The following is a 115,343-nucleotide window of genomic DNA, read 5'->3' on the forward strand; positions in this document are numbered from 1 at the left end:
GTCCGATCCCTTCTGCATGGAACATCTGGGCTAATTCGATGTCCTCCTCAGTCCTGATATTTGCCATCAATTGAACTCTATGACCATCTAAAGTGACGGCTGGCAATCCCACAATCTTTTTCTCGCGCTTCTTTTGTTCTTCTAACACCTTGACCAAAGCGCGGTAGTTTTCGATTTGTCGCGTTGTGGGATTAATAATCACCTCGCCAGTAGTGCCGTTCATTATTATCTGGCTAGAGACTTCGATGTCGCGCGCTATATTGGGAATACCAGAGACCAGTGGGATGCCCAGCGAACGAGCTAAAATTGCTGCGTGAGAAGTAGGACCGCCTTTTTCAGTAATCAATCCCTTCACCTGGCTGGTGTTCAACCCAGCGGCTTGGGAGGGTGTGATCTCTGGCGCAACAATAATGAGCTCAGATTCCTCTCCAATTAAACATTCCTGAGTATAGCCTATCAGATTATCCAAAATTCTTCGACCGACATCTCGAATGTCCTGGATTCGTTCTTTTAAATAATTGTCGTGCGTTGATGAAAATGTGGTTATGGATTCCTGAATGACCGCATCCACTGCTGCTTCGACATTAATCCGTTGTTCTACCAATTTCTTCTGGATCTGGGCCAAAAAGACTGGATCGTTCAAGAATAGCAAATAAGCATCGAAAATATTCGCATCATTGCTGGAGACGTGGCTGCTGATACGCTCTTTTAATTCTTCCAGTTGCCGCCGCGCCATCTCTATTGCCTGAGAAAGTCGGGACAACTCTCGGGCAACCTGACCGACACGGATCTTCCGCGGGATAATTTTGGGAGGTGTTCCGAAAATGCACGCCCTGCCCCAGGCAATGCCTGGGGATACCCCGATGCCTCGCAATTTAACTTGCTGTTTGATCATTGATGCATTTTCCTCTCTATTCGCTTGCAGTGATCATTTTAACACGCTATAAAAAACGTAGCGAACGCCCTTCATTAAAAAATTGGGCGCAATTTTTAATTGTTGGGGCAGTTTTAAGAATCTTGCCCTATTGAATATCAGTCCAGAAAATAGATCATCATTTCGGTTTGTCAGAGATTTCTTATTGCAAAACGAGTGCTCTTATTTGTCCAAATGGAAACCGAATCTGTTTTCGGATTCGCCTCAATACTCTTGGGCTAACGGATCAAAGCCAATTTTCTTGATATCTCATCTGATGAAGTGAAAAGACGATAAATGTAAACGCCTGAGGCCACTGGCATCCCAGTGCTATCGCATCCATCCCAGCTCAATTCGTATTGGCCGGGCAATTGAAACCTATCCAAAAGTGTTGTGACGTGCTGGCCCTGCAAATTGTAAATGCTGAGCACCACTCGTCCCGGCTCGACGATCTGATACCGGATTCGAGTCATAGGATTAAACGGATTGGGATAATTTTGTTCCAATCTAAATTGCTTGGGGAATTGCTCGGGGCGATACTCCTTAAGCCCAGTACCCCCAGAAAGCCAATTGAGCATCCGAAGCAACAATTTCGCTGCGGTATCCTGATATGGCCCTGAGATCCCCTCGAAACCGAACCCTAAATAGATCAACCGATAGCCAGCACGATCGTCCACATATCGAATGGCAGCACTGAGGTTTTGTGGGATATATTTCAAAAAAGAATGGGCGCCATCCCTTGGGCCAATGGCGCTGGGCGAGCGCTGGTTGTTGGCACATCCTGCCTTGTTCTGAATATAAACGAAACTACCCTGCCCTATCGGATCTCCAGACTCCCCTCTCATCATGGTTGCGGCGATTGAATCTGACAACAATACTGCATGAAGATAATTGGTAAAGAAAAGCGAATCCTGTGTTGAACCCTCTACCATGAGATCATAGCCGATATTTTGGCCAGTGAGGATCAGCCAGCCACCTCGGTCGAGAAATTCGGTGATTGCGTATTGCTCTTCGCTTGTCAGGCTGGTTGTGCGATCGTCCCCTGTGAACCAAATGGCCGTTTTATACCTTTGGAGCAAATCACCGTAACCAGGCACACCCTGGGTTTTCACCTCCCAGGAATCACAATAAATTTTAGCCAATGAAGCGGCTGGCCAGAAATATCGCTCGTAATCGGCGCCGTCATCATCATCGATCAGAATAATTGTCGGTTGACCGATTTTCACATCAAAACTATCAATGGCTGAATAACCATTATCGGCCTCGAGATGGAGCTTAAAATTTGCCAGATGCCCCTCAGCAATAGGTTCAACTGAAAATGAAAATTGGAATGTCAGATCGTTCGAAATCGATTGATAATCGACATCGAAAGCGGCCCATTCTAGCTTGCCAGCGGAGAGCTTAACGGATCCGTCGTCGCAGCTCAACCAAGCAGTGATGTTTCTCGAGATGAGCCCATCGTTGGTAATCGATACCAGAAGTTTGACTGTCTCGCCCGGCTCGGCCAATCCGTTATTGTTGCCAGTGCTATCAATTACTTGATGTCCCACATATCGCAACAGCGCCGAATTGATGCGTTGCGCGCTTTTTAATACCCAATTTTCAGGATCGAACTGAATATCCCGGGTCGAATCTGGGAAGGTAAATGTGAATTTCTCGAGCCGATCCGCCACCATGATCGTCAAAGTGGTTTCTGAAGCAGCAGTTGCAATTTTCAAGTCTATCGGCATGGCAAATAGGGGTGCATCGGTTTGTTCCTGTCGCACCATCAGATGCAATTCATACTTCTGCCCTTGTTTCTCTTGATGAACACCGTAGCAATAGTGCGGATAATTTGGCTCATAAATCCATTGGTGGAAGAACCACTCCAGCGAAGCACCAATCACCTCCTCGAAAGCAGATTGCAAATCCTCTGTCGTTGCTGATCCATATTGATATTTCATCCGAAAATTTTTCAACCCAGCCCAGAAATTTTGCTCGCCCACCACATGTCGCAACATGTGCAGCACCCAGGCACCCTTGTAGTAAACAATGCCAGCATAAACCTGATTGGGATCAGAAATGTCATGACGGTACATAATACCCTTATAGCTCTTAGCATTATTTTCGTTTTCCATATAAGATCGATAACGATCTGGGCCCTGAATGTGACCATAATAGAGCGCTTCTGAAAATGTGGCGAACCCCTCGCTAATCCAACTATGATGGAAATTTTTGGGAGTTATGCAATCGCCCCACCATTGATGGGCTAATTCATGCACCAACACGGCTTCGTATTGATAATTGCCAGTAATGTAAAACGGCTGAATGCAAACAAGCGTCTGATACTCCATTCCACCCCAATATCCCACATATTGTGCGACACCAACTTTTTCTCCATGAAACGGATACAGGCCATAATAAGATTCCAGCACCTGAATCATCTGAGGGATGTTGCTCAAATCGATCAATGCTTTATTATAATGTTCAGGATAAATAAAATGCATGATGGGCAAAGTATCTCCCTCGGAATCAACATATCGATCATGAATCACGTGGTAATTAGAGATTGTAATGGCAACCAAGTATGTCGCTATGGGATGACGCACCTCCCAATGATAGATTCTGGTCCCATCGCCGTTGTCTTTAACCCCGATCAAAATGCCATTAGAAGCGACGATTAAATTGCCTGGTACGCGAATCTTAATATCCATCGAATCTGGCTTATCATCAGGCCGATCTTTACAGGGCCACCAATAGCGTGCATAATAGGGACAGCTTTCGGACGAAATTGTAATGACACTCCGAGTTCGATCGAACGTCATGGGATTAAAACCAGGTTTGATCGATGGCTTACCGTGATAGAAAATTGTGACAGCTATTGGCTCCCCGATGTCATAGGTTCGGTCGAGATCAATCCGTAAAACATCATTGACATGACGGAATTGCTTTGCATTCCCCGAAACCGCAGTCACCGTCATGCGCGATGAAAGATCAAGTTCCAGAACACTAAGTGCTGTGACTAAACTTACAGCTTCCACAGATACTGATCCTTCAATGCGCTCCTGTTGAGGATCTATGGCAACGTCGATTTCGTAATAGAATACATCAAAATCATCCTGGATTCTTGCGACCAATATCGTAGGTATAAAAAAGATGGAAAACATCCACCATAACCGTGTCCAAAGGCTTTTTATTTTTGGAGCAATCCACACTTTCTATCCCTCCTGGTCTTTAGCTCCGGCTAATATAAACAAAAATTATTTTTATGTCAAGCAAAGAAAATTTTTTAGCGCAACAAGTGTGTTATGGAGAAAATAGTATGGCAAAAATTGGGAAAGCATGATTGTTGTAGAGACCATTAAAATGATGTATTGGTTTCGATCTTTAACAATTGCTGATTAGTGAGACTAACTATGTGCAGAGACTTTTTTTTTCGCCTTTCAAAAAAAATTCCATCCGCCAGTACCGGCGGATGGAATTCAAGTTAAGCAGGTTAATCAAGAGTAAAGAGCATTAAGATTGACTAAAAAGAGCTTGAACGAAAGCCAATGAATTTGAATGTAAGAGTTTCATTCCGAATGAGTGAAGAATCTTGTAACCATGAGATTGTCGGACTTAAATGTTTCTCCCTTCGGTCGAAATCACAAGAAGGAGAGTTTTCGTTCAAGCACTAAATAGATTATGATGTACTTTGGTTATCACTCCTTATCTGGATTTTGGAATTTCCTGAACAACTTTTTTGCTGATGCAGCATAGCAATCCTACCGCATTGGTATTGACCTGCTGGTGATTGCATTCAATCAATAAACGATTCATAACAGTTGCTAAAAATGATAACTGAATTTTAAAAATCCGCCCCGCGATGGCAGAGAGAACAGAACTTCTCGTCCAGCATCATAGAGATCATTATCCAATAGATTGACGAGCCGCAGCGTCACATCTAAGCCTTTCACAAAATTGGGATAGAACGCCGCAAAATCGAAAGTCACATAAGCTGGAGCGGTAGTCGTTGGATCGCTGGTCACCTGCCATGGTGCACCGGGCTCATTAAATTTGAGCACAGGTAGGACACGGGTCCCTGTAAAGCGTCCTTGAAGCGTTACATACACCCGATTTGCAGCAAAGTACCGAATCCCGGCTCGTCCCTGTTTATCTGCCGTGTAATATAAGCGCGATGAGGTAATTGCATCCTCGGCCTTGCGATAGGTGACATCGCCATAACAGAGGAATTGCTTACTCAGATTCAGCTTGAATTCACCTTCGACCCCTTGCGATTTCCATTGGCCAACATTGGCCTGTTGATTGTAGTCCTTGGTTCCATCGGGGCGTTGCGATTCTGGAAATGCTTCGGCGCCGATGAGCGGTTGAGTTTTCAAACGCTTTTGATAAGCAATAATATCATCAATATCGATCGAAAAAGCGCTGGCACTAACTTCCAAAATATTGCCGAGCGCATAGCCGATCTGCAATTCCAAGGTCTGATTGGTCTCTGGTTTGATATTGGGATTTCCATAATATGCATTTTTGCGGAAGTAGTATAATTCGTGGATCGAAGGTGCTTTAAAGGCGGTCCCAAAAAGTCCCTTCACATAAAGATTTCTCAGCGGTGTCAACACAACTGCTAACCGCTCGTTGAGGACGTCTTTGAAAACTGAATGGACATCGTAGCGCAGACCAGCAGTAAATTTGAGCCAATCGAAGGGATTGACCTCGCCCTGAAAATATGTTGCTTTAATATCGGTCTTAAATTTCGGAACGGGCAATTTGTCAGCATCCCACACTTCAGGATAGTACCAGCGAATCACGTCATTGCCCTCATAGTCAACTCCCAGCACGAACGAGATGCGTTGCGCTGGTCTAAAGTTGATTTGCCCTTGAATACCCATCACATTATCACGACCATCCATCTGTCGGACAAAATGTCCAGTAGCCGCCGTGGCTGGATCTGTCATTGCCCCTGCAAACGGATTATTTTCGTACTGTGCCCCTTTTCCCCAATTATAATAATCCAGATACCCACTAATCTTGATCATAAGATTAGATTCAAAATTATGCTGCCAATTCACGATGAAATATTTTTTGTCCATTACGAATCGCGTTAAATCCGCTCCCACGCTGAAAGAAGAGATAGATTGAAACGCATCAGCTCGGCTCAGATGACCGATAAATGAAAAATCATTATAAGTAAAATTGAAATAGATATTGCTATTTGTTCGATCATTGGAGTTCAAAATTACATCTGAACCAGCAATATCAGACCATTCTTTGACCTTTCTCGGAAGATTATCCCGATGTAGCGTTGTAAAAAATGCCAATCCTCCATTCTTTTCGAATTTTTTACGAATTTGAAGATTACCTTGATAGCTATCGAAACTGCCGCGCATGAAGCTGGCTTCGTTGCCCTCGTTCTGCAAAGGTGACTTGGTAATAATATTGATCGTGCCCAAAAACGCATTGGCCCCCCACAAAGCCGAAGATGGTCCACGGACTATCTCGATCCGATCGATCGCATCCAGCGAAATCCACGCTGTGGAAATATGGTTGCGATAAAATTGTTTCCATCCCATATCATGCCCATCGAGCAGCATCTGGAAATGCTTGCCCATGGACATGCGATCATTCACCCCTCGCATCCCAACATCTAATTGCCCCTGTCCTGGATCGTTGATATCGATCCCCATAACATCGCGTAATAGCTCCACAAAATCGCTGTAACCCATTTTTTTGATTTCATCGGCAGTGATGACGGTAATGTTTGCAGGCGATTCCTTTAATTTTTGTTCTTGTTTTGCAGCCGAAACAACCACCATCTCTCCAAACGTGAACTCTTCTGCTTCGAATTGGGGTGCTGGTTGGGCCTTAATCGGCCCCATCTCACTAAATGGAGTGGTTGGTAGGGTCGCAGGCGCAGCAGGCGCTTCATTGGCCGCTTGGATGGGAGGGGCGTAATTGAGCTCATTCCCTTCCGTTATTTCAATGCGTCGGCCATCGACGATAATGCTTTCCGCCTGACAATCAGCGATGATGATCTGGCGCAGTGTTGGGCTCGCGCTGCCAGCAATGATCACACGATCGGAATAGCGGATAATCGCATACTCGAGCCGACTCATGGTCTGGCTGGATGCTGCAAACTCAATCCCAACCCAGTCTTGATTCCCTGGGAGATTCGGTGTGGTCGGTCCACCGACTCCGAATTCTTTATCATGGATCGAGGTGAAGATGATCCGCTTTCCCATGACCCCTTCAGCGATCAGACTCCCCTGAACCAAAATTCGATAATAACCATTGAATTTGACAATGACCCCAGGATCGATTTTCAGCGTGGCATTGGCTGGAACAACCACGTCTCCTGTAACAATATAGGGGCTACCATCGATGCGCCACACGCCGCTTTGTGGGCCGCTGACCTCGGCTGCTATCCCCCATCCAGTTAAAAAAAGCATCCTCCCTAATAAACCAACCCATACGATTGCTGAAATCCGTTTTTGTTTCATAAGCGATTCCCCTTTATTAATTATTTATGATTGCATGATATTATACAGGCACTATACCACTTCTGCCGAAATTCGAATCCCCTGCTCAAAACGTCGCAGACGAAGCTTCCGCGATCAGAAACCAAAGACACTTACGAGCCCAATCGTTGGCTTCTTGCTTGCATCGACCAACGCATAGCGTGTCAAACTTCTATTTCTATTTGAATGTTTATTGCTTCGCCAATTCGATGCATACCTCGCATGATTTAATAAAAAATGCTCAGAGATTTTTATGCAAAATCCGTTTCTTAATTGTATATTTAAATGCGTTCTCTTGTCAGTTATCGTGCTCCATCCGATCCGCAGTTCGGATCAAATGCCAATTATCGGCATCCCTGTGGCCAAGCATTTGTTGTTAACGCTTTATTGCGATAGAGGCCGATAGAGAAGCTCGAAAATTCTCCTGACAAGCAGTTGGTAGCTGATATCAAGCTTCCCAATGGATGAATTCGGTTATTCATTGCAACATAAAAACATGACTGCTCTGTTTCCTATCGATTTTTTTCGTTGATTTCCACTGATGCGAAATCAGTATGGTAGAATCATAATTGGAGATTGACAATATCCTCCCCTTAAAACGGTTAATTCGACAAGCAGAAGGGTTAGCACTATGAACAGAGTGACACATAACTGCATCATAGGAATGATCAGCTTTTTGATTGGAATCAGCCATTTTTCCAGTATATGGGCACAGGACGATGCCATTTCGTGGTTTAACCGCGGCGCTGCAGCCAAAGACCCGAAGGAGAAGATTACATGCTATATACAAGCAATTCGATTGGATCCAAAATTTATCGCTGCGTATTATAACCTCGGTTATGTCTATAAGAATTTAGGCGACTTATCCAATGCTGAGCAATCGTTTCGTCAAGCATTGAATTGCGATCCAGCAAGTTTGAAGCCTGAGGACCGTCTTCGGATCAATTATGAATTGGGGATAACCCTGAAGCGGCTCGGTCGGAACGGAGATGCCATCGCAGCCCTTCAGACGGCCAAGTCATTAGCCCAGCAGGTGGATATTCGTGCGGCCGTGCTCTATGAACTTGGGCGCGCAAAGATTGAAATGGGTGACTTCGATGGGGCAATCAACGAGTTCAATGAGGGATTAGCTCTCAATAGCAATCGTCAAGCTGCGTTTGAAGCTGCAATCCAAAGCGTCCGCGCTTTACGCGAATTGGAAGCAAAATATGCCCAAGGAGTAAAATTATTGAACAGTGGTCAATATGATGAGGCAATCAAAATTTTGACGCAGGTCATTAATACCAATCCAGATTTCAAAGACGCACGACAGCGATTAGCCGAAGCACAAAAACAGCGAGATTCAAAACCGAAAACCGACAGCCTCGCTGACCTCTACGCTCGCGGCATTGGTTATATGCAACGAAACGATTGGTCCAACGCATTAATTGCCCTAAAACAGGTTGAAAAAGCCAATCCCAATTACCGAGATGTTAAGGCAAAATTGGCAGAAGCCCAAACCAAACTGGATGAATCGCTTCAATTGGAGGTTTATGACAAACTTTACAATGATGCATTGAACGAATATCGTAAAGGTAACTACGTGAATGCCGTGATGGGGCTTGAGAAAGTTCGGGAATGGAATCCAAATTATAAAAATACCGATCGCATCTATCGCGACGCCCAGAGCAAATTAGCTCGCGAGGGCGAGGATGCAGTGAAAAATCGCTATTATACCCAGGGCAAAACTTATTTGAAAGCTGGCGATTGGCAATCCGCAATCGCTGTTTTTCGGCAGTTGAAAAGCTTGGATCCGAATTACCGCGATATTCAATTTCTGCTGCAACAGGCGCAGGATAGCTTGGCATATCAAACAAAAAGGACAGGACTTTCCAATTTATATGCTGAAGCCATGGATCATTTCAACAATGGCAACTGGTTAGACGCTCTGATTGCATTCGAAAAGATCCAAGAAATTGATTCTAGCTATTTAGATATTGCGCAAAAAATAACTGAGGTACAGAACAAACTTCATCAAACAGGCGCTGGAGCGTCCCAGAGACGGACAGATGGCAAGGATTCGAAACAGAGCAAGCCAATGTGGCTTTGGATCGGTGTCGGGTTGTTCGCATTGGTAGTTCCCATGGCTGTCGTCTTCTCCGCTGTCCCATCCGCACGCGCCAGATGGCTGCTCATGCAAGGCAATTACCTCAAGGCTGCAACGATCTATGAGTCCATTTTGACTCGCAAACCAGATAAGGTCAAGCTCTATCCGCAATTGGCCAATATCTACTTAATGCTCAATCGCGCTGATGAAACTGCCCAAAAGGTTTATGATATGGCCTTGAAAATGGATATCAGCCCCGGATTACGACAAAGGTTGACTCAGGCAACCAATCATCGAACTATCGCCAATAACGCTGCTGAACCTGCCATCAGCCTCGAAGAAAAGTTAATGCAAGAGCTATTGAACTTGAAAAAGGGGCAACTTTAAATTCGAATGGATCTCCGCAATCTCAAAAGCCCAGCATGCGCCCTGCACTACTGGGCTTTTTTTTGCCATCATCAATTGAAAACCATTGACTGCCATATATTTTTTTTGTAAATTTCACCCCGTTTAGCTGAGCAATTTATCTCTGCTAAAGCATTTGCTTGTTCACTGACCTGTTGGTCAATCGAAGAGGATGGAATGGAATCAAGACTCAAATTGGCGCGTCCATTGGTATTTTTTGATATCGAGACGACCCATCTCGATATCGCCCTCGCTCGAATTATTGAAATTGCGATGATCAAACTCTACCCCGACCAGACCACAGAATCTTTTTTGACTCGGGTCAATCCCGGAATTCCAATTCCCAGCGAAGCCACCCGGATCCATGGCATCACCAATTTCGATGTGATGGATAAGCCCAGCTTTCAGGACATCGCTGGAGACATCTATGCACTGATTGAAAACTGTGATTTGGCTGGATATAATTTGATCGCTTATGATCTCCCCGTCCTGGTGAACGAATTCAAGCGGGCTGGGATCGATTTCAAAATCGATAACATTGCAATCATCGATGTTCTGGAGATTTTTAAAAAGAAAGAGCGTCGGAACCTTGCCGCTGCATATCAATTTTATTGTCAAAAACAGCTCAATAACGCCCATAGCGCACTCAAGGACACCCAAGCCACGTTGGAAATTTTTCAGGCACAATTGAATCGCTATGCCGATTTACCCGCTCGGGTGCAAGAGCTACACGAATTCTGTAATCAGCGCAATGATCGTTTTATCGATAGCGACAAAAAATTTATCTGGCAGAACAATGAAGCATGTTTCGCCTTTGGCAAATACAAAGGCACGCCGCTCAAGCAGGTGGTGAAAACTGATATCGAATATATCAAATGGATGTTGAATTCGGACTTCTCCGCCGAGGTCCAAAATATCCTTCGGGAAGCGCTTAATGGCCAATTCCCGATGAAAACAATGCCATTGAATTCCAACAACGATTAGCATCCACTGTATTGGAAGCTCGCAAACTGCTCGTTTTTGAAAAAAATTGTCATCAAAAATTATTTGGCAATCTTCTGAATCAAATGCAGCAATGGCCCCAAAAATGAAATGAGACAATTGCCCTGCGGATTATCTTATTGTTTTGGACTGCAAAACACTTTCATTTCACGAATAGAAACGCCTATCCATCTACTGCGAGGCGCAAATTTTGTTAAAATTCACACTCGCGAGGGTTGCAGTTGACAGATAGGCGTTTGATTAAAAAAGATACCAGGGAGCATTACCTCGCTTTTCTGTTCTTAAACGACTCAATCAAGTTCGCCAATGAGAGAATGATTGATCAGCAGGCAATGATCTCCCCTTTCATGATGGCAGAAGCGCACAACCACGGTTTATAGGAAGGTATAGACTATTCCAAGCGCAAAGGCCTGCTTAATTTGGCGCATCTTGGAAATATCCCGATCATAGAACAATTTGAAGTTGAAATTCACATTGAAATACTTCGAAATTTTGGTGGTCAGGATATTATCCCAGTTCACATCAGTTGTGTTGAGCGCTTTAAGCGTGGAAAACAGTTCGAGTTTTGAAGTGAGCAGCGTATTTTGAGCCAATTTCCAATTTAAATCGGTGACGGATTCCGCACCGACCTCATTTTTGAATTTTTCGATTTTTACCGTTTTGGGGTCATCAGCATAAGGTTGGGGAAAATCGCTGGTCACAGTTTGCTTAAGTGACACACCAAGTCGAGTCTTGATGGTCTCGTTCGGTTTGATGCCGATGCCAGCGCTTTCACGGATATAACCTGGATCCATGAACGCCGATACCTGCGTTTTGGGGGTAGCGCCGTAATTATAGCCAGGGGCAAATTGAGTTTCACCTGTCACAGCGACAAACGGATTGATCAGCACACCCAATTTGTAGGTGAACACGCTCTCCAGTTTGATCTCGTCCACGGATTTGCGCATCTGCTGATCTCCAGTTTTGGTGGAGCCATAAGTCAACTTGCCAGAGTTCGCCCAGTTGGTTTTGGCCTGATCATTGGTGAAGTTGAAGTTCAAATTGACTTGCCAAGCGTAAGAATTTTCGCCGCCTTGTTTCCAATTATCAAAGCTTGTCTGTGTCAAATTAAGACCGCCGACCATTGATTTCTGCCAGCCATATTTCGGTGTTTCGGCTGGCTGATCCTGCCCAAAAGCGAGACCGGCGACAAACATCACCATCACCATAAATAGTAAACTTGATTTCTGATTCATTTCTTCCTCCTGAATTTGACTGTTCAATCCAATATTGCTCCCTCAAATTGAAATTTGATCCAGTGCCGCAATAATCATGCTTCCTGACTATCTTATAGATGCTACAACTTTTCTCTGGAAGCTGATATTAATCGGTTATTTCAACTGGATCCCGCAATGCGCACAACGAACCGCTTTAATTGGAATAATCGAAAGACATTCGGGGCATTCTTTAGTGGTCGGTGCGGCTGGTGGCGGTGGCACTTCTTTTCGTTTCAATTTATTCATGCCCTTCACTACCAGGAATATTGCGAAAGCGACAATAATGAAATCAAGCACGGTATTGATAAAAACGCCGTATTTGATCGCGACACCCTCTTTTAGTGTAATCATCAATTCACTAAAATCGACTCCCCCCAAAAGCATGCCTATGGGAGGCATCAACACATCGTTAACAAAAGAACTAACGATTTTGCCGAAAGCAGCGCCGATGATAATACCGACCGCCATATCGACAACATTCCCGCGCATAGCAAATTCTTTGAACTCCTTGAACATCTCATTCCTCCATTGTTTGGTTGATCGATTGATTGATTCATTTGGAAATTAGCATTGACTCTTTGAACTCATGGAATGATTTTAGCGGCTTTTAAAAGATTCCAATGAGATTTCAGTTCTGACAAACATGTTGTTTATAGGGCTAACTCGAACTCCTCCCTGCGAAAGTCTGGCCACAGATCTTAGTAGAAATAAACAATAAGATCGCGAAAGCATGGATTATCAGCTTTGCTGGATGAAAATGCGCTTCGGGATTGGAGCGGCAATTCCTTCTTTATCGAACGCCATTTTCACTTTTTCTTTGGTATCGAAATAGACGTTCCAGTAGTCATCAGTTTTGCACCAGAGTCGAACTTCGAAATTCACCGCACTTTCACTCAGGTCCGAGACCAGAAACTCTGGGGCTGGTTTTTTCAGAATTCTGTTATCACTGGCTGCAATCTTGCTGAAAACCTCCTTCGCCTTCTGGATATCCGCGCTGTGGCTGACACCAAACGAGAGATCGACGCGACGCTGGGCTTCAGCAGTAAAATTAATAATGCTCCCATTGGAAAGCGGACCATTTGGAATAATGACGGTCTTATTGTCTGGGGTTTTCAAGATCGTGTTAAAAATTTGGATTTCATGTACTGTCCCAGCATGACCTTGGGCGTTGATGAAGTCGCCCACCTTGAACGGTTTGAACAATAAAATCAGCACGCCCCCAGCGAAATTGGCCAGGCTTCCCTGCAATGCTAAACCCACCGCCAAGCCAGCAGCACCCAAGATCGCGACAAACGAAGTGGTGGCAATCCCTACCATCGAAGCGACGCTGATCAACAACAGCGCTTTCAGCAGTACACTCACGAAACTGGTCAAAAATTTCTGCAACGAGCTATCGGTGCCAGATCGGTCCATCAGGTTTTTGAGCGCTCGAACCACAATCTTGATTATCCATAAACCGATAATCAGAACGACAATCGCCAGCAGTAGCTTCGGCACATAGCCCATGATGAGATTAATCGCATTATCCGCATAGGCTTCAAATTTTCCCATAACATTGCCCTCCTAATAACTGGAATTTGTATTGAACGGTTAAAGAATCGCTCCTGTTTTTGGTATGCTTCATCCAACGTTTCGAGATGGCCTTCGCTATCTCAATTTTGAACCGCTATTTTTGGGTGAAAATGAATCATTCATTAGTTTTGATTGACATCGAAAGATCCGCGATCAAAACGGCCTGCGCATCTGCCGAGACTCACGGGGATTGACTTTATTGAATACGGTCTGGATATTTTCCCCGAGGATGTTTCTAATATCTTGATCGCCGTAGCCTTTTCGATGTAAGGCAATAGTCAAATTCAACATCTGGTCCAAATTTTCAATATCCAATGCACATTTTGGGCAAGGATATAGGCCGATCAGAGCCAATTCTGGTTTCGAACTTGGCAAACGATAGGGCATCGATACTGGGCCAGCCAGTGGCGCTTGGATCGGCAGCCCGCTCAACCTGGATTTTAATTTCTCGATCTGATCCACGAGTTCATCAATTTGATTCGGGCAAAACGCTAAAGCGATAAGTCCTCCATTATTTGCCACTCGCTGAATCAAGCTGTCTGATAAAGTCGCAACTTCTCGAACACCAGCGATTACAATCGGCTGTTTCGAAAGCTCCAGAGCCTGAACCAGGACAGATTCTGGAAGGTCTTTCATGAGGATTAATATTTTTTGATCATTCAAGGTTTTGATCGCCTTTTTCCCCTCGCTGGTGAGGCCTTCCGATTCGGTCATCCACCGACCATCGATCCCGTCAAACATAAAGAATTTAGCACCTAGTTTCCCCGCGATGCGCAAATTGACTGGATCACCATTAACGCTTGCCACCCCGTGAAGCCCGATTACAGAATTGGTTTTATCGCGCCTGGTTCTGAACATTCGCTCCATTCCCCCCATCATGCGCGAAATATCTGATTCCTCTTGGCTGGCCGCATCCACCGATCGCAGCGTTTCTGCCAATCGGCACGATGGCGCCTGCAAGGAATCCAATGAGACTGTCACAAATTGCACATCGATCCATTCGTTTTGCAGCGAATCCAAAATCGACAATCCGGGTTGATATGGAATTGGGTGAATATTGTAGATGTTTGCCGATTTATGAATGTAACGCGGCAATCGGTTCTCTACGATGAGATTACCATCCGCATTAGCAACAAGTAATGCTACATCATAGACGAACTGCGCGACCTTTCCCAGGAGCTCGGCACTGAGCTTCTCCACATCGTCACCAGGCTGATGATAATCGGTATGGGCGTTCCATGGAGAAGTCATTAAGGCAAAGGCAGGAATCCCACGGGTGATGAATGGTGTGTGATCACTGCCTCCTGGCCCACCACGGCTCGGCTCCAAAAAATCTAATGTCTCCTGGGGCAAGTTCTCTTTGATCATTGTCCAGATCTCTGGCGCATAGTAGATACCAGGAAACCCCAGCTTGCTCCCTTGTCCCACCATATCCAAATTAAGGTTCAATACCGTTTTTTCGATCGGGATTATTGGGTGGGTTGCATAGTAACTGGAACCAAGCAGGCCGCGCTCTTCTCCTCCCCAGCAGGCAAAGAGAATGCTTCGTTTCGGCCGAACTTTATTGGCCATCATAGCGCGAGCCACCTCCATCACCACCGAAGCTCCGCTGGCGTTATCCTCCGCACCATTATAGACCTGACCATATTGCACCCCAACATGATCCAGATGGCCTCCAATAATGATTCCTTCATCGCCCAGCACTGGATCAATCCCTTTAATCATCCCCAAAACATTCTTGCCAGTACGATTGGGATCGTAATCCACTTTCACCGATAAGGTTGCCTTTTTTCCAGTGGGATAGGAAATGGGTCGGAGCTCTTTATTCAGCTTATCAAATTGTTCGCGCAGTCTGCGAGCAAAACCCTGATTGGTCTCGTCTTTGGCCCTGAGCAATGATTTGACCACCCGTTCATCCACACCGAATGCGAGAAAATTGGGCCGATAATTGCCTGGGCGTAAACTCCAAGCACCCAGTCCCCGTTCTTCTGCACCGAAATCCGCGCATAACAACATCCCAACAGCTCCGCGCTGTTGTGCGATTGCAGCCTTGGCACTATCACTGTGGACCCCCTGCCATTTTTTTTCATCATTTTGAGGGCAGCCATGCATCACCAGCACGATCTTGTCTCTCACGTTCAGCCCAGCATACTCATCCAATCCTCGATCCGGGGCACTGATGCCGAAACCGACGAACACGACTTCGGCACTCACCTTGCCGCCGCCAGAGAAACGCAACACACTGAAATCTCGATCTTCAAAATCGAATTCGCGCTTGCCAACCGTCAGCTTTGGAAGCTCGAATTCTGTCTTTAAATAAGAGAAAGGAAATGCCTGAAAATAGCTGCCATTGTCTCCAGCAGCCGCCAGTCCCCAAGCTCTAAACTTTTCAGCGACCCAATTGGCCGCTTTTTCGAACCCTGGAGTACCAGTATCGCGTCCCTCCAAGGCATCACTGGCGAGATAAGCCACGTAAGATTTGGCATTTTCTCCGCTCGGTCGCTGCTGTGCTACAAGTGAGCCAGAGAAAGAAAAAACGAGTGTCAGAATAATTAAAAACCGATTCAAATAATGTCTTTTTATGTTCATTCTATTCCTCCAAAATCTCGACGAATGAAATTAAAATTGATCAGCAATTTCAAACTAACGATAACTTTTGTGGTCGATTGGTCGGCGTTTAAACTTCTTTTTCTCCCATTTGATGTCAGTTAGCTTCTATGATCATTGCTAGTGGTCGGTTGAAGCAATTTGTCTCTTTAACAGATCAAACATTAGGATTGCCGCTTGTCGGGCGGCTTGATCTCTGATTTCCTGGCGAGAACCCTTAAAATGATATTGCTCGATCAAAATCTGATCGTTCCAAGAAACCCCGATGAACACCGTCCCGATTGGTTTTTCTGGCGTCCCACCCGTGGGTCCAGCAATACCACTTACAGCGATCGCGCAGTCAGCGCCGGTTTGCCTGACAATCCCGTCAAGCAATTCAGCAACCGTATTGTGACTTACTGCGCCATGCTGATCCAGCGTCTGCTGCTTTACCCCCAGCCATTTCATCTTCATTTCATTGCTATAACAAACTACTCCACCAATGAATACCTCTGAAGCGCCAGCGATATCGGTTAATAGCTTCGCAATCAGTCCCCCTGTGCAAGACTCGGCCGTGGCGATCGTTAGGCTTCGTTCTTTCAGTGCGGTGATAAGTTTGATGTATTCATCCATGTTTTGATTCGACCTAATTGACTTTTTGAATTGCCTGAATATATGACATCTTCGTTAAAAAATCAAGCTTATAAATTAAAAAAATGAATAAATCCTCATTTCTAAGTTTGAAAGAAAATTTAGAAGTGTCAGCGAAGCATTTGGCTGAAAATAATATTTCATCCACCAAAATGAGAGCTATGCATTAGGTGCATAACCCACCGTTCCTCGACCGACATGTTCAATTTCAAAGGCAGATTTTGGGATTAATTGTATCCATATAAACGGTGAGCTAATGTGACAGGCTATTCCGCTGCGCAAAAAAGACTTGAATTCATTGCAAAAATTCATTATCTTGGGCTCAAAAAATGACGGAGATTCTGATGAACAGGGAATTCAAATTTTCTTATCTAATTGCTATCATCGGTATCTTGATGGTTGCTATTATGGCGTTATACGTGCTGGTAATTCATCGGGAGCCAAGCTTAACTGAGCGTCTCGCCCGAGCAGAACGGGAGCACTTTGCCGAATTTCCTGGCATTCCCACATTTGTTGTGGGGATAGATACTACCCACGCTGATAGTCTTTTAATTAAGTTCTATCGCGCGCGCGATTTTCAGCCTGCCTGGATCGATGATAGAGGATTGAAGGACATTGCGGATAGTTTATTAGAAGCAATTCGAGGGGCTGCGGATGATGGACTTAATCCTAAAGAATATCATGTTGGGACGATCGATTCATTATTGACGCAATTTCAATTCCGTTTGAAGTCCAGAGCCCCAGTTGAGGTTGAAGGGCTGTTCAATCTGGAGATTTTATTGACGGACGCATTTTTGCTTTATGCGAATCATTTGCTGTCTGGACGGTTGAATCCAGAGACCATCGATCGAGAGTGGTTGACCTCCCGGCCTGAAGCCGATGTGGTGGCGATCCTAAATGACGCGTTGAAAGCGGGACGAATCCGACAGAAGCTGCTGAGTCTGATGCCTCAGATTCCCTGCTATGCTCAAATGCGTAAGGAGATGGTGCGCTATCGATCTCTGGCGCTCCAAGGGGGCTGGCCCATGGTGCCCCCAGGACCCTCCTTAAAAAAAGGGGATCGGGGAATGCGCGTGGCAGCATTGAGCGCACGACTCATCGCTTCAGGGGATTTAAAGCAGCGTCCCATGGCCTCGATCTCGGTCTTCGACGACACTTTGGAACAAGCAGTTAAAGATTTTCAACAGCGCTATGGGTTGGTGCCGCATGGAACTGTTGATCCAAGGACCATCGCAGCGTTGAATGTGCCAGCGCTGGAATACTTCCGCAAGATCGTGGTAAATTTGGAGCGCTGGCGTTGGTTACCAAGGGAACTGGGAAATCGGTACATCATGGTTAACATTGCTGCTTTTGCACTGGAGGTGGTAGAAAATGGCATTACTGTGATCCGCATGCCAGTGGTGGTGGGCAAAGACTATCGTCGAACCCCAGTATTCAGCTCAAAAATGACTTATCTGGTGCTCAATCCTTATTGGAACGTCCCAGAGACAATCGCCACGGAGGATATTTTAAAAGAGGCAAAGCGCGATCCGAGCTATTTGGTCAAGAGGAATATTGTGGTATTGAAGGGCTGGAACGATGAGACCCCGATTGATCCATTTCAGGTGAATTGGGCTGCCATCACCAAACAAAATTTGCCCTATCGGTTCCGACAAGCGCCCGGTCCACTCAATGCCCTGGGGCGAATCAAGTTCATGTTCCCAAATAAATACGACGTGTACATCCATGATACCCCCAGCCGGGCAGATTTTCAGCGTCCTGAGCGCGCGCTCAGCTCCGGTTGCATTCGGGTGCAAGATCCGATTGAATTGGCTGCATATGTGCTTCGCGGCAATCCGAATTGGACAAAAGAGCAGATCATAGCTGGACTGGAAAAGCTCACCAACTACACCATCACCCTGCCAGAACCGATCCCAGTGCATATCTTTTACTGTACTGCATGGATCGATGCCCAGGGACGCGTTCAGTTTCGGGAAGACATTTATGACAGGGATAAATTGGTACTGGAAGCCTTGCGCGCTGAGCAGATCCTAATGGATTGAGAGGCATATCGAGCTTGGGGATTATAAATATGCATATTTGACCACGGCTTTTTCTCCAAAAGGATGCCTTTTTTCAGATCCCTTTTAGAGACAAGCTCGTGCAATTTTCATCAAACCGAACACCGGGATCGTGCAATTTTCAAAATAGTTCTGTTGGCCCAAAAATAGAGCAAAAGAACCAGTTCAGAGCCATTGCATCATCCTGGTTTGATCATTAGCGATTGGGGTCGATCCAGCGCTCCCAATCAGGGTCGCTCAGCTCGCCGCGCGCTGTGGAATGAACCAACTCCAAATTGCCAAATCCCTGCTTATCAACAAACACAAATATGACTCCTCCCTGGATTGAAAAATATTTCCAGATGTGGTGCTCTTTATGCTCCATATTGAGTGGGAAGCGCTCGATCTCGTCTGGAACGCCGTAAAGCAATAACACCCGACCGCGATCGCTTTTATACCCTTTTTTAAATCCTGAGAACTCCTTATTGGCCGTGTTCACCAACTTTAAATAGTCATCGCGGAATTCGTTTTGGGGTGTCTCTGGTGATTTGTCGCGTTTGCGCCAAAACTCAATCAAAAATGCCTGTTTGCCTTGAGCATCTAGGGTCTTGTAAATTTCTTTCTCCTCTCGAGTAGCGATATAGCTTGCCGCGTCAAATTCTTCATCCAATGTTTGCGTGGACATGCCTTTATAGATTCGTTCCATCGCTGCCTGGAATTTCTCTTCAGCTCGATGTTTCGCTACGCTGTCGCTCACTGCCAAGTCGCCCTCTCGATAGATAAAGAACTTTTTTCGTTTGGCGATCGCTGCTCCTGTAGACAGATCTTTGGCTTCGAGCTCAAAGAAATATGTGCCGGACTGAAACGAGATAATATTCATCCCGCTCACTTCAACTGCAGATTCCCCAGGTTTTTTCTTCAGCCGGGCTGGAAATTCGCGCACAACCTGTCCATCGCCATCAATGATCCGATATTGAACGGAATAATTCGACGTATCATTACCGCTCCACTCAGCAAGATTATAAATCTCAGTGTAAAACATGAGCATTGGCAGTCCAGTCCCATAAAATTGATCAGGATTGGGAATGACCTGATAGCCATTTTTATAAAACAAATTTCGCTCAGTGTTGGGTCGAATTTGCGTGGCCAATTCAATATCACTGAGATTCAGCGTGCCGGTATCGAACGATTCGATGGTGAGCGGGAGTTGTTTCTCCCGCTGGAGCTGGGAATTCTCATCCCGCAACCGGACCTTTAGCTGATAGTTTCCGGGTTTGATAGCAAAATACCCCAGACCAAACAGCTTTTGGTTCGATGTGAGTTCGGCCAAACTATCAATACGCGTGATACTCTGCCACGTATCGGACGCCAGCAACGAATCCCGTTGCCAGATCTCAGCCTGAAATGAAAATTCAGCTTTCCATGTCTTCCCATCTGGAACGAACTTGAGATGATCCCGATAAATCGAGTAATAAAGCTCCAATAGCACAAAATTGTCCTGCGCTCGAAATCGGCCGAAATCAAATCCGAAATTGAACCGTTCCAAGCTCAACGTTGAATCTGCCAGCGATTGACAATATGTTAGATTGCCAGCTACCAATGTGGCTATTGCAATGATCAATCCTATGATTGCCAACCTAATATAACTCATTTTTTCCCTCCAAAAATTTCATCAGAAACTTTTGCAACTTAAACGAAAACCAAACAGGTCATCATCATCGCTGCAGATAAAGGATTGGCTGAAATTTCAGTCAATTTCCAATAAGCTTTGTCCATCTACCAAGCCGACAGCTAATTAACCTGGTATCTCTGAAAATATGTTTAGCAGTAATTGTCTTATTCTAGTTTGACTGATACAATCTTAGAAACCCCACTCTCCTCCATCGTGATGCCATAGAGGCAATCTGCCGATTTCATGGTGAGCTTATTATGCGTGACGATAATAAATTGAGTAGTACTGGCAAATTGCCGAATCGCATGGATGAATCGTTTCACATTATTGTCATCCAATGGCGCATCTACCTCATCCAAGATGCAGATTGGACTGGGTTTGACCAGGTAGATCCCGAAGAGTAGCGAGATAGCGGTCAGTGCTTTCTCACCAGTAGAGAGCAAGCTGAGAGATTCCATGCGCTTGCTTTTGGGATTGGCTTTGATTTCGATTTCTGCTTCTAAAGGATCCTCATTTGGAGCGATCACCAGATCGGCATCTCCCTCCGGGAAAAACTGTCTAAACACCTTGATGAAATTGGCGCGAATCTCTTGAAACACTGTATTGAATTTTTGTTGCGCGGTTTCATTGATATGCGATATAGTCTCTTTTAAATTTTGCTCAGCCGCAATCAGATCTTCATGTTGCTTTTGCAAAAAATCAAGCCGAGCTTTCTCTTCTTCATATTCTTTCAACGAAAGGAGGTTCACTGGGCCAAGACTTTTGATTTTCTCACGCAGCGCATTAACTTGCGCCTCATCTACTGTGACGTCATAGCTGGGATCAATCGGTTGTCGTTTCAGCTCGACATCGTATTCCTCTATCATCCGATGATATAGATTGTCAGCATTAATCCGCAGTTCCGATTTTCTTAATTCGATCTGATGCAATTGTTCCGCTACTGACTCCCGTTCCTTGCGAAGCTGGCTGATGGCCCGGCTTTTCTCATCGACATTGTCTCGCAGGGAACGATAGCGCCCTTCCAGCTCAGTCACCCGAGCCTCTTGTGCTTCTTTTTCGACGTAATTCTGGGTCACCAATTCGCTAAGCTCCTCAATCCGACCCTCTAGTTGCGCCCTCTGTTCATCAGCGCTGACCAGCTCTTGTTCAAGACGCCGAATGGTCCTTTCATAATCCTCGATCGATCGCTGCGCTTGGTCAGATTCGCGCCGCAGGTTTCGCTCGTTGCCCAATAGTTCCACTACGGTCAAATTCAATCGATTAACTTTTGTCGACTGCTGATTGCGCAATTCCAAAATCTGATCCAGCTCCTGACGATGATCTTGAAATTGACGATTCATTTCTGTGTAAGCATTCTGGTGCATCACCACTGCTTGAGCTAATTTTTGATGCTGTTGCTCTTTTTGTTCTAACTCAGCATCGATTTGAATTTGCTGGGTTCGACACACCTCACGACGCTCGTTCATCTGACTAATTTGATATTGCACCTGCGAACGTTTTAATTCGGTATCAGAAAGCTGCTGTGCAATCTGTTTGATTTGGTGCACCAATTCGCTCTTGCGCTGCTGCAACCCCATCCGCTGTGCCTCATCCGCTCGCAATTTTCTTTCAAGCGACTCAAGCCTTTGATGCAATTCATCGATCTGCTGCTGAAGCTTTCGGACTTGATCGTGACGACCCACAATACTTTCCGATTCCGATTGTTTCTGTCCCCCCTTGATCCCACCCCAGTTGAAAATCAATTCGCCAGATAATGTGACGAAATGGATATCACGTGAATTTTCCGATTGACTCAGGCGCTGGGCAGCGGAGCGATCTGTGACAACCAAATAGCGACCAATCATCAACTGGATCGCTGGCCGGAACTGAGCCGGACAGCTCACCAGATCCGCAGCCCAACCAAGCACATCAGGATCTGATGGAGCTGGTTTGAAAGTGCTGCTTCCAACCACACGCTTCAGCGGAACAAAAGTCACGATCCCCTGGTGATGCTCACTTAGTTCGTCGATGCCAAGGTATGCCGCTTCCTCATCAGCGACCAACAAGCAGGCAGCGCGATCTCCTAATGCCGATTCAATCGCTTTTCGATAGCTATCTTCCACACCAATCGCCTCAGCCAATGTGGTATAAAATCCATGCGACGGTCCCAACCGATCCATCAAAAATTTGATCCCTGGGGGATAATCCGCGTAACTTTCCAACAGCTCCTGGATAAATGTGAGCCGCTGCTGCTGGCGCTCAATCTCGGTGTTCACTTTCCGCATGGCATCTTTCGTTTGATCAATCTGCTGCTGCAATTGCTCAAATTCTAATTCCAATTGCGCTTGTGTTTCCACCAACTCATCCGAATTGGTCCTGAGTCGCTCCTCTTGCTCGGAGAGCTGTTTTTGTTGTTGTTCCAACGCCCCGATTCGGCTCACCAATTGCTCTTGTTCGGTGACCAAACTGGCCCTTTGTGCTTTTAAGTGGTCCAGTTGCGAGGTCATCCGTTCAAGTGATCGTTGCTGCTCCGCAAGCGATTGCATCTGTTGCAGCAATTCCCGCTCAGACTGCTGGGTTTTTATCCTTCGTTCCGAGATCTGATCATCCAGCAGCTTGAGGGCTTGCTGCGCTTGTTCGAACTCCAGCCGGGCTTGCTCCAACCCTGTTGCCAATTCAGCAAGCTGATGTTCAATATCAATTCGCTGGTTTTGGTGATTGGCAATCCGAGTTTTGAGCGTTTCGATTTCACCAGCGATCCTGGTCTTATTATCGGTGAGGGATTTTATACGCTCACGACTCAGTAAAATTTCTTCTTCTCGTTTGCGGATTGTGTCGAGGATCTGGTTCAAGCTGACTTGAGCCTGCCGAAGCTGCTCCTCCAATTGAAGCAAATCAGACTGAAAGGCCTCGACTTCAGCTTCCTTGAAAGAAATCTGCGATGTCAAACTCTCGCGATGGCGGGTGAGTGATTCATAATTTTGATTCAGTGGGGCAAGTTCTTCAGAGATCCGATTAAAATGAAAGCTGGCCACCCGAATTTCGGTCTCTTTCAATTCTTGAGCCAGTTCCTGATAACGTTGTGCTCGTCGCACCTGCCGATGGAGCGAATTGACTTTGCTCTGAACTTCGGTGATAATATCTGCAAGTCGCACTAGATCTTGTTCAGTTGCATCCAGCTTGCGCAGCGTGAGTTTGCGCCGTTGCTTATACTTGGAGATTCCAACCGCCTCTTCAAAGATGCGTCGGCGATCCTCGGGCTTGCCATTCAAGATGGATTCCACCATACTCAATTCGATTACCGAATACGCATCCGGTGTTAGCCCAGTGTCCATCAACAGGTCGGTAATATCTTTCAAGCGGCAAGGATTGTTATTAATGAGATATTGGCTTTCACCAGAACGGAATAATCGTCGGGTGATCATCACTTCAGAATATTCTACCGGCAGGATTTTCTGGGTATTATGAATCACTATTGAGACCTCGGCCATACCTAACGGCTTGAGATTTTTCGAGCCGTTGAAAATCACATTCTCCATTCGATCGCTTCGCAGCGTACCAGCCCGCTGCTCCCCTAACACCCAGCGAATCGCATCAACCACATTGCTTTTGCCGCAACCATTTGGTCCTACAACCCCAGTGATGCCCGGCATAAATTCAAACACCGCTTTTCTTGCGAACGATTTAAAACCGAAAATATTTAGCCGTTGAATATACACAACAACCTCACCGCGAAAAATCGATTAAAATTCATATCATTTCTTTAGGAGATCTCAATAATCAAACCACCAATTTTAACATAATAATTAATAAAAGTCAAGTTTTTTTTCGCCAGGTCGATCCGATAAACCCTCAGCTCATTTGCCCGCGCCCTGCAAAGCTTAGATCACCATCGTTAATCCTCAGCTAACTAAATCAAATTTGGCTTCTTCAGAATTAGATTCAATCAATGAAATAATGCTTGATTTTGTGCTACGATTTTGTTATTTTCTTGCCGCTTAATTGATATCATAACTTTTAGGACGATCGAAGTGAACCATCGACAGTCAGCTCGATTTTGGACGATTCCCAATCTCCTCTCTATTTTTCGTATCTTGCTTGTCTTCCCCATTGCTTATTTTGTCTGGAAAGATCATTTGCGACCAGTGATCATCTTGGCGTTAGTTTCAATCGCCAGTGATTACTTGGATGGTATTATTGCACGGCGTTACCATCAGATTTCTGAATGGGGCAAATTATTGGATCCTTTAGCAGACAAGCTGGCGATCGCCGTCATTTTGATCGTGCTCTATTTCAAACAAAATGTTCCGCTCTGGCTCGTGGGGATTGTCATTGGTCGTGACGTCGCCATTGCAATATTGGGCCTCTTTTTGGCTAGCAAATTTAAATATGTCGCTGCCTCGAATATGACGGGGAAGGTTACAGCTAACGTGCTCGCACTCATGGTCGTCAGCTATATTTTCAATCTGGAGCTTTTTGAAAAAATTTTGACCATTGCTGCGATCATCATGATTTTCATTTCCAGCTATTCCTATCTCAAATATTTTATCACCATGCTAAAACAAGCGCCAGGGAGTAATTCCGTCAGTTCGTAACAATTTCCCAGAATTGACATCATGCCATATCGGTGAGCAATAATTGAAAAGTAATCGGCTGCATTGAAAAATTGCAGCCGAGCAAGCATTGTATTTTCGATCACGCAATCCATTTTCGGATGACTATTAATGGATTTGGTTGATAATGGAAGGGAGTTTCTTCTAACGGGTCAACTGATTTGGGTGGCCCCAGAAAAGATATATCCTGCGCTTCTTACGCTCTTGATATATATGGGGTGTGATGGGTCAGGTTCAAAATATTTCCTGAGCCGCGCAACAAAATTATCCACGGTGCGGGTCTCGAGATCAGGGCTCAGCCCCCAGACATTTTTCAGGAGTTCATGGCGCGACACAATTTTCCCCTGATGATCGATGAGATATCTGAGCACCATGGCCTCTCGCTTCGTCAGCCGAATTTCGCGATCGCCAGCACGACAAGAAAGATCATTAAAATTGACCTGATTATCCCCAAAGCGAACAACTGGTTGTTCAGATATGATCTGCCGATACCACTTTTTTCTGCGGAGCATCCGTTTCACCCGGAGAAGCAGCTCTTTTAAGTGGAACGGCTTGGTCAAATAATCGTCAGCGCCGAGCTCTAATCCGCGAACGATATCGTCTGCAGAGTTTCTGGCAGTAAGCATTAAAATTGGGATCTGGGGCGATTTGGCACGAATTTGACTGGCTACTTCAAATCCATCGTCATGATAGGCAAGCATAATGTCAAGAATAATTAAATCATATTCATTCTCATTAAACAGCTTTAGCGCCGCTGCCCCATCACGCGCAATCGTAACGTCGTATCCTTCCTCGGTTAAATTGTATTCAAGGCCGACTGCCATCGATTGCTCGTCTTCGACCAGCAAGATCTTGCTTCGAGGTGCAAGCTCTGGCTCACAATTGTCATGTCGCTTGTTCAATCCGTTTCTTCCTCTTAATCGTCTCTTTTAATAAACGATTGATATAGCGTTTATGGCTCTGCTTATAAATCGGCAATTCCAGTTGGATGAGTGTCCCTAACCCATTTTCGGGGCTCAACGCCTTCACTCGCCCTCCATGGTATTTGACGATCTCTCGTGTGATATAAAGTCCTAATCCAGTGCCGCTGATGTTCGGTTGCTGCTTTCTTGTTACGCGATAGAACTTTCCGAAAACTCGTTTCCGCTCGCTGGCAGGGATGCCAGTCCCTTGATCGATGAACTCGATTCGGAAATATTTATCGGTCCGGGAGCTTTTTATTTGCAGCACGAAGTTCCCCGCAGCATATTTTACCGCATTATCAACCAAGTTGTTGAAAACCAATTTGAGTGAATTCTTATCGATCACACAGCGACAACGAGGCGGGGTATTAAATGAAATTCGGCTGGTTATCTCCTCGGGATACCTCGCAATTACTTCATTGATGAGCTTAGGGATCAGCTTCGCCGTGTTGTATACCTTAAATTCGAACGCCAGGCGCTTCTGATCAATGCTAATGGCACCTAAAATCCCATCGATAACCCCCTGCAACCGATAGACATCTCGCATCATCAATTGGGTGAATTCATGAAGCTTTTGCGGAGGGACAGCTCGCGCCTGGATCGTTTCAAGACAGAGTTGAATCGAGGCTAACGGCGATTTTAATTCGTGGGTGATCGTCGTAATAAATTGATCTTGAACTCGATTCATCATGAGTTGTCGATTCAGATAAATGTAGATGAAATAGAACCCAGCTTGCAGCAGCACCAAAAGAATGCACCCGAAAATCAGCACCAAAACATGATAGCTCCCGGGTCGGAGTGCTGGCGATAACTGATCACCAACATTTTTGATAATAATATGGTTCGAAATATAGAAATAAATCCACAACGCCGCCAAACTTAGCCAGACAAACTGAACCGCGATTAACACCACCACTGGACGAATAAGTCGTGGGATTTTCTTTTTCATTATACTCATAACCTATATCTTAATGGCTTGTATCGCAATACCTTCATCATCTAATCCATTTTGAATTTCGAAATATTACTTTTCGAGTGCTGATAATTCGGACTCGATTCTTCACTTTTGTCTGCCAAACGAGAGATCCCTTGCGCCAATCACCCTGTTCATGAAAAAGCAAAACCTCAACACTTGCTTTACTGAATGTTTGAGTTGTTTAGCGAGCTCTTTGCCCAGAAAAATATTTCAATCCATAATTCGTTGAAATTTGAATTTAATCTTTGCTCAATTTATAAAAAAAATCTTTTTGACACAAGAAGAAAATTTGATCTTTTTCTCAATGCTTTCCTGCCGTCTTCCCAAAATTGTCACGCGAAAACTTCTCTGTTTTTTATGCGACATTAAAAATCCAGATCGCTGTAACTTCAGCATCCCGAAATCGACTTCATCAATGGATCAAAACCTAGAAATGGGAAATTCAGAAGTAATAAGGCAAATGGATTGACAAAGGATAAAATTAATCCATCTGTTGCAATGTGGCACAACTTGTTTCTTAGTTGTACACCCGATTTCAAAATGGTAGTTGCATAGACTCAAACTATCCTTGTGTTGCACTTATCAATGTCATTCATTTGGACCTTAGAAAGATGCACTTTATCGTGGCATGTTTTTTGTTGATGCTCAATTAAAATTTATAATCTTTATGCATGGTTGTCTTTTTGGCATCATGCTCGTTTCGCATTTCAACTAACCGTTTCTAGGGAAGATTCTCTTGGACGATTCATGCAGAATTTATCACCACATGAAGAATTTGATCGTTCGCTGCAGTATTCGCTCCGAAGCAACGAAATGATAGCAAATCTACGGTTCCCTAAAGAATTCAAACGAAGCTGGCTCAGCCGATATGATCCCCGATTCGTTGCAATTCTGCTGGGGACTTTCGTATTTCAGGCAAGTTTGCTTTGGTTTCTGGTTTCCTGGGTTGAAAGACATCCTCAAGGATTAGATTCCCGGACAATCCAGCAGCGCTACGCTCATCTGCTATTAGAACAAAGCGGAGAGAGCGATTTCTTTGCCAAATTTTCCAAAAAGCAAGAGACCTATTTTTATGCTTTTTCTGAAAGAAATGATCGTTCGTTTGCCGAAATCGCAACCTCAGCCGAGATAATGAGGTCTGGCGGTAAACAAGCTGGGTTTCGCGAGGGATCGAATCGAGGGATCTCATCTGTACCCGGTGGCAGGACACTGAGAGCCTCAGAAGCATGGGGCAATGGAGCATTCAGCGGATCTGGAAGCAATGAACCATCACCAGGCGTTGCAGCAATGGGCATTTTAGCCTATCTTACAAATGATCCCCAAGGCACTGGCAAAGAAATCAGGGACGTTCTCAGCTATCAAGCTGCTGGAAACGGGAGCGTAGATGGCACATTGTTAGCCTCAGGCTACGGTATTTATGGTCGTGGTGGCGAATTAGCGGCTGGCTCTGGAGCTTCTGCTGGCAAGACCAGCGGCTTCAAAGGGATTAAGACTGTGGTTCCTGAAGAAGATATCGAGGCCTCATTGACACCTTTAGACAGAGCAAGCTTAAAAACGATTGCAAAAAATACTGAATTGGAGGCATCCCAAGAAGCGCTGTTAGCTCAAAAAGCCCATAAAGCCGTTGCCCGAAAACCAGATCAGGTGACTCGTGTGGTAATGGAACATAATCGCGCCATCCAAGATTGTTATAAGCAGGCACTTAAACATCAACCTGATCTCAAGGGCAAGGTCGTCGTTCGGTTTTTTGTCGCTCCCGATGGAAAAGTTACAAATGTTGAGCTCATTAGCAGCACGGTGGATTATGAACCGATGATCCATTGTATCTTGAACCGAATCCGACATTGGAATGATTTTGGCGAATGCGATATATCCTTAGGCACGGTGGGTTACCGACAGACTTATGTATTTGGGTATTAAGCTTTCTATAATGCATCATCCTACCACTATGGGAGAGATTTTTCCCATGATCATAAGAACCCCGCAATGCAACTAGCTTGTCTGCTATGAATCAAAAACCGTCTTAATTCTTCGATCCAATTCAATCGACTGAGGCGTCACCAAAGCCCGATAGGCGATGACTTCAACCCCGTTCAAATATGCCTCATGTAAATGAGCGCTGTAAACTGGGTCAATATGGCTGGCTGGGCCGAAATAATTTCCATCGTATCTTTGGATGAGGAACAAAATGACAGCTCGATGCCCTTGCTGTTTCAACGCCATTAGTTCCATAAGATGTTTGCTGCCCCGCGCTGTTACCGCATCAGGGAATAGGGCCACACCGTTTTCCACCAAAGTCACATTTTTGATTTCGACGAAGCATCGTTGATCGCCATTCTGCAAGAGTAGGTCCAGACGACTGTGGGCTCCAATTTTTGGTTCCCGAATGACCTCGCGATACCCGATAAATTCAGGCATTTTTTTCTGGAGGATGGCTTCTTGCACCAAACGATTCGGGATTTGGGTGTTGATGCCGACCCAAATCGAGCGAACTTTTATCATTTCCCAAGTATATGGATGTTTTCGGTTGGGATTTTCGTGGTAGGATAATCTGACTTCACTCCCAGGTGTATTGCATGACAACATGCTGCCAGAGTTCGGGCAGTGTGCGGTCACGATCGAACCATTGCTTAATTCGATATCCGCTAAAAATCGCTGATATCGGCGCACCAGTCGACCTGGCATCAATGGCTGGTTGAATCTCATAAGTCTTTTTTAGCCCTAAAAGCATTGAACCAAGCGATTTCGTTGAGCTCATGGCGTTTTTGCGGCCGGGTCGGCTGGCGATCAGGGTACCCCATACTGATTAGGGAAACGATCTTGTAGGACCGCGGAATATTAAAAAATTTTCTGATCTTTTTGCCATTGAACCAGCCGATCCAGCACGTCCCCAATCCCAGTTCCTGAGCTTGCAGGACCAAATGCTCTCCTGCAATCCCGATGTCTAACAAATAGAAATTAACGCCTTGAATTTGACTGCCGATCCGATTGGCTAAAATGTCCAATTTCGCCAGAATAATGATGATGACTGGAGCTTTGGCGGCAAAACGGGTTGGAGTATAGATTCCCGAAAATGCCACACTGGAAAATTTGCGAATGATACCTGGATCGTCCAGTACCAAGAAACGCCATGGCTGGACATTCTCAGCCGATGGTGCCAGTCGGGCAGCCTCGAGGCATTGCAAAATCTTCTCTCGCTCGACTGGACGCTGTTGATAACTCCGAATACTGCGGCGTGCTTTGATCAATTGTAGGAGGCAGCTTGAATTCATCATTGAATAAGTGCTTGCTTCGCAATGATAAAAAAGGAGATTTTATGATCATAAAATCTCCTCCAATGATTTTCAAACGAGTCGATAATACTTTCAAAGCTGATCAGCAATCGTATGGTCTTCTAACTATATCTCCATAATCTCCTGCTCTTTGACCTTGAGGATCTCATCGACCTTCTTGATATAATTATCTGTCATTTCCTGGATTTTATCCTGAGCGCGATGGGAATCGTCCTCAGAAATATCCCCGTCTTTCTCTCCCTTTTTGAGGGATTCATTGGCATCTCGCCGGGCATTGCGGATCGAAACCTTAATCTCCTCACCTAATTTTTTCGTTTGCTTCACCAGATTGAGCCTTCGCTCCTCAGTGAGCGGCGGGATAGGCAGCCGAATAATATGACCATCGCTCATAGGCGTGAGTCCAAGGTCAGATTTCTGAATCGCTTTTTCGATTTCATTGATCATGCTCTTATCCCACGGCTGCACGGTGATCAATCGAATTTCCGGCACAGAGATATTCGCTACCTGTTTCAATGGGACCACGGAGCCGTAATAGTTGACCTTAATGCCATCCAGAATTGCAGGAGAAGCTTTACCAGTTCGAATCTTATTCAATTCATATCGAAGATTTTCGATGGCCTTTTTCATTCGCTCTTCGGCTTGATTTTGAATTTCTTTAACCATTTTGCTCCTCGCAAACTATAGTTCCGATGGAATCGCCCAAAATTAATCTTTTCAGATTCTCTTTGACAGTCAAATTAAATACGATTATGGGCAGATGATTTTCCATGCATAATGTCACCGCGGTAGTATCCATGACCTTCAATCGTTTCTTGACCACATCGAGATAGCTGAGTTGATCAAACTTTTTCGCATTGGGATTGATTTTCGGATCGTCATCATAGACGCCATCGACTTTCGTGCCCTTAATGATGGCATCTGCCTCGATTTCGATTGCACGTAACGCAGCGGCAGTGTCCGTGGTGAAATACGGATTGCCGGTTCCGCCGGCAAAAATCACCATCCGTCCCTTTTCCAAATGGCGGATCGCTCGCCGACGGATGAATGGCTCTGCTAATTGTTCCATTTTGATTGCCGTCAATACTCGCGTTTGGACACCATACCGTTCCAGGTAATCCTGAAGTGCCAGAGCATTGATGACTGTGGCAAGCATTCCCATGTAATCGGCAGTAACACGATCCATTCCTCGCGCGCTGGCCGAAAGCCCACGAAAAATATTCCCGCCACCGATGACCACCCCAATTTCTACCCCAAGATCTTTCACCTCTTTTAATTCAATCGCAATTTCATTTACGACTTGCGGGTCAATCCCAAGTCCCTGCTTGCCCATCAGGGCTTCGCCACTTAATTTGAGAAGAACGCGTTTGTATTTTGGCTCTGGCATTGCTTCCTTTCAATTACAGTGCCCCTAGTTGGAATCGAGCAAACCGCTTGATCTTAATATCACTCCCAATTTTACCCATCAGCTCTTTCATTAATGCTTGAACGGTTATGTTGGGATCTTTAATGAAACTTTGTTCCAGCAAACAGACTTCTTGATAAAATTTTTCCATCTTTCCCTGAGCGATCTTTTCCGCAATATGCTCTGGTTTCTTCTGTTCCATGACCTGGGATTTATAAATGTTCATCTCTCGCTGCACAATTTCAGGCGCCAGGTCATTGCGGTGTACAACCAAAGGATTGCTTGCGGCAATTTGCATCGCGACATCATGCACAAAGGTGCGGAATTCACTCTGCCGCATCACATCACTACTATTGCAACTGATTTCAACCAGCACTCCCAACTTGCTGCCAGGGTGGATGTAGCTATCGATCATCCCATCTGTTGTTTCATAACATTCGAACCGCTTAATTGAGATATTTTCTCCGATCTTGCCGATCAGGGTCTTTTGCACTTCCTCGACCGTTTTTCCCGGATCATCTAAAAACTTTTGCTGCAACAAACTGGCAGTGTCCTTCGGTTTTTTGGTCCCAATATGCAGCGCAAGCTGGTTGACAAAATTTTTGAAATCATCAGTTTTTGCTACGAAATCAGTTTCACAATTGACCTCCAACAAAACGCCAAGCCGATGATCTGGTTGGACAAAGCTGGCAATCAACCCATCTTTGGTCTCTCGACTGACCTTTTTTTCCGCCTTAGCGATGCCTTTTTTTCGTAATATTTCAATTGCTTTTTCCACATCGCCATTGCTCTCGGCTAACGCCCGCTTACAATCCATTATTCCAGCACCAGTTGTCTCGCGGAGGCGCTTCACATCATCTGCTGTTATTGACATCCTATGCTCCTATTCAACTATTCAACTTCTTCAAGCTCTACCGTCTTTTTTTCTTCGATCAATTCCTCTTCAACCTGCTCATACACTTGGCCTTGTCGCGCTTCAATAATGGTATCCGCGATGGCACGGGTAATGATATTGATCGATTTGAATGCATCATCGTTCCCCGGAATTGGAAAGTCAATTAGATCTGGGTCTGAATTCGTATCGACTAATCCAATGATCGGGATATTCAGTCGGTGCGCTTCCTGAACCGCAATCGCTTCTTTTTTGACATCGACAATATACACGGCGCCGGGCAATTTGTTCATCTCTTTAATTCCGCCAAGCACCTTCTCCAATTTTTCTTTTTCACGTTCAATCCGCAACACTTCTTTTTTGGTCAACCGCTCATAACTGCCATCTGTGGCCATTTTTTCGAGGTTCTTCAGGCGCTTGATGCTCTTTTTCACGGTTACAAAGTTCGTCAAAGTACCACCTAACCAACGCTCGTTCACATAAAACTGGCCGCAGCGCTCCGCCTCGATCCGAATAATATCCTTGGCTTGCTTTTTCGTTCCGACGAACAGCACGCGCTCGCCCGAGCGAACAATATTCGCGACTTCAGCGCAAGCACGTTCCAACATGGCAAGCGTCTTTTTAATATCGATAATGTAGATATCGTTTTTTTCCATGAAGATAAATTTCTTCATCTTCGGGTTCCAGCGTCTCGTTAAATGGCCAAAATGAGTTCCAGCCATCAAAAGGTCTTGCAAAGTTACATTCATGAATGATCTCCTTGTGATTTGGGTTAAGCCGCCACAATTGCCGATTCACAGCCGCAAATAGAACTATGCTACATCAAAGGCGTTTAGCCTTGACCAATGCAGCGAACAGATTCGGCTGAAAACCAGTCAGAACCATTTCTGGCACCCCTGACGATAGGCAACTGTGTGTGTTGTTATGAAGCAATAAATTATCGTTTTGAAAATTGGAAACGTTTTCTGGCTCCAGCCATACCATATTTTTTTCGCTCGACCTCGCGGGGGTCTCTCGTTAAAAACCCATTGGCGCGAAGGATCGGCCGCAAATCTTCATTGTACCTCAGCAGGGCTCGCGAAATGCCCAACCGGAGGGCACCCGCTTGACCAGAAAGTCCACCACCGTAAACATCGGCAACAATATCGAATTTGCCCAGCGTTTCGGTTTGCACCAGGGGTTGTTCGATGATCATTTTTAACGTTTCCCGTTTAAAATAATCGAGCAGCGACTTGTTATTGACCAATATTGTTCCAGTCCCTGGTTTAATTCGCACGCGGGCGATGGAGCGCTTTCTGCGACCGGTTGCCTGATACTCTAATTCTTTCATACTATTCCTCAAAATGATCTTTTAAAGGTTCCTCATAAAGTTAGCATCCGCTAAAAAACCAACTTTTCAGGTTGTTGGGCGACATGGGGATGGTTTTCCCCAACATAAATGCGCACCTTCGTAAACATTTTTCGGCCTAAGCGATTCTTTGGCAACATCCCTCGGATAGCATGCTCGAGAACGCGTTCTGGCCGAGTCGCCATTAGGCTCTCGAAGGACGTTTCTCGCAGCCCACCTGGATACCCAGTATAGTGCCGATAGCGCTTTAAATGCACTTTCTTACCAGTTAAACGGATCTTGTCCGCGTTGATGATAATCACATGGTCCCCAACATCCATGTGCGGCGCAAACATTGGCTTATGCTTGCCTCTCAAAATTCGGGCAACTTGACTGGCCAGTCGCCCCAGAACTTGATTCTTGGCATCGACCAAAAACCAGCGGCGTTCGATATCCCGCTCACTTGGTGAATACGTTTTCAATTTCGTTTCTCCTAACTTAACTTGTTTGATTGCGTCTGATCAATTGCACACAACAGCTCATTTTAAAAGTCCAAAAGATAAGCAAATTTAACCTAATAAGCAAGAAATTTTTCATGGAAATTTCATTTTAATTCCTCGACAACTTGATCGTATTCCATCATCCGACCATTTTTCGCGATAATCTCTTGTAACGTTCGCTCTGAATCCTCTGGACTTACCCCTTTTATGGCATCGATTAATATATTAACCTTGAAACCATGTTGGAGTGCGTCCAAAGCTGTGGTACGCACGCAGTAATCCGTAGCGATTCCAGCAATATACAATTTTTTGATTTTGCGTTCCTTCAAAAGCTCAATGAAAAAGCGCTGCTGAGCGTCCTGAGCATCAAACACCGAATAACCATCCAGTGATGGATCCGTACCTTTGGATAATATGATTGCTGAACTCGGCACGTGAAAATCAGGATGAAAGGCTGCACCAGGGGTGTTTTGAACGCAATGCACTGGCCATGGGCCCCCGAATTCCTTAAAATGCTTTGTCTCAGCCGGATGCCAATCTCGCGAAACAAATATGGGAAGTTGATGCTGCAAAAAAAGCTTAACATATTCATTGATCTTCGGAACAATTTTATCGCCATCAGCCACGGCCAGAGCACCACCTGGGCAAAAGTCGACTTGGAGATCGACCACAACCAATGCTTTATCTGTCTTCATGGCTAACACCTCAATATTTCAGAGCTGAATCCTTTCGCTAAACAGAAACGATCTTTCGCATCCTTTATGCCCTGAATTTCAACCGACATTCAATACCAAATCGAACCTGTTCAGCCGAAGAATTCCGTTTGACATAATTGCCAATTTGAGCTTTATTACCGCATAAACCATCGTACTCAAACAAATCTCTTTCAACTTTAGAAAAAAAGCTTAGAATAATAGTGAAAATAAATGAAAAAAGCAATTACAATTTTTTCTGGTTTAAAGCCTATTTGATGCAAAAGTTCCGGAGTTAGATGAGGTTGTTCCCTATTGAAAGATTAATCTCGGATTAACGCATCATACGCTGAGCCTTTCAGCAGAGGGAGAAACTTGTGAACTGCCGCATGGAACGGGAAATGGCTTATTTCGCTCAAGCAGACCCAGCGATATTGAGCTGGCCCATTGAGCAAGATATTATCGGATTGTGCCTGACAATCGAATACATCCAGAATGATTTTAAAATGGGTATAGGCATGATGCACTTGAGTGATGAAACGATCGATTGTTACGTCGAGGTTGGTTTTCTCTTTTATCGTTCGAAGGCAGCCTTGCTCAGGCGATTCTCCAGGATTCAGCCGCCCGCCGGGAAATTCCCACAATCCACCCAACAATCCTTCCGATTGGCGCTGGGTGATCAAGATTCGTCCATTATAATGAATCACTCCAACTGCAATCCGATAAGTCGGCGTTGTTCTCATGCCTACCGATCGGGGATAACTATCTTGCTGGTTAGTCTGGGAGGCGAGGCAGAATGATTGGACGGGACATTGGGAACACCGAGGAGACTCTGGCCGACATATCATAGCACCTAATTCCATCATCGCTTGATTAAAATCGCCGGGCTGTTCATTATCCAGAAGCGCATTCATCCGTGCCTGAAATAACCTGGCATGGGCAGATTGATTCACTGGTTGGTCCATTAAAAACAATCGGGCTAACACGCGTTTTACATTTCCATCAACGACGGCATACCGGGCATTGAACGCCTGGCTTAATACGGCTGCTGTGATATAATTTCCAGCACCAGGAAGGCTTTTGAATTCCTTATATTCGCTGGGAATTTTGCCGTCAAATTTTTCTATGACGATTTGGGCAGCACGATGGAGGTTTCTTGCCCGTGCATAATATCCCAAGCCCTCCCAAGCCTTCAATACTTGATGAAACGAGGCATTCGCTAAGGCGAAGATATCGGGAAATTGCACCAAAAAGCGGTCATAATATTGCAACACTTTCTTCACCTGGGTTTGTTGAAGCATCACTTCGGCAACCCAGATTTTATACGGATCTTTTGTCTCTCGCCAGGGAAGCAGCCGACGATACCTGCCAAACCATTCTAAAAGTTTGGACTGAAATTGTACGATTTGATCTGCGGTCATAACTAATTTTTCTTTTGAAATGACTATTGAGATTAAATTAATGGATTGACTTCTGAATACCGAAGTCGCTACCAAATCCTTAGGTTAGTACTCATAAATTTAAAAATGGAAAAATGATGATCGCTATCTAATTTTCTCAAATTGGTCGTCTGAAAAATAATCGGTTGTCACATGGAATAAATATTGAATTGCTGGAACTGAGGAAATGGCTGGAGAGGATGCTAAGGGAACAGCTTCTGCTTTAGTTGTTTTTTTAACATTTCTCTTGCCCGAAAGATACGCGCCTTAACTGTGCCCAGAGGGATATTGAGAATTTGGCTGATTTCTTCGTAGGATTTTTCTTCAGTATGTCGCAAGATAATCGAAACCCGATATTTCTCGGGCAAATTCTGAATAGCCTGTTCGATCAGCCGCGTCTTCTCTTTCGATAGCAGGGTATTTTCTGGCTGATAAGTTACATCTGGAAGCTCGCGCCGAATTTCCCCGTCTTTGGCATCAATGGGCTTATCCAGAGAGAAGGTCTTTAGGCGCTTCTTCCGAAGGTGATCGATACAATTATTGATGGCGATCTTAAACAGCCATGTGGAAAAAGCATACTCGTCGTTAAATGTTGAAAGAGCGCCGAACGCTTTGATAAACGCTTCCTGAACCAGATCCTCGGCTTCCATTTTATTATGGACCATTCTAAACAGCACATTGTACAGTGGCGCGCGATACCGTTTCAAAATTTCGCGATATCCCTGCTGATCCCCTGCCAGAGCCCTTCGAATGAGTTCAATGTCAGGTATTTCATCGATCATGCACCAACAGCATCCTCATTCATCAAAACATTCTTCAAGCTCATAAAAACATTAAAATCGCGTGCCATGTCAGTTTTAGCGTGCCACAAATTACGTGAAAAATTTTAAACTGTCAAGGAGAAAATTGTTGAATCTAAAAAAAAATAATGCTACTTTTATGCGCGTTTGTGATAATACAACATGCGCTCTTTCGAACGAATATGGATCGGAGCAACTTCGAGCTCTCGTCAAAAATTCATTTTTAAATTGGCAAGAACTTGATTCAACTTTTATCACAACTGGTAGCCAATTAAGCTTTCACTTTCAATATTATCCTGATCTTTGATCTTTTGACTTAAATTTTGAACTTGACTTCAGAAATTGAAGGCCCTAATAACCACTGTCTGACGTTGATCAATAAAATCTCTATTTGAAAGCATTGCGCTCTGAAAAAAATCACAACGCGCACCAATAGACATCTGGGCATGACCTGCTTGACGAACTTTTTGATTGCGATAGGAACGATTCGGCCAAAAATTATTAATAGATGATCAGCTCTTATTGAAACTTGAATCAAGGGAGATCATTAGATGAAAATAGTGCTCAATGCCACGGAGATGGCAGCAATCGATCGAACAACCATCGAAGAATACCAAATTCCTGGCGTAGTCCTTATGGAGAACGCCGGGCGCGCTGTTTTTATTGAAATCGAGAAATATTTGGGAACCGTCATTGGCAAGCATATTGTGATCTTCTGCGGCAAAGGCAACAACGGAGGGGATGGATATGTGATCGCCCGACACCTGGCCAACCGAGGGGCACGGTTATCGGTATTTCTGGCGGGGGCAAAGAACCAAGTGAGAGGAGATGCCCTGGTCAATCTCACTATCCTGAACAGGATGGGGATTCATGTTCAAGAAATAACTTCAGTGGAACAGATTCCGCCATTGGGTTCGATCGATTTGGTCGTCGATGCCCTATTAGGAACTGGGGTTACTGGGCCAGTTGTAGGTTTCCTCGGTCAACTGATCGACTACATCAATCATCTGGGTGCGCCAATCATTTCCGTTGATCTCCCCTCTGGGATGGAGACCGATTCGGGCGCAATATCGGGCTCAGCGATTCATGCCACGCTTACGGTTACCATGGGGCATTTGAAGACTGGATTGTTATTCTCACCTGGCAGAGACGCCGCTGGTAAAATCGTGGTTGCTGACATCAGCATACCAACAGCGGTGAGCCGAAGATTCGACAGCGGACGATACCTCGTTGAAGCTGATGATATCCGACAACGACTTCCAGTTCGTGCCTTAGATGCCCATAAGACCAGTTGCGGCAAGGTAGTTGTGATTGCTGGGTCCATTGGAATGACTGGTGCTGCAACGTTAGCCTCTCTGGCTTCACTCAAAGTCGGTGCGGGATTGACCAAACTGGCCATTCCAGCCAGCCTCAATGCCATATTGGAGGAAAAACTCACTGAGGTGATGACCGTTCCCATGCCGGAGACATCGAGCCACTCGATTAGTTTAAAGGCACAAGATCAAATAGCCGAGCTGTTAGATTGGGCCGATGTGCTGGCGATCGGGCCAGGGCTTTCCACCCATCCAGAAACTGTCGCGTTTGTCCATTGGCTCTTGCGCACCCAAAAAAAGCCAATGGTGTTGGATGCTGATGGCTTGAATGCGATCGCCAAACTCCCCAATTTGATTAAGCACTATAGCGGGGATTTGATCATCACCCCGCATCCTGGCGAATTCGCCCGCTTGATTTCGGCCAATATTTCAGAAATCCAGCTCAACCGCTTAAACATTTTACGCCAATATGCCAAGGAGTGGAACAAAGTGATTGTGTTCAAAGGCGGACCTACCGTGGTCGCTGCACCCTCTGGGGATTTATTCATCAATTCCACCGGAAATCCCGGCATGGCCACAGGCGGTTCTGGTGACGTGTTGACCGGGATGATCGCAGGGCTGCTGGCACAAAAATTATCGCCGACAGATGCGGCTCTGGTCGGTGTTTATCTGCATGGCTTGGCTGGCGACCTCGCAGCTGAATCACTTTCTCAAATGGGAATGATCGCCGGGGATATCTGCGATTATATCCCCACAGCGATCAAACGGTTAACCTCTCAGGCGCCCAGGCCAGCGACATCGCCAGCCAATCTGGTATCGGATGGCGGAATTCTCTGATGAGCATGCTTGCTATCTATCAAAATTTCTAACTTGTCCCATTCGCATCGCAAGATAATCGCAGGCGATAGAGTTTATTGGATCATTCGATCGTTTCAGAATCAAATGTTTCTATCAAACATCTTAGGGCAGACATCATGAGCAAATTCAAACTGTTTTTATGGTTTCAGGGACCAGCGATTGCCTGGGCACTGGCAATTTTCATTCAATCATCGATCTCGTATCTCAACGCTCCAGACCTCGGTTTTGATTGGCAGGATAAATTTTATCACGCTCTCGAGTATGCGATATTAGCGCTGCTCGTTCGGCGCGCTCTGATCTATCAACCCAACTTCGCGGTTCAGCACCACGCCAATTGGTGGACTATTGCTATTGCTTCGTTCTATGCAATTTCTGATGAAATCCATCAATATTTCGTCCCAGGGCGCTCCGCTGACCTGAGCGACGTAGCAGCCGATATTATCGGCAGCACTTTGGTTGTGTCATTCTATTTCGCGGCCAAACAACTTCGACAGCGACGAATTTTATAATAAAGGCTGACAATTCGGCAGCAGAATCATTATTATCCTTGCCATTTGGGATTTGATTGGTCATTCAGATCGAAAAAATTTGAATCTCATCCTACGAGCATGAATCTGAAACCTTGTATGATCAAAAATCGCTCTTGTTCAATATGGTTTTTTGAAGATGATCGGCAGAGTTGTTACGAGTGGTGGGAATGGAAGAGGATTGAGTTTGGCGGCCAAGCCATAGCAATCCCGCTATCAAAATGATCATCAGGGGGATAATTAGCTTCCAGCTCATTCGAAATGGCGGACGCCAAAAGATTATGAATAAAGCCAATACAATGATCGCGAAGGTCGACATGGCCGGTCACTAATCGCTTGTTTGAATGATTGATCTGTCTGATGATAAGACAGCTTTCAGCTCAAAAAAGTTGCTTCTCCAATCGAATTGGAAAGACTTTCTCGCTGCAAAAAATATCGATTTGCCACAGGGAGGAAAGAGAGTGAGAATCGAAACTCGCATTCATGTCATCATCCAAACCGTGCTCTTTGTTTTTGCCAGTAAAATAAATGCACAGGATATTTTTGTGCGAATTCCAACTGCGGTTGTCGGTGGCTCGGCTGGATATTATCGGGCCTCTCTGGATAATTTTTCTCGCTATTACGACAGTCGCTGGGGCAGCTATTTTTCAGCCCAAGCGAGTCTGAAAGTTTATCGCATGACTTACCTATCAATTCAATATGCGAAATTTCATAAGGACCAAGACCAGGCCTCGTTTGGTAGTGCTGAATGGGACCAGCAGTTCGTCAATCTGGGTATCCGATGGTATTATGAAGGTAGCAAGCGCTGGCGTAACTACGCTGGATTTGGCTTCACATTTATTGCGATTCAAGAGAAGCCAGGATTTTCTTTGCTCAGGCCGACTGCATCTGACAAAGCATCGACGCGTGGCAGCGGCTTCTTCTTGGAGATCGGTTGGGATTACTTGATTCTCTCCCCTCTGGCGCTCAATTTGGAGTTCGAAATTAGCTCGGCTGGCGAGGGAGGCAATCCTGGAATTGCCGGATCCAGCCTCGGAGGATATGTCCTCTTGGCAGGGTGCAACCTTCATTTTTAACGCGAATTCGGCGGGGCGATTTTCCAATTATTCAGCGATGGATTTTTTCATCAATCAGCGATAATTCGCCGGTGATAAAAAAACTCTTGAGAGCTTAAAAAACCAAATGTCAAGAGTAGGCAAGCTTGTCACAAAACATGTTCGATGGACTTTGGTCAAAAAATATTAGATGATTCACCTCAAGTGGGCCAATGACAGAACCAGAGATTTTAAAAAAAATCGGTGCAATTGCAGACAAAAAACAAATTGGCGTATGGGCGGTCGGCGGTTTTGTACGCGATAAGCTGTTGAATAAAACTGTCAAGGACATTGATTTCGTCGTTGTGGGGGACGCGCCGCGCTTTGCCAAATCCGTTGCGAAGGCACTGGGTAGTCATGATGTCATCACTTTTCCCAAGTTCGGTACCGCCATGGTCAACTTTGAGGATTATCGGTTGGAATTCGTCACCGCCCGAAGGGAGAGCTATTTCGACAATTCCCGCAAGCCAGTTGTCACCCAGTCCGATCTGGACGCTGATCTGATGCGCCGAGATTTTACTATCAATTGCATCGCCTACGGCCTGAACTCCTACAACTTCGGCGTTCTATATGATCCGCTTGATGGACAACAAGATCTCCATGCAAAAATTATCCGCACCCCATTGGATCCAGTAGTCACGTTTAAGGACGATCCGTTGCGCATCATGCGCGCGATTCGCTTCGCTGCCCAGTTGGGATTCGAGATCGAATCCAAGACCTTTGAAGCATTGAAGCAAATGCGCCAGCGATTAGAGATCGTTTCCCAAGAGCGCATCACTGATGAGCTCAAGAAGATCATCATGGCGCCGCGACCTTCGATCGGTTTCTACTTGCTTGATGAAGCGCAGATTTTGGAAATTATTTTCCCTGAATTGCTATCCATGAAGGGTGTGGAACAACGGGAAGGCTACCATCATAAAGACGCTTTCCACCATACACTCATGGTGCTTGATAACGTCGCTCAAGTGAGCGATAAATTTGAGCTGCGTTTTGCTGCGCTGGTACACGACATCGCAAAACCGGTCACAAAAAAGTTCATTCCTGGCACTGGTTGGACCTTTCATGGCCATGACGAGATCGGTGCCAGAATGCTGCCCAAAATCTGTCAGCGATTGAGATTGCCAAATGCCACGATGGAATATGCGCAAAAATTGACCCGTTTGCATCTGCGACCGATTCACCTTTCCGAAGAGGGCGTTACAGATTCAGCCATGCGCCGGCTGTTATTCCAAGCAGGTGAACATCTGGAAGATTTATTAACGCTCTGCCGGGCAGACATCACCTCGGGCAATCCCCAACGGGTCAAGCAGCATCTCGCCAACTTCGATCATGTGGTTGAGCGCCTTAACGAAGTGGAGCAGAAGGACCGCATGCGCGCCTTCCAACCCCCAGTCCGAGGAGACGAAATCATGGCCGTTTGTGGCATCCCACCGGGACCATTGGTAGGAAAATTGAAATCCATGATCGAAGAGGCCATCTTAGATGCCAAAATCCCCAATGAACATGATGCCGCTTTGCAATATCTGCTGGAAATTAAGGATGAGGTCCTTGGAACTAGGGATCAGGAATCAGGAATTGGCGATTCGAATAGCTAAACATCGTCTGCTATAACGAGAAATTTTAGCCGGATCGCTCCGAAACTAATTTAGGCCCAAAGATTGACTCCCAATAACTAAAATAAATTTTTCTCAGTGACGAGGGAGCGAAGCAATCTTTTGAAACATTGACATTCACTAATAGGATGGTTTCGTCGCTTCACTCCTCGAATGAAAGAAATATACCAGAAGCTGGAGTTTTCATTCAGACACTTATTAGTACTTGAACGAAAACCATTGAATTTGAAGTAACATCGTCATTCCGAACGAAGTGAGGAATCTGGTGATATTGAGATTGTTGAACGGAAAGATTTCTCCCTTCGGTCGAAATGACAAGAAGGCGAGTTTTCGTTCAAGAGTAATTGGTTCTTGTTGCAAAATTATCAAAACCTCATAAACTGTCATGCCTGCGCATGCAGGCATCTCATTTTTTCGTTGACTTTTTCATCAGTTAAAAAAGAGATTCCTGCATTCGCAGGAAGGACATCGTTTCTTTTGATTTCCATTATTGCAAGAGAAACCAATTAGTTTTTGAGAAAAGTATCTTTCACAATATTATTTATAATCTTAATACGGGGAACTTGGTCGCTGCATCTCCGCTTGCAAATTTCTCACAATACATATTCGATCCGTCCCTAAAAAACAAAAGGGATTTAATGCTTTTCATGGACCAAAAGCTTAAATCCCTTAAACATGGCTAATTTTGTCGGGGCGCCGAGATTTGAACTCGGGACCTCCTGCTCCCAAAGCAGGCGCGCTAGCCGAACTGCGCTACGCCCCGTTGCGCACAGCCAAATATAGGGCATTTCAATTTAAAAAGCAAGATTTTTTTTAATAGCTTTGCGCAAGCGTTCTTCAAGCTATTAGGTTTGGAGAGACCCCTCTTTCAGCATTTGCTGCAACACCCTTTTGGCCTGCTGTAATGCCACACCACGATGGCTGATCTTATTTTTCAGTTCTAAAGGCATTTCAGCAAATGTTTGAGCGTATTGTGGCACATAGAAAATCGGATCATAGCCAAAACCGTGAGACCCTCGTTTCTCACTCGTAATAAAACCTTCGCAGGTCCCCTCCACCAATCGTTCGATCCCCGGTCCCACAAAGGCGACGACGCAGCGAAATCGAGCCGTCCGTTGCTCCTTTGGCACCGCCTTCATCAATTCTAGCAGCTTGTTACAATTATCATCGTAGCTCGCACCTTCGCCCGCAAAACGGCTAGAATATATGCCTGGTTCTCCATTTAAGAAATCGACTTCCAGACCTGTATCATCGGCCATGGTTAAAATATGAGTGACGTCGAAGATTGTTCGTGCTTTTTTGAGCGCGTTCTCTGCTAAGGTCGTCCCATCTTCCTCCACCTCTGGAGCCTGCGGGAACTGATCTAATGTCAAAAGCTCGACATCCAATCCAGTTAGCGCGTGCTCGATCTCTTTAATCTTATCTTTATTTCGCGTCGCTAATACGAGCTTCAATTCTACTCTCTTTTCTTGTTCAGTGATCACCTGATCCTCAGAAACTCACAATGACTTGAGCTTCTGGCTGAAGCGATCAGTCAAATTTCATCCTGCCAAAAGAATTGCAATTCATTTGGCGATTCCAATTGGGATCAGCCGTTTCCAGAAAGGAGTTAAGCGTATACTTCCTTTTCGTTGCACTTGCAAACAGCCACCATTTTCTCTTTGAAGCGCCAGGTCCCAAGCTCAGCCTTTTTTTCTGAAGATACGACCTTCACCATATTGATCACTTCTCCACATTTGGGACATTTCTTCGCCTTTAATGCCTCTTGGGCGCCTTTGGCCACTTTGGCTGCAAAACTTCGATCTTTTGCCATTACAATTCTCCTGATTTTTCCGTCAAAAATCTATATTATGAATTTCAAATTTTAGGCGCTATAATTTATCAAAAAATTTGAGAAAGTCAAGAAAAAAGCTTGTTCGCCGAGGAAAATAACTCTTGTTTTTTTGTTGGAATTTAATTATGTTAACATCGTAATAGCTCAAGTTGTTCAAAATGACCGATCATTCTAAAACTTTTTCTTGGAGCTTTGCGAAGATTTTTGAGAGGAGCATGCATGTACCAACGGATTAAGTACGATTTCAAGCAAGAGCTAATCAAAATCAAGGAGTCTGGGCTTTATAAGGAGGAACGCATCATTCTTTCTGATCAGAAGCCCAATATCAGCGTATCATTTCCAGCCGGCGCTGCTCCAAAAGAGGTGCTAAATTTTTGCGCCAACAATTATCTCGGGCTGGCCAACCATCCCCGCCTCATCGAGGCAGCCCACGAGACGCTAAATAAATACGGTTTGGGATTGGCTTCGGTTCGATTCATTTGTGGTACGCAAGACTTGCATAAACGATTAGAGAAAAGAATCTCGGAATTTTACGAGACCGAGGATACCATTCTCTATTCCTCTTGTTGGGACGCGAATGGTGGACTATTCGAAAGCCTTCTCGGAGCAGAGGACGCCATCATCACCGACGCGCTCAATCACGCCAGTATCATCGATGGCATCCGATTATGCAAGGCCAAGCGGTTCATATACGAGCATTCCAATATGAACTCGCTCGAAGAGATGCTCAGAAAAGCGCGCGAAGGAATGGATATTTGGGATGGTCCGGGGCTAGGCCGAGAGCCAGTTCCTGCAAGAAACATCATCATCGCGACGGATGGCGTTTTTTCAATGGATGGTGATATCGCCAACCTTCAGGAGATCGTTCGATTAGCCAATGAGTATGATGCGCTCGTTATGGTGGATGACTCGCACGCGACTGGATTCTTTGGAAAAACAGGTCGCGGATCGATCGAATATTGTGGCGTCTTAGGGAAGGTAGACATTATTACTTCCACGCTGGGAAAAGCTATGGGTGGGGCAACTGGCGGTTTCACAACTGGGAGAAAAGAGATCATCGAAATTCTGCGACAAAAGTCTCGGCCCTATCTGTTTTCCAATACTGTCGCCCCAGTCATCATTGGCGCTTCGCTGGCCGCATTCGATCTGATCTCCGAAAGCGATGATCTGCGCCAACGATTAATGGAAAATACGGCGTATTTCAGAGAGCAAATGACCGCATTGGGTTTCGACATCAATCCAGGTGTGCACCCGATTGTTCCGATCCTGCTCCGGAAGTTTGAAAATGATGCTCAGCTCTCGCAGGCGATGGCCAGAGACCTCTATGAAGAGGGAATTTACGTGATCGGTTTCTTCTTTCCGGTGGTTCCAAAAGGGCAATCGCGCATCCGCGTCCAGATATCTGCCGCCCATACGCGCGAGCAGATCGATCGAGCGATCGCAGCGTTCGAAAAAGTGGGGAAAAAACATGGGGTGATTTAGTTTCGTCGAAGGGTCATTTGCAGCTATTAGGGATCATTGTTAGAGCTCAATCCTCACTGATCAGAAAACAGTGAACAGTAATCAGTGATCAGTAAACAGTAATCAGTGATTAGTGAGCAGTAATCAATGATCACTACCGTTGGGGCAGATGACTTGGTTGGATTGATCTGGTTGCTCATGTAGGAATCTATCTTTCTCGTGTAGCTTCGAAAACGATTAAGGGGTCATATGAAACCACAGCTATTTGCATTGCTCACAGCAATTGCTTGGGGCGTTGGTGGCTATTTTGAAAAAAAGGGCCTTCATTTGGGGCATTTGACGCCACAGGTGGGAATTACGATTCGGACACTCGTGGCGCTCGTAATCTTATCGCTGGTCAGTTATCCTCAATGGAAAATGATCCCTCAGGCCGGTCCAAAAGCATTGATCTATATGATCATCGGTGGCGGCGTGATCGCCGGTTCACTGGGAATGCTATTTTTCTATATGGCCATCAAAGGTGCGCCCCTGAGCCGCGTCATGCCCATCGCATTCACTTCCCCGCTTTTTGGAGCGCTAATGGGATTTATGCTGGCCGGCGAGCCAGTGACTTTAACATCAATTTTGGGCCTATTAATGACGGTCGGAGGCATTGTTTTGCTAACCATCGGGTGATATGACGATCATTTTTGAACAAAATAAATTGGGCCGCTTCGTCGCTGTGGCCTTAGTGTTGATTTCCGTTGCTCAAACGGTCTATTTTCATCCGAAATTGCAACCTCAGGTTGCATCGCATTTCAATTTGATGATGCAACCAGATAAATGGTCATCCAAAAATTCCGTTATGGCGTTTCATCTGGGGATAACTTTCGGTACGGCGGTGCTGTTATATTTCTTGTCCTGGATCATCGGGAAGCTTCCACCAGCTTGGCTCAATCTGCCCAATAAGCATTATTGGTTATCTTCGGAACGAAAAAGACAGACTATTACAACGCTAGCAACTTTCTTGATCTGGCTTGGAAATGTCGTCTTGCTATTTTTAATCGTGACCTTTAATTTGATCTATCAGGCGAACCTAATTTCGGGGCAAAAAATCAAAAATTTCTGGGTTGCTCTGGTGCTGTTTCTCGTTACGATTGGTTTTATGATCTATCATTTGTTCAAGCATTTTGGAACTGTAGCTGGATCGAGATAGATTTGAGCTCTCTTGAAAGGGCAACTTCATTATCAAAAATGAATGAGCCATGCTATTTTTTCATGAGAGATTTGAAAATTGTTATCGCATTATGGCTGAACATGCAGACCAATAAAATTAGCGAAAACGTATTGAGATGGATTGAGGAACGGATAGAATTTGTCTTTGCAGGTCTGTTGTTCGGGATATATTATTTTCGACTCTGCAACACCCAATTTGAATACCAAAGAGGAGAGAGGAGAACTGATGCGGTTTATTATTCGCCTGAGTGCGCTTGAGCCGCGGAACGTGGGGACGATTCGACATGCAGCGCCAAAGGAGTTCCACATTTCGCGGGACGCGCGGGATAAGTACCAATTTGACGAATCGATTTTCACGCTATCGGGCAATGTGATCTTTGCCAATTTTCATGCAGCGCGCAAATTCGCTCAGAAAATGAACGCGAAGCGCGATTTGATCAACTTTCCAGAGCAAACCATTCGCGCCGGGCAACTCAATGCCATGGGATTGATTGACGAGATTTTGCATTACGTGGTTGAACTTTATCGGCAGCAGGCGCAACCGCAGGTCATGAAACAAGCATTGGAGTGGCTGAGCGCCCAATTAGGCCGATCAGAGCTGGAGCGCACGTTACGAAAATTCGCTGAGGAATTCCCAGTCGTGGCAGTCTACCAGCGGAAAATGAGCCTGGAGGATTATCTTCGAGGCGAAACAAACGGCGTACCCAATCTCGAGATCGTGCTGGAAGAGCTGATCCTGTTATGGTTAGCCAACCAAAATCTGGCTTTTTCCCCATTTGCCGAATTGTTCATCGATGAAAAACTGGTTCAGCAGACCAGCTATGTAAAATTGATTGATCAGCTCAAAACATTTTTCGAACACCAGCCCCATTTCGGCCCAGATAATCAGAACTTGATCGACATGCTGCGCAGCCCGGCCATTGCTGTCCCATACTCATTGACTGGACAGCTCCAATACATTTTAGAAAAATGGGGGATGCTGCTGGGTAAATATCTCTATAGATTGCTCAGTAGTCTGGATTTCATCAAAGAGGAAGAAAAGCTGCGCTTCGCTTTTGGACCCGGGCCGTCTTACGTATACGAGTTTCGTGGGGCTGAGGCAGAGCCAGAGCGGTTTAGTGCAGATCGGGAATGGATGCCACGTCTGGTCTTGATCGCCAAGAGCACATTGGTTTGGCTGGATCAGCTCTCGAAAAAATATCGGCGTTCCATTACGCGATTGGATCAGATCCCAGATGAGGAGTTGGATCAATTAGCGCGATGGGGATTCACCGGTTTGTGGTTGATCGGCATTTGGGAACGGAGCAAGGCTTCGCAGCGGATCAAGCGGCTCTGCGGCAATCCCGAAGCCGAGGCATCGGCCTATTCGCTGCATGATTATGTGGTAGCTGCCGAGATCGGCGGTGACGAGGCCTTTTTCAACCTGAAAGAACGATGCTGGCAACGCGGTATTCGTTTGGCCAGCGATATGGTCCCCAATCATACTGGAATTACATCAAAATGGGTGATGGAGCATCCCGATTGGTTCATCTCGTTGGATTATAGCCCGTTCCCGTCCTATTCCTTCAATGGCCCAAATCTGTCCGATGATCAGCGCGTCGGTATCTATATCGAAGATCATTATTACAATCGGACTGACGCTGCGGTGGTTTTCAAACGGGTCGACTTTTGGACTGGGAGTGTCAAATATATCTACCATGGCAACGATGGGACGAGCATGCCATGGAATGATACCGCGCAACTCAATTATCTGAAGCCCGAAGTGCGCGAAGCAGTGATTCAGACGATCTTATATGTCGCGCGCCGCACCCCCATCATCCGGTTTGATGCGGCCATGACATTGACCAAACGGCATTACCAACGCCTCTGGTTTCCAGAACCGGGCACTGGGGGGGATATTCCATCCCGGGCCGAACATGGCTTGACCAAGCCCCAATTTGATCAATTAATGCCGAACGAATTCTGGCGCGAGGTGGTCGACCGGGTCGCTCAAGAAGCGCCAGATACTTTACTTCTCGCCGAGGCCTTCTGGCTGATGGAGGGCTATTTCGTTCGCACCCTGGGGATGCATCGCGTCTACAACAGCGCCTTCATGAATATGCTCAAAAATGAGGACAATGCTAAATATCGCAGTGTGATCAAAAACACAATGGAATTTAATCCCGAGATTCTGAAACGTTTCGTCAATTTTATGAATAATCCCGACGAGCAGACCGCTGTCGCCCAATTCGGCAAAGATGACAAATATTTCGGCGTCTGTACCATGATGGTCACCATGCCAGGATTACCAATGTTTGGTCACGGCCAGATCGAAGGATTCACAGAAAAATACGGCATGGAATATCGCCGTGCCTACTGGGACGAACAGCCGGACTGGAACTTGATCCAACGCCATGAACGAGAAATTTTTCCCTTGATGAAAAAGCGCTACCTTTTTGCCGATGTAAAAAATTTCTTGCTATATGATTTTTATGCTCCGGAGGGCTATGTCAACGAAAACGTGTTCGCTTATTCCAATCGCTATGGCGATGAGCGAGCTCTGGTGATCTACAATAACAAGTTCGAACATGCCCGCGGCTGGATCAAGACCTCAGCGGCCTATGCCGAAAAGAGTGAGGGTAGTGATGAAGTAAAATTAATGCAAAAAAGCCTGGCAGAAGGACTGGCGCTCACCAATGACGCCAATCGTTTCATAATCTTTCGAGAACATGTGAGTGGATTGGAATACATTCGCAGCAGCAAAGCGATCTGGGATCAGGGGCTCTATGCGGAATTGGGCGCGTTCAAGTACCAGGTGTTCCTCGATTTTCGGGAGGTGCAAGATAATGAATGGCATCATTATGCCCAGCTCAATACCTATCTCGACGGCAGAGGCGTTCCCAGCATCGACGCGGCGCTTCGCGAGCTATTTCTGCGGCCAATCCATCTTAAATTCGCGGCTTTGATGAACGCCTATAATATTAACCAACTGTTTGCCAATCGAACCCTCGACAGCACAGCCGTCTCAAATCGCGATCTATTACAAGAGCTAACCAACAAATACACTGAATTACTTGCTGAAATCAAGCATTTCACCGGATCGACCCGTGATGTTCAAACTATTGCCGACGATTTTGGTCATGACCTCATATCGATCCTGCAATTGGAACATCTAGAAGGCCAGTGGGCTTCGCCCAGCACTCGAAAGGCAAAAGCGGCTATCCAGTTTTTAAAGCAATCGATCAACCGCGATTTGTTTCATTGTGGCGTGTTGTTCGGCTATACGTTAATTCGCCAGTTGGGGCGCGTGCTGACGGAGCAAGATTATGAAGCCCAAAGCCGAAGCTGGATCGACGAATGGTTATTGGGGAAGATCGCTACTACCGCGTTTCATGATCTGGGAATCAATGATCAACAAACCTTGCAGGCGATCGCGTTAATAAAAATACTGACCAGTCATCAGCATTGGTTTCAATCTGATAACCAGAAACCTGGTCGCGCCTATCACATCTTGGCGCAATTGTTGGAGGATCAAGAGGTGCAGCAATTTATCCAGGTCAATCGTTATCAAGATATTTTATGGTTCAACAAGGAGGCGTTCGAAAGTATTATCGCTTGGCTATTTGAAATTGCCGTCATAGAAATTATCGGCGATCCGGGAGCCGATCGACGAGAACAAATGGCCCAGTTAGTTGCCACTTTCAATCTCATCGAACAATGGCAGAAATCTGAGGAACAATCTGGATATCAGGTGGAGAAATTGTTAGAGGGGTTGAAATCCAATCAATGAATCAAATGAAATCTTTGCTCCTCATTGACAGCGGAAAATCGATTTTCAAATTGATGTCATTTGCCGATGCCGTTGCTCAAGAGACCTATCAGCATGAAAGGTCACACAGGTCAAGCATCCCGAATGGCCAGGTTTTCCTTTGAGATGCTTATCGAAAGCTTCGGATAAAAATAATGATGGAATAATTGAGATATCATTATGCTGCCGTTTAAAAAATATCGACGCCGTAAATTGATGAACAAACCTTTTCCTGTAGAATGGCTCACAATTTTGCAGCGCAATGTGCCTTATTATCGGAGGCTTTCAGTTAGCGAACAGAAGGAATTGCAAGGATTGATTCAGATTTTCATCGCCGAGAAACAATTTGAGGGTTGTGGAGGGCTTCAGATAACCGATGAAATCAAAGTGACGATTGCGGCTCAAGCTTGCATGTTGCTGTTGGGGAGGGAAACAGACATCTATCCTACCCTTCGATCGATATTAGTCTACCCAAGCGCTTACCTTGCCCCCACAAAATACATCGAGGGCGATCTCTTGGTCACCGAAACATTGGAGGCTCGGGCTGGAGAATCGTGGTCGCACGGCTACGTGGTCCTCTCTTGGGACGAAGTGCTGAAAGGGGCCTCGGACGTTCATGACGGCCACAATTTGGTTTTCCATGAATTTGCCCATCAATTGGATGAGGAGACTGGTAGAGCCGATGGCGCCCCAGTCCTGCCACATCGCTCTATGTATATTGCATGGGCGCGCGTCCTGAGCCGCGAATATAACCAATTGATCAAAAGCATCGAATTGAATCGGCCGACTTTTTTGAATCAATATGGAGCGATCAGCCCAGCCGAATTCTTTGCCGTTGTGACAGAATTTTTTTTCGAAAAACCGGTGGAATTGAAGCAGCATCATCCAGCGCTCTACGAGCAGTTGCAGCTATTTTATTATCAAGACCCGGCCAGCCGAAAAACGGGGCAGTAGCTGTACAAGACTCTCATTTTGTGATTTGTTTAGTCCACCTTTACCTCTTTTACCATGTAAACTACGATCCCGTCACATACTGGGCTAAGGCTGACCTTTTTTCTTTTTCTCGAATATCGCAGAAAATCTTCCTGTCTTAGCCTTCCTGCATCCTTCGAGGCATGGAAAAAATCCTTTTGGTTGAACAACAACCCTTCATGGGCAATGGCAATTCCCTTGGCAAATAGCTCTTTTTGAATGACACCAATCCCGCAGACGACCGGCAATTTAGCAAGTAGTTCGGGTGTGATGAACTGTCGAGGAATATATGGGAGGGTGATCTCTTTTTCCCAATCAAGAGGCAGAAAATGAGTCCCATCGCTCTGCCGATTCAACACCAAATGGATGGTATCGAGTCCTTCGGCTGGGACCAGTTGAGTGGTAATCAGCTCAAAATATGGAGATGTCAATAGCCGATCTGAAGTGAAGTGGATGCGATTTTGGTAGAAAATTGGATTTTTGCCTTTGGGCTGAGGGTAATAATTCAAATATGCCATTAGCGATTCGGCCTGATGATAGCTCTTTGCGCTGGCCAATGCCATATTCGTCAGGACAAAAGCGGTACAGTTGGTTTTATCGATACGGAACACTGGATTTGGCTCAAAACCAGCCCCATCTCCGATCGCTTTGAAATTATACGGTGTGTCCAGTCGCAATTGCGCCAGCACATACAATCGGGTTTGAAAATCATGGAATTGATGATGAAGCCGTGGCAACAGTTCATCAATCTCAGCGGTCGATAGTTGAAAAAATTTTTTGGAACGGGGCAGTAGACTTTCTATTGCGCCTGCAGGAATCAGCAACATGAGAATGAGAACCAATCTTATCATCTATGAGTTAACAAAGTTTTAGCTTGAACAAAATTTCGGATCAGATGATCAGAATTGATAGGAAAAGGTGGCGCGATTCAAATAGCCAATAGCGCCGAACGAGGAGAGACCGTAATCGAATGCCATTTGTTTCCATTGAACGCCCAATCCCAGCGACAACCCGGCAAATTTATCGTCGTTGGTCCCGATTTTCATATTCCTTCCCAACGAACTATAACCCAGCCGCAAAAAAACACCTTCGGCCAGTGTAAATTCACCGCCAACATTGAACTGAATGTCATCATCAATGTATTTATTTGCTGCGACGCAGTAAACGAGTGGCAAGTGAGCCAATTTTTTTGAGAAACCGATGACCAAGTTTAGCGGCATCGGATCTTTATGATCCAGAAAGGCATCGATGGTGCTTCCCAAATTGAAAATTCCCAGCCCGACATTCATATCTTCTATAAACGGGAGTTGATAAATCAATCCGAGATCGAAGGCGACCCCAGTGGCCGAATATTGGTCGATCGAGGAATAGATCACCTTAGCTGAGCCACCGATCATCAGATTTTGTCCCACCATTCGGCCTAATGCCGATTGCAAACTCAGGCTGCCAGCGCTGAAATCACCTAATCGATTGCCAAGCTCATCAGTCTGTTCAAAATTCCCGTAATTCATATAATTGATGCCGATGCCCCATTGCCCAATCCCCTTGAACGGCTGAGCATAACCGATAAAGCCTGAATTGAAATCCAGCACGTGATTGAGATAACTGGCGGAGGCGATTCGGCCAGAAATCGTGGCCAATCCCGCAGGATTGAAATAAATCGAATGGATATCGCCAGGGATGGAGATAAACGCCCCTGCCATGGCACTGGGACGTGCGCCAGGAGGTGTTCTGAGAAATTCAAATCCTGCTGTACCAGTGGCAGAAACCGCCAATGGTGCGCAACCTAACAACCATGCTGCTATCATCACAAAGGAACGATACCATCTGCGTCGCATAATCTGCTCCAAAAAATCCAAAATTTTTCTCCCATTCTCCGCCAACTCGCCCGAATCTTTTTAACATCGAGCGACACGATAGCCTATGGGGACAAGCGATTCAATTTGCGTTTGCCTATTTAACTTTGCTGGGGAAGTTTTGTTCACTGCTAAGATGGATCTCGCTATTCCATAGTCGAATAGTCGAGCTGTTGCCGGAATCTCAGCTTGGCTTGTTCAATGACTTCGATCGCCTGTTCTCGGCTGCCCCAGCCATCGATACCAGTCTTTTTTTCCTCGAGATCTTTATAAACCAAGAAAAAATGCTCGATCTCTTTCAATAAATGCGGGGGCAGATCCTCCAGGATTTCGATGTGGTTCCAATAAGGATCGCCGATTGGCACACAGACGATTTTCTCATCTGGCCCCTTCTCATCCCACATTTTGAATAGGCCAATTGGCTTCGATTCGATGAGACAACCAGGGAAGGTGGGCTCGGTGACCAGCACCAGCGCATCCAGCGGATCGCCGTCCTCACCAAGGGTATCCTGAATGTAACCGTAGTCACTGGGATAATGGACAGCAGAAAATAGCATCCGATCTAATTTGATCGCCTTTTTCAATGGATCGTATTCGTATTTGTTTCGACTGCCCTTGGGAATTTCGATCCGAACATCGATGGTAAAGCCAGTTGATTGGTGTTTCATGACATAGGACCAAAAAATAGAATCATAAGAAGCGTTTGCCAAATCGAATCCGATGTGGCAAACGCTTCAATTGAACGGCTAATTTCCAATTTGCAGCGCCAGATAGTTCTCAGCTCCCATCTGTGAGATCTGATCTAACTGGGCTTCGATCTCGTCGGCGTGGCCCTCTTCATCTTGCAATAAATCCACAAACACCTCTCTGGTGCCTGCGTCGCCGACTTCGTGACAAACTTTGATGTATTCTTGATAATTTTTAATCGCATCAAGCTCCGAGGCCAAATCCTTCTGAAATTGCTCTGGGACGGTTTTGCCGATGTGGATCGGATTCAGCGTCGAAACGATCGGAATGCCTTCGAGAAATAAAATTCTTCCGATCAGTCGCTCCGCATGCTTCATCTCAGTGATCGCCCGCTTTTCTATCTTTTCATGAAGGATTTTGTAACCCCAATTATCACACATTTCGCTATGAACCATGTACTGGTTAATCGCTGTCAACTCATCTGCTAAAGCTTTATTGAGTGCTTCAATCACTTTTGGATTACCTTTCATTTTGTCCTCCGAAATAGTTATGGTTTTGTCAGGTAGATAATCTTTTCATTTCAAATGTTATGATTGTTTCGAGCTATTTTTTTAGAGCAAAAAATTCTCGCACTTTTGCAGCCATTTGACCTTCTGTCATTTTGTCCGCCACCTCAACCGCGGCAATTTTGGGCGCTAATTGCTTTGATTTCTTTATCTCCTTCTCAAGTTCGAGCTTGGCATTACCTGGACCAAAAATATAGATTTTCTGAGCGTCCTTGATCTCCTCGATGATTTTCTGATAATATTTGTGCAATTGTTGCTTCCGTCGCTCGGTGAGCTTTCGCTCTGTGGCAACTTCTTGTGGGCCATAGGGAGTAGCGCCTCGTGAGCCCCCAAGGGTCTTGATGTGGCTTTCGACCTGAGATTCGATTTTGCTGATCTTCTCTTGTCCATCAACAAGCGAAAGGACAAATGCTTTCTCGTGATCGATCCACAGTCCAACGTTCTTTGCCATAATACCCTCCTCTTCTGAGTCAATTTTGCTCATGCAAAATTATTAAACAACCCGCTTCTCAAAGCTTTACCCGAACCATCTCAATACCATTTTTTGGATCGCTCCTCCATGCTGCACATTGATAAAATTTTTCTCCCCGATGATGCCGCTCAGTTCAGTTCTTTATCCTCGGCTTCGGCAAAACACCAATTTTGATTCATCTCGGTGATCTGTCCAATAAGCAAAAGTTTGGAGTGAAACTGTTCATGAAACTGCCCGAGTTTATTATTTGGACCTATTTTATAGCTAAGCGTCAGGTATGGCGGCGCCATAGCTCAGCAATCAGTTCGCGCGTTTTGAGATAGCCTATTAAATAGTCCTCATCTCTTTCGAATTCACAAAACAATAATAAATCCAATCTTGTTTTAGCAATCTTTGAACGTCTATGCTACGATTCCGTTCCTCAGGCAAGCAAGATTTTATCGCTGATCGCTTATTCCCCCCACGTTGCAATATAACCACGCACATCGAGATGAACGAAAGGACCGTGGGAGGCATTGGCTTTATAACTCGCCAGCCCGCCAATGAACCGGTGATGTTCTGGAAGGGTTTGGAGCTGCTCAATGATCTTATGGAGCACCTTTGCATCCTGAATATCGATGGATCCATCCCGATTGAGATCGTCCATCATCCCGTCTTTTGGATTTTCATCGATAAAAATATCCGCTGCAGCTCCCCAACAGTGCCGGCTGTATCTCACATTGCCAATAGCCTGATTATAATGCGGCGTCCGATAGCCACTCATGATTTGAAACGTGGTGCAAGGATAGCCTTTGGCATTTACTTCTTCCAAGACTAATTCTAATTTTAAAATCAAGCGTTCTTCCAGCACGACATATTTGGATGCTTCACAATCCTGTTTGCAGAGAAATTGGTATAATTTAAAATGTGGCGAAATGGCGGTCTGCTCTAATTCGCTGGTCACTTCGATAAATCCGTGCGGTGGCTGGTAAATCTGTCTTCCTTTCAATGGTTTGTCTGGATACTTACCAATCCGATAATGGTTTAGATATTCGCCTTGCAGCTCAGCGAAAGGGATCATGACCAACACATTTAAAGTGATCGAATCGCGAATGGCGCTTTGACGGCAGACCTTAAGCGGATAAAGTCCCTTTTTGTCCGGCGCTTGCCATTGCCATCTGTTACCAGTCTCATTCAATATTTTGCCCCCTGATATTCGAAGCTCATATCTTGCATATTTCGATGAGTCGTGCACACTTAACTGCAGCACCTCATTGGGTAAAACAAATACTCCCATCACCCGATAAGGCGTGACTTCGTCTTTGAAAGCGACGCTGAAGCTGGCCTTTTGAGCGGAAAATTTTTGGGGAGCATCGCCAGCAAAAACCTGCCAAGCAACAGATAAAAAAAACGCCAATGGCATTAAATGATGCCACATAGGCCATTGCCTTCGGTAGAAATATCGGATCATGTTAGCATTGCTCGCTTAGAAAAAATCAGTTGAATGAACAAACGAAATCAATTGGCATTGCATTCAAGATTAATAGCGCTGCTTATCCCTATATCTAAAGGATAAAGGGGTGGGTAGACTTCTATCATATCTCAATAGGTTTAAACCAACTCTATAACGAATGGCGAACTCTTGCTCTAATAAATTCTTGGTCCAGCAAGGGTTCGCCATCATCTTCCTTGTCAGTTCCTAAAGCAATTGCTTGAGCTTATTGAGCGAGAGATCCTGAACCTCTTTATGAAGCGAATTTCCATGTGAATCCATGGTAACGACAGCAGGGAAGCCTTCGACTTGCATTTCCCAAACTGCTTCTGGGCTGCCGAATTGCTCCAAGTAGACATTGGGGATTTTTTTCACGCATTGGGCATAGATTTGGGCAGCTCCGCCGATGGCATGGAGATAAACCGCTCCGTAGTTTTGGCATGCGCTCAGCGTTTTGGCCCCCATCCCTCCTTTGCCAATCACCGCTTTGATCCCAAATTTGCCAATAATCTCGCCCTGATATGGCTCTTCCCGAATCGACGTGGTTGGACCAGCCGCCATGGTCTTGTACTCCCCATTCTGTTTGAGAATCACGGGGCCGCAGTGATAGATAACGCCGTTCCGAATCTGGTCCAATTCACCCCCCTCGTAAAGATATTTATGCACAGCATCACGACCAGTAAAGATAGTGCCATTCAACACCACAATGTCACCCACTTTCAACGATCTGATTTCTTGCTCGCTGAGAGGCGTGTTGAGGGTTTTAATATCCCCAGCAGGGATTTTGAAGGTAGCTGGAAAGTCTATCGGCCGATCAAATTCATCAACAGGCTGATAGAGCCATTCCACCACATCGCCATCTTGATTCAGCACAAAGCCCCGGCGACGATATGCCCAGCACATATAGGCGATGGTGACAAAAAACGATGCTGGCAGGCGATTGCGCAATCCAATCTTGCAGCATCCAATGGTCATTTTGCCACCAAATCCCATTGGACCGATCTCCAATTCATTGGCCTCTTGCATAATCCGCGATTCCAAGGCAGCTAACTCAGGGATTGAGTTGGTATCATCTACCTCACGAAGGAGTTGATATTTGGCCCAATCGTACCCACTGGCGCGATCGCCGCCTATACAAACTCCAAGGAAACCAGGGCTACACCCTTTCCCCTGAGCCTGATAGACAGCATCCAGGATGCAGGCGCGAACCCCCTCCAAATCTCGGCCAAATTTTTTGCCGTTGAATTCACCAGGGAGCTTATATTGCGCGCTCATGTTTTCGCAGCCTCCCCCTTTCTGAATCAAACGGATATCAATATGTTTGTCGTAAGTCTGAACGAATTTAAAGCTCGGGCTGCCCGGCCCAAGATTTGTGCCCGAATTCTTCCCAGTCAAACTATCCACAGAGTTCTGCCGCAAATACCCTTTGGCTGTGGCTTGTGCCACCGCATCCTCGATCGCTGCTTGCAGAGCAATTTGATCGAATCCCACTGGACATTTCACATAGAAGGTCAATAACCCAGTGTCCTGACAAATTGGCAATGAATTGCGCTTTGCTAATCCTATATTTTGCATGACAAGATCTAGGGCAAAATCAGCTTTCGAACCTGGAGCTTCAAGCTTCTTTTTAAGGCTTAAGACTTGTTCCACATCCTGAGGCAAAAAAGCAGAGGTCCTTCGAATAAGTTCAATGATTTGTTCGGTAAATTTTGCCTTATCCATTTATCCTCCTATCAAAATGGTGGGAAAACATCTCGTGGCAAATCTCTGAAGCTGCTTTTTCCTATGCGCTTTGTTCAAATTAAATCTACTAAAAAAATTTCTATTGGTCAAGCTAAAAATTTGCTATCCAATTTTCCCGTAGGGAACTTAATTGTCCTCATTTGCTAAGTGAATGCAGTCTAGCTGCATCTACTAATCTGACATTTGTTTTCTGTCAATTTGACAAAACTTTCTCACTCTGACATTTTTTCGTGTTCCAATGACAAATTTAAAAAAAGAGGTAATCGGATAATCATCTGTATTCAAGCGATTTATCGATGTGACAGAAATGTGGCATGTAATTTGCGAAGGAAATGGATTGAATATCTTGCTCAGTTATTATTGATGAAATAGTGGCATAATGAACTTTTATGATTTTGAGATGTTCTTTTATTAGGCGAACATGCGTTCAGCGATTTTGCGCAACACAATAGCGGCTGCTTTTATCGGTTTGATCCAGCAGCCCAGCATTCCACGATGATGATCGCATTGTGCTGTTTCAAGCGATCTTGACTGAAGAAAAATTTCATCGACTCATTCTGACCAGAGCGATTAATTTTGGTGTTTTTTTCTCCAGAAGTGTATGAAAGTGTTTATCTAATTTTTATGGCTTCGATTTTAATTGAAAAACCGTTTTTATCTCTTTCGACATTCGTTGAAATACTTGAGTTCGAGATTCAAAAATTTAAATAGAGGAAATTGAATTATGAGTGAATATAAAAAAGATTTTTCACCCCGAATACCGACAGTGCTCCCGATTATCCCGTTGCGGAATGAAGTGCTGTTTCCGCAGCAACTCTTGCCTATTACCATTGCCCGGGAGCGGTCGTTGAAATTGATTGAAGAGACTGGCAAGGATGATAATCTGATTGCAATTTTGACCCAAAAGGAACAGACGATTGAGAATCCTACCACTGATGAGTTGTATCATATTGGTACGGCCGCTCGAGTCATGCGGACCATCGATATGCCCGATGGGAGCAAGACGATTTTGATTCAGGGGATGTATCGGATCAAACTGATCACGTTTATTCAGGATACACCTTATTTCAAAGCGATCTTTGAGCCATTGCGCGATATCATGAATGAAAAAGATCGCCCTGAAATTGACGCATTGGCGGCAAATTTGAGAAATATCTTCAAACGCGTTGTTGATCTGTCCAATGAGATCACTTATGAACAGTTGGTGATGATTTCCAATATTCGGGACCCTGGGGTTCTGGCAGATATGACTTTAGCATTTGCCAATGTTTCGATCGAGGACAAGCAGGATGTGTTGGGCACGGTGGATGTGAAGGAGCGCCTCAATAAGGCCAATATCATCATTAATAAAAAGCTTCAGACCCTGGAACTGGGCGAGAAGATTCAATCCGACATCCAGAGCAAATTTAGCAAGACCCAGCGAGAGATGTATTTGCGAGAACAATTAAAAGCGATACAAAAAGAGCTGGGCGAAGATGCGGATACATCTGAGATCAAGGAGCTCAAGCAGAAAATCAAAAAGGCGAAGATGCCCGAGGAAGCGCGAAAAGTGGCAGAAAAAGAACTCGAGCGCCTGTCGCAAATGCATCCCTCTTCGGCTGAATATACCGTTTCGCGGACCTACCTGGACTGGCTGATCGAACTGCCGTGGAGCATTAGCACCAAGGACAATCTGGATATCAAAGCGGTTCAGCAGAAATTGGACGCGGATCACTACAACTTGGATAAGGTCAAGAAGCGAATTTTGGAATATCTGGCAGTCAGAAAACTCAAGGACGATATGAAGGGGCCAATCCTCTGCTTTGTCGGTCCCCCTGGAGTTGGCAAGACCTCGCTGGGCCGCTCCATCGCCGAAGCTATCGGCAGAAAGTTCGTGAGAATATCGCTGGGTGGCATTCATGATGAAGCAGAGATCCGAGGTCATCGCCGCACCTACATCGGTGCCCTCCCGGGACGGATCATTCAGGGGATTAAAAAAGCCGGTTCCAATAATCCAGTTTTCATGCTTGATGAGATCGACAAAGTCGGACATGATTTCCGCGGTGATCCTTCTTCTGCGCTGCTGGAGGTTCTTGATCCAGAACAAAATTTCTCGTTTAGTGATCATTACCTGGAGGTTTCGTTCGATCTGTCAAAGGTGATGTTCATCGCCACGGCCAATATGTCGGACCCGATCCTGCCTGCATTGAAAGATCGAATGGAAATCATCGAAATCCCCAGCTATGTGGAGGAGGATAAAGTTCATATCGCTTTCGATTTTCTGATTCCCAAGCAAATTAAGGAGCATGGCTTGACCAGTGATCTAATTGAGTTCACCGAGGATGCGGTCAAGACAATTATCAATTCCTACACTCGTGAAGCTGGGGTGAGAAATTTGGAACGCCAGATCGCTTCGATCTGCCGTGGGGTCGCAAAAGATGTGGCTCAAATCGACGACATCAAAAAGGCCACTAAGAAGATCATCACGGAAAAAGAAGTTGAAGAATATCTTGGTCCGAAGAAGTTTTTCCCCGAAACAGCCGAACGCATCAACGAAACTGGGATCGCCATCGGATTAGCCTGGACGCCAGTTGGGGGCGATATTTTGTTCATCGAGGCATCGAAAATGAAGGGCAAGGGCAATTTGAAGCTCACGGGGCAGCTTGGCGACGTAATGAAAGAATCGGCTCAGGCTGCATTGTCCTATATTCGAGCTAAGGCCGAGGAGCTGAAAATCGATGACAATTTCCATGAAAATTATGATATTCACATTCACATCCCAGCCGGTGCCATTCCTAAGGATGGTCCCTCCGCTGGCGTGACATTATACACGGCCCTGTTATCTCTGCTCACTGGGAGAAAGGTCCGAAGCGATGTGGCGCTAACAGGGGAGATCACGCTGCGAGGGCTAGTGTTGCCAGTGGGTGGGATTAAAGAGAAAGTGTTGGCTGCGCATCGTGCTGGAATTCGCACCGTCGCGCTGCCGAAGAAAAACGAGAAAGACCTGGTAGAAATTCCTGACCAGATTCGAAAAGAAATGAATTTCGTCTTCCTCGAAAAAATGAGCGAAATTGAAGAGCTTATGCTGGAGAAAGAAGAGCAGCCGAAAATGGCGCTTAGCGCAGCCGGCTAAACGGACTCTTAGCGCACTGAACTCTGCTGAAAGAACAGTTCCCTCTGGATAACATCCATCGTCGTGCAGAGAAAGAGTTAATTCATTACTGGAAATTACAATCGCTATCTCAAATGTTCCTCAGCGGAGCAAATTTCTAAGCATACTAGTGAAGCTGTATTTTGCCCATAGAGCCATAGCTCTATGGGCTTCCTTTGTCTTAATAAGCCAATGGGTGAATTTTGATGACGAAGAAGATCTTTATATGACCGAATTTTGTCATGAGCAAGTCAATCCAGAAAAAAGATTGCCGAAAGCATTCCTGCATAAAATATCCAGAATTACTTTCCCAGGTCAAATCAATAGATCCATTCGTCTTTTTCTTGATTCCATCCCGCATTCATCAGAGCGCGATTCCTTTTAAATTTTTGCGGTGCATGTCTCGTTAGAAATTCATTCTGATTTTCGCTCTAATAAAACGACCACTTCGCAATGAGCGGTGTGGGGGAACATGTCGATCGGCTGGATTTTGCTGATTTGATAATTGCGGTCATTCACCATTGCTTTCAGGTCGCGGGCTAACGACGCAGGATTGCAAGATACGTAGATAATCTTGTTTGGCTGTAATTGAATGACTTTTTCTGGTAATTTTGGATGCATCCCGGAGCGCGGCGGATCGATGATCACCGTGGTAGGCCGACCATGAACCTGCATAAATTTGGCAGGATCTGCTAATTGATCCTTCAGATCCCCTTGGATAAAATCACAATTGTTCACCGAATTGAGTTGGCAGTTGATCAGGGCATCCTGAATCGCTTGAGGCACCAATTCTATTCCGATCACCCGCTGGACCAACGAGGCAATAAAAATGGCAATGCCCCCACCGCCGCTGTACAGATCATAAACGATATGATGATCTTCGAATTGGCCCCAATCTGCGATAAGCTGATACATACGTTCTGCTTGTCGAGTATTCGTTTGAAAAAACGAATTGGCAGAAATTCGGTAACGCCGATCCCCCAGCCATTCTTCGATATACCCAGGGCCAAAGAGAATATGCTCTTCATCACCAAATGCGATTTGCGCTTTTTTTCGGTTAATATTATGAACCATTGTGGTGATGAACGGAAATGCACGGGATAGCTCTTGCGCTAATTGTTCAATCAAGCGGGTCCCATTAGGATTTTCTGCGGTAACCAGGTTCACCATCATCTGGCCTGTTCGTTTCGATTGTCTGATGACCAAAAACCGCCAAAAACCGCGATGATCGCTGGTGCAATAGGCGGGAATTCCGCTCTCACGGGCATAGACTTTCACAGCATTCAGCACTTTGTTGCTTTGTTCAGATAACAATAAGCATTCGTCAATATCCAAGACTTTATCATAATAGCGTGGTACGTGAAGTCCTAACGCGAAATTCTTTTCAATTGGATGGCCAGATTGAATTTCTGTCTCCATGAGCCAGCGCTGTCGTGCAAATGAAAATTCCATTTTATTCCGATAATAATACAGATCAGGAGAGGGGAATGTAGGTAACACATCAAAGTTAGTGAATCCGCCGATATGAATGAGGCTATCCACTACCTGGCAATGTTTTTGGGCAAGCTGTTGCTGATAATCCAGATTCTGAAATAAACAGCCGCCACATACACCAAAGTAACGGCATGGCGGTGGTATTTCAAATGGAGAATGCATGAGGATTTTTAAAAGCTTTGCCTCAGCAAAATTCTTTTTGGAGCGAACGATCTGAGCCTCTACGCGTTGCCCTGGCAGCCCTCGATCTACAAAAATTGTGTAGCCGTCATGATGAGCAACAGCCTGACCACCGAATGCGATAGACTCCAGATTCAATTCTACAATCGCTCGTCGTTTCAATTCTGGCATAATGAATTCTATTGTTTCAAACTGAGACAACGTATTTGTCTGAGACAGAGAGATACATCAAACTCCGCTGCTTTTGTTTTAGTGCCAATTGCGATAACTCTAAAACATCCCGAGATTAATCTCCATTCCGATAACTTCAAATAATCGCCCAAATCTTGGCATATGATTTGTTTCATTTAAAAGCGAGTTAATAAATCACCAAATCGATGCTCTGAATCGTTCCAGTGAAGTCAGGTTATTATGCAGAGGAGGTACCCGATTTAAAAAATCCAACCTAAAACAGCACATTTGACCCGAATACTGCTGTTCCGCAATACGACAATGGGTTCTCAGCAAACAGATATTTCACTTTCCTTCCTAGTTTTTGAGAACCCATTTTTTTGTCCAGCCGATATCACCCATGCTCTCTCTTTTGAAGCAATCGTTTTCGATTTCATCGATTGATATTTGTTGCCCTCTCGACGACTTCCAATTTCTATCGAGCGATGACCAATTTTCCGACGAATTCGTCCTTTAAAATTCGTTCACCAGTTCGGGCCGTAGCTGCAATTTGATAGAGATAAACCCCATTGGCCAAAGGATCGCCATCTCGGTCGTGGCCATCCCAAAATACCTGATTAAGCCCGGCATCGCATGAGAGATCGGAGATGGTTTGAATTAACCTACCAGCGATGGTATAAATCCTAATCCGACACTGCGAAGGATGACTTAACGAGAACAAAAATGTTGTGCCAGTTGTGAATGGATTGGGATAATTATAAACGTTGGAGATTTTCAATTGATCGTTTGAGATCACAGTGAAGCCAATTGAAGCGACTGAGGAGTTATTAAAGTTATCCCAAGCTTTGACGCGCACTTTATGTTCCCCTGGTTCAAGGCCAACATGTTGGATGAGATTATTGTTTGAATCATACGAATTGCTCTTATAGCTGGTCAAAGGATACCGGATCTTTCCCGCTTTGAAATTGTCCTCGTAATAGTTGAATTGGTCTGTTAAAATTATCTCATTATCGTCGCGATCATCAATAACCATGGTAATATGATGTCCAATGTCTCCCGCAATATTGACGCCGCTCACGCTATCAGCGATCTCAATTTCAAGGATCGCATCTTGGGGAATATAGCTTCCATCACTTAATAAGCCACCAGCAACTCTGATTTTAATGATCGGGCCTTCAATATCTCGCAGTGCTGAAGTTCCGCCGACTGGGATATTCTCCCGATAGGCTGCGCCATGCTGTTGTTCATTTGCGAAGTAAATGCTGATTCTCCCATTTGTCCCCCCATAAGAGATATCTTTTGGCACCATAAAACGGGCGGCCAATTCGCCTTGATTGACATTTACGATGCCTCGGAAAATGGTTCGACCTGGTGCGATATAAGGGATTTGGCTGCCAAATGGCGTTTGATAGATTTTGATGCTTTGAGAATCGAAAATTTTTAGCAATGCCTTGCCAGAGAACTTTTGTGCTCCCGGCTTGCCTGTCGTCGCTTGACCGCGAATGATGATCTCGCTCAATGCCTTGAGGGTATCGGGCTGCATGGAGGCGATATTTCCGATCAGTATCGGTTTTGCCAAACGCATAGTCGGATCGCCATATAAGTGGTATTTCTGGTCATTGATGGTGCTGAAGTTGTTGATTTTGGCGCGAATTAGAGCCACACCTAACCTTTCAGTTGGGCCATATGGATTGCTGAACAACTGTTGATAAAATCTCTTGTTCAGCTCAGTGTTATCACTGGCATAAGCCAAACGAGCAGAAGTCATGAAAGCAATTCCACCCCTTCGTTTTGTTACAAAGAGCTTTTCAGCCGTTCCCCGCTCCATTGGATCATCAAATCGGCCGAAATCGCAGGTCGCTGCAACCCAAAGTGGCAACTTATCATCATTCTGTATCAAGTCGACATCGCGATTGTCCAACAGAACGCGTTCGTCAGCCCAGATGGTGGGAGCGCCATGACCTACATAATTTACAATCAGTGTCCCTTTATTCAGACGGTCCAATAAGGCTGCTGTGGCCGCTGGCTTGCGAAAACCAGAGAATGCGGGTTCTCGAATCGCTGGGTACTCGATCAGATAGATTTTTTCTTTGTTCAATGATTTTGGGATGGTCACTTCCATGATGGTTTCGGCATCCCGCGTATGCATCACTTCATTCTGACTTTGCGAATTATGATACTCATCATCCGCCACCATGGTCACGATATTTCGCCAGTCCTCCACCGGAATCTCCTGATCTGGCTGCCAGTAAGGTAAAGTTTCATAGCGGAGGATTTTTTCGACCACATTCTGAGTTTCTTCGACCGATTGCACTGGAAATCGCCCAATTGCCAGGTCTGGATGATTATCATCTCCGCTCACTAACACAAAAAATTCATCCATCGTTCGATTAGAATTTTCATCAAGCTCCGCTGTCTGATAGGTCGGGATCCAATTTCGATCTAGATTGCTTTTGATGTTCTTGTAATCATAATCCCCATCTCCGCAAAGCAAAACATAGCGCGGAGAAGGCGTCCAATTGTCATAAGCATACTTGATGAAATCCCGTATGGCTATGGGGTCAAACAAGCCCCAAGAGAATTCGTGATAAACATCTGTTATTCTGACTACAAAAGTTTTTAAGCTATCAAAGGTTTCACGATGATACTTGAGTGGAAGCACGGCATCGTAAAAATCATCATGAGTGATAATGATAAAATCTGCTCCCTCCACCGAATTTCGCAGATTGGCTGATGTTACTGGTTGAATTCTTGTTGGCTGCAACCATGCTTCAGGTGTCGCCGCGAAGTAATCTCGGCGCGGCAATCCCGTACTTGCATCGCCAAAAGTAATAGTGCCAGAGCCAATAACGGCGTCGGCGATCATCTGAACATTGAATGGATCGGTAATGTCATAAACTTCAATCTGATTGTTTTTGAAATTGGAGATCTGGTATAATTGAGGAGCTTCGCCAACCTGGTTGAACATAAGCGAGTTATCCCGAGCAATGAATTGTCTTTTATATTGAATCTCAAACCAATCCACATAACTCTGGCTCTCAGCCGCACTTCCATTATAAGTGATTTTCAGGGTATTGACTCCATTGGCCGCCAAGGGGACGGTCGCTTGAGCTTCGAACGCCCGCAGCGTGTAACTCCCATAGAATGAAAAGTTGCCGAGCAATTGATTATTGAGCGTCACACTGAAACTGTGATTCCCAGGTGTGATGCCGAGCAGTTGGATTTTGAAGTAGACATTGTTTTCACTGGTTGCTGGGTCAGGCAGGAATACGCTATAACTTTGTTGAGCGCTCTGGCCGAGCATCTGACGACCGAACCAATTGATCCCAGATTTGAGGTAATTGACTGACTCATCTTCATTGAAAAAGCGTCCAGTAAAATAGGGAGCTGGGGTAGCTCCAGCCAGAGCAACCGACGGCTTCATCGCCATCCGTTTCCCAAGCCTATTCCCCCAGTTTAACCAATAAATATTTTCTGTGGTGTAGTGGTTGATATAGTGCTGATAAAAACTGGGCTTGCTATCGAGCCGATCCCATCCATTCACCGCCTTCCCGTAAAATAAAATATAATCGTCTTTATCGAATTTACCATTGCCATTAAGATCAACCACCCGAATGGCGTGTTCAATTAAACTATCGGGACGCCATTCCTTTAGGCTTTGGGGCAGTTCGCGCCCCCCATTATTGAAAATTTTAATGGTTTCTGGTTGGATAGCGCTGATGTTTACTCCTTGTTTCGCTAAATCATCACCGCTAATTTTATATAACCCATCCTGTTTAATAGTAATTTTATACAAATTCTCAGCCGGAAATACTGGTTTCGCGCGCTTGAGTTGCGGCAGATGCCGTTTCAACCATTTACGAGATTGAGGAAAATTTATGACAACACCTCGATAAAACTCTTCATCCCTCCTCGCATCCAGCCTTGATCCGATGCCCTCTGTACTACCATTGAAATCCACTCGGATGATTATTCTATGATGGAATAAAATTCGATTGGCACCTCCCTGCAGTTGCAAAGGCGCTAAACGAATGGTTACCACTCGTTGATCCCTGATAAAACCTGACTGATCAAAAGTGATGATCTGCTGGGGGAATAGTTGTGTTGACTGGTAGACTTCTGGTTGAGGATGATAATGATAATTTGCCGCTTGATCAATGAAAGGAATTGGCAACAATTTACCTTCGAATGCTTGGGTCTCCACCCCAATAATTTTGACAGTAACCTCTGCCTCCAAAGGGATGCCGACATTTACCACCCTGGTTGGAATTGCTGGGTAACCCGGATCCCCCGAAATGCTCCCATTGCTCAATCGAATACTTAAAAATATATCTTGATTGATTCGCAGCGTATCAATACGCTCAATTAAAGGAGACAGTTCGAGTGTAATGCCCTGATCTGAAGCGTCAAGGATCCTAACATCATCACTCATTGCAGATAGAGTTGCGCCGCTGAAGAAACTAAGTAGCATAGCCGCTGCGATCAAAATCTGCTTGATCTGATTACTCGCAAACTGGTTGATCATAAAAATAAACTCCAAATAAGATTTTCGTGTTTAGATTCCTGGGGTTGAGCAGGATAAAACAGGCCTAATCATTTAAAACCAATGCACATTTTTAAATTACCACACCTTGGAACCTCATGGAAAAATATTCAGTGAGGTCCCTGATGAGTCAAATCAGGCGACTCTTTTGGCCCAAGAAATTGCATCGTTCAAACAATGCTAATTTACGCCCTGCTTGCTCATTGCTCATAATTCAGCATCGCCTCAAAGCTCAAGTTGAACTTCCCCATGGATCTGAGGCAAGACAAGATCTTTCAATGCTTCATCAATTACAATTCAGCTTATTGCAATTGCATCGGCGCGACAACTAATTTCTAACTTAAGCTGATAAATTTTACTATCCAGAATGCGCTATGGGATGATTTATCAAGTTTCAAAAATGAACAAAATGATCATTAGTAATTAGCCACACAAGCGGTCAAAATGTCTTGTTTGGCTATTCGGATCTGGTTTGCAGGAAGTCCTTCAGGCAACGCATCCGTTATTAACCAGATCGGCCATTACAAGACGATGAATTTCAAGCCAAGCTAAAAAAAGCAAATCATAGATCATTGCATTTCTCATTAGGCTTGCCTAACGAAAATTGAACATCCATCATTCTTAGTTATTATCAAAGCACACGCCGGATATATGCGTTCACCTGCTGGGATCGACTGATGATCCGATCGTAACCGGCGATCCCCAAAAAACAAAGGATCATTAATCCCAAACTACCAACGATCCCAGCAGCTTCATCTGACCACCCTAAAACAGAAAGCCATGAGCTCCCCAAGAAATAGCCGATAATTAAAGCAAACACGGGCAACAGAAATACGATAGCCGAATATTTTACCACCTGCTTGGGATTTATCTCCACTTCAACATTATCCCCAGGCCGAGCGCCTAATCGATTCAAGGCTACTATTTCAAAGCGCCCCTCGCCAAAGGACTTGCATGCGGTGCACCCAGCACATTGTTCACCCTTGATCATCATCACCCAGGCCAAATCGCGCTCTACCCTCATAACGATGCCATTTTCTAACATAATTTATCCCAATTACCCCAAATTTTCATGTTCAAAGCTGACAGATAAAGAAACAAGCATCTGGAAAATAGATTAAACCCTGATGGATTTATTTTTCGTTTTTCTAATATTTTTAGAAGAACTTTCATCATTGCCAACCAATTGTTACCATGCCAAGCGATTCTAAAGCTCATGAATTAGATTTTTTATTTTAAACGAACAATTGTCTTTTGAGTTCAACCAGAAATAAAAAAGCCCTTAGTGATACTACTAAGGGCTTAGCGATTTTTTGCCAAAAATTATCCGAGGTATTTCCTTAATGGTTCTAACCGAGATCGATGGCGCAATCGCCGAAGGGCTTTTTCTTTGATCTGTCGCACCCGTTCCCGGGTCAGCCGAAAATGTTCGCCGATCTCTTCCAGCGTCAATGGACGATCGCCCTCAAGACCAAAATAGAGCCGAATAATCTCAGCTTCCCTCGGTTTCAAGGTCGACAAGATTTTATCTATTTCGACCTGCAGCGACTCTTTCATCAAGGTGCTGTCCGGCGGACTATATCGGTCGCTTTCAATCACATCGAGCAAACTATTACCGTCTTCTTCTTTGAACGGCTCATCCAGAGATAGATGCCGTGCTGAGGTTTTCAATACATCGGCCACCTCGAAGGTCGACATCTCCATTTTCATTGCGACTTCATCCATGCTGGGTTCACGGCCAAAGGCTTTCTCCAGCGATTCCAGGGCACGACCGATCTTATTAATAGCCCCCACTCGGTTCAAAGGCAAACGAACCACTCGGGACTGTTCTGCCAGCGCTTGCAGGATGGACTGCCGGATCCACCACACCGCATAGGAAATGAATTTAAAACCCCTGGTCTCGTCAAAGCGTTGTGCCGCCTTGATGAGCCCAAGATTGCCTTCGCTGATCAGATCCTGCAATGGCAAGCCCTGTCCCTGATATTCCTTCGCTACACTAATGACAAAACGCAAATTGGCTTTCACCAATTTATCAAGAGCCTCCTCATCACCTCGGCGAATTCTCCTGGCAAGTTCGATCTCTTCCTCTGGCCGTAATGGCGAGAATCCACCGATCTCCTCAAGATATTTTTCGATAGATTGTTTCGTTCGAGATCCTACCACTTTCTTCTTCTTAGCCATACAACTACCAACAAATTCAAATCTTAGTTAGAATACAATACAGACGAACAAATCCCATTACAGAAAAACTTTTGCTATAAAATTGTTATTTCAGTTAATTGTCAAAACCCTTTTGACCTGATATCTAAAGGAAAAAACGGACGGTCCATTGAAGGAAACAAATGAAGATCAGAATCAGACTCAAATCAACATCTTTCACGAACTTTATCTCCAGCCCAGTCGATGCTACATTAAATTTCCCAGTGTTGTCAAGTTTTTTCTAATATTTTTTTTACCCGCCGAATCGCCTTATCATGTTTTAAGCGTTTTCGTTGACTCGGCTTTAAAAAATAGCTGTTCTTTCGATAATCCCGCAAAACTCCAGCTTGTTGACATTTCTTCTTAAAACGAGTGATGGCGCGATCTATGGGTTCTTTCTCACCAACGATCACTTTGATCATGTTAGATCACATCCTTTCTCTCCTTCTCTTTTTGTGCTCTATGAAATTTTCATTCGGGATTTATACTAAAGCTCAGTTTTAAAGTTCCTCACGTTTTAAAATATTTTTATACCTGCAGCTATTTTTAACCATATTTTTTTATCATTGACATTTTTGAAATATTCGAGACCGAATAGGTTGGGGGAATCAATCTGATTGCTGTTTTAGTGAGCGAATAACAAGAAACCAAATCCGCCTCTTTTTTTGAAGATTAATATTGAATATCCGATCCCGATCCTGTATCGATTCCAAAATTAATATACTAAATAAATCTCCAGAAGTCAAGCGAATGATTTGAAATTTTGTATTTTTTTCTGGCTTTTTAAGCTTTTTTTTTGATCTTCGGCAAAAAAACTGAAAAAGTGGAGCCAAAATTAACCTTGCTTTGCACTTCGATGCGACCGCCGTGTTCTTCTACGATCTGTTGGGCAATCGACAGACCCAGGCCAGTGCCTGTCGGCTTCGTCGAAAAATAAAAATCGAAAATTTGTCCCAGTAGCTCTTGCGGAATTCCTTTTCCAGTATCATGAAAATTGATCACTAACCATTCCAATTGTTCATCAGGCTCTTTTGAGACGAAAGTTTGCAATTCGACCGTAATCACCCCTCCACCTGGCATCGCCTGGATTGCATTGACCAAGATATTTAAAAATACCTGACGCATCTTTTGTTCATCGATGAAAAGCAATGTATCATCGCTCCGGTATTGACGATTTATTCGAATACCATTTTGCAACGCCTCAGCCTGAAGGGAGATGATGGTTTCGTCGAGCAATTGATCCACTCGAACCATTTTGCGATCCAATTTTCGGGTTTTAGAGATCATTAGAAAATTATTCACCAAGTCATCAACCCGTTGAATTTCGCTGGCAACGATGCAAAGATAGTGGCGCAATTTCGATAATTTTGGCGCTGGTCGATTGAGCTCCCGCTCCATGACCTGCATGTTTACAACCATAGCATTCAATGGATTGCGAATCTCGTGCGAAAGCACAGAGGCCAATCGACTCAGCGTCTCGAGCCGTTCACTGCGTTTTAATCGTTCCTGGAACAAAGTCAATTTCTCCGCCATCTCATTGAAGCGGTCTGCTAACATCGAGATCTCATCCGCTCCAAGTGTAGGGATCCGATATTTGAGATCACCAGCTGAAAATTTATCAATCCCTGAAACCAATTGCTTTACTGGAGTGACGATCCTTCGGGTAAAAATATATGCGATCACCATCGAGAGCCCCACGCTTGTCCCCATAAACAAGAGAATCTGAAGCTTCATTTTATCAGCAACTGCAAATGCTTCGTGCAGCGGCTGCTGGATTACCACGCCCCACCCCAGTTCGGGCAACGCTTCATATGCAGCAATCATCTTCACCCCATCCCGATTTACATAGATCCTCTGACCTGATTTATTATTGTTGATATCAGTCAGTATATCAACCTCGCGGAAGCTTTCCTTTAAATAGACATTCCGGGGATCTGAATGGGCAATAAACCGTCCATTTTTCTCGAATACAAAAGCCTGACCAGATTTGCCCACCGCACTGCTATCCACCACTTCCCACATGTCTTTCAAATTCACCTGGGCCAGCAGGATCAGATCTTTCTCATCATAAAAACGAATGACTTCTGCCATGTCCATGACCGGCAACTGATATTCGGTCAGATAGACCTCAGACTGATAGCCATGTCCCTGTTTCACCTGGTGAATAAAATTCTCATGACAATATCGAAGCGAGTCCTCATTTGGAACTGTTGAAATAACGATCTTTCCTGTATCGTCCAAAATCTTGATAGTGCTAAACAGCGGAAAATTTGCCACCATCTCGTTGATCAATAGATCCTGAGCAAACCGAGTTTTGAGATTATTCAGGACATTGAATGCGTTGAACTCCAGGTTTTTCCTGGCGTTTTCAATCCTGGTTCTCGTGATCCGTGCAAAATTGCGCGCCAACTCGGTGTTCCGCTCCCGCACCGTCATTTCAACTGCATTTTGAACGGTGTGGATCAACACCAACCCGGTGATCAGTAGTGGAACCGAGGCCACCAAAATATGAGATATAAGCAATTTGGTAATAAATCTATGCTTGATTTTAATTCGCAATGGTCGCATAACGATGCTTTTGATATTCACTAGATCCTTGTTTTCCGATAACCCTATGCGCCAAATGCTTCCAGTTGCACTTTCATGAGCAAAATTCGGAAAAATACACCAAGCTGATTAGCAGATGTGTTTCTTTGATGACGATTGCACTGTTCATCTCAATCGACCAGTACATTTCGCAGTTCTCTCCACGAAATAAATCAACGTCAATACCTTGCATGATCAGTTGCATGCATCAATTGCCCGCGTTGCGAACTAATTGGGCAAATCGGATCGAAATTGGCGGCTTAAGGCAGAGTCATTTCCTGAATTCCCATTCCGCAAATGGCAACAATTTCCCTTTGGATTGAAAATTGGTGAATTTCTGCCGATTCACAAAATATCGATCCAACCATAAGAAGAATAAAAAGGCGCCAGGCTGATCGGAATTGATCTGTTTTAAGATCGCTTGGAGTAGCAATTTTCGAGAATTCTGATCCGGTTGGATGTGGTATAATGAGAACAAATGATCGATCTTGCGATTTCGATACCCAAAAATATTGTCACTATTCCTAGATCCGAAATAGGTCTCGATGCTCTCAATTGTCTCATCAAATATTAGGGTTGTCAGGAGCACATCGTAATTCTTTTCCATCAGAGATTTTTTAATTTCGCTCTTAAACATAGGTTTCCGGAGCACATCGATTCCCATTTTGTTCCAGGCAAGCTTGATACGCGTTGCTAATTGCTCTTCGATCGCTACCCCCTTTTCATAACCAAGGGTGATCCGAAATGGCACGCCAGCCTTATCCAGAATATCATCGCCATCTGTGTCAAACCAATTTTCTGATTGGAGTAATTGAATTGCTTTTTTGGGATTAAACTTGTATTCTTCAAGATCGGAAAGATGAAGCGACGATTCTCGAGAAAGCGGGCCATCGGCCAAATCGGCAGTTCGATTGAGAACTCTCTCAAGAATTGCGTGACGATCTATCAAATAAGTGAGCGCTTGTCTGATCACAGCACTTCTTAAAATGTTATGTTGATTATTGAAAACCAGCGTCTTTACTTCGTTTGGTCGTTTATAGCGAAAGTGAATGGCATAGGCGGTGGTTGATTTATGCACTTCCTCAGCAGTGCTGTAACTTTCCGTGATCGCAAAATCGATTTCCTCTTTGACAATCGCCCCAATTAGGCTGTTCTCTGAATCAAAAAATTGAAAAATCACTCGAGATGGATGATTCGAAGCTGCTGCCCCTGGATAATAAATCTTAAACATCACTGTTTGATCTGTCTCAGCGATTTTTACAACTTCCTGAGCGCTATTGGGCGTAAGCACTGGATAGTAATCATTCTGGATATATTGCTCAAGATCCGACGGATCTATTCTGCCAAGCAACTCCCCAACTACTAAATCCTGAGGCTTCGGCTGAATTTGATTTTGGGAGAGCGCACTTCTAACTCCAACGATTAGCCAACAGCAGAAAATCATCCTTAGGAGGAGACAAGCGGTCGATTTAGCGATTGTTTTATCCAAAATTATTTATGACCTTTCAGTGATCATGGTTAGCAAATAATATTCGATTTTTGTTCCTATTCGCCACAATTGATGGCGATTTCATAGAAGGATCGAACATCAACTGTACTGAAACGGCATCGCATTCTTGAGACAATGAACTCAATCAAAAGCCATTGGATTGCAATACAAGTCCGATTCCCATGTATATATTTGCATTGAAATGGACAAGGAATTTCTAGCACAATATCCCTTTCCATTATGAATGTTCCATTCGATATTATCTTATTTGCTCGCTATCGAAATCATCGCTTGAACAATTATTTTAATATTTTTATTTCAAAATAGCAAGCAAAAATTTAAAATCTAATTGATCATGTAAAAAAAGAGCAATAATCAAGAGTTAGAGTTAGCAAAAAAGTCTTGACATTCATCAAAAATATTTGTTAATTACATCAGAAAAAAATGAAGCACAAACAAGCAGGGGAGTGCTTTGTATGGACGCCTGCCGTCATGTCTCATGGTTTATGGGAGTTATGATTTTGCTTCAACTGGCATGCACCGAAGAACAGCCATTCTTCCCTCAAAACTTGCCGGGTAGGATCGTTGGAAGAGTAAGGCCAGAAAGCATTCGCGCTGTGATTGAGCTTTATCAGGGACAATTGATCCGAACCACTACTTGTGACTCCTCAGGTTTCTTTACATTAGACAGTTTAGCCCCTGGCATTTATAATTTGGAAATCTCTGCCCAAAATTATGGTAGACAATTCATCAACCAATTGACAGTTCATTCTGGTCAGACCACTACCATCCCTGATGTCGAACTCCGACCCTATCCCGAACAGATCTCATCCTTTATTCCAGTGTCTGGCGCCACAAATTTCCCATTAACAGCACCGATACAGATCCAATTTGCAACGTTAATGGATCACTCTTCCGTTGAGCAGAACTTTCGTCTTGAACCTGCGACACCGGGTCACTTCAGCTGGCAAATCGTGTTTGGGAACAGCCATCTTTCTTTTTTCCCAGATGATCAATTTCAATCGAAAACGGTTTATACATTCCTTCTTACCACCGAAGCGCGCACCAGTCATGGAAAAAATCTACCCTTTAATTTTACAAGCAACTTTACCACCGAGGGTGTGAGAGTCACCAGCACCATTCCAGAGAATGACGCTTCTTTTGTGTCACCGCAGACTGAGATTTTCATCAGTTTTAATTCCAGAATGGATCGGAGCAGCGTCGAGCAAAATTTCATAATACAACCGAACAAGCTGGGCAATTTCAAATGGCTGGATTCGCGCCGGTTTATTTTTCAGCCAGGCAGTTACTTGGCAAGCAATACGCAATATATTGTCATTGTGGGAAGTGAAGCCAGGGATGTATTTGGAAATTTTTTGCAACAGCAGAGCGCAACAGCCTTTAGAACCGAGCCATTGAAAATCAGCTATAACTTTCCAGAAAACGGTGCCACAGGAGTAAGTCGCTCCGGTCCGATTGTCATTGGTTTCAACACGCTGGTCGATCAAAACTCAGTTCAACAGGCCTTCACTTTATCACCAACAATTGAAGGGTGGGATTTCCAGTGGAGTGATTTATCACGCTTCCAATATTCAGGCACTGCTCGATTGCAACCAAACACATTCTATATGGTAACGATCGATACGACTTGTACCGATGCCTGGAGAAATCGTTTGCCATCCAATTATAGTTTCGTATTCAAAACCGGCTATTAAAATTTGATATACTCTCGATAGATACCGGCACGCTCTGGGTCTAATTTGATCAATTTCTCAAATATCTCAGTTTCCTCAGATGTCTTGAATAATTCAACGATTTCGATGTGATGAGCTTCTAAAAATTTTGTGCATCTTTTGTATTTCGGATCTTCGACCTTTTGTATTTCTTCTAACATATTAATTGCTTCTCGGATGTAGGTTCTGGCCTTGGCAGGATCTTCTTTGGAGAAATATAATCCGTAAAAATAAAAATCTTTCATCTCACGGTACTTTTTGGTCTTATCATTCATTAGATCGGTGATCAGTTCCACTCGAAGATCCCAGCCTTCTATAAATTGTCCCAGACCAAAACGAGCCTGTTCAGCAATTAATTTCGCTCTTTCAAAATAGGGGGTTCCCAAAAGATAACCAAATTTATCCATTTCTTCGGCGATGATAATGTTCATATAAAAATCTAATAAGCTGGTCAAAGAATCCCAATGATTATCAGAATGAACCGGGATTTCGCCCTTTTGATAAGCGAACCGACAACGGCGGTCGGCGTACTGGACATCGCTATTATTGCTGACTAAAATCTGTGCTTTGTATCGGTCCTGATAGCTGACACTGATATCTTGCAATACAAGCGACCAGCTAATTTTTAGCTCCCCGACAAACTCATCCTTGGTCCATTTGTAATTATTAAGATAATCCTCCAAAACCTGTTTAAAGTTTTGGAGCTTATTTCGATTTTCGTCAGGGAGGGCGTTCAATTCTAAATCAACTGTCACTATGATCCGTTGAGAAAGCAGCTCGAACGGCAGAATCGAAAGAAAAAGAAAAAACAAAATTGTTAAAAGGGAATTTAAGAAGCGATTTTTCATTTTTACTTTAAAATTGTGCTGGTAGTTAATCATCGTTGATTTCCTTCCGATCATAATTATGCTCAAGAATAGCATCCACAGAGTGATCGTATTAGTTCTGATTCAATCAAAAGATATTGAATATTAACATCTGCTATTATGAAAGTCAAGCAAATAATTTCTCCTGCTCCCCAAAAACAGACTTTTGTCATTATTCAGTGCTTTCTATTATTCTTTTCCTCTACGGTAGATGCAAGCTTTGAATTAAAAGGCAGCAGCGCCAGAGTTCAAGGGCTAGGGTTAGCCTATGTAGGCCTTGCCAATACGCCAGAAGCTATTTTTATTAATAGCAGTGGTCTGGCCCAATTGAAAGGATTTGCTTCATCGATCTATTACACACGGCCATTTGGGTTGAAAGAACTAAACTATGGCTCTATTGTCGCCATGGCGGCTACACCTCCGGCCAATGTCGCTCTGGGCTGCCTTCATTTTGGTAATGAGCTTTACAGCGAACAGTCATTCATCCTTGCACTTGCTCGTCCTTTTCGCAATAACTTTTTCTATGGGATCAATCTACATTACATGAAACTACAAATTACTGGTTACGGTTCAGATTTTTCTTTGGCGTTTGATGGCGGTTTTCTGGCGAAGCTGAACGATCACCTTAGCTGGGGATTTTTTGCTACCAATATTACCCGCGCTCGCATGGGTGCTAGCAAAGATCAACTTCCTCAAACCATTTGTTCTGGCTTTAGCTATGTGCCATGCAATGATCTGGTGCTCAATATCGATATTTTTAAAGACGTCAATTTCCCGCTTGAACTTAGGCTGGGTATCGAATATCGGCTGCTAAATCGCTTGGCGTTGCGAACTGGAATCGTTAGTGAGCCAACCCAGTTTGCTTGTGGCATCGGTTTCTTTTTTTCTCGCTTCACAGTCGATTATGCAATGACCACTCATCAAATACTGGGCTTAAGCCATCATGTATCATTGCAGGTACAAACCAAATCGAAACCAGTATCTGTAACCCCTGTTGAGCCGTTAAAACCCAGCTCACAAAACGAGATTACAATTAAAATAAACATCAATACAGCCGATGAGAAGAGCTGGCAACAGTTACCTGGGATTGGGCCTAAATTGGCACGCCGGATTGTAGAGTACCGCCTTCAGGTTGGGCAATTTAATAGCATCGAAGAATTATCTCATGTGAAAGGTATTAGTAAATCGAAGTTGGAAAAACTAAAACCTTATCTTACGCTGGACCAAAATTGAAAGGTACTTCCTTTAAAAAATTAATCTACTGGCTTTGCTTGCTTTATCTTTCATGTTTAGCATCAGCGCACGCCCAGGAGACCAACCTCGAACCATGGTTGGAAAACTATTCCGCCTATTCCGATCCTGCCGATTTGCTTGAATTGCTAAAGGAATTTGAAAAGCGTCCAATTAATTTGAACGACGCCACAGAAGAGCAATTAGCTCGATTTCCTTTGCTGAATCCTATTCAAGCACGAGCAATCGTTCAGTATCGACATAAAATTGGAGCATTCCATTCCCTGACCGAACTTTCTCAGATCGATCTTATTGACCCTACTTTGGTGCCAATTTTATCAAAGTATTTGACGGTGGGATCTCAACGGATAGATCATCAATGGTCATTGAATTTGAAAAGCCGATTGAGCCGAAAAATTGGCGCTTCGTCTGAAACTGAAGACAGCGCGACAGTTGTATCACCCAATAAAATTTATCAGCGACTTGATTTCGCCTATGGAAATAAAATTCGCGCTGGTCTATTATTAGAAAAAGACAGCGGCGAACGAAAGTTCGATGATTTGATGCTCTATTTTCTCAGCTATCACAATCGCTCCACTGGGCATAAGCTAATTTTGGGCAATTATCGTCTCGAATTTGGTCAAGGCTTGATTTTTGGAAATCCTTACGGATTTTATAAGGGAAGCGCTGCCAACCATTGGGCGATCCAACGCAGCCGAGATTTAATCGAATATACTTTGGTGGACGAAAATGCTTCACTTTATGGCGTTTCAGCGAAACTTTGTTTTAAAATTTACCAGTTGTTTTTGTTTCTGTCGAATAATAAATTAGACGCCGGCTTGAATAGCGAAGGAAAAATTAAAAATTTTTATAATACAGGCCTTCACCGCACTCCTAACGAGATTGCGAAAAAAGATCAGCTCCTCGAACGACTGTCGGGCGCACGATTGGCAATCAAACCAACAGCTCATCTCGCCCTCGGGACTACTCTCTATCGCTCGACGTATTCTCCCGCGATCGCCATGCGCGATAACAATCAGTATCGGTTTGCCCTCCAAGGCAGTTGCAATTTTGTTGCTGGAGTTGATTTTCAACTGACCTGGAATCACTTCCATTGGTTTGGTGAATGTGCGCGGTCCCAAAGCCAAGCCACTGCCCTGATCTCTGGAGTGTTATTCCAGATGAAACCTCTGGAACTGATCGTCTCTTATCGGAATTATTCCAAGCAATTCATCAATCTTCATGGTCATAGTTTCAGTGAACAGGGCGGTTATCCGCAAAATGAGCGAGGAATTTTTTGGGGCTTGCAGTTTGCCCCCTCCTCAACCCTGAAATTCACCTTTTATTTCGATCAATTCAGTTTCCCCTGGCGAAACTATCTCATCTCTATGCCCAGCAGCGGCAAAGATGCTCTGTTGCAAGCCGAATATCGGCTGATGAAACATGTAAAGCTGACCACACAATACCGCTTTGAACAGAAAGATCACCAAATCAGCAAAACTCAGCAGATACTTCCTAAGGTCGAGCATCGAGGCAGAACCCAATTGGAAGTTCAAATAGATAATCACGTTACGCTTCGCGGTCGCCTGGAGAAAAAATGGGTTGCGTATCGTAATCTCGGACCAATGTCACTCAATTATGCTCAAAAATTCAATGGACTGCTCCTATATCAAGATATTCTCATTCGGTTTAGAGACAATCTTCATCTGGCAACGCGCCTCGGATGGTTCGACACTGACAGCTACGAAAGTCGGCTCTATCAATTTGAGCATGACGTCGTTGGAATATTAACAAATCAGATGCTCTATGGGATCGGTACCAGGCACTACATGCGGCTACTTTGGGAACCGTATGAGTTTTTGCATATCTCTGCAAAGCTGGCATCCACCCAATATAATCCGCAAACATCCACCAACTCAAAGTCTGCTAAAAATACTTCTGAATCAGAAATTTTCATGAATTTCCAAATAGAAATTCGATGGTAAGCCAACAGGGAATGTAATCCAATAATCCATATTTTATCTTTATCCTATATTTTGCGTCCTAAATTTTAGCCTTGACTTAGATGTTTTATTGCTTTATATTGTGGGTTCAATAAACTAAATATCAACTGCAAAATTAATCTAATTTCATGCCATGGAGAAAATCTTAATTGCATTTTTGAAAATGACAGCCCGGTATGGTAAGCCCCAACCGGTTGTCGACATCTTTGGAACGCTTTCTGGAGCAAAATCGGTGATTGTGATTATGCCTAAAAAGTTGGATGACTTTGGCATCGCTCGCAGATTTATGGCTACAATGGTGAAGGATTTTGCGCCTGCTCGCCTCATATTTGTCATGAAACCCCAGTATCGGAGCTTGCTCAATGGCGACCAAGACTATGGCATAATATTTGTATCTGAGACTGATGTAAATTTTTGGGGGCTCCCTAAAAAAGAAATCGTAAAAAAAGTGGTAGCAACAGCCTGCGACATAGTTATCGACTTAAACAACGAATTCGATCTGCCTAGTACTTATCTATGTCTCAAAAGCAGAGCTTCATTGAAAATTTGTTTTGATCATGAAAAGCGCGAGCCTTTCTATAATTTCTATTTCAGAACCCCGGCCGACCTTAGTTTGAGCAGCAAATATAAAAAACTCTTGCATTATCTGAAAAATAGATCAACGGCCGAGACGGTTGATGCTTGAGGCCATACTGAAACTCTGCAATTGCTGTTGCTCTTTTCTAAAATGTTTGGACATCTTGCCATTGGTAAACATGGAGAATCGGGTTTCATGGCAGAAACTTTTGACAGCTTAAAAAACCAAATTGCAGAGCTTCAACAAAAATGTGCTGATCTGACATCGAGTAACCAGGATCTGAAAAATCGATTAGCAGAGCTCAATTCCCTTTATCTGATCAGCTTGACGCTAACTCGGAGTTTGGATTTGCCCGAAATATTGAAGTCAATTCGGAGCTTGTTTCAGAAAAAACTGAAGGTCGATTTTTTTGGGATTTTTATATTGGATGAGAACTTGAGCAGCTTAAGTTTGCAGTCCTATTTCGGACTTGCAAGAAAAATTGAAGAGCTGCCACCTGTGAAATTCGGAGAGGATATCTTAGGTGAGGCTTTAGCCACAGAACAAACGATCTACATCCCAGATATTTCTAAGGCAAATCATTACCAGTTCTTTAAAACAATCCAAATGACTGGTTCATTTTTGGCCATTCCGATCTTGATTCGGAAAAATCATCCTCTAGGAGTTCTCAGTTTGCAACGCCGAAATATCGATGCCTTCGCTATAGAGGAGCGCGAATTCTTCAAAAGAATCGCCCTGGAGCTCGCAAAAGTAGTGGATAAATCTTTGTTATTTCAGCATACCAAGGAGCTTTCAATCACCGATGATCTGACCGGACTTTACAATCGGCGTTATTTCAATCAAAGGTTCGAGCGTGAAGTATTGCGCGCAAAACGATATCGACGGCCTTTATCGATTCTTTTGGTTGACATTGACTATTTCAAAAACTATAATGATATCAACGGCCATCTTTTGGGCGATGACGTATTGAAAAAGGTTGCTTATCTGATAGAATCGAACCTTCGCAAAGCTGATATTGTCGCTCGTTATGGTGGAGAGGAATTCGTAATCCTGCTCCCGGAGATCGATAAGGTCCATGCAGATCAGGTGGCGGAGAAACTGCGACGAACGGTAGAACTGCGGCATTTTCCAAAAGAGCAATATCAGCCCAATAAGAATCTAACAATCTCGATTGGGCTCGCTACGTTGCCAGAGGACTCCACGAATCCCCGCGAACTACTCGAGTTTGCCGATCGGGCACTCTATCGAGCCAAAGAGGAAGGCCGCAATCGGGTCGTCGCCTACCATGCTGCGATGATGCCATACAATTCGTCAAACATTCTGCATTTAGAGCCGAAAACTATGGCCATTGCTAAATGACGACCGCTGCGAACTCGCGTTGCTGGCTCAAGACACTTTGCCTCCGGTCATAGCTAATCCTTGGTGGTGAAGTTGAACGATTGTCGCTTTAGCCGAGCTCAGACTGTCATCATAGGCAGTATCCTGCAGCCGCATCTGACTTGCTGCACCGTGGGAATGATATTGCTTTTAATCAAACACTTCTTTCTGAGTGTCCAACGTCTCGCGTCATTCTTTGAACAGTCCGCAAACGATTGTGATTGGTCGAAATGAAAGATGTTCGCATCGCGAAATCTTGTAGTGCCCGAGTCTATTCTATTGCCCTGTTGTTCTTTTCTTTAGCGGCGACCTCTGCGCTCGCAATCTACCGGCCTTCATTTCAAAGAAATTATGACACTCAACATATCCAATTGCACTTAAAAATTGATCATCATCAGCGCTCACTATTGGGCAAGACGAAAATCACCATCGTCCCACTGCACCATCATCTCACCTCACTAGCATTTCATGCGGCCGATCTGGAGATTTATTCGGTTTCACTGGCCGATCAAATTGCTCTGCACTTTACATCGGATTCAGAGACGGTAGCAATTACCTTCCCTCATCCGATTGGGATCGAGGATACAATAACAATTACCATCGACTATTTCGCAAGGCCGAAAAAAGGGCTCTATTTTAATGCTCCCTCGGCGGAAAAACCCAATGTTCCGCAACAAATCTATTCGCACTCAGAACCCATCGATGCCCGCTACTGGTTTCCTTGCTATGACGAACCAGATGATAAAATGACCAGTGAAGTCATCGCTACGGTAGCGGATAGTTTTTTTGTGCTCTCCAACGGAAGGCTGGTCGGTGTCAAACATAATCCTCAGGATCATACACTAACCTATCATTGGCTACAGGATAAGCCTCATGTGAGCTATTTGGTTTCAATCGTTGCTGGCGTTTATTCTGAAATCAGGGAGAATTCCAAGCAAGTTCCTCTGTATTATTACGTTTATCCTGGTCAGGAAAGTTTGGCTACAAACAGCTTTGGTAAGACCCAGAAGATGATCGAATTTTTCGAGCGCAAATTCGGACATCCTTATCCATGGGATAAATATGCTCAGATTATCATTGCTCGTTATGCTGCTGCTGGGATGGAGCATACCAGTGCCACTTCGTTCGATGATCGCATCATTCATGACGATCGTGCCCACTTGGACGATAATAATGATGATCTGGTAGCCCATGAACTGGCGCATCAGTGGTTCGGCAACCTTGTCACTTGTCATGATTGGAGTCACTTGTGGCTTCAAGAGGGAATGGCGACTTATGCGGAAATATTATTCAAAGAATTCGACGCAGGGAACGACGAGGCTCAGTTCGCCATTTATAATGACGAGCAATTTTATTTCGAAATGATCGATAAAAAATTTCACCAGCCGATCGTATTCGATGCTTATCTGCATCCAGAAGAAATGTTCAATTATATCGAATATCAAAAAGCTGGGCTGGTTTTGCACATGTTGCGGTATACCATCGGCGATTCATCATTTTTTTCAAGCTTGAAAACTTATTTAGATCGCTTTAAATTTCAAACAGCCGTCACCGCAGATTTTCAAAGCGTGGTTGAGCAAGTGAGTGGTCAAAAGCTTGATTGGTTCTTCGATCAATGGTGTTACCATGGTGGGCATCCAAAGTTAAAAATCAGCAGCGCATGGCTTCCAGAGAGAAAACAGCTTCAGCTTTATGTCACACAACAACAATCAGATTCTTTGGGACTGATACCAGTTGTTTTTAAGGCTCCAGTCGACGTGGAAATCATCGGAGACAGAGGACGGCAAACCCATCGAATTTTTCTGGAGGCAAGGGAAGACACGTTCAGCTTTTCGTTCCGCGAGAGACCAGTTCTAATCCGTTTCGATACCGCGAATTACCTGCTGAAAGAAGTGACATTTATCAAATCGCAGCAAGAATGGATCTATCAATTGCTCAATGACCGACATGTTGCCGCTCGTCTCGAGGCTCTGAAAGCGCTGGAAAAAGCAACTTTTGATACGCTCCAAACCATCACAACAGTGACGCATTGCCTGCTTTGCGACCCGTTTTGGGCGGTCAGAAAACAAGCCGCCTTATTTTTGATTGACCATATCAAGCCCCATGGCGATCGATTCAAGTCGGCGCTCATTTCTGCCTGCGCAGATCCCCATCCCCAAGTGCGATCGGCAGCGGTGGCTGCTTTGGGATTCTATTATGATCGGGCTTTAAATCCTGTGCTGCGAAGGATTGCTGATCAGGACGCCAGCTATAAAGTGGTGGCTGAGGCCATTTATTCACTCTCAAATGTACCTGACGATAGCAGCTTCTTTCTGTTCAGCAAATTGGTGGACATGGAATCGCACAATCAAAGCGTCCGCAGCGCTGCTTTGCATGCATTGCGCCAATTAAAAGATGAACGCGCAATTCCGATTGCCATCCGGTTTGCTGCTGATCGCAGTCAGAATGAAGACATTCGGCTTAATGCCATCAGCATGCTCAAAGAGCTCGGCGGAACCGATCCCCAAGCCGAGGCCGTGACCATCCAGCTTTTAAATGATCCCAACAACTTTATTAAGAAAAAGGCCATTGATGCGTTGGGTCAATTTCGATCATCTAAAGCGTTAGCTGCCCTCAAACAATTAGCTGAACAGCCATTGCCAGATGATATCCGGCGTCGCGTAAAAAATGCGATCGAAAAAATCGAATGGCACATGAAAAATTGAGGTATTTTTTGCTCGTTGTTCGCTTATTTTATTATAGCTCTGCTTTGAGATATCCTCGATGAACATGACCTGTTTGGCGAAGAATGCCAACTAACCTGAGCGGTTTTTTCGAGATACTGGTTTGCCTCTTTATCGAAATTACTGAACTTTTTTGCTGCCCTTGTGCTATCCATCGGTCGAACCAATAGCAGGATGATTTTTAGAAGAACAATTCCCATCCTCATTTTTTTTTAAAGTGCCGTATCGATTGTTAATGATAAAATTTGGTTTGTTGTATTCAAATCGGCAGCAATATGGCGGATCATAGAAAATGCGAACCGAGGAAAACATCTAACCAGAATAGTCCTCAGATAGGAAATGATGCAACCTGAATTTCGATCTCACAATGGAGTGTATCGGTAGAATGGATTGATCATCGTGCGGAAAAAATTATTTGACTACAAATTTTACTTCAGATGAACGACCTTCCTCGTCCAGGCAAAGCAAGTGATGATCCCCAAGTTTTGGGGTGATGAATACTTTTTGAGTAGGCGCACCGCAAAAGATCATCTTGCCATCCAAGAACCAGAAGATCTTTTGGATGCTATTAGAGACAGAGGCATCTAACAAAATCTTTTGATATTTCAAATTGACAGAGGGTCTAATTTTGAATTCTGCGTTATCGGATGGAGAACGAATGATGGGGCGCTCCCCCGCGGCCAGTTTGGTGCAGCCTGGAAAATGCTCTGGAAGTTTTTCAATGGGGAAGCCGTTACGTTCCATCCATGTAGCAATTTCCGCTGGCCATTGTTCAACGATCCGTTCCTGATACTGCCGGCCAGCCCGACAGTATGAGCATAATCGTTTACCAGTTTTTTTATCAATCAGAATAATTTGATGCACGGTGCAGGGGAGATTGGGAGAAATGCCGGGGAGGTAGAGCTCGCTGCATGCCACTGGGCAATTTTCGGTGAGGGCCATGCCACTCATTGCACACACCTGGCGCCGCGCTACACTGTTCGGCTGCACAAACCAGCGCGTGTTTGGCTGGTTTTCCAAAGCAGTGAACAGGGCGAACAATACTGGGGCAGCAACTTCAGCACCGACGAGGGCTGGCGCCCCTTGTCCATCGAAATTTCCCATCCAAACACCGACTGTGTAATGGGGCGTATAGCCAATGCTCCAAGCGTCGCGATGTCCGTAGGACGTCCCGGTCTTCCAAGCGACCTTCGGTAAATTCATCGAAAATTCCCAACAAGCGGGGAGATCTGGGCGACGCAATTGGCTGATCATTTCAGAGATAATGTAACAAGTACCTTCGCTCAACAATTGTTTGCCAGGGGATTCTGGCTGATCTTTGAGCAGACGGTAAGGACGAAATACTCCGCCATTTGCCAAACCAGCATACAAATTGGTGAGCTCCAATAGGGTCACTTCACAACCACCGAGGATCAAGGACAAACCATAATAATCCTGATCGCGTTTCAAGGTTGTTATCCCGGCATTTTTGAGAAAGGAGTAAATGCCATCTTCTCCCAAAATGGCTGAAAGATTCACGGCTGGCACATTGAGAGATCGGGTCAGCGCCTCAGTAACAGAAACCCACCCATGGTAGGTATTATCGTAATTTTCTGGCCGGTAGCCGGCATATTCGACAGGAATATCGTAGAGTCGGCTTTGTGGAGCAATGAGGCCATGGTCGATCCCCAGGGCATAGATAAAGGGTTTCAGAGCAGAACCAGGGGAGCGCGGCGCCATTGCACCATTGACCTGGCCCTGATTAGCCGCATCAAAAAAATCCGCAGCACCCACGAGCGCCAAGACCTGTTGCGATTGATTTTCGATGATTACCACCGCGCCATTATTGATCCCCTGTCGGCGCCATGGCATGAGTTGGGCCTGCAGAATCTCTTCCGCTAATTGCTGTATCTTCGCATCTATGGTCGTCTGCAACAATTTCGATTGCGGATAATTGTGAACAAGATAGGTGGACAGATGTGGAGCTAAGAATGGCAAATCGTATCGTCTTTCGGGGATCGGTTCAGCCAATGCCTCGGCCAATTGCGGAGCCGAGATCTTGCCCGCGCGATGCATCAATCGCAGGACTTTGTCTCGAGCGTTTCGAGTTGCGCTTTTATCCACATCCGGTCGTAATCGAGTCGGAGAATTGGGAATGGCGGCAAGCAAAGCAAATTCTCCGAGGCTGAGCTGATCTGGTCGCTTATTGAAATAGAGCTGCGCAGCGGCAGCAATGCCAACGATATTTCCTCCATAGGGGGCAAGGTTGAAATAAAAAGTTAAAATATCTTCTTTGGAATAACGCAATTCAAGTTGCATCGCTCGAAACAACTCGATCAATTTGTTGCGGATGGTCCTTGGTTTGGGTTCGATCATGCGCGCCACTTGCATGGTGATAGTTGAGCCCCCTTGAACAATTCGACGAGCTTTGAGATTGGCTTTCGCAGCGCGAACGAGCGCAATTGGATTTATCCCAAAATGCCAATAAAAATATTGATCCTCATAACAAACGATGGCTTGCTTTAACTGGGGAGAGATTTTCGCACCAGCCACTGGAATATGCCACATCTGATCCGATGAAAGGAAAACCCGAAGAATCGTCCCATGACGATCTAATACCACAGTGGATGGCTGCGGCCGCAGCTTTTCGTGCGGAAACGGCACAATCCACAATAATCCCGTAAAAATCAGAGCTAACAGCACCAGGGATAAACCCGTTTTTGCTATCCAAGGTAATCTGGAAATGGTATTTTTTATAGATCCCATGAACACTCGCACGGCCAAAAAATGTTTTTAACCGCCATCCTCAATGTTGTCTAATAGAGGTGACAAGTGACAATCCTTCGAAAAATGAAATGATTGATCTTTTTATGGTTCTAACAAATAATACCAAGGTGACAGTATAAATTTAGAGGCTATTATCATGAAAAATTGATCTCAGCAGCTTTTCAGATTCAAAACGCGCCAACCAAACCGAAATCATAGCAATCTAAATCGTACCTGAGCGAAAATCATTAAATTTGAAATGAAATTGTCATTTCGAACAAAGTGAGGAATCTGGTTCTAGTTAGATTGTTAGGAGTTACCGATTGCTCCCTGCTATCGAAATGGCAAAAAAGTGAGTTTTCGCTTAGGCACTACATCTCGGTCTCGAAAATGACATAACGCCATTTTAAGGTTTTGCGATGACGATCCTGCCGCTGGAAGCAATCGATGCCTTCATCGGCGCATACATGGCCTCAGCTTGAATCGGTGGCAAAATAAAAGTGCCCTCGCTTACTGCACGAAGCCCGTAATAAAAAGTCACTTCACGACCATAGGGCACATCCCCATAGAGAATCAGTCGATCATCGCGGATATCGATGTATTTCGGCTGCCAGGTTTGTTCGCCGATCCAATCTACGCCTCGCCGCGATTGGAATCGCGGATTTTCGATCTCAAGTCCAGCCGGGAGCATGTCGACAATGGCGACATTCTCCAGCGATTCCGTTAGCGCTTTGAGTGTAATTTTCCCAATAATCAGTTCTCCTTGCCTGAAGCTGCTGTAATCGGCAGGGGTTCCTTGCTCGTTCAAATAATGTCGCCGAACCATCAAATCATGATCGAATTCCTCGATATTCATCCCCAATGGGATGCCATGAGCCCGCCAACCATAGTAACAGGTCCCTTTTCCTTGAATTTCAATCTTTATGGTTTTCCCCGCCCAATTTTTATCGGCGAAATGATGGTTCTGAGTATCAAATTTGGTGAAAAATTTACCATCGATGGAGACTGTTCCAGTGAAGTTGACATCAGTTTGCTTTTTAAGGATCTTTCCCAACGCAAGAAACGCCCAAGCATTTTCCTGGGTGGTATACCATCGCCCAGCTTCTGATGCGGATTGCGTCAGGTTTTGAACCAAATTGGGCACGTTGGGATTAGAAGGCTCGACCTCAGCCAAAATGTCCAACATGATGGCCTGGGATCGGGTGTTCGAATTGAAATTACCCCCGCTCTCCCATTGCTGGGGCCGATTTAACAACACGGTTCTGGGCAACAATGAACGAGCTGTCTGGAGGTCTCCAGCTAATGCATAAGCACCAGCTAATTGAAAACGTGAATAATCAGCCAGTTTCTCCAGTAGATTATTTTTGAAATAGAGCATGGTGCTCCTCTCAGCGTTGCCGGAAAGCGCCAGCACATAAAGCGCATACACTGGTGCCTGAAGGCTATAAGCATCATCGCTCTGGTAGTCGCGCAACTGAGAACGAAGTGCTTTTAGCATTCGGTTATAAACACGATCGGAAACAACATAGCCTGCTTTTCTGGCCTCGACCAAAAAATGAGCCGCGTAAATCGAGCTCCAATTGTTAATATCTTCTCCATGAGGCCAATAAGAGAAAGCTCCCGAGGGTTGCTGCAAATTCTCGATCTTCGTAATTCCTTCTGTAATGAAGTAATCAGCGCTATTGGCCTTAAATAGCGCCGGCTCGGCAATCCGCGCCAGCTCATCAAAATAAAGCAACGGAAAAACCTTTGAAGTCGTTTGCTCAATACAACCGTGGGGATAACTTAATAAGAACTGCAAACTATTGGCAAATCGGACTGCGGGAAATGCAGACAGCGATAATGAGAAATCGGTGGTGCCAGCGATCCAATCGGATGGGAGGGTGAAAATCCCAGGTTTCGCTTCAGAGACCGACCCTTGGCCTGATCTCGTGATAAACGGTACCGGCGGCCGTAATGGGACTTCTTCGGAGAGACTGGTGGATTCGCCAGCGCCTTTGGCAGATAGTTTAAACCGCAGTTGTCCGATGCTCTGCTCAGCCTGCAGCTCGAAATAAACCGCTCGTTCTTTCCCAGCTTCAACTGTGATGGTTTTGGTCGCTTGATCGGTTATCCGAATTGGGCCAGACGCATTTAGCGTCACTTCAAAATCGCCCGTTTTGCCAGTACCGTTATATAAGCTTACTGGCACGACCCATCGGTCACCACTCGCAACGAAACGTGGGAATGTAGGGGTTAAAACAATCGGTTCGCGCACGAACATTTTTCGTTCGAGACTTCCGAATTTGTTGTTGCTAAACGCTACAGCCATGATGCGCAGCGTGCCATTGAACTGAGGAACATTGAAAGTGACACTTTTTCGACCTCTGGCATCAGCTTTGAGCATACCGGACCAGAAAGCCACTGGTTTGACCCGCGTCACGCTTACTGGGGTGATGCGGCGTTTTCTGGCCGCTTCCACATCGCCCGATGGAGCGGATTTCGTCCCTTTGATCTCTGGCAGAATTGCCCCATAAACATCATGCGTTTCTACCGCAAGCCGTTTTTTCGAAAAGAAATAAGCATGAGCATCTGGGCTTTGAAAATCGGTCAACTGTAATATCCCCTCATCCACGGCGGCAATGGTGAGATAAACTGGACCACTCATTTGGCCTTTCACCTCACAATCCAGCGACAATTTGGAATTGGGACGTATTTCATCAGGGCAACGCAATTCCAGCTCAAACCGATTCGCCCGACTGTCCACCATCAATGGAGTAACGCCGAACGCCCGCGATGGCATATCCCGATCGAGCGATTCAGTTGAACGGATCAGATGAGCTGAGAGATAAACATTGGGCTTATAATTTTCTAGCACTGGAATATCGATGGTGGCGGTGTTCTCTGGTAGATTGACCACTTGGGTACTCAGAATTTTCTCACGCTCGACAGTAAGAAGCAACTTTCCAGCAAAAGGAGCCCTCACCTGAACACGAGCCTTCTCACCAGGTAAGTAGCACTCTTTATCCAAATCCAATTGAATCCGATCTGGATGATCCATCGCCCAGGGGGCATAGCCCCAGCCACTGGCGTAAAACTCTAACGAAGCGGTTGCCCCGGAGCTGACCTCTCTGGCTAAAACGCGATAGCGCCCATAATCGCGCGGCATTACAGTAAAGCTGCTGAGGCTCGATTCCGATGTGACGGTAAACTTTTCAATCAATTCGTCCACTTGCTGGGAGACATAGCGGTAACGGCCCGAGTTATCCTCTTTTTTGAGGATTGAATGCCAGACGACACGATAAAAACTAATCTCCACGGTTCTTCCAGGGAGCAACTGCCCGTCGCTATTCAGGACCACAAATTCAATTGGCGTCTTTTTATTCGGTTCGGCATAGCCTGGCTGGGCTTGCCGCAAACCAACATAGGTGGGATAACGATGGATGATGATGCCTTTGTAAGCAGTGACGCCTCGCCCTCCTGGTTCCAATACCGTAGCGCTGATGATCCCTCGCAGCGCGGCTGGTGGTTCTAAATCTGTAGGGATCTGGTACAGAAAACGGTATTGCCCTTGATCATCCAACACCCCGCTCCCAAGATCGGTCCGCATTTTAGCGAAGCTCTTGCGATCGTCTTGAAATGAAAAGGATTTCCACTGATCGGGCGAAAACGAGAATGGTTCGATCTCGATATCTGCCTCGACGCGTCGTCCTGCCGCAGGCGGCCCGAACAGCGTCACCGCATCGACATTCAAGGTGATAATTTCCCCAGTGCGATAAATATCTCTGATCGTCGCCAAGCTCACCTTGATGCGGTCTGGGATAAATTCTTCTACATTGAATTCCGTGCGGCCGATTTCCTCGTTCTCACCAATCATCAATCGGGCGGTGTATTTGCCAGTCATCGCATAATCTGGAATGGGAACTGAGAATTCCGTTCCACCTTGCGCATTCAAACTCGTCCGCTGTTCAAGCAAAATCTTTTCATCTGGAGCTTTCACCTGAAAAAGGACTGGAAAAGGCGTCGGCAGCGATAAATTTTCACCCCGAACAATTGCTGCTAAATGGGCAGTTTCCCCAGGCCGATAGACCCCGCGCTCGTTATAAAGGTAAGCATCATAGCCATGCTCCAAATAAGCGGCTCCACCAACATCGAAATCAGCTGTGGCAATCTGCCGCCGGCTCAATTCCAAAAATGAAAAATCTTCCCCAACCGCTACGGTCAATAAAAACGGCGGTAATCCCTCTGATTCAAAACGACGATAGGAATTCAGCACCGCATATCCCTGAGCATTGGTTCGAACCGTGATGAGCTCCTGGTTGTTTCTGCTGATCAGCTTTACCTCAGCGTTTGGGATCGGCGCAATCGAGGTCAACGAATTCACCCACACCCAGAGGTCCTCTCCCGCTTTCTTCGCAATGATCCCCAGATCGGTCGCCAGCACCCATCTGGACGCTTGTTGCCAACGACGCTCGGCAAGACGCGCAGTGATATTAAAAATTCCCACACGTTGTTCTTTCAAAAATTCTTTGATATTAATCGGTGTCACCACTTCTTCATTATGAACCTTTTGGATGACCAGGTCGGAACGCGAAATGGATTTGCCCAGGGCTTCGGTATCGTACCAATAGTAATCATAACCGCTAGCCAAGTCATTTTGACTGAGCAAATAAACCAAATTATTGGCGTAGATCTTATCGATCTCGATGGTCACTCGGTCCACATTGATCGTCGCCAGCCCGATGTTCAAATTGCCGCTTTTGGTGAGATAAAACCCCTGCCCCACAAAATCTAACTGGGGTGGGATGTCCTCACTGCGAAATACCAAGGTAGTGGAAAAATCCTTTTGAAGCTGAGAGCCATCGATGGCGCGGAGTCCTTGGCGCAGCTTGAGCTGATAACTCGATCCAATTTTAAAATCACCGCGCAATTCCAAATAAGTATGGGGGACACTGACTTGATACCTGACCGCAGGTTCGATGAGAATGAATTGATTGGCGCTTTCGCTATGAATCGGTAGATTGAATTGAATTTGAATATATGCCGATCGCGGTGAATCCCAACGCACCAGGGCGCTTTCCACTTTGAGCTCCTGCTGCCGTGGCAGCAAAATCGGCCTGACAAAATCCTGCTCCAATCCCAGTTTCCCAGCAATGGGAATGAGGCCAGAACTGATTTTCAACTGAATCTCTTTCTCCTTGTCGCTGCGCATCACCCGTTCCGCAACGAGCTCGATGATCCTTCCCGGCTGCGTTGTCATCAGCTTAAATGGTATGACTTCTCCATCTCGATATTGAATGGTGGTATGCCGGCCTGCGGCCTCAGGATCGACCTCATAATTGAACTCGACGGTCGCTTTGACATTGGCCACTTTATCGTTATTCGGGATAAAATCGAATGCCAAAGCCGCACTATTCACCTGAAATCGCTGCGTATAAAATCTAAACTGCCGAGTTCCTTTCAGTGATAGACCAAATTGAGCGACCAGCCGCGGCGAAATCTCTGCGACGTACTGCGTAGAAGGCAGCAGCGGCGCTTCAGGATAGAAGCGGATTTTATTTCGCTCAATCCACTGGAATTTTCCCCGAATCGGCGGATTGAAATGGATCGGCGCTTTAGGAAGCCACACATTCAATAGCGAGTCGTCGGCGACGTCTTTTGAAAAAGCAATCGTGAAATTAGTTGTCTGGGGAACTTCATCCTGTGGCGCAAACGACTCTACAATCACCGATTCTCGTCCACCCATGGCCAGCACATAGATCAAAAATAGCAAAATAATGGCAGACAAAATGCCAATAATGACATAAAATTTCGTGTAGGATTTTTTATCAGCAGAAAGTGGATCGCCTATCGGGTGATCGGAACGGGAATTTTGGGGACTGTTCATGGGTTAACCTCATGGTTAAAGGGTTTTGGTTGGGCCAAAGAAATGAACTAGACAATCGCTCAGAGCACGCTGTGGCCTTTTCATAATTATAACATCTAACTTCCCCCTGATCATGTGGCCCAGCAATTTCATTATTGCACCGATTTGTCAGTTTCATCCAAAAAGGATTTTTCGGCGATGAAATATAGTGAAATATTTCTGAAAAGTCAAGCAGCAGTTCGGGGCTCAAGCTGGGAGTCAAAGCGACCTGGGTAAATTTTTTTATGATAAAATCATTCTCTAAAAGACAAATCAATCGCTCGCTCAAGCGATCATGAGGGTTTGCCATCCTCGCTCATTTTGAAACAAGGTCAGAGAGCATCAGTTTTTGTTGATATAAAACTTTTCTTTTTCAAAGATCGTCTAACCATTAGAAATTGGGATGTCGAAACGCTGGCGAGGGCTCATGACTGATAGCGAATTAATAGCGAGTATTTTGGATGGCGATCGCTCTCGATTCAATGCGCTAATCTGGCGGTGGGAAAAGCCGATCTATAATTTCACGTTGCGCTATCTGGGAAATAAAGAATCTGCTCGGGATGTGACGCAGAAAGTGTTTATTCGAACATTCAAAAATTTGAGAAAATTGAGAGATCCCGATAAATTCCCATCTTGGATCTATCAAATCGCCGCCAATCTGTGCAAAGATGAGATCAAAAAACAAAGGCGTCGCGATTTCATCTCACTGGACTTGATCCATGAGAATTGCGAGAACAATGGTCATATACTGCCGAGCGAACTGCTCGAATCGGAAAGCAAAGGACCCGATGCGCATGTGAGTCGAAAGCAGATGAGCCAGTTGCTCCAAAAAGCGCTGCAGCAACTGCCAGAGGAGCAGCGGGTTGTGATCATTATGAAAGAATATCAGGGGTTAAAATTCAAAGAGATCGCCGAGGCCTTGAACCAGCCACTCAATACCATAAAATCTCGGATGTATTACGGCTTACACAGCTTGCGAAAAATTTTGCAGCAATGGCAGCTCACAGAGGAGGTGTTAAATTATGAATTGTGAACAATCGAGATCGTTAATGATGGACTACCTTTATGATGAGCTTGCAGATGAGGACCGACAATTGTTAGAAGCGCATGTCACCAATTGTAGGTCTTGCCACCAGGAATTAGCTGCACTTCGACAGACGTCAGCTATTTTGCAGCAATGGGAAGATGCCGATCCCGATTTCCACCTGGTGATGGTCGCTCCCAAAATTTCCTTCATGGAACGGCTGAAAGAGTTGCTTTCTGTGCCCCGACGGAGGCTAGCACGATTCGCGCTGGGAGCTGCGCTTGCGCTCATGATAGCGTTCATCGTCCTCGCTATTGCCAACACCGAGATTTCTTATCGGTCTGGTGAATTCTCCTTTCGAATCAGCTTACTGCCGCGAGCCGTCCCACCCTCCACGGTTGATCCGATGCTGACGCAGCAAACTATCGAACGATTACAACAGGAGAATTTTTATTTGATGACTACGCTCATCCAGCAAAGTGAAGCACGGCAGCGCCAAGAATTCGCAGCCAATCTGTTGAAGCTCAAAAAAGACATCGAACGACAACGATTGGAAGACCTCCACCTGGTGGGCCTTGGCTTAGAGGACATCGAACAAAAAACTGTCAAAAAAATCGAGCGGACCGATCGATCATTAAATGAATTCATTCGACTGATCAGCGGTCAACAAAAATAAAATACTAAAAGGTCATTCATCAAATTGGATCTGTTTCTGCAAAATTCAAATTATTTGGAATATCTTTGTTATGCCGCCAGCCCCCTGGGGACAATGGGATCTTTGAAACTTTAGATAAAGAAACCATTTTCATTAGCAACAATGACAGTCATAAGTTCGAGATTTGATCATTTTGTAGAACTCTATACATTTGTTCAAATGGAGCATCATGATTCGTTTGGAGTGAGTGGATTCGTTGCTAAATGGATAATTCGAACATGTGATGCTTGATTTGTTGAACTGGAATCTAATCGCCCAGTGGATCAATTCCAGTTGAGCGCGTTTGCTCATACCAGTGGTAAAAAGGGCAACGATAATTCAGCAATTTCATCACTTCGTCATATGATAACCTCACAACAAACTGGAGAAAAATATGAAAATGGTGATTCGAACACAACAAATCATAAAGATTTTTGGTGTAATTTTGGTTTTCTATCCGGTATTTTTATTGGCACAATCAACACGACTCAATCCGCAGTTTCTCAGAGATATTGAACTCTGCGCCTCTGTGCTGGATCGGATGATTTCGCCCGATGGGGAACGATCCGTATTATTCGGGAGATCTGATACGAAGGGCTATTATTTCAGTAACTATGGGGTGATTTTTAATGTGAATTATTCGCTCTCTGGCCCTGGTGAGGTATTCCCAGAGATGGAATTGCTTCATGAGCTGAAAGACGATGCGGATTTTGATTTTGATTTCAAAACTAAGCAAGAAAATGCGAACCGAGAATTGGAAGCTGGGTTGGAGAAATTAAGAGCAAAGATCATTAAATTTTTGAGCGCATGGACAGCGGCGTTAATTGAAAATAAATCCGATGAAAAGATCACCGTGATTGTCGATATCGATCGTCCGTTTCTTATGTGGCCAGGGATGGCTGACCAGCGCATACAACGGCTCATTGCAACCGCGACGATGAACGATATTCGGGCGTTTCAAAAGGAGAGCATCAATGAGGAAGAGTTTGCGCGCCGTGTAAAATTTGAGCGAATTGGATCCAGCGATGAGGAATTGGCCATTTTATCCAATGTTATCGAGACTGCCTTGTCACACGAGAATCAAGTTTCTCCCAACGTAATGGGTTACTATTTGAAAGGCTACGGCGCCATCTTTTTTGCAGATATCCCTTATGGTATGATCTCCTATAAAAATTTAGCTGATCGTTATCAACGTTTAGCAGAAATTTATGCTAAAAGAGCCAAAAGACAAATCCCATTGCCCGTACAGAAAACGGATGATCAGGAGCCAGATAAAATTGTTGAGAAGATCGAGCAGAAAATCATTAACATCCTCTCGAATTACGCTTATAGTTTGAAACAGCTTAAGCCAGACGAATCGGTGGAGATTATGTTGAGTTATCGAGGAAATCCAATCAAGGGCCAATACTCGAAGAGCATTATCAAGGTCCAAAAGGAGGCAATTAACTTATATAATCGCGAAAAAATCAATTTCGATGAGTTCAAGAAGCGGGTGAGTATTAGCTATTACTGATCATAACTTTTTTTTCATCTGATCGATCTTCTCCTGCAACCGAGTCGTGGTGAGCCGAAGCTGGCGATAATGCTTGATATAGTCGTAGATCAACCGCTTCAGGTCTGAATCATTCTGCAACTCAATAATAATTTCTTCAAGCTGGCTATCCAGTTCCAAATCCTTGATCGACAGGCCCTGTTTCTCACCAGTGGTTGAATAATTGATGGGGGAAAGGAACATGCTCCCCTTGCCGGTGAGCAACCAGTTGATATTCACATCGTACCGTTCTACTAATTTAATTAGGTTCTCCCAGGTGGGAACGGTTTCACCGCGCTCGTATTTGCTGACATGCTGGGACTGAATCCCCAATTTTTCTCCGACCTCCGCTTGCGTGATCCCCAGCCGCTCCCGAATCGCTCTCAGCCTTTTTCCGATCTCCTGTCTCATTGTAATAATAAGCTATTTTTTGTCAAAAAATATCTTGACATTTTAATAAATTTTTATTATATTGCCTCACAATTTATACCGTTTTTCCGTCGTGATTATAATAATATTTTTCTAACTTTTTGTCAACAACTATTTTCGAGCGGGGAGAAAAAAATGGAGAATTATATCGCTCAACGTCTCGCCGAGATCGCAAAACTGCTGAACATTATCAATGAAAAACTAGAACTCCTGCAACAATCGATACTGCTCAGTATCCGCATCAATGGGAAATTGCATGGTGTGGATTTCAAAACTTCAACAGGTGATATCGATGAGAGCTTATTGAACAAAAAGTGACGGCCTGAAAATCCGCGAACACGCTCCCGTGCATAATCTATAATTGCGGCGCCGCGGTTAATCAACCACGCCTCTTCCATAGATTTCTCAGGAAACAGAGAATTCGAGATAACCATGCAGCCAAGCCTTCGGAGCTGCACTGGACTGATTTTAGGGGTTGATTAATGAGTGACCAGAGATCGACATTAGGTTTCTTAGCCTTTCCATGATTAGCGTCGATGAAAAATCCCAAAAAATACTTGCTATTTCCCATCAATTTGTTTATTTTAAGCCTCGATTTCAGACATGACCTTAGTTTTTAGCCCAAATTTCTAAAATGAACTCAAAAGACTTAAAAAAGTTTTTCACCCACTAAAAAGCGCGAAAGTCTGGTCTCAAAGAATGGTTTTCATTCCCCTTCGTGTGTTGTGTGGGATGATTGTTGCATAGCCTTTTTCGCTTTAGAGTTTCAGGTTTAATGCGATATTCCCAAAACAAACCAAAGTGACGTACTGTCCATCACTTTGTGGACAAGCAGCCCTATCAGCACATATTGATCAGCTTTTAAAAAGACTCCTGCATTCGCAGGAATGAAACGATTTTGTTGAATTCCGCATTTCACAAAAGAATTAATTTAAGCCAGACTGGTGCACGCTGCACCGAATTGCCACTGCAGGCATTCAATCTTTGATCACTGAAGCAACTCTACAACAATAAATTTCATTGGGCAGAGAGATTATGGCGCACCACCTGTATCGAAAAGTGCTACTGGTTGGAATTGTGGTTTGGCTCGGCTGTGCGAAACAGATGCCGCCGCCAGGGGGACCGGTGGACACTATCCCGCCGGAAATCGTCCGCAGTGTTCCATCGCCAGGCGAAACCAACGTACCAACCCGCACAAAAATCGAGATCGTCTTCAGCGAGGGCATGGATCACAAATCTGTCGAGAACGCCATCTTTATCTCGCCGTGGCCGTCAGAGCGCGTTTGGTTCCGCTGGTCCCGAAGAAAATTAAAGATCGAATTCGGGGACACGCTAAAAGAAAATCGGACTTACGTTGTCACCATTGGCTCTCGAGCTAGCGATCTGCGCAACAATCAAATGAAAAACTCATTTTCGCTAGCGTTTGCTACTGGAGAACAAATCGACGTGGGACAAATTTCTGGTGCCGTTTATAGCCCTTCTGGAGTTGAGGGAACGCTGGTCTGCGCCTACTCGCTGCAAGATTCTCATGATGTTGATCCGGCGGTGTTATTAGCAGATTACTACACCCAAACCGGTTCGAACGGCCAATATCAATTACGCTATATCGCCCCTGGCAAGTATCGCTTATTCGCCATTCGAGATCGCGATGGCAATCGAAAATACACGCGGGGGATCGATGGTTTAGGCATCGCAACAAGAGACATAGAATTGACCGCAGAGGCGACGTCAATTAGTGATATCAATTTCCAAATTTTTGTAGAGGACACGATTCCTCCAACAGTAAAATCCGTTTATGCGCTTCATCGAACCGCTATTCTGGTGCGCTTCAGCAAAGCGATCAATGATTTTGATGAACAGCAACCAGATAAATATTTCATTATTTCGTCGGCAAAGGATTCCACGGAGAAATTGGTCCTTCGCTCATGTTACAAAAATCGCTTTGATGCGACCACGGTATTTTTGTCCACCGAACCCCAGCAGGCAGAGAGCTATTTGTTATCGGCACGGCACTTGTTCGATCTCTCTGGCCATCCGCTGGATAGCAGCCAAAGTCAACTGGAATTCATTGGCACGATTCAAGCTGACACAGTTCAGCCCACCATCTTATTTCGTTCAATCTCAGATCGGCAGACCGGCGTTCTTTTAACACCAGAGATTCGATTTGGTTTCTCCGAGCCAATGGATACCTCTGCCTTCGAGCGATCTTTTTCGCTTAGGGATCGCGATAGTTTGCTCGTGCCTGGAAACTTTCATTGGAACAACCCAGCAGATGTCTCCTTCGCGGTCGAGAATGCATTACAAAGCGCTTCGAGCTATACCATCCGCCTTCAGATCGACTCTATTACAGATCAATCGGGGAATCGATTAGCGGACACGTCGGCTGTCACTCATTTCCGCACGATCAATCAGGACACTCTTTCTGCTATTGCTGGCACAGTGATCGATGAGCTTCCTGCAACGACGGGCAAAATCTATATGACCGCTAAAAGTGAGCACAATAGCTATCACCAAGTGCTGGATGAACCCGGCCCATATCGGTTCGAAGCTATTTTGCCTGGCATCTATACCATCTACGGTTTTCGAGACGCGGATGGCAATGGCAGCTATAGCTATGGCAGGGCTGTACCATTTCAACCAGCCGAACGATTTTTTTATTATTCAGACTCTATCAAAGTTCGGTCTCGTTGGCCAAACGAGGGCAACGACATCCGCTTCAAATAGCGGCTGAGAGCCGAGTGTGAAAAAAAATATTTAGGCGATAGACCGACAATCTATTTTCTGCTTCCCTTATGGAGCTGCCAAATTTTTATCTACGCGACATTGGCAAAAAAGAAGTGATTATTAATGGTAAGGTGAAAAAGATAGCTTAATTTTTTATGCTTACTTTAGAGTTCGCAAACAAGATCGCTTTACCATATTGATGTCATTCCTGCGAATCCTGACATCAGTTCTCAAGTTTTTTATTAGATCAAGCGAACTTCCTGGATGCGTAGTAAGGATCTACTTCTATTTTTAAATTTATCATTTTACAGAAATCGGTGTTCACCAAAAACAGGAGTATCAATGAATCGATTTGCTTATTGGGATCAATATCTCTATTGCGAAGACTTGAGCATCGAGGCGCTCGCGGAAAAATACGGGACGCCATTGTACCTTTATAGCAAGAACATGATCGTTGAAAATTACCACGCGATGGATCGAGCGTTTGCTGGTGTGCCCCACACCATCTGCTATGCGATGAAAGCGAATTCCAATTTCCACATTTTGAAACTATTGGCATCGCTTGGCAGCGGAGCTGATGTAGTCTCTGGTGGTGAATTGCTTTTGGCATTGCGGGCGGGTATCCCAGCGGAGAAAATTGTATATGCTGGTGTGGGAAAGACTGATGCTGAAATCGAATTTGCTATTGATCAGGGGATTCTAGCATTGAATGTCGAATCAGAGCCAGAATTGGAACTGGTCAATCAAATTGCGCTTCGCATGGGTCAGCAAGCTCCCGTCGCTATCCGCATTAACCCCGATATCGACATTCATGGTCATCCTTATATCTCAACTGGCAAGGCGATCAATAAATTTGGAATCGAGATCGTCCGTGCTCAACAAGCGTTTTTGCGCGCCAAGGACCTGGATGGCATTGATATTGTGGGGGTGCATTGCCATATCGGATCTCAGATTTTGAATCTCGAGTACTATGTGGCAGCAGCCAAGAAGTTGTTCGAGTTTGTGCAATGGGTACGCGAGGCAGGCATAGAACTCCAGCATATCGATATTGGTGGCGGACTGGGCGTCCATTACCCTGATTTGATTCCTGATTACGCGGAACTACCCAGTGAACGGGTTCCCACGCCCAATGCGCTGGCCGAGAAAGTGCTCTCAATTTTAAAACCGCTCGGGTTGGAGATCTTAATCGAACCAGGTCGCTCTATAATTGGTGAAACCGGAGCACTGATTTGCAAGGTGCTGTATATTAAAAAATCACATGATAAAAATTTTGCCGTGGTCGATGCGGGAATGAACGACCTCATTCGGCCAAGCTTATACAATGCTTATCATCAAATTGTGCCGCTGCGCAAACGCAGCAATGATTGGGAAATTTATGACGTTGTCGGCCCAATTTGTGAGACAGGTGATTTCTTGGCAAAAGATCGAAAGCTTCCCCAGCTGGAGCCCGGCGATTACCTCGCGATTATGACTGCTGGAGCATACGGCTATTCCTTGGCAAGCAATTATAATTCCAGGCCCAGACCCATCGAAGTGTGGGTTGATCGAAATCATGACCAAGTCATTCGCGATCGAGAAAAGGTGGAGGAGTGGCTCCCGAAGTAGTTGCTAATACAAATGCGTGTCTGGGTTGACGGGCATCTCGTTACTCAATCGACCCGCATATCCGCTTATTGGGAAATTCCGCTCCACCTTGGCAGACCGAACGACGCGGAATATAGAAATTTTAATTTTTAAAATGGAAACGAAGCCACGATGCTTTCAGATCATCGCGTATCTTCGATGCTGATTGCACTAACGATCAAGGATGATGCCTAACATCTTTCATGAAAAAATAGCAAGCTTGTTGTTTAAGTGCTATGAAACCAGATCGAGTGATCAATTTTGCCAAGCTTTCGGCTACTGGCAATGACTTTATTTTGTTCGATAATCGGGACGGAAGATTTCGCGGGGAAGAGCGCGAGTTTTTTCGTGATATTTGTCAGCGCCGCTTCTCCGTTGGAGCCGATGGAATTTTGCTGTTGGAGTCCAGCCAGCGACATGATTTTTCGCTTCGCTATTATAATTCAGACGGGTCGTTGGGAGAGATGTGCGGGAATGGGGCGCGTGCGGCTGCCTATTATGCATGGCGGCATGGAATTGCTGGCTCGACGATGACATTTGACGTGCTCGGGGTGAGCTATGAAGCGACCATCAAAGACAACGGAGTCAATTTGATCATGCCGCCGCCTGTATCCATTCAGGAGTTCCCTGGTGTAGCGGATCAGGCCGACGGGGTTGAAGGTGGCTATCTCAACGTCGGAGTCCCCCACTATGTACTCTTTGTAGAAGATGTAGAATTGGTCGATGTGGAAACCATTGGCAGAAAATATCGGTATCATCCAGTGTTTCAGCCCTGGGGAGCCAATGTCAATTTCGTCCAGGTGCTGGATCAGAACCATATCAAAATTCGGACCTATGAGCGCGGTGTGGAGGCCGAGACTCTGGCTTGCGGAACAGGGACCATTTCGGCTGCGATCCTTGCCTATCGTCAAAGGGCGATCCATGTACCAGTGACTGTACAAGCGCGCGGCGGTCAATTGAGAGTTTTTTTTGAAACCGATATGACGAAAATTTTACTTGAAGGTCAAGCTAAAATTGTGTATTATGGTCAGTTAATTGATCGTTAAGAGAGCACCCAAGCGCGCAGAGCCGGTCATGTTATCTCCCAAGGCATTCATCTTCAGCCATCAGGCTTTTCAATAAAAACACGATTGCCGTCGAAATACTCATGGGCCTTTCATAACTGGCACAAAATCCCCGTATAGACAGTTTCTCTGGCCTTCAGCGCTGGCGAGTTGCTCTACTGCAGAGATTGGATGATACACAGGACGATGTTTCATGAAAACCAAGACGCTGCGAGCTTTCTACATCGGGAATTTGATCGGGCTGGCAACTGCAGCAGTCATCATTGTGGTCACCAATGGGATCTTTCCCAAACTGTTCGATGGTTTTGAAGCGAAGACGCTGGACCTTCGTTATATTTCCAAAATTCGAAAACTGGAAGCAATGCGGGCAGGACAGACCATTGATGATATCGTGATCATCGATATTGATAACCGAAGCCTCAACCAATTTGGTCGATTTCAGCAATGGCCACGAGATTACTACATCGACGTGCTCAATTTTTTAGCCCAGTCGCGGGCATTAGTAATCGGTTTCGATATCCTATTCATGGAGCCAGATATCGATCGGGTGGCTGATCAGCAGTTCGTCGAGGCGACAGCCAAAGCAGGAAACGTCTGCCACGCTTTTTCTTTTTCACGCGCTGAACCTGAGGCATTTCTTTATAAAATGGATGCTCTGCCAGAGGCTTTGGACCGATCTGGGTTCAGTTATATTTTTTCAGAAGCGATCGTCAAGCGATTTCCAATGGCAGAACGGTTTGATGGGAAATTCTACGATCTCTATAATGCAGCGAAACGGATTGGCTTCGTCAATTTTCAGCCCGATAACGACGCTGTAATTCGCAACATGCCTCTGTTCATGAACTTTGGTGGCGAGCTCTATCCCTCACTCGCCATGGCCATGGTCCTCTTCTTGTACGATATTCACAACAACCAAATCGAGATCGAACCAGGTAAGTACATCCGATTGTCAGTGGTTACACCGAAGCAGCAGCGGCTCATCACAATCCCAATTGACAACCAAGGGCAAATGTTGATCAACTACATGGGGAGCTATCAAACGTTTCGATATGTCTCTTTTTATGATGTGTGGGCGAACCGCGTTCCAGCGGAGTTTTTCACCAATAAAGTGGTGCTGATCGGCGCCTCCGCCGCTGGTTTGTTCGATCTCCGCCCCGTGCCATTTCAAAACGCGCTTCCTGGAGTCGAGATCCATGCCAACGTGATCTGCAACATTTTGACTCAGAATTTCATCCGTCGCATCCCCACCGTGGTGAACTGGCTGATCGTTGCGCTGCTCTCGATGCTTATTAGCACCATCGCAATTTCGTTGCGGCTCAAAATCAATATCCCCATCATCCTGATGTCATCTGTCGGGTTCGTTTTCATAACATTTTGGGCGTTCAATAACTACAATCTCTGGATCGAAAACGTACGGCCGATGGTAAGCGTGCTATTTAGCCTTATCGCGGTATTGATGTATCGCTATATAACGGAGAGCAAGGATAAGCGAAAAATCAAGGTGATGTTCCAGCATTATCTCTCCGCAGCGGTAGTCAATGAACTTTTGAGTAATCCCAGCCAGTTGAAATTGGGCGGCGAGCGCAAAGTTGCCACAGCCTTTTTTTCAGATATAAAAGATTTCAGCACCATAGCTGAAAGTCTGGAACCAGAACGATTGGTTTCGGTGTTAAATGAATACTTTTCTGCAATGACCGAAGTCATTCTCCGGTATGAGGGCTTTCTTGATAAATATGTGGGCGATGCAATTGTTTCAATTTTCGGGATCCCCATTGAGCAAGAGGATCATGCGATTCGCGCCTGCAACGCCGCCCTGGATATGCGCAAAGAACTGGTCATTTTGAGCCAGATGTGGAAACGGGAAGGCAAGCCGGCCTTCGAAGCTCGGATTGGGATCAATTCCGGTCCAATGATCGCAGGAAATATTGGTGGCACCAATCGATTTGATTATACCGTGATCGGTGATAGTGTGAATTTGGCAGCCAGGCTGGAAAGCGCCAACAAAATTTATGGGACATCCATCATTATCAGTGACGAAACGTTCTCCCAGGTGCACAAGAATTTTTGGTGTCGCGAATTGGATTCGATCCGCGTCAAGGGAAAAACCAAGCCGGTGCGCATCTACGAATTGATCGGTCGAAAGACTGAAGAGATCGACCCGGTCCGTGCGAAAAGCCTGGAGTATTTTTTAAAAGGACTTGAGATTTATCGCAAGCGGGATTGGATCCACGCATATGATCTATTTCAAAAGGCATTGACCTTGAATCCATATGACGGTCCATCCCGCGAGTTTATCCGACGCTGTAAACTGTTTATCGAATATCCTCGTCCAGAAAATTGGGATGGGGTATTTGAGATGAAAGAAAAATAATTCGCGCCAATGTATCCCCATTACTTGATTGATGGCTATAATCTGATTCATGTTGTCTCTGAGCTGAGTCGCTTCCTGGATAGCGGATTGGAACAGGCGCGCAATCGCCTAATCCATCTCTTGCAAAGCTATGCTGTGACGCATCGGGTAGCTATCACTGTCGTATTTGATGGCAATGAAGTGGGTCACATAGAGCCCCCCGTTCCAGCAAACCCTCGATTACAAATCCGCTACTCTCATCCGCCAGAAAAAGCCGATCCCGTAATCAAACGGATCATCGATAAAGCAAAGAATCGGCGGTCGATTATTCTCATTTCTGCGGATAATGAATTGACCCGTTATGGTCGTGCTTCTGGTACACAAGTTCTTTCGCCACAAGGATTCTTTGACCGTATTTGTCAGCCGGCCAATCAAAAGCAGATGGAGCAGAAATTTAATTCGGAGCTTTCAGAAGCGGAACTGGCCGATTGGTTGAAAATTTTTCGAGCGCAGGACAAATGACCCAAACAAGCAAAGCAACAGCGAAACTGCTGTTCAGACAAAAATTCTATATTCGCTCGCTGATTCTCATCACCGTCATGGTGCTATTTGGTTTGAACTTGGGGAGCTGGCTGTTTCTTAAGCGAATCGATCGCTATTTGGAAGTCGAACTCGAAAAACGGCTCACTTCGATTGCTAGGCTGGCCGATCGCCTCTTGCTCAAACAATATATCGATGATCTGCTTAACAACCTTGAGCCGGCATTCGCTTCGTTTTATATTAGACAAGATTTGAACAAACTGGTCGATAATCAGGAGCTTCAGGCGGCCTACATCATCGATCGCGATTTTCAGGTGCTTGTCTCGGCCGGTCGTGGGTTATTGGATGAGCCGCGGAGAACCTATTTGCGCCAGGATAGTACAGCAATTGCACTGGCATGGCAAGGAACGATTGCCGCCGCTCCACTCCATGTCGTCGCTGGCAATCGTTTTAAAAATGTCTATGCGCCACTCAGAGATATCTCACTGGACGTCGTCGCCCTTCTGGTGCTGGAAGCCAACGCCGATTTTTTTGCAGTGTTGGGATTTTTTCAGCGCGGTCTCATCATCGCTGGCCTCATCAGCTTCGGGTTGATCATTCTGTTCGTGGTCTTCATCTCCTGGATGATTACCTTGCTCATCCGGAACCAGGAATCATTAAAGCAGGCTGAACAATTAGCCGCAATGGGTCGGATGGCCGCCTCAATGGCGCATGAAATCCGCAACCCTTTGGGGATCATCAAAAGCACTGCCGATGTGCTGAAAGAAAAATATGGTCATCTGCAACAACCAGATGAGCTGTTCGACTACATTTCCGATGAAGTCAAGCGACTCAATGTGCTGGTGAACAATTTTCTTTCGTTTGCCAGAGAACCAAAGCTGAGCCCCAAATTGGCGGACCTCAATCAAGCGGTCAATCGCGCCGTATCCGCTATCCAGCGGGAATTGGCCAATAAAGAGATCCAGATTCGCGTTCGACCCTGCCAAAATTTAGCGCCATTTTATTTTGATGATGATGCCATCCACCAAGTGTTAATCAATCTGTTGCTCAATGCAATTCAAGCCATTGATTCGCAGGGATCGATCGATATCGCGCTAGAGATGACTACACTCAAGGACCGGCCATACGCGATTTTGACGATCGCTGATACGGGTTGTGGGATTGAAGGTGATATTTCACAAATTTTCCAGCCGTTCTATACAAGCAAATCATCTGGCAGCGGTCTGGGACTCACAATCAGCCAACAACTGGTTCACCAGCATGGTGGCTGGATTGAAGCCGAATCCCAACCCGGGCAAGGTGCCACGTTTCGGATTTTTTTGCCGATAGCTTCGTGACTTTTTGGTTGACAGCGCGGTTTGACTTTATAATCGTTAGGAGAAATGGAATACATGGCTTTTCTCAGCCGCCTACTCTTCTTTGGCTATCTTAAGAAGCGAATTCATTGAACTCAGTCCAACCAGAGGAAAATGAAATGAACGGAAATATTCTCATTATCGATAACGAAAAACGGATGTGTGGGGTATTGAAAGCGGCGCTGGAAATGGATCAGCATCAAGTCGAAGTCGCTTACGATGGCGAAACTGGCCTATCTAAATTTAAGCGCGGTGAATTCGATGTCGTGATTACCGATCTAAAAATGCCAGGCAAAGATGGGATCGCTGTCCTGGAGGAGGTAAAAAAGTTATCCCCTGATACCGAAGTGATCCTTATGACCGCTTACGCCACTGCTCAAACGGCTGTCGAAGCTATGCGCAAAGGGGCATACGATTATTTAATCAAGCCGTTCGAGATGGTTGAAATGAAATTGAAAGTGAAGCAGATTCTCGAGAAGAAACAATTGGCCATTGAGAATCTAGATTTAAAAAGCAAGCTTCGCGACAAATATTCGCTGCGCAACATCGTCGGTCAAAGCGAAGCCATGCAGCAGGTCTATCGAATGGTCGAAAAAGTTGCCCCGCGAGATGCGACGGTTTTAATTCGCGGCGAGAGTGGCACAGGAAAGGAGTTGATTGCGCAAGCGATCCATCAATTAAGCCCAAGGGCGGAGCGAGCATTTATCGCGGTGAATTGTGCAGCCCTACCAGAAACCCTATTGGAGAGTGAGCTGTTCGGCCACGAAAAGGGTGCTTTCACTGGTGCTGAGAAACAAAAGCGCGGCCGATTTGAACTGGCCGCTGGTGGGACAATTTTTCTCGATGAAATTGGGGACATCTCTCCAGCCACACAAGCGAAATTGCTCCGGGTATTGCAAAACAAAGAGATCAACCGGCTGGGCGGCGAAGAGACCATCTCCGTAGATGTTCGAACCATTGCTGCCACTAACCGCAATCTGGAAGAGCTGATCAAACAGGGACAATTTCGGGAAGACCTGTATTATCGGCTGAATGTATTCCCTATCGTATTGCCGCCGCTTCGGGACCGGCGCGAGGACATCCCAGACCTGGTGATGCATTTTTTGAAGAAATACAACCAGCCTGCAGATAAAATCCTTCCCTCCACTATGAAAGCCCTAATGAATTATCATTGGCCTGGGAATATTCGGGAGTTGGAAAATATCATCGAACGAATGATCATTCTCGCTGGCGATGATCCGATCTCACCTGAGCTCCTTCCCCCTCAAATTAAGGGATACCTCGATGTCCAAGATTCTCCACTCATCCATATCCCTGATACTGGTCTTTCCATCGATGCTGTTGAAAAACAACTGATCCAGCAGGCCCTAAAAAAGGCATCTGGGAACAAGAGCAAAGCGGCGAAATTGCTCGGCATCACGAGACGTCGGCTCTACTCGATGATGGAACGATTAAACAGACTCTAATGGGATCAACCTGGCCTCGAATGCTCACTCAAATCGATAGTGCTTCCGAACGTCCTTTAAAATCTTCCAGGTGCATCGCATCCCTTTCGGAAAGATGACGAGATCGCCCTTGCCGATCTTGACGGGCGTTCCATTTTCCGGGGTGACGATCACCTCCCCATCGAGAAAATAGCACGTCTCGCTTTCATCATATTCCCAGGGGAACTGCGAGACCTCTTTCGTCCAAATCGGCCACGAGGCGACCCCCAATGAATTCAACCGATCCGTCCCGGGATTATGCTCAACTTTTATTTCTTTCATGGCAAGAACTCCATCGGTTTCTATCAATTTAACCCTCGATCCTAAAAACCATTTCTATTCGTGAATCAGACTAGCATTGTTTTGTCATCGCCTCATTTCTTCTGACGACTCAAAATTATGCAATCTTTGTTGTTTTTCACCAGACTCCAACGCCATAAAAATTGTCCTCAAATCCTGATATGCCTGGGCAAATGAACTTTTGATTGGTTTGCCGGTACGGATCGCCTGATAAAAATCCTCGAACTGACCGCAATAGCCCCCATCGTCCTCAATGATTTCGCGCCGGCATTCCTGACCTTGCCATTTGATCTGGATCTCATTATTCTGAATCAGCAGACTCCCTTTCGTTCCCAGAATAATGATGCGATTTTCAGCATAGCCATTGGCACTGAAAAATAAATTGAAAACGCCATGCACATTTTGCTCGGTAGCAAACTGAAAGCTTAGGGTATCCGATTCCCCGAGATCCCGATTGATGCATTTAACAAAGGCGCAGCCCGAGACGATCTCTCCAAACAGATCGCGGATCACAGCAATATTATGGACGCCGCCATCGGTGATAAATCCACCGCGATATTGATGGTGAATTCGCCATTGGGTTTGCGCATATTTATTATGCCGATCAATATAATAAAATACATTCCAGAATATCGAATAGGGCTGGCCAATCTCTCCAGTTCCGATGATCTGTTTCACCCGCGCAAAGGTCGGTCGATAGCGAAAGTTTTCCGCCACCATTTTAACCAACGCGAATTTGCTATCGAGCAATAGCAACTCTTTTGCTTGATCGAGATTGGCAGCCAGGGGCTTCTCGACAATCACATGCTTGCCAGCAAGGAGTGCATCTTTGGTGACTTGATAGTTTAGATGAATCGGAAGCACGATGTCAACCGCATCGATGTCCGCTCGGCTGAGCAGATCGTGGTAGCTTAAAACATACGGCACCCCGCCAACCAGTTCAGCGAAGCTTTTTGCCTTTGGCTCAGTATGGTTGCAAACGGCTGCAATCTCGAATTTATCGCGCAATTTTTGAAGTGCTGGCCAATGCAACTCTCGAGCCGCAATACCGCAACCGATAATCCCTAATCGAATTGGTCGCATATCGTCTCAATCAATTGTTTTGTTTGAAATGACTCCAATGGGTTAAGTTACAGCTCCGAGGGCAAATTCATCGCCCCCTGATGACATTTTGTTTCGATAACCGATAAACAAGCCTTGCACGATTTCATGCCGCGGTCAGGATGGAATCTCTGGGTCGGCTGGCATTTGCCTGGCAATTAGCCGAGCTGACCGATAATTCGAAAGCATCTTTTTTACAAGCGGAGCCACGGCAATCATGATCAGCGTCAAGAACAGCAGCGCCAACAAGGAATCGGGAATTTGAAACGCATGTCCGAAGGCAGCTAATAAAAAGAAACGGGGGCCTCGGGACAAGAAGATAGCTAACAGATATTTTTGCACCGGATATTTTGCCAACACGACCAGAAAACGAAGTGGATAAAACGGTATCGGAGTAAATCCCGCCACCCAAAGACAGATAAACGGGTAGCGATTGAAACTTTCGATCAATTTTTGAACCAATCCACTGTAGCGAATTCGATGAAAGCTTTTTAAATCGACAATAAATTGAAAGGTCGAATAGTTGAGCCACTCGGTGAGGACCGTGCTGGATAAAGAGACGATCGTCACAAGCAGCGGCGCATAGAACTTGCTGAAATAGAGAAAGACTGGTTCATGGGGCACGGTTGCGATCAGAAACTGCGATGGGAAGCTATATAGGAATAATATCCACAAGTTGCGGCTTGCTCGCATCGCATCATTAGCCACCCAGAACGTGAGCAGGATTGCCACAAAAGCAATCTCAGCTACAAAGATCACGATTCGGGTTTTCGATAGCTGAGCTGAAGCAGGTTTTATAAGATCAGTGGGGCGAATTGATTTGGTCATCTCAATCTTCATTTATTTCACTTGCCCTAAAATGGATCGTTTATACCAGAAGCTGGGGCGCTCGCATGATACCTGTGCAGCCAGTGAATTCATCTTTCTGTTACTCGGACCACCGATCAGATCGAGCGAAGATTATCTTTGATCAAGTATTTTACTGGTTTTTCGCAATTGGATCGGATGCTGGTGTTGCAGGCAGTACAGGTATTGGACTTTAGAAATTTTTCATAGATTTCGTGCTGTTGTTTGTATCTGGTAATAATCAAGCCGCAGGGAGAAAAGGTGCCATCGGGATTGACAATGAAAAATTTCTCGCCAGCTTTGCAATTTGGGATGCCGCCTCGCTCATAAAATTCAATCATCCGATCAAATGTGTACTCAGATGCAAAGAAATTTCGGTACTTGTTTCGCAAGGTCAACAATCGTTTCACGATATCCCGAAATTCACCCAGGTCATTTTGATCTAATAAATAATTCATGTCATTGGTCCTGAGCCAGGTGTAAGTGCTAAAATTGACTGAAACCCCCCATCGTTCCGATAAATCTGCAATTTTGATGAGATCCCGGAAATTATCCCGCTGCACCACACAACTGAGCGTGATTGCCTTGCCATTGCCAGCGCTCAGCTCTTTAACCAGGTTTTCAATGCGGCGAAATAAGCCTTTCACGCCGCGGAATTCATCATGTCGCTCATCGGGATAATCCAGCGAGACAGAGAATTGATCCACACCGGCCTTGCGCAGGGATTCGTAACGTTGCTTCGTAAGCATTAGTCCATTGGTTGTCACGACGATATATGGGGCTCGGTTGGGGCGCTTCATGCTTTGAACGATTTGTTCCAGGTCTTTGCGAAGCAGCGGTTCGCCCCCGGAAATTTGAGCGACCACTGGTTGAATCTCGCGGCATAGCTCCCCGAACCGTTCTGGGCTGGCTAATTGCTCGTCTTTAATAATCCCCCCAAGATGACAATGCTTGCAGTGCGCGTTGCAGCTATAAGTGACTTCAAAAGAAACCGTCAACGGTCGTCTCGTAAAGAAATTTCTCACGCCTCGTTTAGCAAGCGATAGGGCACGAACTAAATTCGTCATAGAAGTTTTTCCCTTAAATTTGTCTTAACCGATATAGCCGATAAACCGAATAGGATTTGACTATGATGAGACCCGTTGCATAAAGACTTATTACAAAACTGAGTTGCGGTAGCAGGATGAGGCAAAGGGTGACCACGCTTGAATTGGAGAATTTTCCTCCAGGGCTATAATTCAATAAATAGACGATGCGATCCACCTTATAGAAATAGTTCGGCGAGATGATGTCATATTTGATGAACTGATAACTAAGATAAAAATCAATAAATGCATAATCGATCAGATACAACGTTGCTGGCAAATAAAGCTGCGGCCGAAAGTGGAGAAACAGCACGTAGAAGAAAATGATCTCTAGCCGATCGGCAATAATATCGATCTCCGCCCCCAAAATTGTCTCTTGTCTGAGCGACCTAGCATAAAACCCATCGATGAAATCACCCAGCCAATGAACGAAAAAACCGACCAGGCAGCAAGTGAAGCTTTGCTCCAGAATGGCTAACACGAAAAACCAAAGAGAGCAAATTAATCGTAAGAGTGTCAGAATATTGGCCTCGCTATAAAAGCTTTGAGGCTTGAGGGGCTTCCCCAATGAAAACTTCAAGCGGCTCGCTCTTTCCAATAAATTTGTTTTTTTTGTCCACCTTTTTGTTGTCGTTAATTAGAATTGATTACCAAGTTACACAAATTTCATGAGAATGTCAAGCGTTTTATCAATTGCTTTTTTGAGGGACATATCTTAACGCTCGAATCAGTTTTATGAAGAGACCAACGAGGAACGGGATGGAGATCAATAAAATTAGCAAGGTGACCAGATATTTATTGGGGATCTGAAAGGATTCACCTACTTGAGCAAGCAGATAATAACGAACCCACTTGCCAGTTGAAATGGCTGCCAAATATTTATGCAGCGGATAACGAATGACGATTGCGGTTAAATAAAAAGGATCGAGGGGAAGCGGCCATAGACTAGTAAATGTGAGGATAAAAAACGCCGATCGACTGAATACCGTTGTTAATCGTTGAAATAAACGGCTAGCCTCAATCTTTTCTTGCAGCTCGGTCTTGGAAAACAGCCAGGTAAGCAGATAATACTCCCCAAGAGAGGCAATAGTGTTCCCCAGCGCGCCGAGCAAGGCCACAAGCCAGGGATCAAACATTTTACCCATGCCAATGACGTATGGCGGAGTTGGAAGTGGTACAATGGTACACGCTATACTCATATAGAGCAAATAACCAGCTAACTTGCCTAATTGGCTGCCGTTGAAATAAAGGTAGCTCACTACAATCGTCACAATAATACCGAAGATTCGGATAACCGCTAATTTGGTCTTATTCTCAATTCTGCTGCCATAATTCATTTAGACTGCCTCGTTCCTGTTCCGCCCATGATGAGCGCTGAAACGAATTTTCCGCTTAGCGCCCCTTCATCGCAGTGTCCTGCAATTGCATGGCATTAATGCTTCTCAAGTGAATAACTCAACGATCCCTTTGGTAAATATGGGCAAGAACTGAGCAGTGCGCATTTTTATATTTTGTAAGAGGGAAAAAATCGCCTTTATATTTTTGGCGATCTGATAAGAGATCCAACGCTACTGGAAGAAGCAGCTTGAAAACCGAAATGGTTTGAGTTGCAAATGAGCAGGACGGACTTCTGGAGATTTATGTTTCATTTCAAATTTGATAGCGCAGACAAATGACGACTCCCCTGCCTGGAGAATAAACCCCGGAGCCATGCTCTTTATAAGTTTCATTAAAAATATTTTCGAGGATACATGTGAACATCAACCGAGATGACATTTGGCCATTCAAGCGGATGTTGAAGGTTTTCCATCCTGGTGTCCCTCCGTATGGGATGCGATTATCCTCGATGTCTCGGCTGGAAAGCCGGTTCTGTTTATCGGCCGCGCGAATATAAGCTTCGATATTTAATTTAGGGACAGGCCAATATTGAATCCCTGCCAATCCCATCAGCGGCGGGATTCGGCTCAACGGTTCATTGAAACTCAGGTCTTGGCCATAGGTCCAAAATGCCCAGCCTCGCAGGTTCCAGCGTGGAGAGAGCTGAATTGTACCTTCCAACTCCCAGCCAGCGATATATCCTTTCGCGACATTTCTTCGGAGAAAGATATTGGCCTCACCCGCATCGCGATAGCCATTTTCATTTTCATCATAAAAATCCAAGCCCTGATAAGTGCCGCGATATCGATCGATCAAATCCACAACCCGATTATAAAAAACAAACAGAGAACCATGCCATCGGGGTTGATTGATTTTGGCCCCGAGTTCAAAATTATGACTTTTCTCTGGCGATAATCCCGGACTGGGCGCATCGACCCCTGCATTGGAGACCTTAAGCACCACTGTATCGTTAAAATTCGGCGCACGAAACCCTTTGGCATATCGAGCGATTAGATTCAACCACAACGCCGGCTTGTAACTAATCCCAAAGGTGCCGGTCCAATCGTGATAGTCATCCCTAAATTCGCCAAAGGGCGCTTCTAAATTCGAGAATATCGCCATATAACTCCATCTGATCCCGAGATTGATATCGAGCTGGGGATTGAATACCACGTTATCATTGAAAAACAGCCCCAATGATCGATAGCGAGAGCCATTGGGATAATCGCCGCGCAGGGATCGAATGTCCCCATCACGTTGCTGGATCCGTTGGCTTTTCAGCCGATCGCTATAAAATTCATACCCATAACTGAACACATGACGGTTCCGCCACACCGAGTTCAGTTGAAGGTAGGAGCCATAAGTAGTCAGATCGTTTCGGTTGCGGGTGATAGTGCTTGTGCCCGTCTTCTGTTCCAAAGTCCCCTCTTGCTCTAATTGATAGGACCAATTCCACCTGGCCGCAGTTAGCCACCTGGATCTGACTGGCTGGGATCGGAGCGTCAGCGCCACCAAATACCTGTCTTGGGGATCGTAAAAATAGGTTTGGTATTCTCCAGGAAGAAATTCTTTCGTGACATATTTATCAAACCTTGGGACTTTTTCCTGTTGGACAGTTAGCGCATCGAACTCCAGTAGTGTTGTGGAGTTAACAAACCAGCCCAATTTGAAATTAGCGTCGCGCTCCTGATAGCCAGTCGGTCGTTGCTTTCCAATCTCGCTTCCCGCAGTCAGATCGCCAAATTTCTTCGCTCCCAATCCTATCATTAGTGCCAACTTATCCCGATAGCGTTTCCATTCGCCATAAAGCAAACGAGCTTGATCTGCCGAACCGTAGCGAGTTGAAATCATGCAATTGGAACGGTC

General features: G+C 45.1%; 82 protein-coding genes and 1 tRNA gene (2 of these 83 running past the window's edge). 32 read left to right on the forward strand and 51 right to left on the reverse strand.

The window, feature by feature from the left end; translation table 11 throughout:
- From ptsP to ONB37_00725, 3 genes are all read right to left on the reverse strand, one after another.
- Positions 1-895, reverse strand: the 5' portion of a protein-coding gene (gene ptsP, locus ONB37_00715; GenBank protein ID MDZ7398661.1) for a phosphoenolpyruvate--protein phosphotransferase. 857 nt of this gene lie to the left of the window's left edge; only the first 895 of its 1,752 coding nucleotides appear in the window; the start codon lies at positions 893-895; its stop codon lies beyond the left edge, outside the window.
- A 257-nt stretch (positions 896-1,152) separates the two neighbouring features.
- Positions 1,153-4,107, reverse strand: a complete 2,955-nt coding sequence (locus ONB37_00720) for a M1 family aminopeptidase (protein MDZ7398662.1) — start codon at positions 4,105-4,107, stop codon at positions 1,153-1,155.
- Positions 4,108-4,719: 612 nt separating this feature from the next.
- A complete protein-coding gene (locus tag ONB37_00725) occupies positions 4,720-7,389 on the reverse strand; it encodes a TonB-dependent receptor (GenBank protein MDZ7398663.1) in 2,670 nt (889 codons plus the stop codon).
- 649 nt (positions 7,390-8,038) lie between these two features.
- On the opposite strand from ONB37_00725, the gene ONB37_00730 reads away from it, so the two are divergent.
- Together ONB37_00730 and ONB37_00735 are read left to right on the forward strand one after the other, a co-directional pair.
- Positions 8,039-9,880 (forward strand): tetratricopeptide repeat protein, encoded by a 1,842-nt coding sequence (locus ONB37_00730; GenBank protein ID MDZ7398664.1) that lies wholly within the window; start codon positions 8,039-8,041, stop codon positions 9,878-9,880.
- A 195-nt stretch (positions 9,881-10,075) separates the two neighbouring features.
- Complete coding sequence (locus tag ONB37_00735) at positions 10,076-10,882, forward strand: 3'-5' exonuclease (protein MDZ7398665.1); 807 nt, start codon at positions 10,076-10,078, stop codon at positions 10,880-10,882.
- Between the two features lie 392 nt (positions 10,883-11,274).
- Here the strand turns inward: ONB37_00735 and ONB37_00740 are convergent, their stop codons facing one another.
- The 5 genes from ONB37_00740 to ONB37_00760 all read right to left on the reverse strand — a co-directional run bounded on the left by ONB37_00740 (position 11,275) and on the right by ONB37_00760 (position 16,947).
- Positions 11,275-12,135: a DUF3078 domain-containing protein gene (locus ONB37_00740; protein ID MDZ7398666.1), complete on the reverse strand. Its 861-nt coding sequence runs from the start codon at positions 12,133-12,135 to the stop codon at positions 11,275-11,277.
- A gap of 135 nt (positions 12,136-12,270) precedes the next feature.
- Positions 12,271-12,672: a large-conductance mechanosensitive channel protein MscL gene (mscL, locus tag ONB37_00745; GenBank protein MDZ7398667.1), complete on the reverse strand. Its 402-nt coding sequence runs from the start codon at positions 12,670-12,672 to the stop codon at positions 12,271-12,273.
- Between the two features lie 222 nt (positions 12,673-12,894).
- A complete protein-coding gene (locus tag ONB37_00750) occupies positions 12,895-13,707 on the reverse strand; it encodes a mechanosensitive ion channel (GenBank protein MDZ7398668.1) in 813 nt (270 codons plus the stop codon).
- A gap of 174 nt (positions 13,708-13,881) precedes the next feature.
- Complete coding sequence (locus tag ONB37_00755) at positions 13,882-16,317, reverse strand: M28 family peptidase (GenBank protein ID MDZ7398669.1); 2,436 nt, start codon at positions 16,315-16,317, stop codon at positions 13,882-13,884.
- A gap of 138 nt (positions 16,318-16,455) precedes the next feature.
- Positions 16,456-16,947 carry a CinA family protein gene (locus ONB37_00760; protein MDZ7398670.1) on the reverse strand — a complete coding sequence of 164 codons (492 nt, stop codon included), beginning with the start codon at positions 16,945-16,947 and terminating at the stop codon, positions 16,456-16,458.
- A 362-nt stretch (positions 16,948-17,309) separates the two neighbouring features.
- Between ONB37_00760 and ONB37_00765 the strand changes: the two genes are divergently transcribed.
- The gene (locus ONB37_00765) at positions 17,310-19,007 is read left to right on the forward strand and encodes a L,D-transpeptidase family protein (GenBank protein ID MDZ7398671.1); all 1,698 of its coding nucleotides are present in this window, start codon (positions 17,310-17,312) and stop codon (positions 19,005-19,007) included.
- A gap of 214 nt (positions 19,008-19,221) precedes the next feature.
- Here ONB37_00765 and ONB37_00770 read toward each other — a convergent pair whose 3' ends face one another.
- Together ONB37_00770 and smc are read right to left on the reverse strand one after the other, a co-directional pair.
- Positions 19,222-20,655 carry a GWxTD domain-containing protein gene (locus ONB37_00770; GenBank protein ID MDZ7398672.1) on the reverse strand — a complete coding sequence of 478 codons (1,434 nt, stop codon included), beginning with the start codon at positions 20,653-20,655 and terminating at the stop codon, positions 19,222-19,224.
- A 185-nt stretch (positions 20,656-20,840) separates the two neighbouring features.
- Positions 20,841-24,374 (reverse strand): chromosome segregation protein SMC, encoded by a 3,534-nt coding sequence (smc, locus tag ONB37_00775; protein ID MDZ7398673.1) that lies wholly within the window; start codon positions 24,372-24,374, stop codon positions 20,841-20,843.
- Between the two features lie 312 nt (positions 24,375-24,686).
- Between smc and ONB37_00780 the strand changes: the two genes are divergently transcribed.
- Positions 24,687-25,250, forward strand: coding sequence for a CDP-alcohol phosphatidyltransferase family protein (locus ONB37_00780; GenBank protein ID MDZ7398674.1), 564 nt, complete (start codon positions 24,687-24,689; stop codon positions 25,248-25,250).
- A gap of 170 nt (positions 25,251-25,420) precedes the next feature.
- Here the strand turns inward: ONB37_00780 and ONB37_00785 are convergent, their stop codons facing one another.
- Both ONB37_00785 and ONB37_00790 read right to left on the reverse strand, forming a co-directional pair.
- Entirely contained in the window at positions 25,421-26,170 is a 750-nt protein-coding gene (locus ONB37_00785; protein MDZ7398675.1) for a response regulator transcription factor, read from the reverse strand.
- Positions 26,154-27,179, reverse strand: coding sequence for a HAMP domain-containing histidine kinase (locus ONB37_00790; protein ID MDZ7398676.1), 1,026 nt, complete (start codon positions 27,177-27,179; stop codon positions 26,154-26,156). Before ONB37_00790 ends, ONB37_00785 begins: the two co-directional genes overlap by 17 nt.
- 840 nt (positions 27,180-28,019) lie before the next feature.
- Here ONB37_00790 and ONB37_00795 point away from each other — a divergent pair.
- Entirely contained in the window at positions 28,020-29,126 is a 1,107-nt protein-coding gene (locus ONB37_00795) for an AgmX/PglI C-terminal domain-containing protein (GenBank protein MDZ7398677.1), read from the forward strand.
- Between the two features lie 84 nt (positions 29,127-29,210).
- On the opposite strand, the gene sfsA is transcribed toward ONB37_00795, so the two are convergent.
- The 11 genes from sfsA to ONB37_00850 form a co-directional block, all read right to left on the reverse strand.
- Positions 29,211-29,912 carry a DNA/RNA nuclease SfsA gene (gene sfsA / locus ONB37_00800; GenBank protein ID MDZ7398678.1) on the reverse strand — a complete coding sequence of 234 codons (702 nt, stop codon included), beginning with the start codon at positions 29,910-29,912 and terminating at the stop codon, positions 29,211-29,213.
- The gene (locus ONB37_00805; GenBank protein MDZ7398679.1) at positions 29,909-30,481 is read right to left on the reverse strand and encodes a nitroreductase family protein; all 573 of its coding nucleotides are present in this window, start codon (positions 30,479-30,481) and stop codon (positions 29,909-29,911) included. The genes sfsA and ONB37_00805 overlap by 4 nt, the downstream gene beginning before the upstream one ends.
- Before the next feature lie 123 nt (positions 30,482-30,604).
- Positions 30,605-31,162, reverse strand: coding sequence for a ribosome recycling factor (frr, locus tag ONB37_00810; protein MDZ7398680.1), 558 nt, complete (start codon positions 31,160-31,162; stop codon positions 30,605-30,607).
- The gene (pyrH, locus tag ONB37_00815; protein MDZ7398681.1) at positions 31,155-31,883 is read right to left on the reverse strand and encodes a UMP kinase; all 729 of its coding nucleotides are present in this window, start codon (positions 31,881-31,883) and stop codon (positions 31,155-31,157) included. Before pyrH ends, frr begins: the two co-directional genes overlap by 8 nt.
- A gap of 13 nt (positions 31,884-31,896) precedes the next feature.
- A complete protein-coding gene (gene tsf, locus ONB37_00820; protein ID MDZ7398682.1) occupies positions 31,897-32,775 on the reverse strand; it encodes a translation elongation factor Ts in 879 nt (292 codons plus the stop codon).
- Positions 32,776-32,792: 17 nt separating this feature from the next.
- The gene (rpsB, locus tag ONB37_00825) at positions 32,793-33,542 is read right to left on the reverse strand and encodes a 30S ribosomal protein S2 (GenBank protein ID MDZ7398683.1); all 750 of its coding nucleotides are present in this window, start codon (positions 33,540-33,542) and stop codon (positions 32,793-32,795) included.
- Between the two features lie 188 nt (positions 33,543-33,730).
- On the reverse strand, positions 33,731-34,123 hold the full coding sequence (rpsI, locus tag ONB37_00830; protein MDZ7398684.1) for a 30S ribosomal protein S9: 393 nt from the start codon (positions 34,121-34,123) through the stop codon (positions 33,731-33,733).
- Positions 34,124-34,173: 50 nt separating this feature from the next.
- Positions 34,174-34,602, reverse strand: a complete 429-nt coding sequence (gene rplM / locus ONB37_00835; protein ID MDZ7398685.1) for a 50S ribosomal protein L13 — start codon at positions 34,600-34,602, stop codon at positions 34,174-34,176.
- Positions 34,603-34,724: 122 nt separating this feature from the next.
- The gene (locus ONB37_00840; protein ID MDZ7398686.1) at positions 34,725-35,315 is read right to left on the reverse strand and encodes a nicotinamidase; all 591 of its coding nucleotides are present in this window, start codon (positions 35,313-35,315) and stop codon (positions 34,725-34,727) included.
- 320 nt (positions 35,316-35,635) lie between these two features.
- Complete coding sequence (mutY, locus tag ONB37_00845; protein MDZ7398687.1) at positions 35,636-36,733, reverse strand: A/G-specific adenine glycosylase; 1,098 nt, start codon at positions 36,731-36,733, stop codon at positions 35,636-35,638.
- Between the two features lie 221 nt (positions 36,734-36,954).
- A complete protein-coding gene (locus tag ONB37_00850; GenBank protein ID MDZ7398688.1) occupies positions 36,955-37,533 on the reverse strand; it encodes a sigma-70 family RNA polymerase sigma factor in 579 nt (192 codons plus the stop codon).
- A gap of 569 nt (positions 37,534-38,102) precedes the next feature.
- Between ONB37_00850 and ONB37_00855 the strand changes: the two genes are divergently transcribed.
- The 4 genes from ONB37_00855 to ONB37_00870 all read left to right on the forward strand — a co-directional run bounded on the left by ONB37_00855 (position 38,103) and on the right by ONB37_00870 (position 42,938).
- Positions 38,103-39,701, forward strand: a complete 1,599-nt coding sequence (locus tag ONB37_00855) for an NAD(P)H-hydrate dehydratase (GenBank protein ID MDZ7398689.1) — start codon at positions 38,103-38,105, stop codon at positions 39,699-39,701.
- 137 nt (positions 39,702-39,838) lie between these two features.
- Positions 39,839-40,231 (forward strand): VanZ family protein, encoded by a 393-nt coding sequence (locus tag ONB37_00860; protein MDZ7398690.1) that lies wholly within the window; start codon positions 39,839-39,841, stop codon positions 40,229-40,231.
- A 479-nt stretch (positions 40,232-40,710) separates the two neighbouring features.
- Positions 40,711-41,325, forward strand: a complete 615-nt coding sequence (locus ONB37_00865; protein ID MDZ7398691.1) for a hypothetical protein — start codon at positions 40,711-40,713, stop codon at positions 41,323-41,325.
- Between the two features lie 191 nt (positions 41,326-41,516).
- The gene (locus tag ONB37_00870) at positions 41,517-42,938 is read left to right on the forward strand and encodes a CCA tRNA nucleotidyltransferase (GenBank protein MDZ7398692.1); all 1,422 of its coding nucleotides are present in this window, start codon (positions 41,517-41,519) and stop codon (positions 42,936-42,938) included.
- Positions 42,939-43,644: 706 nt separating this feature from the next.
- Here the strand turns inward: ONB37_00870 and ONB37_00875 are convergent.
- From ONB37_00875 to ONB37_00885, 3 genes are all read right to left on the reverse strand, one after another.
- Positions 43,645-43,719: transfer RNA gene (locus ONB37_00875), tRNA-Pro, on the reverse strand.
- An 82-nt stretch (positions 43,720-43,801) separates the two neighbouring features.
- On the reverse strand, positions 43,802-44,440 hold the full coding sequence (locus ONB37_00880) for an XTP/dITP diphosphatase (protein ID MDZ7398693.1): 639 nt from the start codon (positions 44,438-44,440) through the stop codon (positions 43,802-43,804).
- A 125-nt stretch (positions 44,441-44,565) separates the two neighbouring features.
- Positions 44,566-44,769, reverse strand: a complete 204-nt coding sequence (locus ONB37_00885; GenBank protein ID MDZ7398694.1) for a hypothetical protein — start codon at positions 44,767-44,769, stop codon at positions 44,566-44,568.
- Between the two features lie 240 nt (positions 44,770-45,009).
- On the opposite strand from ONB37_00885, the gene kbl reads away from it, so the two are divergent.
- The 5 genes from kbl to ONB37_00910 all read left to right on the forward strand — a co-directional run bounded on the left by kbl (position 45,010) and on the right by ONB37_00910 (position 52,207).
- Positions 45,010-46,272 carry a glycine C-acetyltransferase gene (gene kbl, locus ONB37_00890; protein ID MDZ7398695.1) on the forward strand — a complete coding sequence of 421 codons (1,263 nt, stop codon included), beginning with the start codon at positions 45,010-45,012 and terminating at the stop codon, positions 46,270-46,272.
- 228 nt (positions 46,273-46,500) lie between these two features.
- Positions 46,501-46,926 (forward strand): EamA family transporter, encoded by a 426-nt coding sequence (locus tag ONB37_00895; protein MDZ7398696.1) that lies wholly within the window; start codon positions 46,501-46,503, stop codon positions 46,924-46,926.
- Position 46,927: 1 nt separating this feature from the next.
- The gene (locus tag ONB37_00900) at positions 46,928-47,446 is read left to right on the forward strand and encodes a hypothetical protein (protein MDZ7398697.1); all 519 of its coding nucleotides are present in this window, start codon (positions 46,928-46,930) and stop codon (positions 47,444-47,446) included.
- A 246-nt stretch (positions 47,447-47,692) separates the two neighbouring features.
- Positions 47,693-51,235 (forward strand): alpha-amylase family glycosyl hydrolase, encoded by a 3,543-nt coding sequence (locus ONB37_00905; GenBank protein ID MDZ7398698.1) that lies wholly within the window; start codon positions 47,693-47,695, stop codon positions 51,233-51,235.
- Positions 51,236-51,433: 198 nt separating this feature from the next.
- Positions 51,434-52,207: a zinc-dependent peptidase gene (locus tag ONB37_00910; GenBank protein ID MDZ7398699.1), complete on the forward strand. Its 774-nt coding sequence runs from the start codon at positions 51,434-51,436 to the stop codon at positions 52,205-52,207.
- Positions 52,208-52,236: 29 nt separating this feature from the next.
- Here the strand turns inward: ONB37_00910 and ONB37_00915 are convergent, their stop codons facing one another.
- The 7 genes from ONB37_00915 to ONB37_00945 form a co-directional block, all read right to left on the reverse strand.
- The gene (locus tag ONB37_00915) at positions 52,237-53,052 is read right to left on the reverse strand and encodes a DUF1460 domain-containing protein (protein ID MDZ7398700.1); all 816 of its coding nucleotides are present in this window, start codon (positions 53,050-53,052) and stop codon (positions 52,237-52,239) included.
- Between the two features lie 72 nt (positions 53,053-53,124).
- Positions 53,125-54,063, reverse strand: coding sequence for a PorV/PorQ family protein (locus tag ONB37_00920; GenBank protein MDZ7398701.1), 939 nt, complete (start codon positions 54,061-54,063; stop codon positions 53,125-53,127).
- A 164-nt stretch (positions 54,064-54,227) separates the two neighbouring features.
- On the reverse strand, positions 54,228-54,749 hold the full coding sequence (locus ONB37_00925; GenBank protein MDZ7398702.1) for an inorganic diphosphatase: 522 nt from the start codon (positions 54,747-54,749) through the stop codon (positions 54,228-54,230).
- 78 nt (positions 54,750-54,827) lie between these two features.
- On the reverse strand, positions 54,828-55,298 hold the full coding sequence (gene bfr, locus ONB37_00930) for a bacterioferritin (GenBank protein ID MDZ7398703.1): 471 nt from the start codon (positions 55,296-55,298) through the stop codon (positions 54,828-54,830).
- A gap of 73 nt (positions 55,299-55,371) precedes the next feature.
- Complete coding sequence (locus ONB37_00935; GenBank protein MDZ7398704.1) at positions 55,372-55,785, reverse strand: hypothetical protein; 414 nt, start codon at positions 55,783-55,785, stop codon at positions 55,372-55,374.
- A 472-nt stretch (positions 55,786-56,257) separates the two neighbouring features.
- Positions 56,258-57,256 (reverse strand): D-Ala-D-Ala carboxypeptidase family metallohydrolase, encoded by a 999-nt coding sequence (locus ONB37_00940; protein ID MDZ7398705.1) that lies wholly within the window; start codon positions 57,254-57,256, stop codon positions 56,258-56,260.
- A gap of 228 nt (positions 57,257-57,484) precedes the next feature.
- Positions 57,485-58,999: a fumarate hydratase gene (locus tag ONB37_00945; protein ID MDZ7398706.1), complete on the reverse strand. Its 1,515-nt coding sequence runs from the start codon at positions 58,997-58,999 to the stop codon at positions 57,485-57,487.
- Between the two features lie 745 nt (positions 59,000-59,744).
- Between ONB37_00945 and lon the strand changes: the two genes are divergently transcribed.
- Positions 59,745-62,132, forward strand: coding sequence for an endopeptidase La (lon, locus tag ONB37_00950; GenBank protein MDZ7398707.1), 2,388 nt, complete (start codon positions 59,745-59,747; stop codon positions 62,130-62,132).
- A gap of 432 nt (positions 62,133-62,564) precedes the next feature.
- On the opposite strand, the gene rlmD is transcribed toward lon, so the two are convergent.
- The 7 genes from rlmD to ONB37_00985 form a co-directional block, all read right to left on the reverse strand.
- Positions 62,565-63,995 carry a 23S rRNA (uracil(1939)-C(5))-methyltransferase RlmD gene (rlmD, locus tag ONB37_00955; protein MDZ7398708.1) on the reverse strand — a complete coding sequence of 477 codons (1,431 nt, stop codon included), beginning with the start codon at positions 63,993-63,995 and terminating at the stop codon, positions 62,565-62,567.
- A 475-nt stretch (positions 63,996-64,470) separates the two neighbouring features.
- The gene (porU, locus tag ONB37_00960; GenBank protein ID MDZ7398709.1) at positions 64,471-68,520 is read right to left on the reverse strand and encodes a type IX secretion system sortase PorU; all 4,050 of its coding nucleotides are present in this window, start codon (positions 68,518-68,520) and stop codon (positions 64,471-64,473) included.
- 649 nt (positions 68,521-69,169) lie between these two features.
- The gene (locus ONB37_00965) at positions 69,170-69,583 is read right to left on the reverse strand and encodes a SoxR reducing system RseC family protein (protein ID MDZ7398710.1); all 414 of its coding nucleotides are present in this window, start codon (positions 69,581-69,583) and stop codon (positions 69,170-69,172) included.
- A gap of 278 nt (positions 69,584-69,861) precedes the next feature.
- On the reverse strand, positions 69,862-70,719 hold the full coding sequence (locus ONB37_00970; GenBank protein ID MDZ7398711.1) for an RNA polymerase sigma factor RpoD/SigA: 858 nt from the start codon (positions 70,717-70,719) through the stop codon (positions 69,862-69,864).
- Positions 70,720-70,967: 248 nt separating this feature from the next.
- Positions 70,968-71,159: a 30S ribosomal protein S21 gene (gene rpsU / locus ONB37_00975; GenBank protein ID MDZ7398712.1), complete on the reverse strand. Its 192-nt coding sequence runs from the start codon at positions 71,157-71,159 to the stop codon at positions 70,968-70,970.
- 361 nt (positions 71,160-71,520) lie between these two features.
- Positions 71,521-73,326, reverse strand: coding sequence for an ATP-binding protein (locus ONB37_00980; GenBank protein ID MDZ7398713.1), 1,806 nt, complete (start codon positions 73,324-73,326; stop codon positions 71,521-71,523).
- Positions 73,327-73,594: 268 nt separating this feature from the next.
- Positions 73,595-74,812, reverse strand: coding sequence for an ABC transporter substrate-binding protein (locus ONB37_00985; protein ID MDZ7398714.1), 1,218 nt, complete (start codon positions 74,810-74,812; stop codon positions 73,595-73,597).
- Between the two features lie 476 nt (positions 74,813-75,288).
- Here ONB37_00985 and ONB37_00990 point away from each other — a divergent pair, with 476 nt between their 5' ends.
- Entirely contained in the window at positions 75,289-76,527 is a 1,239-nt protein-coding gene (locus tag ONB37_00990) for an Ig-like domain-containing protein (GenBank protein ID MDZ7398715.1), read from the forward strand.
- Here ONB37_00990 and ONB37_00995 read toward each other — a convergent pair.
- A complete protein-coding gene (locus ONB37_00995; protein MDZ7398716.1) occupies positions 76,524-77,426 on the reverse strand; it encodes a DUF4835 family protein in 903 nt (300 codons plus the stop codon). The genes ONB37_00990 and ONB37_00995 overlap by 4 nt on opposite strands.
- A gap of 105 nt (positions 77,427-77,531) precedes the next feature.
- On the opposite strand from ONB37_00995, the gene ONB37_01000 reads away from it, so the two are divergent.
- The 5 genes from ONB37_01000 to ONB37_01020 all read left to right on the forward strand — a co-directional run bounded on the left by ONB37_01000 (position 77,532) and on the right by ONB37_01020 (position 85,303).
- Positions 77,532-78,644: a helix-hairpin-helix domain-containing protein gene (locus tag ONB37_01000; GenBank protein MDZ7398717.1), complete on the forward strand. Its 1,113-nt coding sequence runs from the start codon at positions 77,532-77,534 to the stop codon at positions 78,642-78,644.
- Entirely contained in the window at positions 78,641-80,626 is a 1,986-nt protein-coding gene (locus tag ONB37_01005) for a helix-hairpin-helix domain-containing protein (protein MDZ7398718.1), read from the forward strand. Before ONB37_01000 ends, ONB37_01005 begins: the two co-directional genes overlap by 4 nt.
- Positions 80,627-80,807: 181 nt before the next feature.
- Entirely contained in the window at positions 80,808-81,329 is a 522-nt protein-coding gene (locus ONB37_01010) for a hypothetical protein (GenBank protein ID MDZ7398719.1), read from the forward strand.
- Positions 81,330-81,416: 87 nt separating this feature from the next.
- Entirely contained in the window at positions 81,417-82,580 is a 1,164-nt protein-coding gene (locus ONB37_01015; GenBank protein ID MDZ7398720.1) for a diguanylate cyclase, read from the forward strand.
- Positions 82,581-82,828: 248 nt separating this feature from the next.
- A complete protein-coding gene (locus tag ONB37_01020) occupies positions 82,829-85,303 on the forward strand; it encodes a M1 family aminopeptidase (protein MDZ7398721.1) in 2,475 nt (824 codons plus the stop codon).
- 429 nt (positions 85,304-85,732) lie between these two features.
- On the opposite strand, the gene pbpC is transcribed toward ONB37_01020, so the two are convergent.
- Together pbpC and ONB37_01030 are read right to left on the reverse strand one after the other, a co-directional pair.
- Positions 85,733-88,066, reverse strand: a complete 2,334-nt coding sequence (gene pbpC / locus ONB37_01025; protein ID MDZ7398722.1) for a penicillin-binding protein 1C — start codon at positions 88,064-88,066, stop codon at positions 85,733-85,735.
- A 406-nt stretch (positions 88,067-88,472) separates the two neighbouring features.
- On the reverse strand, positions 88,473-93,932 hold the full coding sequence (locus tag ONB37_01030) for an MG2 domain-containing protein (protein ID MDZ7398723.1): 5,460 nt from the start codon (positions 93,930-93,932) through the stop codon (positions 88,473-88,475).
- A 445-nt stretch (positions 93,933-94,377) separates the two neighbouring features.
- On the opposite strand from ONB37_01030, the gene ONB37_01035 reads away from it, so the two are divergent.
- The 3 genes from ONB37_01035 (at position 94,378) to ONB37_01045 (ending at position 97,181) form a co-directional block, all read left to right on the forward strand.
- The gene (locus ONB37_01035; GenBank protein MDZ7398724.1) at positions 94,378-94,983 is read left to right on the forward strand and encodes a sigma-70 family RNA polymerase sigma factor; all 606 of its coding nucleotides are present in this window, start codon (positions 94,378-94,380) and stop codon (positions 94,981-94,983) included.
- Entirely contained in the window at positions 94,973-95,650 is a 678-nt protein-coding gene (locus ONB37_01040; protein MDZ7398725.1) for a zf-HC2 domain-containing protein, read from the forward strand. Before ONB37_01035 ends, ONB37_01040 begins: the two co-directional genes overlap by 11 nt.
- Positions 95,651-96,062: 412 nt before the next feature.
- Positions 96,063-97,181, forward strand: a complete 1,119-nt coding sequence (locus tag ONB37_01045; GenBank protein ID MDZ7398726.1) for a hypothetical protein — start codon at positions 96,063-96,065, stop codon at positions 97,179-97,181.
- Here the strand turns inward: ONB37_01045 and ONB37_01050 are convergent, their stop codons facing one another.
- Positions 97,182-97,610 (reverse strand): helix-turn-helix transcriptional regulator, encoded by a 429-nt coding sequence (locus ONB37_01050; GenBank protein ID MDZ7398727.1) that lies wholly within the window; start codon positions 97,608-97,610, stop codon positions 97,182-97,184.
- Between the two features lie 153 nt (positions 97,611-97,763).
- On the opposite strand from ONB37_01050, the gene ONB37_01055 reads away from it, so the two are divergent.
- From ONB37_01055 to ONB37_01090, 8 genes are all read left to right on the forward strand, one after another.
- A complete protein-coding gene (locus ONB37_01055; GenBank protein ID MDZ7398728.1) occupies positions 97,764-97,946 on the forward strand; it encodes a hypothetical protein in 183 nt (60 codons plus the stop codon).
- Positions 97,947-98,663: 717 nt separating this feature from the next.
- Positions 98,664-100,352 (forward strand): Ig-like domain-containing protein, encoded by a 1,689-nt coding sequence (locus ONB37_01060; GenBank protein ID MDZ7398729.1) that lies wholly within the window; start codon positions 98,664-98,666, stop codon positions 100,350-100,352.
- A 342-nt stretch (positions 100,353-100,694) separates the two neighbouring features.
- Positions 100,695-101,957, forward strand: a complete 1,263-nt coding sequence (gene lysA, locus ONB37_01065; GenBank protein ID MDZ7398730.1) for a diaminopimelate decarboxylase — start codon at positions 100,695-100,697, stop codon at positions 101,955-101,957.
- Between the two features lie 254 nt (positions 101,958-102,211).
- Positions 102,212-103,021 carry a diaminopimelate epimerase gene (gene dapF, locus ONB37_01070; GenBank protein ID MDZ7398731.1) on the forward strand — a complete coding sequence of 270 codons (810 nt, stop codon included), beginning with the start codon at positions 102,212-102,214 and terminating at the stop codon, positions 103,019-103,021.
- Between the two features lie 211 nt (positions 103,022-103,232).
- Entirely contained in the window at positions 103,233-105,410 is a 2,178-nt protein-coding gene (locus tag ONB37_01075) for an adenylate/guanylate cyclase domain-containing protein (GenBank protein ID MDZ7398732.1), read from the forward strand.
- 9 nt (positions 105,411-105,419) lie between these two features.
- Positions 105,420-105,911, forward strand: coding sequence for an NYN domain-containing protein (locus ONB37_01080; protein MDZ7398733.1), 492 nt, complete (start codon positions 105,420-105,422; stop codon positions 105,909-105,911).
- Complete coding sequence (locus tag ONB37_01085) at positions 105,908-107,266, forward strand: ATP-binding protein (GenBank protein MDZ7398734.1); 1,359 nt, start codon at positions 105,908-105,910, stop codon at positions 107,264-107,266. Before ONB37_01080 ends, ONB37_01085 begins: the two co-directional genes overlap by 4 nt.
- 137 nt (positions 107,267-107,403) lie before the next feature.
- A complete protein-coding gene (locus ONB37_01090; protein MDZ7398735.1) occupies positions 107,404-108,750 on the forward strand; it encodes a sigma-54 dependent transcriptional regulator in 1,347 nt (448 codons plus the stop codon).
- A gap of 24 nt (positions 108,751-108,774) precedes the next feature.
- Here the strand turns inward: ONB37_01090 and ONB37_01095 are convergent, their stop codons facing one another.
- The 7 genes from ONB37_01095 to ONB37_01125 all read right to left on the reverse strand — a co-directional run.
- A complete protein-coding gene (locus tag ONB37_01095) occupies positions 108,775-109,050 on the reverse strand; it encodes a cupin domain-containing protein (protein ID MDZ7398736.1) in 276 nt (91 codons plus the stop codon).
- Positions 109,051-109,134: 84 nt separating this feature from the next.
- Positions 109,135-110,151 carry a Gfo/Idh/MocA family oxidoreductase gene (locus ONB37_01100; GenBank protein MDZ7398737.1) on the reverse strand — a complete coding sequence of 339 codons (1,017 nt, stop codon included), beginning with the start codon at positions 110,149-110,151 and terminating at the stop codon, positions 109,135-109,137.
- Positions 110,152-110,286: 135 nt separating this feature from the next.
- Positions 110,287-110,997 carry a VTT domain-containing protein gene (locus ONB37_01105; GenBank protein MDZ7398738.1) on the reverse strand — a complete coding sequence of 237 codons (711 nt, stop codon included), beginning with the start codon at positions 110,995-110,997 and terminating at the stop codon, positions 110,287-110,289.
- A 116-nt stretch (positions 110,998-111,113) separates the two neighbouring features.
- Positions 111,114-112,082: a radical SAM protein gene (locus ONB37_01110; GenBank protein ID MDZ7398739.1), complete on the reverse strand. Its 969-nt coding sequence runs from the start codon at positions 112,080-112,082 to the stop codon at positions 111,114-111,116.
- Positions 112,083-112,095: 13 nt separating this feature from the next.
- On the reverse strand, positions 112,096-112,680 hold the full coding sequence (locus tag ONB37_01115) for a CDP-alcohol phosphatidyltransferase family protein (GenBank protein MDZ7398740.1): 585 nt from the start codon (positions 112,678-112,680) through the stop codon (positions 112,096-112,098).
- A gap of 109 nt (positions 112,681-112,789) precedes the next feature.
- Positions 112,790-113,437: a VTT domain-containing protein gene (locus ONB37_01120; GenBank protein ID MDZ7398741.1), complete on the reverse strand. Its 648-nt coding sequence runs from the start codon at positions 113,435-113,437 to the stop codon at positions 112,790-112,792.
- 313 nt (positions 113,438-113,750) lie between these two features.
- Positions 113,751-115,343 carry the 3' portion of a TonB-dependent receptor gene (locus ONB37_01125; protein MDZ7398742.1) on the reverse strand. Its footprint extends 777 nt past the window's final position, so only the last 1,593 of its 2,370 coding nucleotides appear in the window; its start codon lies off the right edge, out of view; its stop codon occupies positions 113,751-113,753.

It is taken from the genome of candidate division KSB1 bacterium, from assembly GCA_034506395.1.
Classification (GTDB): Bacteria; Zhuqueibacterota; Zhuqueibacteria; order Thermofontimicrobiales; family Thermofontimicrobiaceae; genus Thermofontimicrobium.

What these genes read in the sequence shown, in the direction of transcription:
- ONB37_00725 (MDZ7398663.1), bottom strand. Translation starts at nt 7,389, where the DNA reads ATGAAACAAAAACGGATTTCAGCAATCGTATGGGTTGGTTTATTAGGG.
- ONB37_00730 (MDZ7398664.1), top strand. Translation starts at nt 8,039, where the DNA reads ATGAACAGAGTGACACATAACTGCATCATAGGAATGATCAGCTTTTTG.
- ONB37_00735 (MDZ7398665.1), top strand. Translation starts at nt 10,076, where the DNA reads ATGGAATCAAGACTCAAATTGGCGCGTCCATTGGTATTTTTTGATATC.
- ONB37_00740 (MDZ7398666.1), bottom strand. Translation starts at nt 12,135, where the DNA reads ATGAATCAGAAATCAAGTTTACTATTTATGGTGATGGTGATGTTTGTC.
- mscL (MDZ7398667.1), bottom strand. Translation starts at nt 12,672, where the DNA reads ATGTTCAAGGAGTTCAAAGAATTTGCTATGCGCGGGAATGTTGTCGAT.
- ONB37_00750 (MDZ7398668.1), bottom strand. Translation starts at nt 13,707, where the DNA reads ATGGGAAAATTTGAAGCCTATGCGGATAATGCGATTAATCTCATCATG.
- ONB37_00755 (MDZ7398669.1), bottom strand. Translation starts at nt 16,317, where the DNA reads ATGAACATAAAAAGACATTATTTGAATCGGTTTTTAATTATTCTGACA.
- ONB37_00760 (MDZ7398670.1), bottom strand. Translation starts at nt 16,947, where the DNA reads ATGGATGAATACATCAAACTTATCACCGCACTGAAAGAACGAAGCCTA.
- ONB37_00765 (MDZ7398671.1), top strand. Translation starts at nt 17,310, where the DNA reads ATGAACAGGGAATTCAAATTTTCTTATCTAATTGCTATCATCGGTATC.
- ONB37_00770 (MDZ7398672.1), bottom strand. Translation starts at nt 20,655, where the DNA reads ATGAGTTATATTAGGTTGGCAATCATAGGATTGATCATTGCAATAGCC.
- ONB37_00790 (MDZ7398676.1), bottom strand. Translation starts at nt 27,179, where the DNA reads ATGAAAAAGAAAATCCCACGACTTATTCGTCCAGTGGTGGTGTTAATC.
- ONB37_00795 (MDZ7398677.1), top strand. Translation starts at nt 28,020, where the DNA reads ATGATAGCAAATCTACGGTTCCCTAAAGAATTCAAACGAAGCTGGCTC.
- sfsA (MDZ7398678.1), bottom strand. Translation starts at nt 29,912, where the DNA reads ATGAGATTCAACCAGCCATTGATGCCAGGTCGACTGGTGCGCCGATAT.
- ONB37_00805 (MDZ7398679.1), bottom strand. Translation starts at nt 30,481, where the DNA reads ATGATGAATTCAAGCTGCCTCCTACAATTGATCAAAGCACGCCGCAGT.
- frr (MDZ7398680.1), bottom strand. Translation starts at nt 31,162, where the DNA reads ATGGTTAAAGAAATTCAAAATCAAGCCGAAGAGCGAATGAAAAAGGCC.
- pyrH (MDZ7398681.1), bottom strand. Translation starts at nt 31,883, where the DNA reads ATGCCAGAGCCAAAATACAAACGCGTTCTTCTCAAATTAAGTGGCGAA.
- tsf (MDZ7398682.1), bottom strand. Translation starts at nt 32,775, where the DNA reads ATGTCAATAACAGCAGATGATGTGAAGCGCCTCCGCGAGACAACTGGT.
- rpsB (MDZ7398683.1), bottom strand. Translation starts at nt 33,542, where the DNA reads ATGAATGTAACTTTGCAAGACCTTTTGATGGCTGGAACTCATTTTGGC.
- rpsI (MDZ7398684.1), bottom strand. Translation starts at nt 34,123, where the DNA reads ATGAAAGAATTAGAGTATCAGGCAACCGGTCGCAGAAAGCGCTCCATC.
- ONB37_00840 (MDZ7398686.1), bottom strand. Translation starts at nt 35,315, where the DNA reads ATGAAGACAGATAAAGCATTGGTTGTGGTCGATCTCCAAGTCGACTTT.
- mutY (MDZ7398687.1), bottom strand. Translation starts at nt 36,733, where the DNA reads ATGACCGCAGATCAAATCGTACAATTTCAGTCCAAACTTTTAGAATGG.
- ONB37_00850 (MDZ7398688.1), bottom strand. Translation starts at nt 37,533, where the DNA reads ATGATCGATGAAATACCTGACATTGAACTCATTCGAAGGGCTCTGGCA.
- ONB37_00855 (MDZ7398689.1), top strand. Translation starts at nt 38,103, where the DNA reads ATGAAAATAGTGCTCAATGCCACGGAGATGGCAGCAATCGATCGAACA.
- ONB37_00860 (MDZ7398690.1), top strand. Translation starts at nt 39,839, where the DNA reads ATGAGCAAATTCAAACTGTTTTTATGGTTTCAGGGACCAGCGATTGCC.
- ONB37_00870 (MDZ7398692.1), top strand. Translation starts at nt 41,517, where the DNA reads ATGACAGAACCAGAGATTTTAAAAAAAATCGGTGCAATTGCAGACAAA.
- ONB37_00885 (MDZ7398694.1), bottom strand. Translation starts at nt 44,769, where the DNA reads ATGGCAAAAGATCGAAGTTTTGCAGCCAAAGTGGCCAAAGGCGCCCAA.
- kbl (MDZ7398695.1), top strand. Translation starts at nt 45,010, where the DNA reads ATGTACCAACGGATTAAGTACGATTTCAAGCAAGAGCTAATCAAAATC.
- ONB37_00895 (MDZ7398696.1), top strand. Translation starts at nt 46,501, where the DNA reads ATGAAACCACAGCTATTTGCATTGCTCACAGCAATTGCTTGGGGCGTT.
- ONB37_00900 (MDZ7398697.1), top strand. Translation starts at nt 46,928, where the DNA reads ATGACGATCATTTTTGAACAAAATAAATTGGGCCGCTTCGTCGCTGTG.
- ONB37_00905 (MDZ7398698.1), top strand. Translation starts at nt 47,693, where the DNA reads ATGCGGTTTATTATTCGCCTGAGTGCGCTTGAGCCGCGGAACGTGGGG.
- ONB37_00910 (MDZ7398699.1), top strand. Translation starts at nt 51,434, where the DNA reads ATGCTGCCGTTTAAAAAATATCGACGCCGTAAATTGATGAACAAACCT.
- ONB37_00915 (MDZ7398700.1), bottom strand. Translation starts at nt 53,052, where the DNA reads ATGTTGCTGATTCCTGCAGGCGCAATAGAAAGTCTACTGCCCCGTTCC.
- ONB37_00920 (MDZ7398701.1), bottom strand. Translation starts at nt 54,063, where the DNA reads ATGCGACGCAGATGGTATCGTTCCTTTGTGATGATAGCAGCATGGTTG.
- ONB37_00925 (MDZ7398702.1), bottom strand. Translation starts at nt 54,749, where the DNA reads ATGAAACACCAATCAACTGGCTTTACCATCGATGTTCGGATCGAAATT.
- bfr (MDZ7398703.1), bottom strand. Translation starts at nt 55,298, where the DNA reads ATGAAAGGTAATCCAAAAGTGATTGAAGCACTCAATAAAGCTTTAGCA.
- ONB37_00935 (MDZ7398704.1), bottom strand. Translation starts at nt 55,785, where the DNA reads ATGGCAAAGAACGTTGGACTGTGGATCGATCACGAGAAAGCATTTGTC.
- ONB37_00940 (MDZ7398705.1), bottom strand. Translation starts at nt 57,256, where the DNA reads ATGATCCGATATTTCTACCGAAGGCAATGGCCTATGTGGCATCATTTA.
- ONB37_00945 (MDZ7398706.1), bottom strand. Translation starts at nt 58,999, where the DNA reads ATGGATAAGGCAAAATTTACCGAACAAATCATTGAACTTATTCGAAGG.
- lon (MDZ7398707.1), top strand. Translation starts at nt 59,745, where the DNA reads ATGAGTGAATATAAAAAAGATTTTTCACCCCGAATACCGACAGTGCTC.
- rlmD (MDZ7398708.1), bottom strand. Translation starts at nt 63,995, where the DNA reads ATGCCAGAATTGAAACGACGAGCGATTGTAGAATTGAATCTGGAGTCT.
- porU (MDZ7398709.1), bottom strand. Translation starts at nt 68,520, where the DNA reads ATGATCAACCAGTTTGCGAGTAATCAGATCAAGCAGATTTTGATCGCA.
- ONB37_00965 (MDZ7398710.1), bottom strand. Translation starts at nt 69,583, where the DNA reads ATGTTAGAAAATGGCATCGTTATGAGGGTAGAGCGCGATTTGGCCTGG.
- ONB37_00970 (MDZ7398711.1), bottom strand. Translation starts at nt 70,719, where the DNA reads ATGGCTAAGAAGAAGAAAGTGGTAGGATCTCGAACGAAACAATCTATC.
- rpsU (MDZ7398712.1), bottom strand. Translation starts at nt 71,159, where the DNA reads ATGATCAAAGTGATCGTTGGTGAGAAAGAACCCATAGATCGCGCCATC.
- ONB37_00990 (MDZ7398715.1), top strand. Translation starts at nt 75,289, where the DNA reads ATGGACGCCTGCCGTCATGTCTCATGGTTTATGGGAGTTATGATTTTG.
- ONB37_00995 (MDZ7398716.1), bottom strand. Translation starts at nt 77,426, where the DNA reads ATGATTAACTACCAGCACAATTTTAAAGTAAAAATGAAAAATCGCTTC.
- ONB37_01000 (MDZ7398717.1), top strand. Translation starts at nt 77,532, where the DNA reads ATGAAAGTCAAGCAAATAATTTCTCCTGCTCCCCAAAAACAGACTTTT.
- ONB37_01010 (MDZ7398719.1), top strand. Translation starts at nt 80,808, where the DNA reads ATGACAGCCCGGTATGGTAAGCCCCAACCGGTTGTCGACATCTTTGGA.
- ONB37_01015 (MDZ7398720.1), top strand. Translation starts at nt 81,417, where the DNA reads ATGGCAGAAACTTTTGACAGCTTAAAAAACCAAATTGCAGAGCTTCAA.
- ONB37_01020 (MDZ7398721.1), top strand. Translation starts at nt 82,829, where the DNA reads ATGAAAGATGTTCGCATCGCGAAATCTTGTAGTGCCCGAGTCTATTCT.
- pbpC (MDZ7398722.1), bottom strand. Translation starts at nt 88,066, where the DNA reads ATGGGATCTATAAAAAATACCATTTCCAGATTACCTTGGATAGCAAAA.
- ONB37_01030 (MDZ7398723.1), bottom strand. Translation starts at nt 93,932, where the DNA reads ATGAACAGTCCCCAAAATTCCCGTTCCGATCACCCGATAGGCGATCCA.
- ONB37_01035 (MDZ7398724.1), top strand. Translation starts at nt 94,378, where the DNA reads ATGACTGATAGCGAATTAATAGCGAGTATTTTGGATGGCGATCGCTCT.
- ONB37_01040 (MDZ7398725.1), top strand. Translation starts at nt 94,973, where the DNA reads ATGAATTGTGAACAATCGAGATCGTTAATGATGGACTACCTTTATGAT.
- ONB37_01045 (MDZ7398726.1), top strand. Translation starts at nt 96,063, where the DNA reads ATGAAAATGGTGATTCGAACACAACAAATCATAAAGATTTTTGGTGTA.
- ONB37_01050 (MDZ7398727.1), bottom strand. Translation starts at nt 97,610, where the DNA reads ATGAGACAGGAGATCGGAAAAAGGCTGAGAGCGATTCGGGAGCGGCTG.
- ONB37_01055 (MDZ7398728.1), top strand. Translation starts at nt 97,764, where the DNA reads ATGGAGAATTATATCGCTCAACGTCTCGCCGAGATCGCAAAACTGCTG.
- ONB37_01060 (MDZ7398729.1), top strand. Translation starts at nt 98,664, where the DNA reads ATGGCGCACCACCTGTATCGAAAAGTGCTACTGGTTGGAATTGTGGTT.
- lysA (MDZ7398730.1), top strand. Translation starts at nt 100,695, where the DNA reads ATGAATCGATTTGCTTATTGGGATCAATATCTCTATTGCGAAGACTTG.
- dapF (MDZ7398731.1), top strand. Translation starts at nt 102,212, where the DNA reads ATGAAACCAGATCGAGTGATCAATTTTGCCAAGCTTTCGGCTACTGGC.
- ONB37_01075 (MDZ7398732.1), top strand. Translation starts at nt 103,233, where the DNA reads ATGAAAACCAAGACGCTGCGAGCTTTCTACATCGGGAATTTGATCGGG.
- ONB37_01080 (MDZ7398733.1), top strand. Translation starts at nt 105,420, where the DNA reads ATGTATCCCCATTACTTGATTGATGGCTATAATCTGATTCATGTTGTC.
- ONB37_01085 (MDZ7398734.1), top strand. Translation starts at nt 105,908, where the DNA reads ATGACCCAAACAAGCAAAGCAACAGCGAAACTGCTGTTCAGACAAAAA.
- ONB37_01090 (MDZ7398735.1), top strand. Translation starts at nt 107,404, where the DNA reads ATGAACGGAAATATTCTCATTATCGATAACGAAAAACGGATGTGTGGG.
- ONB37_01095 (MDZ7398736.1), bottom strand. Translation starts at nt 109,050, where the DNA reads ATGAAAGAAATAAAAGTTGAGCATAATCCCGGGACGGATCGGTTGAAT.
- ONB37_01100 (MDZ7398737.1), bottom strand. Translation starts at nt 110,151, where the DNA reads ATGCGACCAATTCGATTAGGGATTATCGGTTGCGGTATTGCGGCTCGA.
- ONB37_01105 (MDZ7398738.1), bottom strand. Translation starts at nt 110,997, where the DNA reads ATGACCAAATCAATTCGCCCCACTGATCTTATAAAACCTGCTTCAGCT.
- ONB37_01110 (MDZ7398739.1), bottom strand. Translation starts at nt 112,082, where the DNA reads ATGACGAATTTAGTTCGTGCCCTATCGCTTGCTAAACGAGGCGTGAGA.
- ONB37_01120 (MDZ7398741.1), bottom strand. Translation starts at nt 113,437, where the DNA reads ATGAATTATGGCAGCAGAATTGAGAATAAGACCAAATTAGCGGTTATC.